Consider the following 115343-nt stretch of genomic DNA (forward strand, 5'->3'; position numbering starts at 1 on the left):
GATATTGTACCTCAGTTAACAGAGAAATTAAAAGCTTTCAAAGCACAGCATTCTTAATTTAAAATCTATTCAAAATATAGCTGCCTAAAAACAAGATAATTGTATCTTTGTTTTTAGGTAGCTTTTTTGTTCCATATTTTTTGATTAAAATTGCACCTTTATTTTCGAATCAAAAAAACATTAAAATATGGGGTTAAAACCCAGTTTTACAAACATATATGAGTCTAGTAAAATTATCCATTAAGGGAATATCATACAGTCAAACTCAAAATGGCGCTTATGCCTTAATTTTGAATGAAGTAGATGGCGAAAGAAAACTACCTATTGTTATCGGTGCTTTTGAAGCCCAATCGATTGCAATTGCTTTAGAAAAAGAGATTAAACCTCCACGCCCATTAACACACGATTTATTCAAAAACTTCGCCGAAAGATTTGATATTGTTGTAAAGCAAGTAATCATTCACAAGCTTGTCGATGGTGTATTTTATTCAAGTCTAATTTGCGAAAGAGATAAAATAGAAGAAATTATAGATGCAAGGACATCTGACGCAATTGCCTTAGCATTACGTTTCAGTGCTCCTATTTTTACTTATAAAAACATTTTAGATAAAGCCGGAATTTATTTAAAATCTAATACCGCTGAAACTGATGCGGGATCACAGGAAATCGACGATGTACTTTCTAATCCGGAAACCTTTGGACACGAAGAAGAAACAAACCAGTCCGGGGATGTATATGCCAAACATAGTTTACAAGAGTTAAACGAACTTTTAGATCAGGCAGTTTCTCAGGAAGATTATGAAAAAGCAGCTAAAATCAGAGACGAAATCTCTAGAAGATAAATTTAATGGTTAATCGTTAAACCGTTTATTCGTTAAATAGACTAAACAAATCCACGATTAAGCAATTAAACGATTAAACAAATTATGAAACAATACTTAGATTTAGTACAGCATGTTTTAGAAAACGGCAATCAAAAAGGAGACCGAACGGGTACCGGAACAAAAAGCGTTTTCGGTTACCAGATGCGTTTTGATTTAAGTGAAGGTTTTCCAATGGTTACAACCAAAAAACTACATTTAAAATCCATCATCTACGAATTGCTTTGGTTTTTAAAAGGCGATACCAACATCAAATATCTTCAGGAAAATGGAGTGAAAATCTGGGATGCCTGGGCAGATTCTAATGGTGATTTAGGCCCTGTTTACGGACACCAGTGGCGCAATTGGAATAATGAAGAAATTGATCAGATTTCGGAATTAATTACAGAATTAAAAACAAATCCGAATAGCCGAAGAATGCTCGTTTCTGCCTGGAATCCTTCGGTTTTGCCTGATACAAAAAAAACATTTGAAGAAAACGTAGCCAACAATAAGGCAGCCTTACCTCCATGCCATGCTTTTTTTCAATTTTATGTTTCGAGCCCTGATTCTGAAAAAGGGGAAACAAAAGGAAAGCTTTCTTGTCAGTTATACCAGCGAAGTGCTGATATTTTTTTAGGAGTTCCTTTCAATATTGCATCATACGCTTTATTAACTATGATGATCGCACAAGTTTGCGATTTAGAATATGGTGAATTCATCCACACTTTTGGTGATGCACACATTTACAACAATCATTTTGAGCAATTGGAACTGCAATTGACACGAAAACCTAAACCATTACCAAAAATGATTTTAAATCCTGAGATTAAAAACATTTTCGATTTTGACTATGATGACTTTACACTGCTGAATTACGAACCTCATGCCGGGATAAAAGGAAGTGTTGCTGTATAAAAATATAAAAAATCCGCTTTGATTAGCGGATTTTTTATACAACTAAAACACTATTTTCACTTCCTGCAAAATCATTCCATTTGTAAGAATCTGCTTCCGGATCATTAACATAAAGTCCATCAACTACATACTTAAACTCGTAAATAGCATCTTTTACTAAATCGTAAGTAGCTTTAAAAGTTCCATTTTTTAGTTTATTTAAGGTTCCTTCTTCTATGTTCCAGTTATTAAAATCTCCAACTACAGCGACAGAATTAGCATCTTTCGCTTCAATTGCAAATGTTACTTTACAAACTGGTTTCGTTTTTACAAATTGCTTTTTTAAAGACATAACTGTTTCGTTTTTAGATTTATATCTCAAAGTTCGCAAATTCATTTGAGTAAACAATACGTTACAACATGATTTGTGATTATGACAATTAGAGACGTTATTTTTACAACATCCTTAATTTAAAGTCTTTAAATTCATTAATTCGGATTTACAGCCCATTTTAAAACAAATATTATTTATTCTAAATAGTGAATTTTGGAAATAAATTATAACTTTATAATCTTATTTTGAATCAATTATGAAAAAAGAAGTACATGAACAATATGAGTACGCACGTAAAAGAATCAGACAAAAAAAAACATTGTATTTTCATTTTGTGCTTTTTTCGTTAGGAAGTTTATTTTTATTTGTTGCTAATAGATTTTTTGGTTTTAGTATTGGAACAGAACAAAATTGGTGCGTCTGGATCATTACCGTATGGTTTTTTATCTTTATTTTGCACTTCATAAAAATTTACATTACCGATAGGTTTATGAATAAAAAATGGGAAAGAGAGCAGATTGACCGATTGATTGCTCTTCAGCAAAAGAGAATCAGTCAATTAGAATCTTCAATGAATGACCATCCTGAAAATAAAATTTAGTTTTAGTACACTATGCTTATAATGATAGCGGCTGTTGCCGAAAACAATGCCTTGGGAAAAAAAAATAAATTAGTCTGGCATCTCCCAAATGACTTTAAAAGATTCAAATCTCTTACTTCCAATCACCACATTATAATGGGGAGAAAAACTTTCGAAAGTTTTCCAAAACCACTACCTAACAGAACACATATTGTAATATCCCGACAGGAAAATTATAACCCTGGAGGCTGTATAGTTGTTGACAGTATCGAAAAAGCCATTGCAATATGTCCCGAAAACGAAGATTCGTACATTATAGGAGGGGGCGAAATTTACACTTTAGGATTACAGTATGCAGATATAATTGAGATAACCCGGGTACACCACACTTTTGAAGCTGATGCCTTTTTTCCTGAAATTAACGAAAAGGAATGGCAATTGGTAGAATCTGAAGCAAATTTTAGAGACGAAACCCATCTTTATGATTATACCTACGAAACATACATTAAAAAATAAAAAAACATCCTCAATTGCTTGAGGATGTTTTTATTTAAATCAATGAATAGAGCAATGACCTACTCCAGAAACAGTATTTGATAACATAAAATAAAAATTACAAATATTAAAAATATCCCTGAAAGGAATATAATAACATTTGATATTTTTTGAGAGTACATCTCAAAAAAACCCTTAATACCAAATACCACGAAGGTACTAAAGGCAAAGAAAATTAAAATTTCCAAAAACAAATTTAATCCTAAGAACGTATTTTGCGCTTTAAATATAATACTGCTCTCAAAAACAGTACTTTCAAAACAGCTTACAAGAACAAACGAAATGCCAAGCGCAACGAGCACCCATTTGATTTGGGTCATTGTATCTCTATTAATCATTGAAAAAATATTAACATTTTTACAGTTGCTAAATTCACCAATAAATACTTCATCTACAATACCCACTTTTAGTGATTTTACAAAAAAATATTTTCAATGTTTAAAAAAGATTTTTCTATCCTGATTAAGAAACACAATTGCAGTTAAATACTTTATGTTATATTTGCGTAAATAAAAAAAATGTCTGAAAAAATAACTCCGTACAAAAATTCAACATTGGGCAAAAAAGAACAAGTTGCACAAATGTTTGACACTATATCAGGAAACTACGATAATTTAAATCGTGTAATTTCGTTTGGAATAGATATAAAATGGCGTAAAAAAGTTTTAAAAATAGTTTCTGGTTCAAGACCAAAAACCATACTTGACATTGCTACCGGAACCGGGGATCTGGCTATTTTAATGGCCCAAAGTAATGCAGAAAAAATTATTGGTTTAGACATTTCTGCCGGAATGCTTGAAGTAGGGATAAAAAAAATAGAAGAAAAAAAACTTTCAAACAGAATTGAATTAATATTAGGCGATTCTGAAAACATGCCTTTTGAAGATAATTATTTTGACGCCATCACAGTTGGATTTGGAGTCAGAAACTTTGAGAACTTAGAAAAAGGTTTTGCTGAAATTTTAAGAGTCTTAAAACCCAACGGGGTATTTGTAATTCTCGAAACTTCAGTTCCGGATAAAACCCCCTATAAACAAGGATATCGTTTTTATAGTAAAAATATACTTCCAATTATCGGAAAATTATTTTCTAAAGACAATTCAGCTTATGGGTATTTATCAGAATCTGCCGCCGCTTTTCCTTATGGAGAAGCCCTGAACAATATTTTGAGAAAAATTGGGTTTATAGATGTTGTGGCAATGCCGCAAACTTTTGGAGTTGCAACCCTATATTCTGCTTCTAAAAAATAGTATGAAAAAAACTGTAGCCTTAATTTTATTAGTATTATCAACACAAGGATATTCTCAATTTGCTAAGAGCATTTTTAGCAAAGATCCTATTATTAATCTGGAAAACTGGCAAAAACAGCGGCTATACTTTGGGTATTATCTGGGTTTTAACAGCTTTGATTTTAAATTTGACTATAAAGAAGTCGTTGATCAGGATATTCAGGTAAAAAAAACTACCGGATTTAATGTTGGAGTAGTAGCTGATTTAAGGCTGTATGAATATATCAATTTACGTTTTGAACCAGGTTTATACTACACAAAACGAGATTTACATTTTTCAGGAATAGGAGATTCAGAAAACGATTATTTAAGAGAGGTAAACAGTACTTATATTCATTTTCCATTACTATTGAAATTTTCGGCTTTGCGTACGGGAAACATACGTCCTTATTTAACAGGGGGACTTTCTACCACCTTGAATTTATCCAGTAATTCAAAATCTAAGGATGACAATTTTGAAGGTACATTTAGAGCTAAATCATGGAGTTCCGCTTATGAAATTGGTTTTGGTATCGATATTTTCTCTGAATACTTTATTTTTTCGCCATCTATCAGGGGCATGTTTGGAATAACCGATGAATTAATTCGGGATAATCCAGGACAACCTAGTCCATGGACAGACAATATAGACTCTATGAAATCGAGAGCAATTTTAATAAATTTTACTTTTCATTAAAACAAAAACTTAACTATTACGTTTAAACTCACTAAGAACAATAGCAGTGGCGGTTGCTACATTTAAGCTTTCGGTTTTTTGTAGCGAACCAAATCGGGGAATTGTGAGTCGGCTTGTTACTATTTTTTCAATCTCTGCTGAAATACCATTGGCTTCATTACCCATAATAATGATTCCGTTTTGCGGCAATACAGATTGATAAATGTTCGCACCATTCATAAAGGTCCCAAATACAGGCAATTTTGTGTTTGTTATAAAAGATTTCAAATCAACATAATTTACATTTACTCTTGCAATAGATCCCATTGTAGCCTGAACTACTTTTGGGTTGTAAATATCGACAGTTTCTTTTGAGCAAATAATTTGCTGAATACCAAACCAATCGCATAGCCTTAAAATAGTTCCTAAATTTCCCGGATCCCGTATATCATCCAAAGCTAAAATTAAGCCTGAGCCAATTACGGAATTTTCGACAGGGATTTTAAATACAGCTAAACATGTATTTGGAGTTGACAAAGCACTTATTTTTTTAAGTTCTTGTTCTGTTATAGCCATACGTTTTGAAAATTCAACCTTTTCAAAATCATTTTGCGTAGTGAACAAATATTCTAATTCAAAATTGGACTGCAACAATTCCTGAATTACTTTTATTCCTTCGGCAAAAAATAATTGATTAGCAAAACGTTGCTTTTTTTGATGTAAACCTGTTATAAGTTTTATTTGGTTTTTACTAATCATAAAATATAATGTACTTTTGAATTAAATATTTAAAAACACTTGAAAAAGATTTTTACAAAAATAACAGCATTTATTCTAATAGCAATACTTATTTGCGCTTGTAATGCTGTGAAAAGAATTCCAGGCGGAAAAAACTTACTTACAAAAAATGATATTATTGTAAACGGAAAATCCACTAATGATGAGACGGCTTCAAATCAGATGTATCAAAAGCCAAACAGTAATTTATTAGGTTATAAGCTGCGTTTGAATTTATATAATCTGGCAAAATTAAATCCTGATTCCAGCTATCAGGCAAAATTTAAAAACAACCCGGGCAAATATGAGCGCCAATCTAAAATATTATCTGCAAAACAGGTAGATCGTCTCGGACAATCTTTTCTTTACAAAGGCATCCATGAATTCTTAAAAAAAACCGGTGAACCTCCTGTAATTATTGACACTTCAAAAACTAAAAAAACTTTGCTTCGTTTGAAATCCTATTATTTTAATAATGGATATTTTAATGTAACAACAAATTATGATATTGATTCTGTTGGTTATAAAAGAGCCAAAATCAACTACAACATTACAACTGGTCCGATGTACACATTAGATTCTATTAGGCGAAGCATAAGCACTCCGGCATTGGATTCTTTATACATAAAAAACACTGAACCCTCTTTTTTAAAATCTGGAAATCAATTTAAAACAAGTGATTTCGAAGAAGAAAAAAATCGTGTTACTACCTATTTTAGAAATCACGGAGCTTATTATTTTCAGCCAACGTATGTTACTTTTGATGTTGATACAATTGGTAAAAAAAACAAAGCCGATATAAATTTAATTATTAAAGATAACAGCATACAAGAAAAGGATTCCAGCAGGACAGAACCTTTTAAATTGTACAAAATCAGCGACGTTAATATTTATACTGATTATTCTCCCGCACGTGCAAAAAGCCAAATTAAGGACAGCACTACCTACAACAACTTTAATTTGTACAGTTATGACAAGTTAAAATACAAACCCCGGGCAATTACAGATGCTATTTTCATCACAAAAGGAAGTACTTATGCAGATTTCAGAACCACTCTTTCGTCACGTTACCTAAACAACCTTAAAATTTTCAATTATCCATCGATACAATATGAAGTTGACAGACGGGATTCAACTGCCCAATCCTTAATTGCAAAAGTTTATTTAACCCCGAGAAAAAAATACAGTTTTGGAGCTACTTTAGATTTAACCCATTCCAATATCCAGGATTTTGGAATTGGAGCCAGTGTTTCCGAAACGATTCGGAATGTATTTAACAGGGCAGAAACTCTGGAAATTTCTGCACGTGCAAACATAGGTTCTTCAAAAGATATGGCCAATCCTAATAATAATTTCTTTAATGTTTCAGAATATGGGGTTGACATGAAACTTAATTTTCCAAGAATTTTAATGCCTTTTGGTACCGAGAAAATTATTCCGAAAAGCATGATTCCATCTACAGCAATAGCAGCTGGTTTTTCAAAACAAAGAAATATCGGTCTGGATAAGGAAAATTTCACTGGTGGTTTATCCTATCTTTGGTCTCCAAAAAGATACAACTCTGCAAAATTAGAATTACTGAACGCCCAATATGTTCGTAACCTAAACCCTGATAATTATTTTAAGGTCTATACTTCTTCTTATGATGAGTTGAATGGTATTGCAAGAGATTACAATATCACCCCTGAAAACTGGGGAGATACACCCGAAGAACAAAATCGAAAAAACCTAACCATACCTAAAGGGACAACAGGTTTCACAAATGATGTCATCAATAACAAAACAACATTGACAGCATCAGATCCAGAATACAAAAACATTGAAAGTATCGAAGAAAGAAGAGTACGTTTGACTGAGAATGATTTTATTTTAGCCACCAGTTACACGTTTACAAAAACAACAAAAAAGGATTTAGCAGATAATACTTTTTATCAGTTTAAAGCCAAAATAGAGTCCGCAGGAACTTTATTATCGGCTATTTCAAGTGTTGCAAATCTGCCTAAAAACTCAACTGGCAATTATGAAATCTTTAATCTGGAATATTCAGAATATCTAAAAACAGAATTTGACTACATCAAGCACTGGGATTTTGGAAAAGAAAAAGTACTGGCCGTGAGAAGCTTTTTTGGTATCGCAATTCCTTTTGGGAATTCAGATTATATTCCGTTTTCACGAAGTTATTATTCCGGCGGATCAAATGATAATCGTGCCTGGCAGCCTTATGCGTTAGGTCCCGGAAGCACAAATGCAGTAAATGATTTTAATGAAGCCAATATGAAACTTGCCCTTAGCGGTGAATTTAGGTTCAGAATTTTCGGAGATGTTAAAGGTGCTATTTTTGCTGACGCCGGAAATATCTGGAATGTCCTCGATAATGTAACTGATGAAAAGGCAAAATTCTCCGGCTTAAACGATTTCGAAGAAATAGCTTTAGGATCCGGATTTGGTTTACGGTACGATTTAAGCTTTTTTGTTATCCGTTTAGATTTAGGCTTTAAGACTTACAATCCGGCGCATGACAAGGGAGACAGATGGTTTAAAGAATACAATTTTGGACACTCGGTTTTAAATTTTGGGATAAATTATCCGTTCTAATGCTAATTAATTCTTATTTTTGCAACCTAAAAACCTAAAAACAACTAAAAAAAATTACAATGGCACACAATATCAAACCAGGAGTAGCTACAGGAGATCAGGTACAGGAAATCTTTAATTATGCAAAAGAAAAAGGTTTTGCACTTCCTGCAGTAAACGTAACAGGATCAAGCACAATTAACGGAGTTCTTGAAACTGCTGCAAAACTTAACGCTCCGGTTATCATTCAGTTTTCAAACGGAGGAGCACAATTCAACGCTGGAAAAGGATTATCCAATGCAGGTGAAAAAGCAGCTATTGCAGGAGGTATCGCAGGAGCAAAACACATCCATACTTTAGCAGAAGCTTACGGTGCAACTGTTATTTTACATACTGACCACTGTGCAAAAAAATTATTACCTTGGATTGATGGTTTGTTAGATGCATCTGAAAAACATTTTGCAGAAACAGGAAAACCATTATTCAGTTCTCACATGATCGATTTGTCTGAGGAGCCAATCGAAGAAAATATTGAGATCTGTAAAGAGTATTTGGCAAGAATGAGCAAAATGGGAATGACATTAGAAATCGAGCTTGGTATTACAGGTGGTGAAGAAGATGGTGTTGACAACTCTGATGTTGACAGTTCAAAATTATACACACAGCCAGAAGAAGTAGCTTATGCTTACGAAGAATTATCTAAAGTAAGCCCTAAATTTACAATTGCAGCTGCTTTTGGTAACGTTCACGGAGTTTACAAGCCAGGAAACGTAAAATTGACTCCAAAAATATTAAAAAATTCTCAGGATTTCGTACAAAACAAATTCAACACTGGTCATAATCCGGTAGATTTCGTTTTCCACGGAGGTTCAGGTTCTACACTTGAAGAAATCAGAGAAGGAATTAGCTACGGAGTTATCAAAATGAACATCGATACCGATTTACAATTTGCATATACCGAAGGAATTCGTGATTATATGGTTAAAAACATTGACTATTTAAAATCACAAATTGGTAACCCTGAAGGTGCTGATGCCCCTAACAAAAAATATTATGACCCAAGAAGATGGGTTCGTGAAAGCGAAGTAACATTCAACGCAAGACTTGAGCAAGCTTTTGCAGATTTGAATAACGTAAATACATTATAAAAAGTGATCACAGTATACCGTTTTAAGTTTTCAGCTCAAAAATGCTGAAAATTTAAAACGGTTTATTAAAAACTGAACACTGAAGTTGATTACTGAACACTGAATACTATAAAGATGGCTTGGTTTAAAAGACAGGAAAAAGGGATTACGACTGCTACAGAAGACAAGATGGACGTTCCGAAAGGATTGTGGTACAAATCTCCAACCGGAAAAATTATTGATGCTGACGAATTAGCTAGAAACTTATTCGTGAGCCCTGAAGATGATTTTCATGTTAGAATTGGAAGCGCGACCTATTTTGAAATTTTATTTGACAACAACGAATTTGTTGAGTTAGATAAAAACATGACTTCTAAAGATCCTTTGCATTTTGTGGATACAAAAAAATATGCAGAGCGTTTGAAAGATGTAATGGAAAAAACACATCTTAAAGACGCTGTACGCACAGGAGTTGGAAAATCAAAAGGAAAAGAACTTGTAATCTGCTGTATGGATTTCGCTTTCATCGGCGGATCTATGGGAGCTGTTGTAGGTGAAAAAATCGCAAGAGGTATTGACCATGCGATCAAAAACAAACTTCCTTTTGTAATGATTTCTAAATCTGGCGGTGCACGTATGATGGAAGCAGCATATTCATTAATGCAATTGGCGAAAACATCCGTAAAATTAGCTCAACTTGCAGAAGCTGGCTTGCCTTACATTTCTTTATGTACTGATCCAACTACAGGAGGAACTACTGCGTCTTACGCTATGTTAGGAGACATCAATATCTCTGAGCCAGGTGCTTTGATTGGTTTTGCCGGTCCGCGTGTAGTTCGTGATACTACCGGAAAAGATTTACCAGAAGGTTTTCAAACTGCTGAATTCCTTTTAGAACATGGTTTCCTTGATTTTATTACACCAAGAAAAGATTTAAAAGACAAAATCAACTTATATATTGATTTGATTCAGAATAATAATATTAGATAGTTTAAAAACTGTCTGAAACATATAAAATCTCATCCGCTTAATTGCAGGTGAGATTTTTTTATATCTTTATTTTAAATCTTAGCGTATGAACAGACTATTTATTGTTTTTATAATTTGTTTGCTTCTCTTGAATTGTACAAAAAAAGAAAGCCCGAAAAAAAACATACCGTACATAATTTCTCAAAATAACAAAAAAAGAATTAGTGGCAAAGACACAATTCCTCCTCATCCACCTATTCCCGGATGGCTGTTTTACGGAACAAACACTTTTATTATTGATAAGAACTCGAGAGTTTATTATTTTCAAAGAAATGAAATTGGTCATATTTGTAGAAATTGGGGAAAAAACGATACAATCCCATATTTTATAGATCTACAACCGAAAGATTTGATTGAAATCCCCACTAAGACATTATACGATTTTATAAAATTAAATTATAAAGACAATTTTAGAAACATCACATTTATTGCATCAAAATTAGACACTTTAAATTCTAAAACTTATTTTGACTTAGTTGATGCAATTCAATTATTTGAAAAGGAAGGCGATAGTTACTTTATCCGAAGAACAACGCAAGAAGAAGATACCGTTTTAAAGCACAAGAAAAACAATTTATATTATAATTCAAAAAATATCAAATGGAATAACGAAAGGATTACTTTTCCTTTCGTAAAACCAATTTTAAATCATAAATAAAAAACTTAGAACATCAAAAACCTACATCCCTGTTCGAATAGCTTCAACCGGATCAAGATTCGCTGCTGAAATCGCAGGCAATATTCCTGAAATTAGTCCGATAAGGGCTGCTAAAGTTGTTCCTAAAACAATATTTCCAAAACTTAGAACAAATTCAAAATCCAGTGCTTTTGTTAAAATAAGTGCAATTCCCCAAACCATCAGCAATCCAATTATTCCTCCAATTACAGAAAGAATGATGGCTTCAAATAAAAACTGAAATAAAATAAATCTGTTTTTTGCTCCCAACGATTTCTGAATTCCAATTAAATTGGTTCTTTCTTTTACAGAAACGAACATAATATTAGCGATTCCAAAACCTCCCACTAAAAGAGAAAACCCACTGATAATCCAGCCTACAACATTCATCTGACCTAAAATCCCATCAATAAAATCGGTAAATCCGGAAAGTACGTTGATAAAAAAATTATCCATCTCCCCAGCTTTCATTCCGCGAATTGCTCTTAATTTTTGTGCGACTTCGGCTTTGTAGGCATCCATATCAACACCTTTTACTGGTTTTAAAACAATTACAGGTGTCATTGCATCATTATCTCCATACATTCGACGCAGGAAATTAGCCGGAAAATAAACCGATGTATCATTACTATCTCCAAAAAATCCTGCTCCTTGTTTGGTCATGACTCCAATAACCGTAAAACGCTGTCCGTACAAACGAATATTTTTCCCTACAGGATCACTTTCACCAAAAAGTCCATTAGCAATATCATAACCTAAAACAATTACAGGAGTTCCGGAATTTGATTCGGATTCATTATAAAATCTTCCTTTGTCAAAACTCAATCCGTCAATATCAACCATTTCAAAAGAAGACGGAATCATATTTACATCAGCAACAGTTTTCGAATCGTATTTTAAACTTTCACGATTTACAAATAATTGATAACCCACCTGTTCTGTATTGTTTAGGGAGTTTTTAAGAGCAACATATTCATCATATTTTACATTTGGAAACTGTTCTCTTTTCCATTGTGGAATTTCTGATGGTCCAAAATTAAATTTCATTAAATAAATTGTATTTTTATCTAAGCTGCTCAAATCTTTAGAAATTTTTCGATCCAGAGAATCAACAGCAGCAAGGACGGCAATGATCGAAAAAATACCAATGGTAACACCTAACAACGATAATAAAGTTCGCAATTTATTATTTCGTAAAGCGTTAATGGCAAAGCTCAGACTTTCTTTTAATAACCTAAGATAAAGTAGCATATTCTCGTTTTTTTCGATAAAGTAAAATTCAATAATTTTAAATCAAAAACCTAATAAAAGGTAACTAACTCATCAGTAGTTTTTTTTAATATAATGTTACAAGAATTCCTTTAAATATATTATCAAAAAAAACTACTTTTGCAGTCTGAAAATTATAACTACAAAATGAGCACAACTAAAACAATACAATCAGCATTAATATCTGTTTTTTCTAAAGATGGATTAGAACCAATCGTTAGAAAATTACACGAACAAAACGTTACACTTTATTCAACTGGAGGAACAGAAGATTTTATTAAAAACCTTGGAATTCCGGTAGTTCCCGTTGAAGATATTACTTCATTTCCTGAAATTCTTGGCGGAAGGGTAAAAACCTTACACCCGAAAATTTTTGGCGGAATTCTGAACCGTCAGGACAATGAAAGTGACGCTCTGCAAATGAAAGAATTTGACATTCCTCAGATTGATTTAGTGATTGTTGATTTGTATCCTTTTGAAAAAACAGTTGCTTCAGGTGCAAGTGAACAAGATATTATTGAAAAAATTGATATCGGCGGAATTTCATTAATCCGTGCCGGTGCAAAAAACTTTAAAGATACTGTAATTGTAGCTTCAGTAAATGAATACAGCTTACTTTTGGATTTAATTACAGAACAAAACGGGGCAACGACTCTTGAAAACAGAAGGTTATTTGCTACAAAAGCGTTCCACGTTTCTTCTCACTATGATGGTGCCATTTTTAATTATTTTAATACTGATGAAACCATCTACAAAGAAAGTATTGCAGATGGTCAGATCTTGAGATATGGTGAAAACCCTCATCAAAAAGGTTTCTTTTTTGGAAATTTTGAAGCTATGTTCAAAAAAGTTCACGGAAAAGAATTGTCATACAATAATTTATTAGATGTTGATGCAGCAGTAAATTTAATTGCTGAGTTTAAGGCTGACGGACCTACATTTGCTATTTTAAAACATAATAATGCTTGTGGTTTAGCTTCAAGAAAAACAATTAGCGAAGCTTATTTAGCTGCCTTAGCCTGTGATCCAACATCTGCTTTTGGTGGTGTTTTAATTGCAAACACTAAAATTGATTTAGCCACAGCACAGGAAATTAACAAATTATTCTGTGAAGTAGTTATTGCTCCGGGTTATGATGAGGAAGCAATTGCAGTTTTACAAGAAAAGAAAAACAGAATCATATTAATCCAAAATGATGTTGAATTACCTTCAAGACAAGTCAGAACATGTCTTAACGGATTGTTAATTCAGGACAGAAATAATATTACAGATACTAAAGAGCATTTAAAAACCGTTACACTTACAGAGCCTACTGCTCAGGAAATAGAAGATTTAATCTTTGCTTCAAAAATTTGTAAAAACACAAAATCGAACACGATTGTTTTTGCAAAAAACGGGACATTAATTTCGTCAGGGACAGGTCAAACCTCAAGAGTTGATGCTTTGATTCAGGCCGTGGATAAGGCAAAAGCTTTTGGATTTGATTTAACCGGGGCTTCTATGGCAAGCGATGCATTTTTCCCTTTTCCGGATTGTGTAGAATTAGCCAAAAAAGCAGGAATAACAGCAGTGATTCAGCCTGGAGGTTCGATAAAAGACGAATTAAGCATAAATTATTGCAACGAGAATAATCTTGCGATGGTATTTACAGGAACACGTCATTTTAAACATTAATTTGTTTAACTTTGTTCGATAAATTATTCATAACATTTTAAACCCCTAACAAACTTATGGGATTTTTTGATTTCATGACCGAGGATATTGCGATAGACCTTGGTACCGCAAACACTTTAATCATTCATAATGATAAAGTTGTTATTGATAGCCCATCTATCGTGGCACGCGATAGGGTTTCCGGCAAAATCATTGCTGTTGGTAAAGAAGCCAACATGATGCAAGGTAAAACGCATGAAAACATCAAAACCATAAGGCCTTTGAAGGATGGTGTAATTGCCGATTTTGATGCTTCGGAAAAAATGATCAATATGTTCATTAAAAGCATTCCTGCATTAAAGAAAAGAATGTTTACTCCTGCTTTAAGAATGGTCGTTTGTATTCCGTCTGGAATTACAGAGGTAGAAATGCGTGCCGTAAAAGAATCTTGTGAGCGGGTAAACGGTAAAGAAGTTTATTTGATTCATGAGCCAATGGCTGCTGCAATTGGTATTGGCATCGATATTATGCAGCCAAAAGGAAACATGATTGTTGATATTGGTAGTGGTACAACAGAAATTGCCGTTATCGCTTTAGGCGGAATTGTATGTGACAAATCTGTAAAAATTGCGGGTGATGTTTTTACAAACGATATCATTTATTATATGCGTACACAACATAATCTTTTTGTTGGAGAAAGTACTGCTGAAAAAATAAAAATCCAGATTGGAGCTGCCATCGAAGATTTAGACGGTCCTCCAGAAGACATGTCAGTTCAGGGTAGAGATTTACTTACCGGTAAACCAAAACAAGTAGATGTTTCCTACCGTGAAATTGCCAAAGCACTAGATAAGTCGATTCAACGTATTGAAGATGCCGTAATGGAAACTTTATCTCAGACTCCCCCTGAATTAGCTGCCGATATTTACAATACAGGTATTTATTTAGCTGGAGGCGGATCGATGTTAAGAGGTCTCGACAAACGTATTTCACAAAAAACAGATTTACCGGTTTACATCGCCGAAGATCCATTAAGAGCAGTTGTCCGCGGAACCGGAATGGCACTTAAAAACATAGTAAAATTCAAAAGTATCTTAATCAAATAAGATAAAGTAATGATAAATATATTTTGTTAGAGTCAAATTGAATCATTTGGCTCTAATAAAAATTCACCCCAAAAGCATATCCTGAAACAAAATAACCGAACAAGAAATGCAGCAAATTTTTAATTTCATTATAAGAAACAGTAATCGATTGCTGTTTTTGCTGCTTTTAGGCATTTCGTTGGCACTCACAATCCAATCTCACTCTTTTCACAGAAGCAGAATGATCAGCTCTGCTAACTTTATTAGCGGCGGCGTTTATGAAAAAATAAACACCGTAAATGAGTATTTGAATTTGAGAACTGAAAATGACGAACTGGTACTTGAAAACGCAAGATTAAAAAGCCTTTTATTTAATATAGAAGATACCACAAAAGCACCAATGATTGATAGCATTAAGGGTGTTAAACCGGCTGATATTATTGTTTCCAAAGTAATTCACAATTCATACAGTACACACGAAAACTATATCACGTTGAATTCCGGAACCAAGGAAGGTGTTAAACAAGATATGGGTGTAATAAATAGTTTAGGCATTATTGGTATTGTAGACAACACTTCTCCTAATTATTCTACTGTGATTAGTATTTTGAATATGAAATCTCAAATTAATGCTAAAATAAAAAAATCAAATCATTTTGGTTCACTTACATGGGATGGAAAAAGTACTGGGTTTGTACAATTAACTGATGTACCAAGACTGGCTTCGGTTAGAAAAGGAGACACTATCGTTACAGGTGGACAATCTGTAATTTTTCCAGAAGGAATTAATATCGGAACAATTCAAAATATTTACACAGACAAAAAAACTACTTTCTATACTATCAATGTTAAGTTATTTAATGACATGACCAATTTAGGACATGTTTATATTATCAAAAGTAAGGGGAGAGAAGAACTTATTAATTTAGAAAACAAAAACAAGGAAAAAGATGAATAGCGCATTGTTAGTCAATATTTTTCGATTCATTATGTTGCTGGCAATTCAGATTGTTATTTTTAATAATATGAATTTCTTAGGATACATAAGTCCTTTCCCGTATATCTTATATATTATTTTATATCCTGTAAACAGCAATCGTTCCGGTTTAATAATTTCCAGTTTTTTACTGGGTCTTACAATGGATATGTTTTGTAATTCAGGAGGTATTCATGCAGCAGCGTGTGTTATTTTGTCCTATTACAGACCTTATATTTTTAAGTTTTCATTCGGATTAAGCTACGAATATCAAACTATAAAACTAAATGAATCTCTAACACCTGAGCGTTTTTCGTTCATTTTCGTTTCCGTTTTATTACATCACATCGTCTTGTTTATTCTGGAAGCTTTTCAATTTAAATTCATTTGGGATATTTTACTCCGAACTTTATTTAGTTCGATTTTCACCATACTCCTTTCTATAATAATCATATATCTTATTAAGCCAAATAAACGATGAGAAAAGTCCTGCTGCCCACTTTAATTATTATTGCAGCATCTTTGCTAGTAATCAGGATATTTTATTTGCAGGTTATTGATGATTCTTTTAAATTAAAATCAGAAAATAATGCCATAAAAATAAAATACGATTACCCGGAACGCGGATATATTTACGACAGATACGGAAAACTGCTTGTCGCAAATCAGTCATCTTATGATATTATGGTAATCCCCAGGGATATTAAGGATAATCTTAATATTACTGAATTCTGTGAACTTTTAAATATTACAAAAGAAGATTACGAAAAAAGAATAGCTAAGGCCAAAGTTTACAGCCCGAGACTGCCATCTGTTTTTTTATCACAATTAAACAAGAACGAATTTGCCGCTTTTCAGGAAAAAATACGAAAATATGAAGGCTTCTATTTTCAAAAACGTTCCCTGCGTGACTACGAAGTAGATTATGGTGCAAACATCTTTGGATTCATAACACAGGTTAACGAAAAACAGATTGCCAAAAATCCTTATTACAATAGTGGTGATTTAATTGGAAAACAAGGTGTTGAAGAAAGTTATGAAGAAATACTGAGAGGTATAAAAGGAGTAAAATACATCCAAAAAGATAAATACAATCGAGAAATTGGTTCCTATAAGAATGGAAAATACGATACCATTGCTGTACAAGGAGAAGATATTAATTTGACTATTGATGCTGAACTTCAAAAATACGGTGAAGAATTAATGATCAACAAAAGAGGTGGTATAGTTGCTCTTGAACCTAGTTCTGGTGAAATTTTAGCACTTGTAACCGCACCCTCATACGATCCTGGAATCTTAGTAGGAAGACAACGTTCTAAAAACTACACGCTGTTATATCATGATTCCATAGCAAAGCCATTGTACGACAGAGGACTGCTTGCTGAATATCCTCCAGGTTCGCCTTTTAAAATCTTAACAGGTTTGGTAGCGCTACAAGAAGGCGTTATAGATGAAAATACTTCTGTAACTTGTCATCACGGATTTAGTTATGCAAGAGGTCGTTTTATGAGATGCCACTGTAGTGGAGGTCAATTGCAATTACACAGAGGTATCTATCAATCATGTAACTCCTATTTTGCAACAGCTTACATGAAGACCATTAATAAATACACTAAACCTGCTGCTGCCGTAGATGTTTGGAGTAATCATCTTAAAAGTTTTGGGTTAGGTCAGTTTATGGGTTATGATTTACCAACTGGTAAAAGAGGAAAAATCCCAACGTCTAAAACCTACAAAAGAATGTACCCTAATGGTGGCTGGAGGAGTACAGCTATTGTTTCGAATGCTATTGGTCAGGGAGAAGTTGTTATGACACCAATTCAGCTGGCAAATATGATGGCAACAATTGCTAATCAGGGATATTATTATACACCTCATATCATAAAAAAAATTGAGGGCAAAAAAATCGATTCAAAATTTACAACAAAACATACAACAACCATTGATAAGAAATATTTTTCACCTATTATAAGCGGTTTATTTGACGTTTACAATATGGGAACAGCAAGCAGGCTAAAAGTTGAAGGAATTGATATCTGCGGAAAAACGGGTACAGCTGAAAATTTTGCTAAAATTGACGGTAAAAGAATACAACTTAAAGATCACTCTATTTTTGTGGCTTTTGCACCTAAAGATAACCCCAAAATAGCCATTGCCATTATGATTGAAAATGGAGGATTTGGAGCAACAGTAGCCGGACCTATTGCCAGTTTAATGATTGAAAAGTATCTAAAAAGAAAAATTTCAAGAACCGATTTAGAAGTCAGGGTTTTAAACAAAAGTCTTCAGAGTGAATATGCAAAATTAGGTGGTCTTTCTGAAGTTATTAAGAAAGAACTAAAAATAAAAGACTCTATTGCTAATGCTGCAAAACTGGAACTAAAAAGAAAAGATTCTATTGCAAAAAGCAAAAGAATAATTGTAAAAACAAAAGCAGATTCCATCAAACCAAATTAATAAGAGATTCATTTTAAATGAAAAATCAAAGCGTAAAAAATAATATTGACTGGATAAGTGTTATTATCTACTGTGTTCTCGTTATTCTGGGTTGGTTAAATATATATTCCTCTTCTTTGTCATCTACAGAGGGAACTTATGAAAAACAGTTTATTTTTATATGCTGTACAATACCTTTAATTTTCGTTGTATTATTTGTTGATGGAAAGTTCTATGAAAAATATGCCAGCATCATCTTTGGAGTTTCCTTATTATCATTGGCCGGACTGTTTCTTTTTGGAAAAACAATTGCAGGACAGAGATGCTGGTATGCCATTGGTAGTTTTACACTTCAGCCTTCAGAATTTGCGAAAGCCGCCACTGCGTTAGCATTAGCAAAATATCTAAGTGACACACAAATTAATCTAAAGGAAATTAACCGCCAAATTCAGGCACTTGCAATAATATTACTCCCTGTAATTTTGATTTTACCACAACCAGATCCCGGAAGTGCCTTAATTTACAGTATTTTTATTATCGTTTTATATCGGGAAGGCTTGCCATCCTGGTATGTCTGGACAGGTTTTATCACTATACTTTTATTTGTATTAACACTCATTTTAGAACCTTATGTTGTTATTTTACTTGCATTGGCTGTACTGATTATCATCTATTTTAAAGGAAGGGTTGTTGATCGAAACATTCTATTAAGCACTATTCTTTTGTCCATTATTTCAGCTTTTGTCTTTTCTGTAAATTATGTTTTTGAGCATGTATTTAAACAACATCACAGAGACCGTTTCAATATATTATTAGGAAAATCGGTAGATATGAAGGGTATCGGGTATAATACCAATCAATCTGAGATTGCTATAGGATCCGGAGGATGGCTCGGAAAAGGCTTTTTAGAAGGAACACAGACAAAAGGTGGTTTTGTGCCGGAGCAACACACTGATTATATATTTACGACTGTAGGAGAAGAATGGGGATTTGCAGGCTCCTTTATTGTTATCGCTTTATTTGCCGGTTTACTTTTAAGAATCATTTATTTAGCCGAAAGACAAAAAACAAAATTCAGCAGGGTTTACGGGTATTGTGTTGCCGGAATTTTATTTATTCACTTTTTTGTAAATATAGCCATGGTAATCGGCATTTTCCCAACCATTGGAGTTCCATTGCCTTTCTTTTCATACGGAGGCTCCGGACTGTGGGGATTTACGATTTTGCTTTTTATATTCTTAAAAATGGATGCCAATAAAGTCAATGAATGGTAATAATTGACAACAACTTCAAAATAAAAAAATCCGAAGCTTTAAACTTCGGATTTTTTATTACATATAACTTAATATTTCTTTTTTGTAAGCATCGTATTCTCCCTGAAGAATCAATCCGTTATCCAGCAATTTTTTATAATTCTGTAATTTATCAAAAAGTTCTTCTTTAGATAATTCGCTTAATTTGCGTTCTCCGGCTGAGGGCTGAGTTTGTTGGATGGGTTCAAAAGTTTCAGTATAAGATGGAGTTGTTGCCGGAATAATTTCAGCAAAATTAGTTACCTCTTCTGTTTCTACTTCTTCAACTGTTTCTTCGTCCCCAGATTCTTCCCGCTGGATAGTAGATTCTGAAACTGGAGCCGATATAATAACCGGGTTTTTAAGTAAATCCAATTGTTCTTTTGCGTAAGTATATATTTTTCTGGCCTGAATCTTCGGAATATAATCAATTGAAATTGATAAATCGGTATTGGTATTAAATGAAAATTCTGAACCTAAAATATTTTCTTTTACAAACGCACCTGCCACATTATCCCAGGTATAGTCTGTAAAATCCATGGAGAGACCTAAATTTTTAGGTTCACAAATAATAATGCGTTTATTCGTTAAAACGATACTGTCCGGAAAAACAGTAATTGCTGGCTTTTTTTGAACCGCTATATACCCTACTTCTTCCCCCTTCATCAATAAATCATTGAGTTTTGAAGTGATTTTTTCAATTGCTTTCGGATCTTGTTCTTCGTTCAGAAACTTTTTAAATTGTTCTTTCATATTCTATAAACTACTAAGTTGCAAATTAATTGATGTTCTATTTTTGACATTCCTTACAAATGTAATGCCTAATTTTCTAATTCAATAATTTCATTCTGAATTTTCTTCGTCAAACTTTTGAAAACCAATTCATACGAATGATCGATGAGTTCTTTAATAAAAGATGTGGATAAACTTCCGTTTAACGAAACAGTATTCCAATGCACTTTGCTCATATGAAATCCTGGTTTTATTTCATCATATTCTGCCCTTAATTCCTGAGCACGCTCCGGATCGCATTTTAAATTGACCGATGCTTCGTTCTTTTCCCATTGCAATAAAGATGATAAAGCAAACATTTTACCGCCTACTTTAAATACCAGAGTATATTCATCAAAAGGAAAATGTTCGCTGACACCTTTTTTCGAAAGACAGTATTCGTAGTATGTTTCCAGATTCATTTATTTTCCTATTTCACCCAAATGGGTGTATTTAAAACCTTTTTCATATTTTAATCCATAACCAAAAACCCGATCCATTGAAGCGTGTGAAAACAAAATGATTCCCACTAGCTCGAATGTTTCAATCCCTAAATGACAACCTAAAATATAAACCAAAACGGCAACTCCCCTATGATGAAATAAATTATATGAAAACGCCCCTGCTTTAGGATTAATTACATAACCAAACATTGCTAAATCCGGAGCTAAAATCAAGGTCAGAAACCACCACCATTGATAATTCAGAAGACTGAATAAATAAATCCCGAAAATAAACAAACCTAATTCTTCTAATTTGATAACTGTTTTCATTTCACTACTTTTTCCATCATTTTTTCAGGATGATTTAATGCCGTAAATCCAAATTTCTTGTATAAAAAATGAGCATCAGTCGTTGCCAATCTCCAGATTTTAATTTCTTTTAACTGTGGTTCATTCATCATATTTTCAATTAAAATAGACGAATAACCTTTCCCCCGATGTTCTTCGGTAATAAAAACATCCATAACATAACCAAAAACTACATAGTCCGTTATCACACGGGCAAAGCCAATTTGCTTGTCATTAAGATAAATTCCAAAGCAAACTGAAGCATCAATTGTTCTCTGCACTTCTTCTATTGTGCGTCCCGCAGCCCAATAAATATCTTTTAAAAAGTCTTGAATAAATGGGACATCAAGTTTTCTTTTATCAGTCGAGACAGTAATCATATTTTATATAAAACAGGTTTTGAAGGACTTGCATCATTCTCAAACGAAACGATTTGCAGGTTCAGTAAATAATCTCCGTCTTCAATTTCTTCAGAAACAAAAATCATCTCAGTAATTGTTGCATTTAGTCGTGCATCAGCATTTAAATGAAGCGTGTCTTTTACATTCCAGAATGCCTTATGCGCCAATAATTTTCCTTCGTCATGTTCTTTGTCAACACTTGGCAAATCGATTAATAAATGCTCTATTTCGCTTTCACGGATGAAAATAGCAGCATCATCAGACAAATAAGGTGGATTTGTATTCGAATATTTTCTTGATTTCTTTTCTTTTTGATTTGGAAGCGTTCTAATAATTAAAGCTTCAACTGTAGTACCAGCCGGAGTTGTCACATTGAACGAAGTCGAAATGTTCATTGCTTTTTGAATTTGATCTTTAGTAATAACCAAGTCTTCTCCGATCGTTTCAGGGGCAACAGTAATCAATCTGGCCAAAAAGAAAAACTTTTTTAAAGATTGATTAATACTGTAAAAATCATTTGTAATGTGCCCTAAACATTCGGTATGCGTTCCGTGTCCGTGCGGATTGAAGAAAATAGAATTGAAATTCGTTGATGATTTACCTTCTGAAACTTTCCCGATCCAATCTCCAAAAACTACAGGTTCAATAATCGGTTTTTCAATATACCAGGCAATCGGATTTTCATCAGTATTCGTTAACGGAATCGAAATATCAATAGGTTTTGACAAGTCAATTTCGAATATTTGATTTTTATGTTGAATCGTAGCTTTCACAAATTCTGGTTTTAATTTTCTTCCTTGAATATACTTTGTGGTAAAAATCTATTCCAAATTTAGATAAAACAAATCACTTGCTATTCCATCAGTCAAAAATTTTCCTTTAGCCGTAGGTCTTAAAATATGATCTGAAATATAAACTAATTCGTCATTTAAGAATTTCTGTGCTTGTTTATTCAGATAAATTAAATATTCAGAACCAAACTCATTTTCGATTCTTTCTAAAGAAATACCCCAAATAGTTCGTAAACCCGTCATAATATATTCGTTATAACGATCTGATTTTGATAATATTTCAGTTTCTATTGGTAGAGTATTATTCTGAATAGATTTCAGATAAAGTGAATTATTAGCTACATTCCATCCTCTTTTTTCGCCATCGTAACTATGTGCTGAAGGACCAATACCAATATATTTTTTGCCTAACCAATATGCCGAATTATTTTTGGAGAAATAATTCTCTTTTCCAAAATTAGATAACTCGTAATGAATAAAACCATTCTTTTGAAGTGTTTCGACCAAAATCATAAAATGATTCGAAGCCGCTTCGTCTTGTGGTTCAGCAATTTTTCCGGTATCAATCAGTTTTTTTAAAGCTGTTTTTGGTTCAACAGTCAAAGCGTAACTGGAAATATGCGGAATGCCAAAATCCAAAGCAGTCTGAATATTGTGTTTCCACATTTCATTGCTCATTCCCGGAATGCCATAAATTAAATCGAGTGAGATATTATCAAAATATTTAGTGGCTTCCTGTAAACATTTTTTGGCTTCCGCCGAATTATGCGCCCGGTTCATCATTTTCAAATCGTCTTCATAAAAGGACTGAATTCCAATACTGAGACGATTTACAGGACTTTTGGATAATCCTAAAATTCGTTCTGAAGATAAATCGTCAGGATTTGCCTCAAGAGTGATTTCCGGATTATCTGAAACTTTGTAATTTTTATAGACTTCGGAAATTAAAAAGTTTATTTCTGTTGTTGTCAATACTGAAGGAGTACCACCACCAAAATAGATGGTCTCAACAATCTCATTTTCAAATTCACTTTTACGCATGGCAATTTCTTTGGTTAAAGCTAAAACCATCTCGTCTTTCTTTTTCATCGAAGTCGAAAAATGAAAGTCACAATAATGGCAAGCCTGCTTGCAAAAAGGGATATGGATGTAAATTCCGGGCATAAAAAATTATTCATTAAATAAACTGAATATTCTTAATAAAGGATAAAATATTTATTTAGTTTTGTCCAAATCTATAAATTATATCATGAAAAAAATTACTCAGTTGCTTCTTATTTTGCCATTTTTATTATTTTCTTGTTCATCAGATGACAGTTCCGAAAATAATGAAACAAATCCTGATACAAAACCTGAATTTGCTATGACAGCTACAATTAACGGAAAGTCATTTAAAGCAAATAATCCTTATGGGACAAACTTGTATTCTTCAACAAATATCTGGTCGTATTATCCTAAAGCAGACTTTGTGATGCTTCAAGGAAGACAGGGAGGTATTTTGGGTAACCCAGAAATCAATATTTGGTTAAAAAGAACAGATATTAAAGTTGGGACTTACAAATTTACTACAGATGAATATAATCCAACTACTCATGCAATAGACTTAACTGATAACGAAAATGATGTATTCGAGTATACAAAAGAAGGTTCAATTACTATAACTGAAGTTAATGCACAAACAAAAGTTGTAAAAGGAAAATTTAATTTCACAACTTCTTCAACTTACACGGATCAAACAGATACTAATTATACTATTACAGATGGTACATTTAATTATCAATATGAAGATGTAAAATAATATTTGTAAAATTTTATCCAGTAGCCAGATTGATTAATATTAATCTGGCTATTTTCTTATTTTATCTTCATTTTGTTTCACAAAAGCATCACAGCCGCAATAATAGAAGCCTGTTTAAAAAAAGGGATATGAATGTAGATTCCTGACATAATAATAAAAGAGCAAGATAAAACTTGCCCTTTCAATAATAATCAATACTAAATTATGTTTTTTTCTCTAATTCCCTTCTTTAAATGTCCCATTTGAAATTACAATTTTCGCTTTCGTTAAGGGATGTGTTGCTGTAAGACTAAATGTTCCGGCTACATAAAGGTCATTTATAGTGGTATAAGTTACAGTTCCTGAAACATCGTAATCTATATATTCATGTGTTGCAGGATCATATTTTTGAAAAGAAATTCTATTCGCAAAATTATTGTTCGTAAACGCGAAAGTTCCTACTTTTGCTCCATACTTAGGAAAAGCGATACCAATTGTATATTCTCCATCATTTTGTGCATAAAGTATTTTTGTTTCCTGATTTTCAATTGTACTATCCAGTGCTAAACCATGCCAGTCTTTTCCGTCTAATTTAGCAAAAGTTCCTAGCCCTTCAACTGCTGGTGTTATTTCTTCATACGAAACTTTAAATGAACCACTTACATTAATAAAATCTGATTCGTAATCGTATCCGTCATCATACACTTTTCCCGAAAATTTTACCTGAACTGTTTTGTCTGTAGTATTTATGTTTTCTAAAGTAAAAGTAAAAGTGTTAGAAGTAAAATTTTCTGAAGCCTCTAACCAAGGAATTTCGCTTGTTGCTATTGTTGGATTTGTAAGAGCCTGATACAGATTCCCGTAAACATTGAATTTAAAATCAATTACAATTCCTTCTTGAGATGTTCCCATTACTTCTATAAAATCGCCTTGCTTTAAAGCCTCCCATGTTTTTACATTTTGTACTTTACCATCGTAAGTAAATTTAAAATAAGCATCTCCTGATTGGTTTTCACCACTATCATCGGAAGAACATGAAGAAATAAGTGCTGTAAAGAGAATGATCGCAATAAATTTAATTTTTGTCATTATTATAAAGTTAGTTTATTTTTTAACAAATATAACTATTTTCTTATTTTATCCTCATTTTGTTTTACAAAAGCATCCCAGCCTGTATACGTTTTTCCTGCCACGATTTTTCCTGAATTAAAAAAATGGCAAACGGCCGCCGCCAAACCATCGGTTGAATCAAGATTTTTAGGCAGTTCTTTTAAACCTAAAAGCTGCTGAAGCATTTTGGCAACTTGTTCTTTACTGGCATTTCCGTTTCCTGTAATGGACATTTTTATTTTTTTAGGTTCGTATTCGGTAATTGGAATATCTCTCGAAAGTCCCGCTGCCATTGCAACACCTTGCGCACGACCTAACTTTAGCATCGATTGTACATTTTTACCAAAAAAAGGAGCTTCAATCGCAATTTCGTCCGGATGATGTGTTTCAATTAATTCGATGGTTCGTTCAAAAATAATTTTTAGTTTTTGGTAATGATTATCGTATTTGGAAAGGTGCAGTTCGTTCAATTGCAGAAATTCCATTTTTTTATTGGTGACTTTAATCAATCCGAACCCCATGATTGTGGTTCCTGGGTCAATGCCTAATATGATGCGTTCTTTTGTCAATTTTTAAGTTATTACACTACGTTACACTAAGACTTCACAGTGATTCGCAAAGGTATTTTTTAAATCCTTGTTCAGTTTAGCGGCTTCATTGTGAATCTTTGTGAAATAGGATTATTACAATAGTTTGTGTTACTTTTGCGGCATGATTTCAATTCCTCACAAAGCTAAGCAATTCCTTGTTCTTCTTGTCAAACTTTTGGTTGTTGGCGGCGCATTTTATTTTATTTACAATCAGCTGGCAAACAATGACAAACTGGACTGGCACAAATTCATTATTCTGTTCCGAAAAAATCAGTCGGTTTTGGGAATTGGGTTTATTTTGCTGTTGAGCGTTTTGAATCGCTTTTTTGAGATTTTAAAATGGCAGAATTTAGCTCAGGTAATTCATCCAATATCTCTGGCTGAAGCCACAAAACAGGTTTTAGCAGCATTAACGGCTGGTATTTTTACGCCAAACGGAGTTGGTGAGTATGCCGGAAAAGCATTGTATTATCCAAAATATGAAGCCAAAAAGGTAGTTTTCCTGAACTTAATCTGCAACGGAATCCAGATGATTCTGACAATTATTTTTGGGGTTTTCGGATTGTTGTATTTCAATGCACTCTATCATGTTATTACTTCTAAAACAGTATTGATTTTATTTGGCGGATTTCTATTGATTCTGACGGTACTATTTTCAATTAAAACAATAAGTATTAGAGGATATTCAATTGAAAAACTGATTCATAAAATCAACGAGATTAAAAAACCAGTTCATTATAAAAACATCATTTTAGGAATTTGCCGTTATCTGGTTTTCTCTCACCAATATTATTTTTTGTTTCTGGCTTTTGATGTCGACTTGCCTTATTTGACTTTAATGGCTGCTATTACTTCTGTCTATTTTTTAGCCTCATCGCTGCCCACTTTTCAGTTTTTAGATTTTGCCGTAAAAGGCAGTGTAGCCATTTATTTCTTCGGAATTCCAGGTGTAAACGAATGGATTGTAGTTTTCATTAGTACGCTGATGTGGTTTCTAAATGTGGTTTTACCGGTTGTAATAGGAAGTTATTATGTATTGAATTTTAATACCAAAACCAAGGCATGATTCTGAGTTTGTTTCTCATATTAACAATTTACGTCATCGCAATCGGTTTGCTTTATTATGGCTTTTTCAAAATCAAGAAATATAAAAAGCCGGATTTAGACCCCACAACAAATTTTACGATTATAGTTCCGTTTCGAAATGAAGGAGAAAATTTACCCCATCTTTTGGAGCATTTTTGTAATTTAAATTATCCGAATAATTTATTTGAAGTTATTTTAGTGGATGATAATTCTGAAGAAAAATTCCAAGTTCCAAATTGCTCTGTCAGTTCACTGTCTCCCGGGGCTAAATTCAAAATTTCTGTAGTTGACAACATTCGGGTTTCAAATTCACCCAAAAAAGATGCCATCACAACGGCAATGCAGCATGTAAAAACCGAATGGGTTATTACAACTGATGCAGATTGCATTGTTCCTGAAAACTGGCTTTTAACTTTTGATAATTATATTCAGGAACACAACATTTCTATGCTGGCCGGAGCGGTTTCTTATAAATGTAAAAATTCTTTTTTACATCATTTTCAACAATTGGATTTAACCAGTTTGCAAGGTGCAACGATTGGCAGTTTTGGGCTTAATAAAGGTTTTATGTGCAATGGTGCTAATTTTGCTTATAAAAAATCATTGTTTGAAAAACTAAATGGATTTGACGGCAATGACAAAATTGCAAGCGGCGACGATGTTTTTTTACTGCAAAAAGCGATTGGAAAATTTCCTGAAGGAGTTCATTATTTAAAAGCTGAAGAAGCGATAGTGATTACAAAACCAACAGAAAACTGGAAATCGTTATTTTATCAAAGAGTGCGCTGGGCTGCAAAAACGAGTTCTTACCAAAGCATTTTCGGAACGTTTTTGGGGTTGATTGTTTTCTTTGTGAATTTAAGTTTTGTTATCGGATTTTTCTTTGTTGTGTCTGGCCTTTGGCCCTATCCTCTTTTTGTATTATTTGTTTTTTTTAAGTTTCTGACTGATTTTGTTTTGCTTTATGCCACAAACCTTTTTTTAACTAAAAAGAAACTAAAAAGTGTGTTATTATCCAGCTTATTGTATCCATTCTTCAGTTCGGGTGTTGCTTTGTACAGTTTGTTTGGTACTTATGAATGGAAAGACCGTCGTTTTAAAGTATAATTTAATTGTTATCCCAATGCCCTAGCCCTGATGAAAGCGACATCCTTTTGTTTTTTAAAGAAAAAAACAAAAGATACAGAGGACAGCAGGAATAGCTTCTTATTTATTATCTTTTTCCTTAAAAACCACTGGCAAAATAAATTGTGATTTTACCGGAATTCCGCGTTTAATGGCCGGATTTACTTTTGGAAAATCAATCAATCGGGCGCGAATAATGCTATCCATGCTTATCGTGTCATAGGTTGCTGAATCTTTGGGAAATTGTGGTTCAAATTTCAGTGTGGCATTAGGAAAAACAGTCACTTTTACTTCTATGGTATCTAATTCAGGGTACAAAACTGAGAGTGTATCTGTGTTTAATTTTTCCTGAATAAGCTGAGACATGATTTCAAAAAAACATTGCTGACGTTGTTTTTTATCGTTGATTTTCTCGCAGTCTGCTACTGATGGGTATTCATCAACTTCTTTCCAGTTTATTGATTTTAATTCTTTTTGAAGTAATTCTTTTTCAGACGGTACCTGCTTCTCAAAATATTGACAAGAGCCGAGAACTAAAAAAATTAAAAAACAAATAAACTGCTTCAAGATTTTGATTTTGATTGTACTAATAATGTAAAAATACAATTATTTTTTTTGGAAAGCTTTGTAATAAAAGTCAATTTTTAGTTTTTGCCACAAAAGATTTTAGATACTTTTTTTATTACTTTTATAAATAGCACTTTTATTAATGGAAAAATTGAAAAACTTTATATTTATGGATTTACTATTGGTTTTACTTGGTTTAATATTTATGATTATTGGAATTATGGGTAGTTTTTTACCTATTTTACCAGGTTTATCCAGTTCTTGGGTTGGATTATTACTACTCTATTTAACGAAAGCCATCGAAAATAACTATTTGGTTTTGGGCATCACCTTTGTAATTATGGTTATAATTACGATTTTAGACTACACCATCCCGGCAAAAGGAACTAAGCGTTTTGGTGGGAGCAGTTATGGTATTTGGGGAACTAATATAGGTTTGATAGTTGGTATTCTTGCACCGATACCTTTTGGGGTAATTATTGGTCCTTTTGCGGGAGCTTTCATAGGTGAAATGCTATATGATACAAAAGATCATAAAAGAGCATTTAAGGCTGCAACAGGTTCCTTAATTGGTTTTTTAGCCTCAAGCTTTATAAATTTTTTATTATGTATTATTTATTTAGGCATATTTCTTACCATAATCTGGCAAAACAGGGTTTTACTGTTTTAACCGCATAAATTACACCTAGGTTTTTTCTTGCATTTTAAAACCTGCAAAATAAAAAACAAAAATATTTTTAGGTAATTATTATTATAATTTTACAACTAAGCATGATATTTATTGATAATATTCATTTTAACTAAATAAATTGCAAAAAATACAAAACAAAATATTTAACTTATTTTTTGGAAATGTTAATTTATTTTATATTTTTATCACAATAAACGATAAAATACCACATTTCATCGTTTATCGACAGCAAATATTAATCAATCCAGTATACAATTATGACCCCAAATCTACAAATTGAACTACGCCGTTTTATCTCTTCCAATGTTATCTCCAAGCTGAACAAATTTTATTTCGAAAATGATGCCCTATTGATTAAGGCTATTGATGTTTCGTTAGGAACGGTTTTAATGGGATGCTACAACAATTTTGATGAGAAAAAAATAGAAGAAATGACGAATCTTATTCAGGACTCAACATTTTTCAAAGAAGTTGATTTCGCTGCTTCCCGGATTTTATCTGTTGACGACAATTATAAAGTAGAAGGAAACGAATTTTTAGAACAGATTTTCACTAGTAAAAAAGCCAGAATTACTGAAATGATTTCCAACGAAGTTGGTATCAAAAGTGAAACAGCACGCGAAGTCTTAAACTTTTCTGCTTTACTCATCATTTCTTATTTGCAGTATAGTGCCGAAGTAACTTCAAGCTTAAAATTACTTTTAGAGGATCAAAAAAGAGATATTTTAAACAGCATTCCTCCAGGAATTAAAATTATTTTAGGCTTTTCATGTTATGAAACAGTTGAAGAAAAAAATAATTCACGTTTTGGAAGATCTTTTTTTAATCTTTTTGGAAATATCTAATTTTTTTATTCGATTAAAAATTAGATTTTCTCAATCGGTCTTTTCTTCAAAAGCTTTAACAAAACAGGGAATGTAGAAATAACTACAATGATAATAATAATGTATTCAATATGATGTTTAAGATCTATCCCTTGTTTTAAAAACACACCATATAAGTAATGACCTGAGAAGATTAACAGGAAAGACCACAAAAAAGAACTCAGGATATTATAGAACATAAATTTCTTTTTATCCATAGAAACTATACCTGCAATGATTGGGGCAAATGTTCGGAAAATCGGTAAAAACCTTGCATAAATTATAGCCTTACCTCCATACTTTTCGAAGAAATCCTTCGATTGTAAGAGGTATTTTTTTTTGAACCAGAAACTATCTTCTTTTTTGAATAAATAATAACCACTTTTGGCACCAAACCAATACCCGGTCATATTTCCTAAAACCCCCATTATTGCGACCGAAACAGAAAGCAAAAGTACGTTTATAAAATCACTGGGGATATTGACCAGATTTTCAATTAAGTCACGACTGTAAATGCCTGCCAAAAAAAGCAAACTGTCCCCCGGCAGAAAAAAACCTGCAAATAGCCCTGTTTCAGCAAAAATAATAAACAAAACAATAAACAAGCCAATTTGAAAACCTCCAATGCTTAATGTAATGTAAAATTCAGGGTTTATTAATTGAGTCCAGTCAAAATTATTCATATAGGGTTTGGTTACATTTATTAGTTTGTGAAAGTAACAATAATTTACTTTAACCACAATAGAATACGGTATTTTAAAGATAAATTAACTATAAAAAAGCCGGGCTTTTTTAAAACCCGGCGTCCTGATTATTCTCTTTCGTACTTACAGCAAGTATGAAGATTATCATAATCTTCCTGAGTTGCTTTTACTTGTTTGGTATCATGACCAGCCTTTGCAACAGCTTTATTTAAATCACTGGTTGATGATTTTTCTTCATTTAAAATCACTGTTAGCTTATGTGAACTAATATCCCAATTTGCAGTCTTTACACCCGCAACACTAAAAGCTGCTTTTTCAATACGTTTTTTACATTGTTCACAATTGCCATTTACCTCTGTAGTGTATTTTAAATTTTTATTTTTCTTAGTTTGGGCCTGAGCCGAAAACCCTAAAAAAGTTACTATTGCTATTAAAATTAAATTTTTCATTTTATAAATATTTATTGTTATTGATTTTTGAAATTGATAATTGTATTTATTTTATTTTAAATCGCAATCCTGCATAATACATTTGCCCAAAAATTGGCGCATATGCTATAGAAGCATCAAAGTTAGACCCAAATGGATCATCAGCACCTAAAATTGCTTTTTTCTGTTTGTAATTCCCAATATTCTCTCCCCCGATATAAATTTCGAAAACCGAAGAAAAAACCCGGGTCACCTGAGCATTCATAACTGCATAAGATGGGGAAAATTCAGGAAACTGGTTTGTAGCAGGATTTGATGCCGTATAGGGCAATTGCTGTTTTCCGGACCAGTTAAATGTATAATCAAATTTCCATTGTTTATCATCATTAACCGGAGTCTCATATTCCAGATTGCCTAGAAAACGGTGTTTTGCCTGCAACGGACGCTGAAATGTTCCTCTTAAATAATCCGTTTGAATGTCGTAATATTTATAAGCTGTTCTCAAATTTAGATTGTGAACCAGCTCATAATTAAACTCTATCTGTAAACTATTTGCAAATGAGTTTCCTTTCAGATTATAAAACAAAACTTGCTGTGGACTTTGCATCAGATCGACAACGGCCTGATTTTGAAAATCGGTTCTGTAAATATCAAAGCCTGCTTCGGCATTTTTATTGAAAATTTTAAATTTCTGAGAAAAACTTAATCCATAATTCCATGCAATTTCAGCATTCAAACCATAAATTTTCCCATTATTGTCTAAAAATGAAAAAGTTCTGGAACTTGCAAAAAGCTGTTGATTTTCTGCAAAAATATTAGCAGAACGCTTTCCTCTGCCAGCAGAAAAACGAACTATTCCGTCTTTCCACGGATTGTATCGCATGTGTAGTCGGGGCGTAACGAAAAAACCTAAGCGGTTATGATTATCAACCCTTCCACCCAAAATCAAACTGAAATTATCTGTGTTATCATACGTGTATTCAAAAAATGCCCCAACTGAATTATCAATTCGGCTATAATCATTTACATTCACAAATTCCTGATATTCATCGTAAGTAAAATTCAGACCGGTCGTGAATTTGTGCATGGTATTATTGATAATCGAATTGAAAATTAAATTCGAATAAAAACTATTTTGTTTAATATCATATTGATTTAATCCAAAATAAGAATCTTGTTTATGACTATTAAAAGCATTTTGAAAACCGATACTTTGATAGGGCATGTCCTTAAAAACGTAACCAATTTTTGTCGATACATCAAAACGTTCGGTATTGATTTCAGAACCCCAGTAATTTGTAGTTCCACGGTCTTGATCTTTATCAAAATCAACTTCTCCGGTTTGTTTTTTATCATTCATATATCTGAAATTGACAAAACTCACCAAACCACTATCAGGATTATAATATTGGTAACGGTTTAAAATATTGATTTGTTTTCCTAATGGATTGTCCAAAAAACCGTCATCGTTCATATCGTTTTTCGCCACGCGTGCATTGCCATGAACAAACAGACTGGTAGCCCATTTGTCTGATATTTTTTTATTAAAATGAGTATTCAGTTCAAAACGGGCATCTGTAGAACCGTAAGCATTCAGGAAAAACGGAATGTCGCTTAAAGGCTTTAAAAGTTCCGTGTTTATTTGTCCGGAAATACTTTCATACCCATTAATTACACTTCCTGCGCCTTTAGTAATCTGAACACTTTCAATCCATGTTCCTGGTGTGAAAGATAATCCATAAGCCTGAGAAGCACCTCGAACCGACGGAATATTTTCTTCGGTAATCATCAGGTAGGGACTGGTTAAACCTAACATTTTTATTTGTTTGGTTCCCGTCAAGGCATCAGAAAAATTGACATCGATTGAAGGATTTGTTTCAAAACTTTCTGCCAGATTGCAGCAAGCCGCTTTTAGTAATTCCTTGCTGGTAATAACAGTTGTATTAGCGGTAAGTGTATAGGATTTCTTAAGTCCTTTTTGCTTTTTTGTCACTTTTACTTCCTCTAAGTCTTCTTGCGAAAATGCAGAAAAAGAAAGCAAAAACACCATAAAAAGCATGATATTTTTTTGCATAAAAAAGATTTTAATTTATTTAGAAATTTTTGTTTTAAAGATTCTCAATAAATTAAGAAACATTAAAACAGCATATCTCAAGCCACAAAAAGGCTTGCTTCTAAATATTAAAATCAGGAATAAAAAATGTATTGATTGTATAATTTGAATAAGGGAGGTGCATTTGCATCAGCATAATACGAAATGATCTGATTGCTTTTAAAATTCGGTACAGACAAAAAAGCAATGGCTTTGTATTCCTGAATTACTGCAGAAAATGCAAACTGAAAGAAGAAAATTTTAAAGGTCGCATCATCTGATTTTTTTTCAAATTTAACTACCTTGTCTTTACAACAGGAAGATTTTTTTTCTTTATCCCCACAACATTTTTTTTCAGGAGAAACTGTAGTACTTAATGAAACCGAAGCAATTTTTCCTCCGCAATAATGCACATCAAAAGCGAACCCTATGCTGGAAACCAGTAAAAGGAAAGCTAAAAATACTCCTGTGCACTTCTTTAAATACATACTGCAAAAGTATTAAAAAGCATTTAAAAGAATCTAATAAAAAATTATTTTTTAGGATTTTGCTGCTGATAATAAAACGCAGGAACAAACAACAATATAAATATGGGCTGAATGATAAATCTTCTTACATAAAAAAGAAGCCAGTTTGCATCGGGATAATATTCTAAGATTACAAAAAACAATCCCAAAAGCAGTACTAAAAAAAACACATACAAAAATGCACTAAATTTCAGAATTTCTATATCCCTAAATAAGGTATAAATAAGTATTAATGATAAAACAGTGTTTAAAGCATAACGAAACAAAAGCCCTGCAAAAAGCTTAAAATTGTCAACGTAAGGAAATGGCAGTTCTTTAAAATCTGATTCAAAATAAGGAGAAAAAGGATCATAAAACAATTGATTTTCCAAAGCCCTGATGCTACCTAAACATGAGACAATCAGAATTGCTATTAGAATTTTTAATTTATTTTGGGCAAGTTTATTTAGCATATTTTGAAAATTTATTCACCCAAAAAACCCATAAAGCGAAAACCACTCCATAGATCATCAACGGAAAAAGAACACCGTGAAATAAATGTACCTTTTCAGGATAACGAAATAGTAAAATAGCTAATAACGCAATTCTGACAATATTTAGAATATAAATAAAAAGAGTTCCTGATAAAATAAACAAAAAAGTCGTTTTAAATTTTCTGGAAAAAGCAATTACAAACGAAATAAATAAAATTATGACACTTACAGCATTGCATCCTTCTACAATCCGAATAACATAATCATTATTATACCAAACCTCTAACCATGGATTTGATACACTTTTCTGAATAAAAACATCAGAATTAAATGCATGAAGTAACAAATCGACATTATAACCAACAATTCGTGTTATTTCGTCAACATCATCTGACTCAAAATGATTTAAATAGCTTTTATAAATTAAGGTCAGTAAAATATAAGTGGCAAAAAAAGTTCCTATGAAAATAAGAAAGGGTTTAAATTGTACTAAATATTTTTTCACGGGTATTTTTTTTCAAATTTATGTATTTTTTGAATTCAGCTTTAAATACTTTTGTATAAAATTTTCACATTATGACATTTCAGGAATTACAGCCAAAAATTTCAGCTATTGTAGCTGATACAAATACAGCCCGGGAAGAAAAATTACTGGCAGTCTGTCAGTTATTAAACGAAAATATTGACTACTACAATTGGGTTGGTTTTTACTTTGCCAATCATGATAACAAAACTTTGCATTTGGGACCTTATGTGGGTGCTGAAACGGATCATACGGTTATCCCTTTCGGAAAAGGAATTTGTGGTCAGGTTGCTGAAAGCAATGCTAATTTTGTCGTTCCGGATGTTAAGGCTCAGGACAACTATATTGCCTGCAGTTTTACTGTAAAATCAGAAATTGTTGTACCATTATTTGTAAACGGAATAAACATTGGACAAATTGATATTGACAGTCATGTTATCGATCCTTTTACAGAAGCAGACGAACGATTTTTAGAATTTGTAAATCAGGAAGTTGCTAAATTATTTTAAAAGCACTATTTTTATTAGAAAAGGATAGGATAAATGAAAAAATATGTATTCCACTTATTATATATCTTATTTTCTGTTAGCCTTTCTGCGCAAATTAATCTGATCTCAAAGAAAGTTTATCTTGACTCATTAGATCGTGAAGCAACTCCGGAAAATTACAGCTACACAAGAGTAATCACTAATTATTCTCAAAAAAGTGCGCGTTATGTTGTTACTGATTTTTATAAAAACGGAAGAAAAAAAATGACAGGTTCGTCATTAAACAAAGATGTTTTAATAAAAGACGGCGAATTTATTTATTACTACAAAAACAACTCAAAAGAAGCGGTTATAAATTATTCTGAAAATCACAAAGTCGGCAAAGAATTTAATTGGTACGAAAACAAAGATATAAAATCTGAAAAAGAGAATTTCTGGAATCCTAAAACTAAAACAACTCAAACCCATATTCTTAACTTCTGGACTAAAAACAAAGAACAAACCGTGACTAATGGAAACGGAGAATATGAAGACACTATCGGAGCTGTTACTGAAAAAGGAACTGTAAAAAATGGACTAAAGCAAGGCGAATGGACCGGAAAGGATACTGTACTAAAAATAACATTTATCGAAAATTACGACAAAGGAATTTTGATTTCAGGAAGCAGTACAGATGAAAATAATGTAAAAACTTCTTATTCTTCTTTAAATAAAAAACAGACAGTCAAAAACAGTCAGAGATAATAATTCAGTAGTTTCAAAATTATTTTAAAAACTTAAGCATATCACTATAAATAAATTATGAAAAAAAAACTTTTAATTGCATTGTTATTCTCTCTTCCTATTTTACTTCTTTCGCAAAATTCAACTGATAAAATCATCTATTCTGATTCGATTGGAAAAGACGCTTCAAAAGAAAATCACAGCTTTTACAGAATTATAAAAGATTATTATAACGAAAAGGATACCTATCAAGTTAAAGATTACTATAAATCCGGAGTATTAAAAATGGAATCTATTTCTAAAACAAAAGATGGCTATTCAAGAGAAGGTGAGTGTACACACTATTATGAAAATGGAAAGAAAAAAAGAACAGAAAATTATCTTAAATCAAGACTAAATGGCATTTTTTCAGAATGGTATGAAAATGGAAATCCTAAATTAAGAGCTGAATATGTTGAATCCGAAAAAGGATTTAGCTCCGATTTAAAAATTTATGATTTTTGGAATACCAAAAATGAGCAGATAGTTAAGAATGGAAACGGCACCTATGAAGAAATTGGCGAAAAATATGCTGCAAAAGGAAATGTCAAAAATGGATTTAAAGATGGTGAATGGAAAGGCATTAATGAAGTTACAAACTATCAATACACTGATATATATGATAACGGAAAGTTTATTTCTGGAAAAAGTATAAATTCTGAAGGCAAAGAAAGACAATACACTGTTTTGGAATCAAGACCTTTACCTGAAAAAGGAATTTCTGATTTTTATAAATTTATAGGCGCAAACTTTACAAAAACAAAAGAAGCAGTACTTAATAAAATCTCCGGAAGATTAGTCGTCCAGTTTGTAATTGAAAGAGACGGCAAAATCGTTGAGCCAAAAATCTTAAAATCATTAGGATACGGCCTTGATGAAGAAGCTATGAGAGTAGTAACCAGTTATGAAAACTGGATTCCCGGGCAGCAAAGAGGTATGCCAGTCAGAGTTTTATATTCTATACCAATAACAGTCTCAAATTAATAAAATAAAGAATCCCAAAATTATTCAAAAACAAAAATCAATATTCTTTTTTAGATTCTTTTATTTTTGTTTGATTTTTTTGTTTTTTTAATCTAATTTTGCACCCGTCTTACAAAAGATGTATGACATACATAAAAATCATTAAATAATATTGGAATGTATTTAACTAAAGAAAAGAAAGAAGAGATTTTTGCACAGCACGGTGGAGCAACAAACACTGGAAGCGCAGAAGGTCAGATTGCATTGTTCACTTACAGAATTTCACACTTAACTGAGCATTTGAAAAAAAATCGTCACGATTATAACACTGAGCGTTCTCTTGTACTACTAGTAGGTAAAAGAAGAGCTTTGTTAGATTACTTGAAAAAGAAAGAAATTAACAGATATCGTGAGATTATCAAAGTATTGAATATCAGAAAATAATCAATATATAAAAGAGGTGCGAGAGTGCCTCTTTTTGTTTTTACAATACACAAGTCTTACAGGACTTGTTACAAGAAAAAAGTTTGGTTTTTCATTGGGTTTTAGACAACAACTACACACAACAACAACTACAACACAACTAAAACCCATTGTATAATCAATTAGGAAAAAATTTATGATTCCACAATTATTTGTAGAAAAAATCGATTTAGGTGATGGAAGAAGCATCACAATCGAGACAGGACGTTTAGCAAAACAAGCTGACGGTTCTGTAGTAGTTAGAATGGGCGACACAATGATTCTTGCAACAGCAGTTTCAGCTCGCACCAGCAACCCAGGCGTTGATTTTTTACCATTAACGGTAGATTATCGCGAAAAATTTGCAGCAGCTGGTCGTTTCCCGGGAGGTTTCTTTAAGAGAGAAGCTCGACCAAGCGACAGCGAAGTACTAACAATGAGATTAGTAGACCGTGTTTTACGTCCGCTTTTCCCAGACGATTACCACGCTGAAACACAGGTTATGATTCAGTTAATGTCACATGACGAAACTGTTATGCCAGATGCATTAGCTGGTTTAGCTGCTTCTGCAGCATTAGCTGTTTCGGATATTCCATTTTACAACCTAATTTCAGAAGTACGTGTTGCCCGTATTAACGGGAAATTAGTAATCAACCCAAGCAGAGAAGATTTGGAAAAATCAGACATCGATATGATGATTGGTGCCTCTATGGATTCTGTTGCAATGGTTGAAGGTGAGATGAAAGAAATCTCAGAAGCCGAAATGATCGAAGCAATTAAATTTGCGCACGAAGCCATCAAAGTTCAAATTGAAGCACAATACCGTTTACAGGCTGCTTTTGGTAAAAAAGAAATCCGTACTTACGAAGGTGAGAGAGAAAACGAAGAAATTTACAAAAAAGTAAAAGAAGCTGCATACGATAAAATTTATGCTATTGCAAAAGTTGGTTCAGCTAAACATGAAAGAAGTGCTGCATTTGCTGAAGTAAAAGAAGAAGTAAAAGCTTTGTTCACTGAAGAAGAATTGGCTGCTGACGGTGATTTAGTTTCTAAATATTTCTACAAAACAAACAAAGAAGCAGTTCGTAATGTAGTATTAGAATTAGGTGTACGCCTTGACGGTAGAAAAACTACAGATATCAGACCAATCTGGTGTGAAACTGATTATTTACCAAGAGTACACGGTTCTTCATTATTTACACGTGGAGAAACGCAGGCTTTGGCAACAGTAACTTTAGGAACTTCCAGAGAAGCTAACCAAATCGATTCTCCATCTGAACAAGGTGAAGAGAAATTCTACTTACACTATAACTTCCCTCCTTTCTCTACTGGTGAAGCAAAACCACTAAGAGGAACTTCAAGAAGAGAAGTTGGTCACGGTAACTTAGCTCAAAGAGCTTTAAAAAATATGATTCCTGCAGATTGCCCTTATACAATACGTATTGTCTCTGAAGTTTTAGAATCTAATGGCTCTTCTTCTATGGCAACAGTTTGTGCTGGAACAATGGCGCTTATGGATGCCGGGGTTCAAATGGTAAAACCTGTTTCTGGTATTGCTATGGGATTAATTACTGACGGTGAGAAATTTGCTGTATTGTCTGATATTCTTGGTGATGAAGATCACTTAGGGGATATGGACTTTAAAGTAACCGGAACTGCTGATGGTATTACGGCTTGCCAAATGGATATTAAAATTGATGGTTTACGTTACGATATTATGGAGCAGGCATTAGCCCAGGCTCGTGATGGACGTTTGCATATTTTAGGAAAATTAACTGAAACTATTGCTGCACCAAGAGCTGACGTAAAAGCACATTCTCCAAAAATCATTACCAGAACTATTCCTGGAAACTTTATTGGAGCATTGATTGGACCTGGAGGAAAAGTAATTCAGGAGTTACAAAAAGCTACCGGAACAACTATCGTTATCAACGAGGTTGACGAGCAAGGTATTATTGAGATTTTAGGTACTGATCCTGCCGGAATTGAAGCAGTATTGGCAAAAATTGCTTCTATTACTTTCAAACCACAAATGGGAGAAGCTTACGAAGTTAAAGTAATTAAAATGCTTGATTTTGGAGCCGTTGTAGAATATACTGCTGCACCTGGAAACGAAGTATTACTTCACGTATCTGAATTAGCATGGGAACGCACTGAAAACGTTGCCGATGTCGTTAAAATGGGAGATGTTTTCCAAGTGAAGTATCTTGGACTTGATCCTAAAACTAAAAAGGAAAAAGTCTCTAAAAAAGCACTTGTTCCAAGACCTCCGCGTGAGGAGAAAAAAGAGTAATCAGATCTTAGTTTACTAAAGGTTTATTCATAGAAAACCCCAAATTCAGATAAATGAATTTGGGGTTTTTCGTTAAAAAAACAAATTATTTTATTACAATTTAACACAAATACACGAAATTTATAACATTTTTTTAATACTTTTGAAATAGCCAAAACAACTATTAAAACTATAAATCTTTGAAAAATTATCAAAAAAAATCTACATTACTTGTTTTATTTGGATTATTCTTAAGCATTTACTCAATTCACAGCCAGACCACTAATGACATCACTACCTATAATTGGTTTGATAAAACAATAGGGAGAAAAAATTTAGACATTGTTAATGGCATACCACATACTAATCCTTACAGAACTGTTGGAGGCAATCATTTGTATTATATTGATCAATATGAATTAGGAAATCTTACCTATGAAGGACAATCTTATTATAATGTAAAACTGAAATATGACATTTACAGAGACATTTTAGTTTTGAATCCTTTTGGTGAATCAGAAAATATTGGAGTTAATATTATTACTGCCAAAGTGGAATTTTTTTCTATTAAAGACAAAAACTTCGTTAACATCGATAAAAAAGATCCTACTGTTCCCGAATTTACACCTGGTTATTACGAAGAAAATAAAATCACACCTGATTTTATATTTTATATTAAACATCATAAAGACCAACAAAAAGTTGTTACTGAGGGTATGTTATTTTATACATTTAAAGAAAATACTTCATTTTATCTGAATCTAAAAAATAAAATATATCCAATAAAAAATAAAAACAATATTATTAAACTGTTTCCGGAACAAAAAAAACAAATCAATGGGTTTTATTTAATGAATAGAGAACTTAAGAAATCTGACGAAAATCAATTTATGAGAAATTTGATAAAATACATTAACAATTCTCTTTCAGTTCAAACCAAATAAAACAAATGAAAAAATTTATACTTGCCTTAGTTATTTTATTCTCATTTCAATTATCGGCACAAAACTCGAATGAGAAAATATCAATTACATTTAAAGATGACACTTTAGAAAGTGCTCTAAAGGCAATCGAAGCTTCAACTTCTTATAAATTCTATTTTGATCCGACTTGGGTTGGCTCAAATAAAGATTTGATTACCGGAACTTATACTGACATTAAAATTAATGAGTTATTGGATAAAATTTTAAGCAAAACTGATTTAAATTTTATCATCCTGAAAAACAAAGTGATACTAACATTAAACAGTACAATTCACGATGATTTGCCAGCTAATTATTTTCCTGATGCACCAATAGAAACTACAAACAAAGGAGCCAATTCTACTGATAATCCTGTTTTTTATCAACAATATGATTCATTAAACAGTTACAGCGTTACAAAAAAAGCTTCTATCGTTTTTATTGGCAAAGAAAATAAAAACTTAACGAAGAAAAATTTTACCATTTCAGGATCTATAAAAAATGCCGAAACAGGAAAACCTGAAGCTAATATCTATATTAAAGTAAAAAACAAAAACATTAGTACTTCTAGTGATTCTTATGGAAATTATACCTTACAACTTCCTATCGGAATAAATGTTATCGAAATAAAATCGCTAAACCATAAAGAAGTAACAAAAACTTTAATGGTTTATGACGATGGCACTTTTGATGTTAATATAAATGACAAATCAAATCAGTTAGATGAAGTCGTAATTAATAAGAAAGGGAAAAAACAAACCGAAACTACAGTTTCAGGTTTAGTATCAATTGACATTGAAGGAATAAAAAATGTTCCGTTAATTCTTGGTGAAAGAGACATTTTAAAAGTTGCAACTACTTTTCCCGGTATTAAAACTACTGGTGAAGGATCAGCTGGATTTAATGTTAGAGGCGGAAAAGATGATCAGAACCTGATTCTTTTAGACAATGCTGTACTATATAATCCTCAGCATTTTTTAGGCTTTTTCTCTGCTATAAATCCTTATACAGCAAAAAAAGCGGATATCTACAAAGGAAGTATTCCTGCCGATTTTGGAGGAAGATTATCTTCTGTATTTGATATTACAACAAAAAACGGAAATTCTGAAAAATTTTCAGGTGAAGGTGCTGTCGGACCAATTACGTCAAATCTTACGCTTAGTGTACCTATCGAAAAAAACAAATCAAGTATTATTTTTGGAGGGCGTGCAACTTACTCTGATTGGATTTTAAAATCTTTGGATGATGAAAACCTAAAAAATAGTCAAGCTGGTTTTTATGACGGAATCCTTAAATACAACAATGCAATTAATAGCAATAATAACATTGAGGCAACTGCCTATTATAGCCATGACCGTTTTAGTCTAAGTTCAGACTCTATTTACAAATACAGCAATAGACTTGCCTCTTTAAAATGGGATCATGCTTTTAACAAAAAAAGCAAAGCTGCCTTGATTTTTACAAACAGTGAATATAAGTTTAATATTGATTATGATACAGATGATATTAATGCATTTGATTTTGGCTACAAAATAAACGAATCACAATTGCAGTTAAAATTCAATTATTTACTTACTCCAAAACATACTTTATCGTACGGTATTGCCAGTAAATTATACAATATTTCCCCAGGATATCAACATCCTAAAAATCCTGATGCTACTTTAATTTCGAGAGATATTGAAAAAGAAAGAGCTTTGGAATCAGCTGTTTATTTAGCAGACAGTTTTAAATTTAGCGATAAATTACTAATTGATTTGGGTTTAAGATATTCTTATTACGCAGCTTTAGGAGAGGCTAACGTAAACACTTATCAAGATGGTTTGCCACTTAGTGACGAAACTATAACAGGAACAGAACATTATAAGAAAAATGAAGTTATAAAAACCTATGGTGGACTTGAACCTCGTTTGGCAGCACGTTATTTTATTACCGAAGATTTTTCAATAAAAGCCGGTTATGATATAACGAGACAATACATTCATCTTTTATCAAGTAATACAACACAATCTCCAACAGATACCTGGAAATTATCCGATACAAACGTAACTCCTCAAACAGCACAACAGGTTTCATTAGGTCTTTTCAAAACTTTAAAGGATGAAGAATATGAAGTTAGTTTAGAAGGATATTACAAAAAGTCTAAAAACATTCTTGATTATAAAGTTGGGGCACAAATCGTATTAAACGAGAATGTTGAAACTGAATTATTACAAGGTGAGGGAAAAGCATACGGGATTGAATTTTTATTAAAGAAAACAACAGGAAGATTAAACGGATGGATTGGATATACCTATTCTCGTACAATGATTAAACTTAACAGTCAGTTTAGTTCAGAAGTCGTAAATAATGGTAATTTTTTTCCTGCGAATTTTGACAAACCTCATGATTTGAGTGCTATTTTGAATTATAAATTTACAAGACGTTATAGTTTATCGACTAACTTTTTATACCAAACCGGAAGACCTGTAACATACCCAATTGGAACATTTCATTATGGAGATGCAGATTATACATTATATAGTGATCGAAATGCTTATAGGATACCGGCCTATATTCGTTTAGATATTGGAATCAACATTGAAGGTAATCACAAAATAAAAAAACTGGCGCATAGTTTTTGGAATATATCTGTTTATAATGTCTTAGGAAGAAATAATCCATATTCAATTTATTTTGTTACTGATCAAAGCGGAAAAGTAAAGGGATATAAAACATCTATTTTCTCTATACCCGTACCAAGTATTACGTATAATTTTAAATTTTAATTCAGAAACAAATTATTTAGATTTTAAAGCAATGAAAAATCACAAACTAAAAAATATAATTGCCTTTCTTTTACTAGCTATTATCTGCAATAGTTGCACCGAGGCATATCCCCTTTTAGCTAACACTTATGAAGAAGCGATAGTTATAGAGGCCACATTGACTAATGAACTTAAAAATCAGGAGATTAAAATAACTAAAACTGCGAAGTTTGAAGATGAAGGAATTCAAACTGTAAAAGGGGCAAAAGTTATAGTGAAGGACAATCAGAATAACCAATATTTATTTGAAGAAAATTCTGAAAAATATATTTCTCAATCTGCATTTCAGGCGCAACCTGGAAGAGAATACACCTTAGAGGTAACCACTTCTGAAGGCAAAGTCTATCAATCAACTTCACAAACTCTAACAACCGTAAACTCCATCGAAAGTATTATTCCTGCTGTGGTAACAAACAGCAATAATGAAACTGGAATTCAAATTAATGTCAATAGTTATGACCCTGGAGCTACATCAAAATATTACAGATATGAGTATGAAGAAACATACAAAATTATAGCCCCTAGATGGGGAAGTCAAAAATTAGTGGTAACAGGCCCTGAAAGTATAGCTGTTGTTCAGAATTCCTCTGACAAGAAAACTTGTTACTCAACAAAAAATTCTACAGACATCCTTTTAACAAGTACAAATGATTTAGCAGAGGATCGAGTTAATTTTCCCGTTAGATTTATTAATAAAAACAATTACATCATTGGGCACAGATACAGTATATTAGTAAAACAATATGTTGAAAATTTAGAAGCTTATACCTTTCATCGAATAATGAGAGACATTTCAAGCTCAGGAAGTATATTATCTCCTAAGCAACCCGGAGTTTTAACTGGAAACATAAAATGTATTACAAATACCAACGAAAATGTAATTGGTTTTTTTGATGTTTCTACTGTATCAGAAAAAAGAATCTTTTTTAACTATTCTGATTTATTTCCAGGCGAAACAGGCCCTCCGTATTTTAACGAATGCGCTGACATTCCATTTAATTTTTGTTTTAGTGCATTGAGCCAACCTCCTTGCCAAGGAGAAACTATGATTTATAATATAGATCAAAATTTAATGACATATGTTTCAAACTTGGGGCAAAATTACATTATGGTTAATATAGAATGCGGGGACTGCACATCATTTTCATCTAACATAATACCACCATTTTGGACAGAATAAAACACCTAATTGTATTGTTTGTACTCGTAAGTACACAATTCAGCAACGCACAACAAACCATCACTTTAGATGAAACTGTTTACATTCACGCCAATGCTACTACATTTGTTTCGGGTGAAACTTTATTGTATAAAATTTATTGTTTAAAAGCAACAGACAAAACGCCAAGTAATATTAGTAAAGTTGCTTATGCAGAACTTGTAGACAACAATAAAAAATCAGTTTTTAAGACTAAAATTTCCTTAGAAAATGCAAATGGTCAAGGTGATTATTTTATTCCTACGACTTTAAAAACAGGAAATTATAAATTGATTGGTTACACTAACTGGATGCTTAACAAACCCGTTGCTGAACTATTTCAAATAGACATCAATATCATTAATCCTTATAAAACAACAGAAAAAGATTTAGGTGAAAATATTTTAAATGTGAATACTGAAGCATCAGGCAATACTGAAAATACGTCTACAAAAACAAGCAGCACTAATGAAAACATCAGCTTTAAATTCAATAAAAAAACATTTACAAATCGTGAATTAGTCGATTTAAAAATTGAATCTTCAAATGCAACTTTCGAAAATGGGAATTATTCTTTGTCAGTAAGAAAACTAGACAACATCCCATCAAAAAGCCAAATCACTGCTACAGATTTTAGCGTAAAATCATCATATCCAGTACTATTAGATTTACAGAATAACCAAAAAATAATTTTACCTGAGCTTAGAGGAGAAATTATTTCAGGAAAAATTTTGTCAAGAAATAATAATGATAAAATTGAAGACGTGAGCGTTTGCTTATCGCTTCCTGGCAAATCGTTTGCTTTTAAAGTAGTTAAAACAGATCGTGACGGAAATTTTATTTTCAATATAAGCAAAACTTATTATACGCCAGATATCGTTGTTCAGATTATTGATGAAAAAGCCTCCAATTACGACTTGATAGTAAATAATGCACCTGCAATAGATTATGCACAATTATCCTATGAGCAAAACAAAAATTTATCATACGTCATTAAAGAAAGTCTTTTAGACAGATCGATTTCCAGTCAGGTTGAAAATGCATATTATCATAAAAAGGCAGACAATATTAAGAAAACACCAACACTTGAAACTTTTTACTATCCTCTTGCTAAAGAGTATGTTTTAGACGATTTTACCCGATTTAAAACCTTAAAGGAAACTACAACTGAAGTTACTACAGAGATTTATCACAAACAAAAAGATAATAAACTATATCTGCATGTAAATGATCCAAGTGTTTTTCCTCAATTACCTGAACCTGCATTAGTTTTGGTTGATGGGTTATACTTAGAAAATCAAAATGATTTGATTAATTATAGTATGAAAAATGTTTATAAAATTGATGTTATCGTTGGAAGATATTATGCAGGTTCAAAATCTTTTAATGGTTTAATTAGTTTTACCACGTTTGATAAGGATTTTAAGAGCACACAAAGCGGAAGTTCAATAGTAAAACCTGTTGTATTAAGACCGCAACCAAAAAAAATATACAACAAAATCGAATATAGTAACTTAACTGATAACGCAAGAATTCCTGATTTTAGAAATCAATTATTCTGGAATCCGGAAGTTAAGTTAAACAGCCAAAGCAATAATTCATTTTACACTTCAGATCTTTCCGGAACATATGAAATAAGACTTGAAGGTTTCGCAAACAATGGATCGCCGGTTTCTTTAAAAGAAATTATTGAAGTGAAAGATTCAACTTCAAATTAAAACTCTAATTATTAAATAAAAAATTCCCGTTTCAATCCTTTCTGATATGGGAATTTTTATTTTTTTTCTAAACCGTTGTAACTTTTTAGACACCTCATACGTATAACCATTTGTACACTTTAAAAAAATAGGGAGACAACAACATGAGACAACTTAAAATCACCAAGCAGGTAACCAATCGTGAAACTGCATCGTTAGATAAATATCTACAAGAAATCGGAAAAGTTGACCTGATTACCGCTGATGAAGAGGTAGAATTAGCACAAAGAATAAAGGCTGGTGATCAAAGAGCATTAGAGAAATTAACAAAAGCAAACCTGCGTTTCGTAGTATCGGTGGCTAAACAATATCAAAATCAAGGATTAACACTTCCTGATTTAATTAATGAAGGAAACTTAGGTTTAATTAAAGCAGCTCAACGTTTTGATGAAACTCGTGGTTTCAAATTCATTTCTTACGCTGTATGGTGGATTCGTCAATCGATTCTTCAGGCTTTAGCCGAGCAATCGCGTATTGTTCGTTTACCTTTAAACAAAATTGGTTCTATTAATAAAATCAACAAGATGTATGCTTTATTAGAGCAATCTAACGAGCGCCCGCCTTCTGCTGAGGAAATTGCAAAAGAACTTGACATGACCGTAAATGACGTGAAAGAGTCTATGAAAAACTCTGGACGTCACTTATCAATGGACGCACCTCTTGTTGAAGGTGAAGATTCTAACCTTTATGACGTTTTACGTTCCGGAGAATCTCCAAATCCTGACAGAGAGCTAATCCACGAATCATTGCGTACTGAAATTGAGCGTTCATTAGAAACATTAACTCCAAGAGAAGCTGATGTTGTTCGTTTATATTTTGGTCTTGGTGACCAACACCCAATGACATTAGAAGAAATTGGAGAAACTTTCGACTTAACCCGTGAGCGTGTTCGTCAGATTAAGGAAAAAGCTATCCGTAGATTAAAACACACTTCAAGAAGTAAAATCCTTAAAACTTATTTAGGATAAAACATATTTGTTTCAGGTTTAAAGCTTCAGGTTTCTCAAAACAACTTGAAAGTTAAAACCTGAAACTATTTTAACGCAAACAACAGTTTGATTGACTGTTCGTTTTTTGATTGATGATTGAAACTCCGGCTGATTACCGGAGTTTTTTATTTTTTATAATTACCTTTGCAAAAAATAAAACTACCCGAAGAGACACTTCTGTGTGCCTCTAAATTAACAACTACACACAATGAAGAATACACTTATTGCGCCTTCTGTTCTTGCAGCTGATTTTGCCAATTTACAACGTGATATCGAAATGATTAACAACAGTCAGGCTGATTGGTTTCATATTGATATTATGGATGGAGTTTTTGTACCTAATATCTCTTTTGGAATGCCGGTTTTAGAAGCCATTTCAAAACATGCGAGAAAAACAATAGACGTACATTTAATGATTGTTGATCCTGACAGATATATCAAAACTTTTGCAGATTTAGGAGCTAATAATCTAACTGTGCATTATGAAGCTTGTACTCATCTTCACAGAACATTACAAGCCATTAAAGCTGAAGGAATGAAAGCCGGAGTCGCCATTAATCCTCACACCAATATTGATTTACTAGAAGATGTTATCAATGACATTGATTTAGTTTGCATTATGAGTGTCAATCCAGGCTTTGGAGGCCAGTCGTTTATTGAAAACACGTATATCAAAATTAAAAAACTTAAAGATTTAATTACCCGCAAAAATGCTTCAACGCTTATTGAAATTGACGGGGGGGTAACTAATAAAAATGCCAAACAATTAGTAGAAGCAGGTGCTGATGTTTTAGTTGCGGGGAGTTTTGTTTTTAAAGCAGAAAACCCAACAACTACTATTGCCGACTTAAAAGTCCTTACTGCTTTTTAAGTTTTTTAAATTAGGGAAAAAATCAATTCCGGTCATTTTTTCTAAAGCTTCAAGAGAAACAACAAACTCATAAATTCCTTTTTGACTTTTTTCATTCGGAATTAAAAAAGCAATTGCTTTATGTTCTTTTCCTGATTTAGCCAAAACAATTTTATAAAAATATTTAGGAACAGAAACTTCTTCTGTTCCTATTTTTTTATCAGAATCCTTTAACACACCTCCTGTAACTACATAAATATCATCATACTTACCAGCCCAATAACGCACTTTGTTTTCTAAACGATTCCAAATTCCACCATTAAAATCATGTTTTTGAGGCGATATATTTGAGGTGTAAAAGGTATCATCATAAGCCTTTTTGTCAAACTCCATATCACCTGCAGGACAAAGATGGCCTTTGTCATAACCTGATTTTTTATAATTTCTCCAGTCTGCAGATCCTGTAGTTACTTTAGGATCTTCAATAAAATAAGGTCTTTTGAAATCATTATTCTTTAAATATTCTTTTTTTAATTCATATGCTACCCATTCTGCCTGTTCAAATTTCTCATTGTAGGATAATGTATAGTAATCATGTTTTACAATTTGTCGTGTTGTCGAAGTGGGTAAATATGAAATCGTATAAACTGCTTGCGGAGGATTTTGTTTTGAAACAACAAAGTCATTTTGAACCAGAAGCATTTCTTTGTTTTGATTTCCATCTTTTTTACAAGAGATAATAAATAGTGCTATTAAAAATAAGAAGAGTGTTTTTTTCATTTTCAGGATCATATATTAAAAAAGCTCCATATAAATTAAAAATATGGAGCTCTGACTTCTATCTAAGTTCAACTAATTTCAAAAAATTAAGATTTAACAAGTTTATCTTTTTTTATTTTAGAAGAGTTAGTTTGTTTGTTAATATTGCTTTTAGGTTGTAAATCATCTAATACATTCAAAGCCTCTTCTACATAAACATCTTTTGCTAAAGCCTGATGCCAGGCTTCCCTTTTTTCTTTTAAAGACGCATCTTTAGCTATTTCAAGATTTTCATAGGGTAATGATTTAAAAACTAAATCATTTTTGTAATCAGCAATTGGTTTATATCTGTTCCCTTCGCTTTCTACTTGTTCTTGTGTGGCTTTGAAACTTTTAATATTTAGGCTATAGGTGTTTTCTTTGTTTTTAACATCAATCCATTTAGCATTATCTTCTATTAATTTAAATTGAGGATTCTGAGCAATCCTAAGTTTACTATTTGAAATCGCCTGATTAAAATTCTCGTTTGCAGTCCATATATTATAGTTTGCCGGATCAATTTTATCCCAAGGCATAGCATTGTCCATATCACGCTCACCCATTTTTAAATATGCGTAACGATCAGGCATTACTACATCGCTTTTTACCCCTTCCAGCTGTGTTGATCCTCCGTTAATTCTATAGAACTTTTGAGCAGTAGCTTTTAATGCCCCAAAATCTCCAAAATCACTATTTCGAACAAACTGATTTAAATCAATAACTGTTTGAACGGTACCTTTTCCATAAGTTTGTTTACTACCAATGATTACTCCACGTTTGTAATCCTGAATTGCAGCTGCCAGTATCTCAGATGCTGAAGCAGAGAAACTATTTACCATTATTACTAAAGGCCCGTCCCACTCAATTTTTTTATCTTTATCATACAAAACCTCTTTCTTTTTTCCAGCTGATTTTACCTGAACAATTGGACCTTCTTCTATAAACAATCCTGCAATATCAACTACAGTCGATAGTGACCCTCCGCCGTCATCACGCACATAAAGCACAATTCCGCTTATATTTTCTTTTTTAAGCCTCTCAACTTCCAGTGCAATATCTTTACCTGCGTCTCGCCCATCTTTGTTTTCAAAATCGATATAAAACTTAGGCAAATAAATAACCCCGTATTTTAGTCCGTTTTTCTCTACGATACTTGATTTAGCATACGTTTCTTCAATTTCAACTATATCCCTAATTATTGAGATTACTTTAATGGTTCCATCAACTTTTTTTACTGTAAGTCTTACTTCGGTTCCTTTGTGACCTTTAATTTTTTTCACTACATCATCAAGACGCATGCCTACCACATCCACCGGCTCATCCTTTCCTTGTGCCACTTTCAGAATTAAATCTCCTGCTTCAAGTTCTTTTCCTTTCCATGCCGGTCCTCCAGAAATCAATTCATCAATTTGGGTAAAATCGTTTTTCTTGGTCAAACGAGCTCCGATTCCTTCTAATTTTCCGCTAATATTTACATCAAAACGATCTTTTTCTTCTGGTGCAAAGTAGCTTGTATGAGGGTCAAAACGGGTCATAATAGAGTTCACATACACAGAAAACCAGTCTTGCTTATCCAGATCTTTTATTAAACTAAAATTATCATCTAATGATTTCAAAGAGCTTTCTCGTGTTTCTTTCTCCAAAACCTCAAAAGATTTTATTTTATAAGCCGGATCCGTTTTCTTTTTATCCTCTTCTAATTTTTGTTTAGTTACAAGAGATGAAAGGGTTGAAAGTTTAATTTGTTTTCTCCATCTTTCATTTATTTCAGCTGTATTTTTTGCATACGGAATCGTCTCATAATCGGCATTAAAAGTCTCATCTATATTATAATTGAATGGCTGTGCCAAAAGAACTTTATACCTTTTTTTGCTTTCTTCCATACGCTTCATTAATCTTGTATAGGTAAGATTAAAAAATGTCAAATCTTTATTAATGAACTGATCATCCAGCATTAATTCATATTGTCTGAATTCATCAATATCAGATTGAAGGAAAAATCTTTTGGATGGATCAAGAGCATCTATATAATCTTTAAAAATACCCTTAGAAAATTCATCATCTATTGGAGGTGGGCTATAATGCCCTTTTTCTATCACAAATGCCAGTAATTCCAAAAGCATTTTATCTTTGTTTGGATCCGGATCAATTGTTTGGTCTGCATTTATTTTGAATGCAAACAAAGTTACAGACAAGAATAATACGGCTATGAAGATTTTATAATTTCGTTTCATAAATTTAATAATAGCATTCATCAATTTTTTTTCTCTAAGTTATAGTAAAAACCAAGCCAATAAAGCTAAGAGCCCTATAATTTTTTGTTAAAGATATAAAAATCTTTCAATCACAAAAAGCTTCGATAATTTAGTTGACAAATTTTAATTTAATTGTTAGTATTCTAATAAAATCTGTTCCTACATTTGCCTTCAAAATCTTATATCCTCAACAATTTTTACCATGAAAAACAAAAAACCTTTAATATTAGTAACCAATGATGATGGCATTTCTGCTCCCGGCATCAGAACATTAATCGCTGTTATGGAAACTATTGGTGAAGTGATTGTTGTTGCACCAGACAAACCACAAAGCGCTATGGGACATGCCATAACGATCAACAACACAATATATTTAGACAAAATATCAAAAGAAAATGACACTATTACAGAATATAGCTGCTCAGGAACTCCTGTAGATTGTGTAAAACTGGCCGTAAATGAAATTTTGAAGAGAAAACCTGATTTATGTGTATCCGGAATCAATCATGGTTCAAATTCTTCTATAAATGTAATTTATTCAGGAACTATGAGTGCCGCTGTTGAAGCGGGAATAGAAGGAATACCGGCTATAGGATTTTCATTATTAGATTATAACTGGAATGCTGATTTTGAGCCAGCCAAAACATTTGTAAAAAAAATAGTCTTAGAAACGCTTGAAAAAAAATTACCTCAAGGTGTTATTTTAAATGTTAATTTTCCGAAGTTAAAAGAAAAAGAAATAAAAGGCATTAAAATTTGCAGACAGGCAAAGGCGCTTTGGGTAGAAAAATTTGACAAACGACAAACGCCTTTCGGAAAGGATTATTATTGGCTTTCTGGTGAATTTGTAAATCAGGACAAAGGAGACGATACTGACGAATGGGCGTTAGAGAATGGATATATTGCTGTGGTTCCTGTTCAATTTGACTTAACCGCGCATCACGCAATTCAACAACTAAACACATGGAATTTAAATGAATAAAAAAAACATACTCATTGGCTTTATTATTGGGATTTTCACTTCTTTGCTTGGAAGCTATTTATTCATTACCTTTTTTACAAAATTTGATGTTTCAACGGGTATTCAAACGATAAAAGAAAATGGTTATCTCGGAAAAGTCATCACGTTAGGAACTACTCTGGATCTTGTTGTTTTTGCTTTTTTACTAAAAAAAGATAAAGAACTGATGGCTGGCGGAGTCATTTTAGCAGTGATTATTTTGGCAATTTCAACTTTGCTGATTTAAGTTATTATCTTTGCATTACATTTTGCCTTTATCAAACTAAGGCAGGATTTCCTTTAAAATAAATATTATCTACGTATGAAATATTATATTATTGCAGGCGAAGCATCGGGTGATCTTCACGGGGCTAATTTGATGAAAGCGCTATATAAAGAAGATCCAGATGCTGAAATTAAATTTTGGGGCGGAGATTTAATGCAAAAGGCAGGAGGGATTTTGGTAAAACATTATCGGGAATTGGCTTTCATGGGTTTTGTCGAAGTACTTTTTAACTTAAAAACCATTTTAAATAATATTAAATTCTGCAAAAAAGATATTTCAGAATTCCAGCCGGATGTTGTTATTTTTATTGATTATCCGGGGTTCAATATGCGAATTGCAAAATGGGCTAAAGAACTACATTACAAAACCCATTATTACATTTCACCTCAAATCTGGGCCTGGAAAGAAAGTCGAATTATAGCAATTAAACGTGATGTTGATAAGATGTTTGTGATTTTACCTTTCGAAAAAAACTTTTACGAAGACAAACATCATTTTCCTGTAGAATTTGTAGGTCATCCGCTAATTGATGCCATCCAGAACCAGCCTGCTTTTGATGAAGCTATTTTTAGAAAAAACAATCAACTAAACGAAAAACCTATCATTGCGGTTTTACCGGGAAGTCGTAAACAGGAGATTACAAAAATGCTAAGTGTGATGCTAAGTGTGGTTGAAAACTTTAAAGATTATCAATTTGTAATTGCAGGGGCACCAAGTCAGGATTTTGAATTTTACCAACAGTTCATTTTAAATAAAAACATCAAATTCATTTCGAATAAAACGTATGATTTACTTCGATCTTCAACAGCAGCTTTAGTAACTTCAGGAACAGCAACTTTAGAAACTGCACTTTTTAAAGTTCCGGAAGTTGTTTGTTATAAAGGAAGCTGGGCATCTTATCAAATTGCAAAACGTATTATTACACTAAAATACATTTCACTGGTTAATTTAATCATGGATAAAGAAGTAGTAACCGAATTGATTCAAAATGATTGTAACACAAAAAGCATCAAAGAAGAATTACAAAAATTACTAAACCCTGATTATCGACAGGAGGTATTAAAACAATACGACATCTTAGAACAAAAACTCGGAGGAATTGGAGCTAGTACAAAAACAGCCAAACTTATTGTTGCAGATCTAAAAAAACAATAAAATCATCGTCCTGAAAAAAATAATTTTACTGGATTTTATTCTCAATTACATTAACCTCTTGTCAAACAGCTTCAAATACTGTAAACAAAGAGGCAGGACATGAAACAAAATATATTGTAAGCAATTTGATTGAGACTGCAACTGCTAACATTGTGTTCGTTATAAAGCAACCGGCACGACAAAAGCAGGTTTTGATTGTTCCGGTTTAGTTGTTTTACTTTTGGATCAGAAAATATTAAACTACCCTGAAGTTCATATGAACAATCGAAAGTTGGAAAAATAATAAAGTTTGATGATGCTAAAAAAGAGATCTAATTTTTTTTTAAAACCAATAGAAACAATCAAATTAATCATGTTGGGCTTATAACAGAAATTAGTCGTGAAGAACTAAATTTTATACATTCTTCTACATCTAAAGGAATGATTATTTCCTCTACAAAAGAACCTTATTATAAAAACTTATTTGTTCAGTTTGACAGAATAATTGAATATTTTTTTTCAAAAAAAACAAAATTTTCTTACATTTTTTTAATACTTTTATCTAATGAAAGTATTAAATTATCCTTTGACCAAAGTCACGATTTGTTTTATAATCGGAATAATATTCAGTTATTATACGCAAGCAGGTTTGTATTTTATATACCCTACTTTAGTCGCATTATTTGTATTTACCCTTGCTTACTTTTTATCGCATAAAAGGGATATATACCTCTCATTTTTTAGCATCAGCACCTATCTGACCACATTCTTTATTGGCTGTCTGACTTTATCATTCCATACAGAATCATTGCAAAAGACAAACTATACAAATTGTAAAAAGGCTTTTGAAAAACCACAATTTATAACGCTTTGTTTGCGGGAGAAATTAAAAGGCAATGAGTATAATGACAGATATGTTGCGTTAATCAGGCAAATTGAAAATCAAAAATACTCCGGTAAAACTATTATAAATATTCAAAAAGACAGCTTACCTAATGCTCTTATTATTGGAAATATAATTTGCTTAAAAACAACTTTACAAGACAACCCTTCACCTAAAAACCCCAATCAGTTTGATTACGGTAAATACTTAAAAGACAAACAGATTTATGCGCAGATTTATGCGACAAAATCAGAAATCAGCATTCACAAAACTATACAAAAAGATATCTGGTATTATACCGCAAAATTACATGCAAGGATTGTACACAATCTTACCCGAAACAATTTTAATCCCAGCGAAATGAATGTAGCTTTAGCGCTCATTTTAGGGCAAAGACAAGAAATATCACCGGAAACTATCCAGGATTATCAATTTTCCGGTGCTACACATATTCTTTCGGTATCGGGGCTGCATGTCGGATTTATCATGTTGTTTATTTCTTTTATTTTAAAACCTATTGGAAATAATCCAAAAGGTTCGCTTATAAAATTAATTGCCATCTTAACTTCACTAATTATATTTGCGGTAATATCAGGTCTATCACCCAGTGTGTTACGTTCAGTCGTCATGTTTTCATTTCTGGCAATTGGAACTTATTTAAGAAGAAGCGGAAATACCTATCATACCTTATTGGTTTCCATTCTCCTCATATTGCTTTTTGAGCCTTACTTTTTATTTGATATAGGATTTCAGCTCAGCTATCTGGCATTATTTTTCATTCTTTGGTTACAGCCCATATTAAAAAACTTATGGAATCCAAAAAACAAAATTATTATAAACATCTGGGATGTCTTAACTGTTTCGTTTGCAGCACAAATTGGTACATTACCACTGTGTCTATATTATTTTCATCAATTTCCGGGGCTATTTTTCATTACTAATATTGTTATTATTCCAATTTTATCATTAATTATGATTGTTGGAATAATAGTCATGATTTTAGCTGTCTTTAATATTGCACCACTATTTTTAATTCAAATCCTTGAAAAAAGTATTTATTTGTTAAATAAAGTTATTCATTTTATAGCTTCTTTTGATTCTTTTGTAATCCGAAATATAAGTTTCAATAATTACTATTTATTTGCATTTTACATATGGATAATAATTACCATAATTTGGATAAAAAAGCCAAAATTTTCAAAACTCATTGGGGTTCTGGTCTCAATAATTCTTTTACAGATTTCTTTTCTATTCACCAAAAAAAACATACAGAGCCAACACGAAATCATTGTCTATAACACCAAGAAAAAGACAATTATTTCTGAAAGAGATGGAGAGGATGTTACATTTTTTTGTAACGACAATGTTTTGAATAAAGCATCAAAAAACAACATTGTGAATTCTTATCTGGTTGGGAACTTTTGCAGATTAAAAAATGAAACAAAAATTAAAAACATGCTATATCTTAATAACAAAAAGATTTTCATTATTGATAGTTCAGGGATTTACCCACAAACAATCCAGCCTGATATTTTAATTTTCATTCAGTCGCCAAAAATTAATCTGGATCGAATTTTAAAAAGTTTGCATCCTAAAATAATTATTGCCGATGCATCTAATTCATACTCCATTCAAAAATATTGGAAAGCGACTTGTCTGAAACAAAAAATCCCTTTTCATGCAACGAGTGAAAAGGGATTTTATAAATTATTAAACTGAATTTATTCGCTTGGATGTAAAATAGCTTCCGATTCAGAAATCCATGCTTTAGCCCCACCTGGCTTGTATCCAATTTTACCAAGCGCCTGAAATGTTGTTTTACTTTTTCTAACTGATGCAATTGCAAAACAAACCTCTGGCAAATTTTCGACCCCAAATGCATTTTTAAGTCTGACATTTTGTTCTTTATCAGCATCAGACACATCAGTATCAGAAAGATCTAATTTCACTAATACAACATTATCCCTTGACCAGACTGCAAAATCTGGTGTTTTGAAGACTTCGTTTTGAAGATTATTTGGCGCACTTGAAGAAGTAAAAAAGATCAGCATAGGCTTATTCTCATCATTGCTTTCAGTTATAGCAGCATCCATGCTCGTTTTCCAAACTAGATTTTGGGCATGGAAAGTAATCGATCCTAAAAAGAAAATTAGCAGGAGTAATTTTTTTATCATAGTACAAAAGATTTGGTTTGTTAGCAAAACGAAATTAACATTATATTTTAATTATACAACAATTTTTAGGACAAAAATTATACAATATGTTTTTTTAAATGCAATATTTTATGAAAACAAAACATTTCATTTTACAACCATCACGTTTACAGCATAATTTCTTATTAAAAAAAAATCCCCTCATATAAATTGAGGGGATTCTGTTAATTATTATACAAATACTTTTTTACATTTTTTGCGATTTAATTATTCCATCAGCAACAGCTAGCCACGCAGTGGGGCCACCTGCGACATATCCTGTATTTCCCAGACCTTTAAAATTTACTTTTCCGTCTTTAGTTTCGGCACTGGCAAAATAAATAGTTGGAAACCCCTGAATACCGAAAGCTTGCTGCAATTCGGCATTTTGATTTTTAATTTCTGGTGTTTGAGCAGTTCTTCTAGGATAATCTAATTCAACTAAAATTACATTTTCCTTAGCCCACTTTTGAAATTCAGGGGTTTTTAAAACCTCATTTTGCAAACGGATACACCATCCGCACCAGTCACTACCGGTAAAGAACATCATTAACGGCTTTTTTTCCTTATTACTTATTGTTATCGCTTCTTTTATATCAGTATGCCAGTTTAACTCTTGGGCTTGTAAAACAAAAGAACCTATTATAAAAAATGTTAGTATAAATATTTTTTTCATATCGATTATTTTTTTTCAAATTTAAACAAAAAACACTGTAAAATATCTATTTTACTTCCTGCATTAATTTTTTAATAAATGGAGAAATTGCTATTAAAATAACACCCGCAATCAATGAATAAATAGCTAATTGATAATATCCGTCTGTGTATGACTGCAGCTTAGACATTAAAGTAGTTCCTGTATTTGATTTAGAAATTTCTGCACCAAGTTTTCCTGCAAATAACTGTCCAAATGCAGTTGCTAAAAACCACAGTCCCATCATCATTCCAAATAGTCTTTTTGGAGACAGTTTTGTAATAATAGACATTCCGATTGGCCCCAGACAAAGCTCACCAAGAGTCGTCACCAAATATGCAAACGTGAACACATTCAGGGAAGTAACCCCGTTAACATCTGCGAAAAATTTAGTATAATAGAAAATATAAAAAGAGGCTGCTAAAAACAAAAATCCAATACCAAATTTAATCAATGTATTAGGCTCTATCTTCTTTTTAGCCAGCCAAAGCCAAAGCAATCCGACCAAAGGACTGAAAATAACAACAAATAATGTATTTGAACTATTGTTTACAGCATTAGGGTCAATGGTAAATCCAAGCAAATTATAACTTAAATTATCTTTAGCAAACAGCGATAATGACCCTCCGCTCTGTTCATATATCGCATTAAATACTAAATAAAAGAAAATAAATGTAAAAGCTGCAATCATTTTTTTTTGCAATTTTATATCTCCTAATTTTATCACTTCATATATAAAATAAATCATAGCAATTATACCAATGGTATACATGAAATAATCTGTATAATCTGTATTTTTTACCATTATGAAAATAAACGGAATACTTAATAATGAGCCTATATAAACAGCTATTTCTTTAATTTTTCTTTTACTTGGTTCCAAATGTAGTAGCGGAGAATTTCCAATTGGACCAAGATGTTTTTTTGTAAACAAAAAAGTCAACAATCCAAAAGTCATCACAATAGCTGCCGAAAGAAAACACAATTGCCAGGAGTAATATTTCCCTATATAAATACACAGAATTCCTCCAAAAAAGCCACCAATATTAATTCCGGCATAAAACATTCCATAACCCGCATCTCTTCTGTGATCACTTTCATGGTAGAGTTCTCCAACCATCGAAGAAATATTTGGTTTAAAAAAACCGGTTCCAATTATAGAAAATGCTAATCCATAATAAAATAAATCCTGTGGAGCAAAAGCAATAAGTAGATTCCCCAAAATCATAACAATCCCACCAAAGAACAACGACTTTTTGAACCCTAAAACTTTGTCTGCAAAAATTCCACCAACAAAAGTAAATGCATATACAAATGCCTGAATTGCACCATACTGCAAATTTGCAGCCTCATCTTTAAGGAAAAGCTGATCCACCATAAAAAAGGTTAAAACACCACGCATCCCATAAAAACAAAATCGCTCCCACATTTCAACAGTAAACAAATACCACAATTGTTTTGGATATTTCCCTTTAAAATTTTGTATTTGTTCTAAACTTAAGCCTTCTTCCATTATTATTATTTTAAGTATATAAATAAAAAAACATCATCTTCAATTCATTCAAAGATGATGCTTTTAGCATATTTTATTCCATTAAATTATCTAACACCATGCATCATTTTTTTCAGGAACGGAGTCAAAGCAAATAATATAATTGCCGCAATACCTGTAAGAACCACAAATACCATAAAGAACTCATATAAGTTATGAATTTCGAATCCTGCAAAAAAGTGGTTATGTGCACTAATCTGATGTTTTTCTAAAAGAGATAATTGTTCTGCAGTTGGCACTACTTTATTGTCTAAAACAGCCTGAAGATCGATTCCTAAATCTTTTGCTTTTGCAAATTTATCTCCAGTTGCAGGCAGGATAGAACCTAAAGTTCCCCCTAAAGCATAACCAGAAGCATTTGACAAAAAGAATACTCCATAAAGTAATGATGCAAAACGTTTTGGAGATAATTTACCAACCAACGATAAACCAATTGGTGACAAACATAACTCAGCACAAGTATTTAAGAAATACAATAAAATAAGCCATTTTACTAATAACAATCCAGAAGTTCCAATGTATGAAACCTGAGTTGCGATCATAAAGAAGCTCACAGAAATTATAACTAGACCTACTGCCAATTTTACCGGAGAAATAGGTTCTTTGTCTTTTGCTCGAAGAGTATCCCACAAAATACTAAAAGGCACTGCCATAATTACTACAAATAATCCATTAAAAATTTGAACCATTGACGGAGGCATGAGGAAACCAAAGAAATGTCTGTCTGTTTGATTGTCGGCAATAAAGGTCAACGAAGAACCAGCCTGCTCAAATGCAGCCCAAAAGAAAATAATAAAGAATGACACGATATAAATTACAATAATTCTGTCTCTTTCAATTTTAGTTAATGAAGTATCCGAAATAATTAATCCGGCTAATGCCAATCCACTAGAATAAATCAAAGTATAAATCAGGTTCTGACCTACTACATAATGAAAAAAGAACCCTAAAGCAATGAATGCAATTCCGGCAATAGTCAATGCTCTAGAAGAAAAATTAGCTTTTTGTGCTTCTCCTTCTTCAAAATCAGCGGCTACATTTTTAGAAGGCAATCCTCCTAATGGTCTTCCTTCCGGAGAAACCACATATTTATTTTTTAAGAAGTAAAAAAGAACTGTTCCCATAAGCATTGCCGCTGAAGCGGCCAAGAATCCCCATCGGAAAGCATGAATATCTCTAATTCCGCCAGCATCCTTTACATCTCCTAACAAAGGACAAATAGACTGGCCTAAGAAAGCCCCCATATTAATTCCCATATAGAAAATCGTGAAAGCGGTATCTAATTTTGTTTTTTCTTGTTTAGGGTACAAACTTCCTACCATACTCGAAATATTTGGCTTGAAGAATCCGTTACCAAAAACAATAACCCCTAATGCAGAATACATAATTGTTTTTGCCAAGCCTAGGTTAGATTCAAAAACACTTCCGCTGGTAAACAACAACATTTGACCAACAGCCATCAATAATCCGCCCAATAAAATACAGTTTCTGTTGCCTAAAAAACGATCGGCTACAAAACCTCCCAACATTGGCGTTAAATAGCAAAGCCCAAGAAAACCTCCATAAATTAAAGAGGCTTCTTCTTCCTTCATCAATAATGAATTCACAAGAAATAAAGTTAATAAAGCCCGCATTCCATAAAAATTGAATCGCTCCCACATCTCCGTTCCAAACAATACCCAAAGTCCTTTTGGATGCGAAGTTTTTACTTGAGTTTCTTTCATATTATTCATTATTATTAAGATTGAAAAGTTGTATTATAAATTTTCTTTAATAAAGTTAGTCATTTTATTGTATAACTGAATTCTCGTTTTACCACCATAAATACCATGGTTTTTATCTGGATAAATTTGCGAGTCAAACTGCTTGTTTGCCTGAATCAGGGCTTCCATCATCTGCATTGAATTCTGTACATGAACATTGTCATCACCAGAACCGTGAATCAGTAAAAATTTCCCTTTTAGTTTGTCAACATGATTGATAGGTGAATTTTGATCGTAGCCGTTTGCATTTTCCTGCGGAGTCTGCATGTATCTTTCGGTATAAACACTATCATAAAAACGCCAGTTCGTCACCGGAGCAACTGCAATAGCCATTTTGAAAACATCAGATCCCTGAAAAATACAATTGGACGCCATAAATCCTCCGTAACTCCAACCGAAAATTCCAATTCTGGAAGCATCAACATACGGATATGCTCCAATTACTTTCGCAGCATCTATTTGGTCTTCAACTTCGTATTTTCCTAATTGTAATTGTGTAACTTTTTTGAAATCAGAACCTTTAAAACCGGTTCCTCTTCCATCGACACATGCTACGATATAACCTTGCTGGGTAAGAGACAGGAACCAGTAATCGTCAGTGTTGTTCCAGTCGTTGTTTACCTGTTGTGATCCGGGACCAGAATATTGGTACATAAAAACAGGGTATTTTTTAGACGGATCAAAATCTTTCGGTTTTAAAATCCAGGCATTCAATTCGTTTCCTTTAGCTGTTTTTAAAACAAAAAATTCTTTTTTGGGAAGGTTGTAAGCCTCTAATTTAGTAGCAAGAGCTTTATTATCTTCGATTACCTGAATTTCTTTTCCGGTTTTCGCTTCATTCAAAGTATAAGTAGTAGGCTGTAAATTACTTGAAAAAGTAGTAATAAAATATTGGAAGTTGGGACTGAAAGTAGCTGTACTTGTCCCTACTTTTGAAGATAAACGAGTTTTGTTTTTTCCATCTAAACCAATTCGGTAAAGATCCCTGTTGATAGAACCATTTTCTGTAGACTGGTAGAAAATAGTCTTTGTTTTTTCGTCTAAACCGTAGTATGAAGTCACTTCCCAATTTCCTTTTGTAACCTGATTTTTAAGTTTTCCACTTTTATCATAAACATAAATATGATTAAAACCGTCTTTTTCGCTGGTCCAGATAAAACCATTGTCTTTTAAAAATGTTAAATTATCCGTGACATCGACGTAAGCTTTGTCTTTTTCATTCAGAATTATTTTAGCAGCAGCTGTAGTTCCATCTACAAATAATAAATCAAGATTATCCTGATGACGATTTAAAACCTGCGCCGACAAAGTGTTAGCATTATTTGTCCATTGTAACCTGGCAATATAAAAATCTTTATAATTGGTTAAATCGACTTTTTTTGCAAAACCGGAATTTACATCATATATATGTAGCGATACTTCTGAATTTTTCTCTCCGGCTTTAGGATATTTGAACGTTTCAATGGTCGGATACAAATCTTTATGAAACATCAACATTGAAAATTCCGGAACCTGACTTTCGTCAAAACGGATGTAGGCTAATTTTTTACTGTCTTTACTCCAGTCAAACGCCCGGACAAAAGCAAACTCTTCTTCATAAACCCAGTCGGTAATTCCATTAATAACTGCATTCTTTTTTCCGTCTGTAGTGACTGCGGTAGCTATTTTTGAAGCAACATCATATACATAAAGATTATTTTCTCTGGCATAAGCTATTTTAGTTCCATCAGGAGAAAAGACAGGCTCCTGTACCTGAAAATCGAAAAGCTTCGTTAAAGATTTTGAAGCAATATCGTATAAAAAATAATCCGCTGTAAATGAGTGCCGGAAAATCTGATTGCTATTGCAGGCAATTAAGATCTTTTTTTCTGAGGCATCAAAAGTATAGCTGTCAATACCGTCTGCCAATTCCTTATGATTTTTAGTATCAATCAGGTTAGTGACCTTTTTTAAAGTCCCGAAATCATACAAATCGATTTGCATACTTCTGCTTGCATGATCAACATTTAAGACCGTATATTGATCAGTGTTTTTCAGGGATTGAAGTTCATCCATACCTTTCGTACGAAACACTCCGCTATAAATATTTTCGACGGTAATTTTTTGTTGTCCAAAAGAGACAGCCACCAAGAATAAAAGAACAATAGTAATTTTACCTGTATTCATTAGTATTAGTTTAATATAAAAAAGAGTCCAATTTTAGTGAAAAAATTAAACATAATACACATTTTAACTGTTAAATGTTAAAAAATAATGTCTTAGATGCTTTTCAAATTACAAATACATTTTAAACAAAACCCTTAAATTGGTATCTTTGCCACAACATTATTATTTAATATACTGAGAATGAACAACGCTGTTGCAGGATTTTCTAAATTATCCAAAAAAGAAAAAATTAACTGGATTGCCAAAGAATTTTTTTCAAATCCCGAAGAGGCACAAAATATAATAAGAAATTACTGGAATTCAGACGACAAGCTGCAACAACTGCATGATGAGTTTATAGAAAATACAATTACCAACCTGTATATTCCACTTGGAGTTGCTCCTAATTTTTTAATTAACGGAAGTTATAAAACAATCCCGATGGCAATCGAAGAGAGTTCAGTAGTTGCAGCCGCTTCAAAATCTGCAAAATACTGGGCCACACGTGGCGGATTTAAAGCAACCGTTATGAATACCGAAAAAATTGGTCAGGTTCATTTTATATTTAATGGAGAGGTCCATACATTAGAAGAATTTTTCAGCCAGATTAAACCAAAATTTTTCTCAGAAACACAAAGTATTACAAAAAACATGCAGGAACGCGGTGGAGGTATCCTTGATATTCAGTTAAAGGACAAAAGAAACCTGCTTGAGAATTATTATCAGCTTCATGCCACTTTTGACACAAAAGACAGTATGGGTGCTAATTTTATCAATTCCTGCCTGGAGCAATTTGCAAAGACCCTGAAAAAAGAAGCACAAAATGCCGGCTTGGACATTGAGGTCATCATGAGCATTTTGTCAAATTATGTTCCTAATTGTGTAGTCCGCGCAGAAGTTTCCTGTCCTGTTGAAGATCTGGCCGAAAAGCATATCCAGGATCCTCAGGAGTTTGCCGAACGTTTTGTTCAGGCCGTTCAAATAGCCGAAGTAGAACCCTTCAGGGCCGTTACGCACAATAAAGGAATTATGAATGGTGTCGACGCGGTCATTCTCGCAACGGGCAACGACTTCAGGGCTGTAGAGGCTGGCGTTCATGCTTACGCTGCGCGAAATGGCCAATATTCAAGTTTATCACATGCTAAAATCGAGAACGGAACCTTTACGTTCTGGCTCGAAATTCCACTCGCTCTCGGTACAGTCGGCGGATTGACTTCATTGCATCCACTGGTAAAATTATGCCTCGAAATGCTCGAAAAACCTTCAGCAGCAGAACTGATGCAAATTGTTGCAGTAGCAGGACTGGCACAAAATTTTGCAGCCTTACGATCGCTTACCACAAACGGAATCCAGGAAGGCCACATGAAAATGCACCTGAACAATATCATCAACCAGTTTGAGGCAAACGAAGAAGAGCGCCACTTAATCAGAAATCATTTTAAGAAAACTACGGTCACTCACAGCGCAGTAGTTGAATTTATTGAAAATTTAAGAAAATAATAGTACCATCCTCAGCAGAATCAATAGATGAAGCAATTCCCGCTGTTCACTAAATCTTTTATGGCGAACCCCGCCATAAAAGGATATCGTTGCCATCGGGGCTAAAAAAAAACGAATGAAAACAACCTTTTACAGCAACGGAAAACTATTGATTACAGGCGAATATTTGGTTTTGGATGGCGCCAGAGCATTTGCGCTACCTACAAAATTCGGACAGAATCTAATTGTTGAAAATGGTTCGGGTTATCAAATTCAATGGAAAAGCTACAATATTGATGGAGAAATCTGGTTTGAAGATACCGTTACATTTGATGAAATAATAAACAATCCTTCTGTTACAACTGAATCCGTAAAAACAACCCTAATTAATATTTTGCACGAGGCGTATCTTTTAAACCCCGCTTTTATCAATAATTCAGAAGGTTATACCGTAATTACCAAACTTACTTTTCCAAAAAACTGGGGACTTGGCACATCCTCAACTCTATTAAACAATATTGCGCAGTGGACTCAAATTGATGCTTTTACCTTACTTAAAAACAGCTTTGGAGGCAGCGGTTACGATATTGCCTGTGCGCAAAATAATTTCCCGGTCTTATTTCATCTTGAAAATGAAAAACCTATTGTCGAACCTGTAAAATTTGCTCCCTCTTTTACCGGAAATTTATATTTCGTTTACCTCAATCAAAAACAAAGCAGCAAGAATGCCATAGCATTTTACAAAGAGAAAAGAAATAATCTCGAAACACAAAAAGAAGCGATAAACCAAATCACGAAAGAAGTTTTGAAGGCTGAAAATGAAGACCATTTCAGACATGCTTTAGAAAAGCACGAAAACATATTAAGTCGTATTCTGGAAACTAAAACCGTTAAGGAATGCCTCTTTCCGGACTTCAATGGCACTGTCAAAAGCCTTGGCGCCTGGGGCGGAGATTTTGTGCTGGCCGTGTCCCGTGAAAATCCTAACTCCTACTTCGCAAAAAAAGGGTATCCTATAGTTGTTCCGTATAAAGAAATGATATTGTAAATAGCTGCTTTTACCATTCAAATAACAAAACCTTAAAATTTAAATAAAAGAGAATTTTAAGGTAAAAAATTAAAACTCTTAATTTTTTACAACAGAATCTGGATGAAAGTATATTACTCAAAATTGACTATCACGTCAGCTTATTATTTTTACCTAAGCAAACAAAAGTTCTGGTCGATTTTAAGGAGTTTCAAATCGAAACAGACTGCCTGCTTTTCATCAATCTAAAAGTCATTTAAAAACCTGGTAAAAAATAAATCGGAACAAAATAATTCTGTTCCGATTTCACTAATTTGAAAAATATTAATCCTGACCACTTTTTTCAAAACAACTCATATTGCCTGAAAATAAGGATTCTAAGTTTCTCACTAAATCTTTACTTTTAAATCAATTACTTATCAAATCCTTGTCATGAAGAAATATCTTTATTTAATTCAATAGATTGGTAAACTCCAAAAACTAACAATTTACCCTTTTATTTTTAGTATGCTTAGTTTCTAACTGACGAACTTTTTGGGACTCCTGCTCATTTGATTCAATAAGCGTATTATGAAGGCGCTCTGCCATTTTTTCAATACTATTTGTAATTGAATCATAAACCAGTTCCATTCGACGGTGTTTTTCTTCTTTTACCGCTTTTAAAACGTCTTCTACAAAAACCTTATCGTATTTTTCAGCCACAGAATCGCGTGTATTAGTAAGTCTGATAACGTAATCATTGCTTAATATAGTAACTTTAAAATGCTGTTCTTCATTACTCAGATAGTATTTCCCACCTAACTCGTCTACATTGATATCAGTAGCGCTGACTTTTAAAAGCTCGGTAATTATTCCAAAAATATGATTTTCAATTTTGGAATATACTTTAGGTTTTCTTCTAAAAAAACTAAACATATACAAAATTAAATACCTGATTATTAATATAATTTTCAATCATCTTCTTGCAAAAATTAATTCGTCAAAACCAAAATTCTGACAAATAAAGTGCAATAATTTGAATAACCCAAATTTTTTAAATCATATTTCTATTATACCGATATAACTTTAGAAACAGGCAAATAATTGTAGGTAAAAATCGCACAATATAAACAAAAAAAGAAGCCCGAAACATTTTTAACTGTTTCGGGCTTAATATTATTACTAAAAAATTTAGTAATTAAATTGTAATCTATTATCTTCAATTTTAGCGTTGTTTTTCAAAGCTGGTAAAATTCTGCTTGCATCAGATGCGCTTTGAGCTTTTACTTTCGATACATATTCTGCATGATTAGCAATAGCAGGTGCTTTAATAGTACTGATATTTTTCACAACATAAACGCCTGTATTTCCTTCAATTGGTGCTGAAACTTTATTTGGAGATAATGCAAATGCGTTTCCAACAACTTTAGGTTCCTGCCCCACTCCACCTGGCAAAGTAGGATTTTCCATGGTAACATTTGTTGCTTGTTGTACTTTAACTCCTGCACTTTTTGCAATAGCCTCAATGTTTGAACCTGTCATTTTAGCTTTTAACATCTCTGCTTTTTTCTTATTTTTCAGTATTGGTTCAACATATGATCTTGCCAGAGTAACAGATACCAAACCGGATTCGTTCTCTCCTTTGTACTGTGCAATAACGTGCCCAATATTTGCAATTTCAAAACGTTTAACATCATTTTTACTTGTTTCTTTATCAAAAGCCCATCTAATAATGTTTCTTTGGTTTCCTAATGGACCAAAAGCCTCGTCCATAGCCTTAGCTGTCACAGGAGCTTCAACTTTTAATCCTAATTGTTTAGCGGTGGCATTAAAATCTTTATCTGCAGCTTCCATCTCAAATTTAGTTGCCAATGTAAATGCTTTATCAGAAGTAGCTTCAGAAGGCTGGATTTTTTGAGCAATTGTAGCTAAACGAATCCCATCCTGTTTATCAGTGATTTTAATAATGTGAAATCCAAAAGGAGTTTCAACTAAACCAACTTTTCCAATTCCGTTACTGAATACAAAATCATTAAATGGTTTTACCATCTGGTTTGGACCAAAATATCCTAAATCACCACCTTGCTGTGCCGATGAATCATCAGAGCTTGTAAAAGCAAGCATCATGAAACTGTCCGGATTAGCCTGAACCTGAGCTAAAATACCTTCAGCTTTAGCTTTAGCCTCTTCTTTTGTTCTTTTTTCTTTTTGGTTTGGAGTTTGAGATCCTTCATAACCAATTAAAATATGACTTGCTTTAGCATTAACACCCGCTTTAAAACCTAAAGATTTAGAAATAGCATAATATTTTCCAAATTCATACGGTCCATAAATTTGCCCCGGAGCTAAGCTGAATAATTTATCTGCATCAACTGCAGGCAAAGAATTTTTAGCAATGTAAGTTGAATCATAAGGAACATCAGAATTTGCGTTTACAAATTCTGCAATGTTTGTTGCATTTCTAAAACCTGGTAATGTATCATTTGTTTTAGTTTTTGCGTTGTACTCCACTCTTCCATTTAAAAGAGCAGTAATTTTTGCTTTAATTTCAGCTTTATCTTCTTTTGAAGGTTTGTCTTCAACTAACACATACTGAATTTCACGAGTTGCATCTGCTTTAAATTTTTTCTCGTTTTTCTTCATATAGTCAACAATTTCAGAATCTGAAATTTTCACTTCACTGTCTTTAATAGAAGAATACAATGCGGCAGCATATGCAAAATTCACTTTATTGGCTTCCATTTCATATTTTAACTTTCCTTCACTTGCAGTAGTGTAAAGACCTGCTTTTACAAGTGTGTTGTAGATTTGGAATTTTGCATTTAAAGTGGCATCTTTTTCTTTTTCAGTAATAAACTGGGCTGCTTCCGGATTTGTTTTGAAATACTCTTTGAATTTAGCAATATCAAACATACCTGCAGCATTTAAGAACATTGGATTTTTACCAATATTTGGATCCGCTTTTAAAACCTCCAAAAGGTGTTTTTCTCCAACTCTCAATCCTAATTTATCAAACTGGGCAGACAATAGAGCGATTGAAACCTCCTGATCCCATACTCTGTTTGCAGCTTCAGTGGAAGTAATTCCCTGACCGCTTTTTTCCACATTACTAACTTTTACTCTAAAGTCTTCAAATGAAATATCTTTTCCATCGATGCTTCCTACATCTTTTGAACTTTGACCAAATGTTCCCCTTGTAAATAGATCCTGTATTATAAATGCAAATAATGCAAGTGCAATAACTCCTATCAATAATGCGGAACGCTGTCTAATTTTTGCTAAAACTGCCATTTTTATTATAGTTAATTTTATATTCAGTTTGCGAAAATACAATTATCTGCTTAATAACAATACAACTAGTGTTTTATTTTCGCCTTTTTTTTTAAATTGTTAAAAAAATTATTCTTTTACAGTCATTTTTACTAATTCGATTTTTTTGTTCGAACATTGTTCTATCACAAAACGATAATTCCCAATGTTAATTTTTTCATATTTTTGAGGAATGTCTTTTGTAAAATCAACGATATATCCGCCTAAAGTTCCATAAGAATCACTTTCCGGAATCTCTAATTTATATCTTCCATTTAAATATTCAACCTCTAATCTTGCCGAAAAAAGATATTCCCCTTCCTTTAATTCCTGTTCAATTAACTCTTCATCTAAATCATGTTCATCCTCAATTTCTCCGAAAAGTTCTTCTACAATATCCTCTATCGTAATCATTCCGGAAGTACCTCCGTATTCATCTAAAACAACAGCTATATTTCGCCTTTTTTTGATAAGCAGACTTAAAGTGTCTTTAATCAAAATTGTTTCGGGCACAAACTCTACTGCCATCAAAACAGATTTTATGGTTTTGGGTTTTTTAAATAAATCAAAAGAATGCACGTAACCTACAATATCATCCAAAGAATTTTGACTTACTATAATTTTAGAATATCCTGTTTCTATAAATAATTCTTTAAGATCAGAAACAGTATCAAATAAATCTATATCAACAATTTCTGTACGGGGTGTCATAATATCACGCGCCTTAACACCTGAGAACTCTAAAGCATTCTGAAAAATCTGGATTTCAGAATCTACTTCTTCATTGTCTTCAACAGAATTCATCTGCTCTGTAATGTAGTTCCCAAGTTCAATTTTACTAAAAAACAACTGCACCTGGTCTCCTTCTGTCTTAAAAAACTTCCTAAGAATAAAATCAGAAATCCAAATAAAAAAGGTCGAAATATAATAGAATAACCTGTAAAAAATATAAGCCGGAATAGCGAAGATCCTAATTAATGAATTAGCGTAAATCTGAAAAAAAACTTTTGGAAAAAACTCTGCAGTTATTAAAATAATAAAAGTGGAGACTATAGTGAGAAGAAACAAATTGGTATAACCTGACAACTGAAAACCTAAATTTGCTATGCAATTCAAAATTAAATCTGCGGTAAAAAAACCATAAACGACTAAAGCTAGATTATTGCCAATAAGCATCGTAGCAATAAATTTTGATGGTTTTTCAGTAAGTTTTGTTAAAATTCCGGAGATAAAATTATCTTGTTTTTTTTCGATTTCAAGATAAATCTTATTAGAAGAAATAAAAGCTATTTCCATTCCGGAAAAAAAGGCTGATAGTATTAAACAAAGTATTATAATACTAATTTCCATTTTTTACTGTTTTTTATAATGATCGTCAAATTTTTTAGAAAACTTTCTCCTGAAAAAAAACATAAAAATACTCACACCTGCTATCAGAAAACTTAGCCAGGGAGTTTCACCCATTTCATTTAGCTTTGTAATCCCGTCATAAATAAATGCAACTGCAATTAACAAGTAAACGTATTGTGTATATTTTAAGTAACCCATAATTTATAATTTTAATCTTCCTCGGCTTCAATTTCCCCACTTACCCGTTGTGAATTTATAACTTTAAAATCTTTACTAAAATCTATTCCCTGACCATTCGAAACTCCTTTTGCATCTGTCAGTTTAAATTTTCTTTCCGTATAAAACCACTCGTTTTTCTGATCAAAGTATAATTGTTCTGTTTCAAGTACCTGCCCGGCTTCAGAAGTTATTTTTACTTTTCCCTGCAAATCAATTATACCAGTCCGTTTGTATGAAATTGCATAATTTGATACAATAAAAGTACGTTTTTGTTTTTTATCGTATAATGTAACATCTATTCCTTTAGGGAATTCGGTAAAAGGAAAATCAACACTGGCATAATCCAACATTTTACGGCTTTTCAAAACACCCGTAATTCGACCGGAATCTGTATATTTTATATTGATTGTATCGGCATCTGTGGCAGGAAAAAATTCTGAAAAGTTAATTTTCTGTACTTCTTTAAAATTACTTTCACAACCAAAAAACAGTGTCACAGCAAAAACTGTGACAATGGTTATACTACTATGTCTTTTTGGTAAATTCATCTGCCAAATGTAGTAAATTGTATCGAGCTTATAAAAATATAAACTTACACATTAGTTGAATTTACTTTTAACAAACCATTTGTCATTAAAAGAGAAACTTAGACTAAAGTTTAAATAATTTTCCTGAACCAAATTTGAAGAAACTGTTCCTTTTTTACCGTATTCGATTCCGAAATTTACATTAGAAAAAGTTCCGGTAATAGGGAAACCAGCACCCAATGAAAACCCTACATCTTTAATAGATTCATTATTTACAACAAGTCCGGTCTTTTCATACTTAACTCCTGCCCTATAGGTTATCCTGCTCAAATAGCTTGTAAATGAGGTATAGTTTGGAAGATAATATCCTCCAATTGCATATTTGGCATATCTTTCATAGTGCACATTATCACTTGTGTTATAATAATTTTGAAATTTGCCAGTGCCCTGAAAAACCAGTGCAGTACCTATTAACCATTTTCTTGCTTCTCCAATACCTGCACCAACTGTTACTCTATTTGGTAAACTCAAAGTAGAACTATTCAAATCACTTATTGTACTTACATCTCCATCTACCTCTATAGTTTTTTCACTGTCTGATTTCAGATTACTCACAAAAGTATAAGCCAGACTAGTAAACAATTCCATCTTTTTATAGATTTTAGTCTGGTACATGGTTCCAATATTAAAATTAACGCCAGATAACGTAGAAGCATTAATTTCTCTTGTACCACTTGAAATTTCTGTAATCGCTTCTATACCGGTAGTTTCAATTTTTCCAAAATTGTACTGCATATCTGCACCTACATTCCAATTTGGTCTTATCTTGTATCCTAATGCTAAAAACACTTTATTCAACCCTCCTTTTCCTTCATATTGAGTACTTTTACCTAATGCAGTATCCGATTGGTCATTCCTGATTTTATAGCCCACTGATGAAAAAGGAAGTAATCCAAACCCTAAGCCTAATTTACCCATTGGTATCCCTAAAAGCAGATAATCAAAAGTTGACCTTGTAGTACTTGCCTGTTCAGTCGCGGATTTTACTTTTGAGGATCCGTAAGTACCCCCAACGGTAAAAGTAGTTTGTATAAGACTGGCATAACTTGCAGGATTTTCAACGTTTAAATGAATACTGTCCTGCTCAACCGAAACACCTCCCATTGACCTGTTTTCTAAAGTTCCTTTAAATTTCATATCCCCAATTCCGTAAAATGAATAAGGTGAAGCGGTACCTTGCTGAGCAAATGAAACGAACGTAATAAGCAAACAAGCACTTAGTATAATTTTTTTAATCATTGTCGATTTTATATTGAAATGTTTGGTTCAAACTCTCAAGTAAGAAATTTGAATTGGCAAATATGGTATTTTTTAATCGTTTAGCCAAAAATTCTGTATCTCCTCCCGTTAAAATTATTATAAAATTTGAATATCTTACACGATATTCATCGATAAAACCGTCAATCTCATAGACGAAACCGTTCACGACCCCTGAATGTATTGCCTGCGCAGTGGTATTACCAATATAAGATCCAGGGTCTTCCAAAGCCAGTAGAGGCAGTCTGGCAGTATAATTATGCAATGCTTCATAACGCAAGCGCAAGCCTGGAGAAATAGCTCCACCTAAATAATGATCAAATTCGTCGATAAAATCGTAGGTAATACATGTTCCGGCATCAATAACTAATCTGTTTTGTTTGGGGAATTGTAAAGTGGCTCCCGCAGCCAAAACCATCCTGTCTATTCCTAACGTTTTTGGGGTTGCATATTTATTTACAAAAGGAAAAACATCCTCATGGGTCAAAAAATGAATATTAAGTTCTTTTTCTAAAGCCAAAAAAGATTGCCTTTCGATATTTCCGACGGATGCAACGACTAAATCAGAGCAGTTTTGAAATTTTTTTAAAATTTTTTTAATTTTTTTTTCGAGTTCATTTTTCTCAAAAACAAATTTTCCCAAAACAGTACTCCCCTCAAAAACAGCAGCTTTAATTCGGGTATTACCAATATCAACTGTTAAAACCATATTTATTTATTTACCACGGCGAAGGTACGAATTGATTTTTTTAAAAAAATGTTTTGGATAAACGAAAAATGATTCTATCTTTGCACCCGCAAACACGTTCACAGAAACACACGGAAACTGAAACAAAGTGAATTAATAAGCACGGTACCTTAGCTCAGATGGTAGAGCAATGGACTGAAAATCCATGTGTCCCTGGTTCGATCCCTGGAGGTACCACGAAACCCGAATAGCAATATTCGGGTTTTTTGTTTTTATTTAATTTTCTATTGATTCTGGATTATAATATCAAACTTGTTAAGTGATAAATTTAAGCATAAAGCAGCCTCTCAAAACTTTTAGAAACAACAATCTGCCTGAATCTTTTTAAATCCTCTCAAAACAAAGACGCTGCGACTGCTTTTAGTTGGAAGTGTTTTTATGGTTTTGAAGAAATGGCTTGAGCCGAAAATTTTGTATACGGAAATAACAATTATAATTAGACCCATATATGCGTCCAAATAAAATAAAGTTCTGATGATTTTTGCGATATTATAAAATCTAAAATTATGAGCATAAATCATCTTTCAAAAGAAACAGAAACTAGGTTAATTGATTTTTTCACGAACAGTATTAATCCTAAAGATATGGCAAAAACAATACGGCAAGTAAACTATATTCTTTCTTTGCAGGTAATGAAAGATTTCGAAAACTTACCAGAAAAAAACAGTATTGAATGTAATTTCTATTGTCTGAATAGATTGGCCGAAGCTTTAGATCCTTATTTGGATGTTGAGTGAAGAGAGTTTGTTTGCATCGAGTTTGTCATTCCGAGGAAACGAGGAATCTCCGCAAGAAACTCGACAACAGTGCGTGCTCAGCGTGTGAAGATTCCTCGTCCCTCGGAATGACAAATATTGCGATATTGTGATAGACGCGAAAGACTGAAAGTCTTTTGAATATAACTGCGTAAAAAAAATAACGAATTAATTTTCTATATCTTCGTTTAAGATAAAAAGCAGATTTTTAAAACTGAGATATATGAATTCAAATTATATAGAAAAGATATTCGGAAAAAAAAGAGACGAACTTACTTTAATTGATCTCAAAAACTATTTTTCTAGCCCACAGGAAGAATCCTCTGTTGTTGAATTTAAAAGTGGTGAAGTTGAAATTAATGACATTTTTAAAGAGATAGCGGCATTTTTAAACACTGAAGGCGGCCTATTGATTATAGGATCTCCAAGAGAAACAAAACAAAATGTAGGTAAAAATATTATTAAGATATGTGAAGGTGAATTGACATTCTCAAATTTTAAAAATAAAGATTGGTTGTATCAAAAAATTGCTTCTAATATTGTTCCAGCACCAACAGATTTAAAAATAGAAGAGTTCTTGACTGAAAATGGAAATGTTTTTCTGATTGATATTCCACAGAGTTTAAATCCTCCGCATCAATGTTCGTCAGATGGAAAATATTATTTAAGACTTGAGAGAGATGCAAAACCAGCGCCTCATGGAATTATTCAAGCCTTATTTAATAAAAGAAGAGTTCCTTCTTTATCAGCTGAAATTGTTATAAAAACAGTTAAAAGTCATCAGGATAATATAATTGTTAGCATTAAAAATGAGTCTTCTATCCCTGCGGAAAAAGTATCTTATATAATTGATGTTTATAATGTCGAACAAATTAAATCAAACTACAGCTTTAAATTTTTTGAAGATTCTTTAGGGGAAAAATTCTGCTTCACAGGTCATACAGAACAAGTATTAGTTCAGGTTATTAATTTACCTATAAAATTTGATCTTCAGCATTCTGGCAAAGACTATTTAATATTTGTAGCATTTTGGTGCAGAGATTTAGATTTTGATTTTAAATTTTTCACATATTCACCGAGTCAAAAAAAGATAGTCAAAGAAGCAACCTTTAAACAGGGTGAAAGATTAATCGACGAATTAAATCGTCTAAGAAATTTAGAAGTAGGATTATGAATAGTAATAAAAAAGCTCCTGAATATCTTCAGAAGCTTTTTTAGTGCGGATAATAGGACTCGAACCTACACGCCTTGCGGCACCAGATCCTAAGTCTGGCATGTCTACCAATTTCACCATATCCGCGTAATTGTGGGTGCAAAGATAAGCATACTTTCGAATATTCAAAGAAAAATTTGAAAAAAATTATTAATTCTCTTTTTTGTATATTTGGTTTTCTATAAAAATAATTTAAATGGAAAACATTAAGTCCTACGTTCAACAACATAAAGATCGGTTTATCAATGAATTGATCGAATTATTAAAAATTCCGTCGGTAAGTGCCGACACCGCATACTCTCAAGATGTTATTGACACGGCCGAGGCTGTAAAAGCAAGTTTATCACAAGCAGGCTGCGATTTTGTCGAAACTTGCGACACTCCCGGTTATCCAATTATTTATGGAGAGAAAATAATCGACCCTAATTTACCTACTGTTTTAGTGTATGGCCATTATGATGTTCAGCCGCCTGATCCAATGGAATTATGGACCTCTCCCCCTTTTGAACCCGTTATCAAAACAACCGATATTCATCCCGAAGGTGCTATTTTCGCCCGCGGTGCCTGCGACGACAAAGGTCAGATGTATATGCACGTAAAAGCACTTGAATATATGGTACAGAGCAATACACTGCCTTGTAACGTAAAATTCATGATCGAAGGCGAAGAAGAAGTAGGCTCTGCAAGTTTAGCCTGGTTTGTAGAACGCAATCAGGAAAAACTGAAAAACGATGTAATCTTAATTTCAGACACCGGAATGATTTCGAACCAACAGCCTTCAATTACGACAGGCTTACGAGGTTTGAGTTATGTAGAAGTTGAAGTTACAGGACCAAATCGCGACCTGCACTCCGGTTTATACGGTGGGGCTGTAGCGAACCCAATTAATATTCTGGCAAAAATGATCGCTTCTCTTCACGACGAAGACAATCATATCACGATTCCGGGATTCTACGACAAAGTACAGGAATTATCTGCAGAAGAAAGAGCCGAAATGGCCAAAGCGCCTTTCAGTTTAGAAAAATATAAAAATGCCTTAAACATTGCTGATGTTTATGGCGAAAAAGGATATGTAACCAACGAACGCAACTCCATCCGTCCAACATTAGACGTAAACGGAATCTGGGGCGGATACACGGGTGAAGGAGCCAAAACCGTTATTGCCAGCAAAGCCTATGCGAAAATCTCGATGCGTTTGGTTCCAAATCAGGACTGGCATGAGATTACAGAATTATTCACTAAACATTTCACCAGTATTGCGCCGGCCGGAGTTACCGTAAAAGTGACGCCACACCACGGAGGTCAGGGCTACGTTACGCCAATTGACAGTATTGGGTATCAGGCAGCAAACAAAGCCTATACGGAAACTTTTGGCGTTCCGGCCATTCCGGTTCGTTCCGGTGGCAGTATTCCAATTGTATCATTGTTCGAAAAAGAACTGAAAAGCAAAACCATTTTGATGGGCTTCGGTCTTGACAGTGATGCAATTCACTCGCCAAACGAACATTTCGGAATCTTTAATTACCTTAAAGGAATTGAGACAATTCCGTTGTTTTACAAGTATTTTGTAGCGCTTTCGAAGTAATTCGTTTTATAAAAATTCAAAATCCGTTCAGCAATGAGCGGATTTTTTTTTGAGTTTTCAAGTTGATATTCCTATTGAAATTTGCCATTGAAATTTGCTATTGCTATTGATTCGGGCGTTACCTACGGCCGGGCTATCCGCTATATCTTTTTATTTTTAAAGGAAAAATAAAAAGGATGCCGCTGCTATCCCTAACGCAATCCCAAAGTATTGAAAATTATAGTTTTATTTAAATATTGAAACTTTTTTCTTTCATATTTAAAATTTTATTCTACATTTGTAGAAGCAAATCTATAAATGTAGAACAAAACTATGAAAAACCTTTTTGTAATATTCTTGTGTGGTACATTTCTTCTTGGCTGTAAGCCTCATTTAATTAATCAAAAGATTGAAAAGAAAAAGCAGGGAGTATGGATTGAAGAATATTCTGAAGACAGTACTCATTATAAATCGTACGAATATTACAAAGACGACCAGCCCGTAAAAAAGTGGAAATCCTACATCAACGGAAAAATCTATAAAACCGAAAAATACAAAAACGGAATCTGTACTGTAAAATATTATCATCAAAACAGAAAACTGCAATCAAAAGGAAAAACAAAAGTAGAAACCGATTCTGTTGAAACACATTGGTTCTATTTTGGAGACTGGAAGTTTTATTCAGATGAAGGAAAATTAACCGATATCAGAAAATACAATAAAGGGAATTTAGTTTCAGAACAAAACTTAGAATAAAAAACTCAAAACATGCAACTATCAAACTCAGAAGAACAATTAATGGAGCATCTCTGGAAGCTTGAAAAAGCTTTTATGAAAGATTTACTTGAAGCTTACCCGGAGCCAAAACCTGCCACAACCACCGTTGCCACACTTTTAAAACGTATGATTGACAAGAAGTTTGTAGCTTACAACGAATTTGGGAATTCAAGGGAATATTATCCGCTGGTCAAAAAGACAGATTATTTCTCCAAACATGTAAAAGGGCTAATTAGCAATTTCTTTAATAATTCGGCTTCGCAATTTGCTTCTTTCTTTACCACCGAAACCAATTTGTCAGCTTCGGAACTGGAAGAACTCAAAAAAATAATCGATAGTCAAATTCAAAAAAAGAAAAAATGACAACCTATCTTTTAAAATCAGGATTACTGCTTTTGCTTTTTTATGCAGTATATAAATTGTGGTTAGAGAACGAAAAAATGTTCCGTTTCAACAGAGCTTATTTATTGATGAGCTTAATTTTTAGCTTTTTAATTCCGTTACAGTTGCTTTCGTTTAAACCGCTATTTAATAGTAATAAATCTTTGATTACAATTCAATTAGAGGAAATTGTTGTGCAAACAAATACCGCCATTCAGGACAAAATAAATGTTTATGAAATCCTACTTTTTGTTTTAGGTTTAACTTATATTACGGTTGCGCTGGTTTTAAGCTTTCGATTTATTTTGAACCTTTACACTTTATACCTCAGATCAAAAAAGAATAAAAGACAAATTATCAATGGTAAAAAAGTAGTTTTAATTGATGACCCGATTTTGCCGCATTCATTTTGGAATACCATTTTTGTTTATACAATCGCCTATGAAAACGGTGAAATCCCATCAGAATTAATAGCACATGAAGAAGCACATTTAGCACAAAAACATAGTTTTGATATTGTGTTTGTAGAACTTTTACAAATTGTATTTTGGTTTAATCCGTTTATTGTTTTGTATAAAAAAGCAATTAAACTCAATCATGAATTTCTGGCAGATGAAGCAGTAAACATTGAGTTTAATTCGGTTACAGCTTACCAGAATTTATTGCTTGATATTGCTTCAAATAAAACCAGTGTTGCATTAGCGAGTAACATTAATTATTTATTAACCAAAAAACGTTTTCTTATGATGACTAAAAAGGAATCTCCGGTTAAAATAGCTTTAAAAGTGTTTTCAGTCGCTGTAATTTTCAGTTTATTATTGTTTGTCTTTAGTACCAAAACGGCTGCTCAGGAAAGTATTAATACTCCCGAATCAGAAAAAATTGATACTAAAATAAAACAGCCTGAATTTCCCGGTGGAATGAATGAGTTTTATAAAATGGTAGGAATGAACTTTAAAACACCCGCCGAGGCAGATAAAAACAAGGCAGAAGGAATGATGAAGATTACTTTTATGGTAGAAAAAGATGGTTCCCTAACCGATTTTAAAGTAGTAAAAGATTTGGGATATGGGCTGGCAGATGAAGCTATTCGTGTGATCAAACTTTCACCAAAATGGATTCCGGGTTCAGAAAACGGAAAACCTGTTCGCGTACTTTATACCATGCCAATAACGATTCAGCCACAGGAATAAATTAAAAAATCCGCTTCTAAAACTCAGAAGCGGATATTAAAAAAATTCAAAAACTAAAAATAAATCCGTTAAAACAAGTCCGGATTATATCCAAAATAAGGCATATTTTGTTCGTAAAAAACAACACCATAACTTTCTAATTCTTCTAAAATAGGCAAATACACCTCTTTATTGATTGGAAGCTGTACACCCGGAGTTGTAATTTTTCCATTCAAAATTAATAAAGTCGCAATAGCCACCGGTAATCCAACCGTTTTTGCCATTGCGGTATACATCTGATCTTCGCCAATGCAAACCATTTTTGAGTCGATTTGCCTTTTCTCACCGTTCAGTTCGTAACCAAATTTATGATACATCACAATCATATCCTTGTCTTCTGGTTGCAGCGTCCAGCTGTCACTAAGTATTCTTTCTAAAATCTGTGCGGGAGTTGCATCAGGCAAATTCACTTTTTTGTTCGGATTAAATAAATCGAGTTCTAAAAGCTTGTCCCACATAATATCGTCCTGATCGATTTTTAAAATCAATCGCATTTTTATTTCGACAGAATCCGTTGGGTGATAAGGTAAAAAAGAGTTCGTAAACTGGCGGTAACTCATGTTTTCAGAATCCTCCATGATGTAGCTGTCGTCTGTCATGCCTAATTGTACAAACATATTCCATGCTTTTGAAAAACCGACTCTTCTAATTGTTCCTCTGTACAAGGTCAAGATGTCATCTAAACCATAAATCGAGCGATATTTAAGCGAATCACGGTTGGAATAGGCTTCAAATTTACCGTAGCCCTCTACTTCCAGAAACTCTGTTCGGCGAAATAGACTTCCGTAAGGAATATATTTGTATGTGCCTTCCTGAATAAATTTTGCTGCACCGCCCTGACCTGCCAATACAACATTTCTGGGTGCCCAGGTAAATTTGTAATTCCACAAATTATCATCTGATTCCGGAGCTACCAAACCGCCACAAAACGATTCAAAAAGAAGCATCTTGCCACCTTTTGACCTGATTTCATCAATAACTTTCATGGCACTCATATGATCGATTCCGGGATCAAGACCAATTTCATTCATAAAAATCAGATTTCTTTTTCTGGCTTCCTCATCCAATTCCTGCATGGCATCACTTATATAGGAAGCCGTTACGAGATGTTTTTCCAGCTCCAGACAATCTTTTGCAACTTCAATATGTAAAGAGGCCGGCAGCATCGAAATGACGATTGAAGCCTTTTCTATGATGGCTTTTCTTTCATCAGTATCAAAAATATTAAGGGCAATTGGAGTCGCATTAGGATGTTTGTTGACTTTTTTTTCGGCCAGAGCCAAAGACAGATCGGCTACAACAATATGCAGACTTTCACTTTCTGATTTTGAAAGCAAATACCGTATCAAAGATGATGCGGATCTTCCTGCTCCCATGATTAAAATTTGCCTCATATTTTTACATATATAACACAAACATAGTAAATTGTTGTAAAAATAACAATTTATATCCTGTGAAATTTTGTATTACCCGAAAGTAAAGTAAACCAGTTTTTTTGAAAAGTGTATTTGAAATGTTTTTTGTTTGTTTGAATTAAGACTATTTTTGTGATATTAAACACGAATAAAATGGATAGAAAAATAATTATTACAGCAGCTGTTTTTGGAATGTTGTCGATCATTTTTGGAGCTTTTGGTGCCCATGCATTAAAGGCGGTTTTAAGCCCTGAGCAGCTGACCAGTTTTGAAACAGGAGTTCGCTACCAAATGTATCATGCTTTCTTTCTGTTTTTTGTCGCATCCAGAAAAGAGCTGTCTTTGAAAACATTAAAAGTGATCTATAATTTAGTCTTGGGAGGAGTACTTTTATTTTCAGGATCGATTTTTTTACTGACTACCAAGAATGTAACCACTATTGACTTTAAAATTATAGGATTCGTAACTCCTATTGGCGGATTCTTATTAATCTTCGCATGGTTGGTCCTTTTGACTGCTTTTTTTAAGAAAAAATCATAAAATTGATTAAAATAAATTCTATCTAAGATTTAATACTTAATTTTGTTGTATATGTAACACGTAACTTAATTGCTGTGATTTTTTTACACTATTTAAAAGGATGGTTTAATAAAATCACAAAAAAACTGAGATACATGGCAATTTTTAAATTGACATTTAAAGTAAATTATAACACAACAAAAATTTATGGAAACGAATACACTTTTCCCGAAATCGATTTCGCTTACTAATTTAGGAATCACTAATGCCAAAGCTCACTATCAACTATCCGCAGAAGAATTGCATGAGATTACTTTACAGTCGGGTCAGGGTGTTGAAGCTTCTACAGGTGCCTTGGCAATAAATACAGGCGAATTTACAGGTCGTTCTCCGCAGGACCGTTTTATTGTAAAAGATGCTGTAACAGAAGATAAGGTTTGGTGGGGAAATGTAAATATTCCGTTTTCATCAGAAGCTTTCGAAAAACTATATAATAAGGTAACGCAGTTTTTATCTAATAAAGAGCTTTTTGTACGGGACTCATATGTTTGTTCTGATGCCAATTACAGGTTAAATGTTCGTGTTGTAACCGAAACGGCCTGGTCAAATTTGTTTTGTTATAATATGTTTCTTCGTCCTGAAGAATCTGAACTGGCAAACTTTACTCCTGACTGGACCGTAATCTGTGCACCAGGTTTTATGGCAGATCCTGCCGTAGACGGAACACGCCAGTCAAACTTTGCTATTCTGGACTTTACTAAAAAAGTAGCCTTAATTGGCGGTACAGGTTATACAGGAGAAATGAAAAAAGGGATTTTCTCTGCTCTTAACTTCATTTTACCTGTTTTCGAAAATACCTTACCAATGCACTGCAGTGCTAATGTTGGAGAAGCTGGAGATACAGCTATTTTCTTCGGATTATCAGGAACAGGAAAAACTACTTTGTCTGCTGATCCTGAACGTAAATTAATTGGTGATGATGAACACGGATGGACCAGTGAAAACACTGTTTTTAATTTTGAAGGGGGGTGTTATGCAAAAGTAATCAACTTATCTGAAGAAAATGAACCGGATATTTTCAGGGCTATCAAAAAAGGGGCGCTTTTAGAAAATGTCGTTTTTAAAGCAGGTACCAATGAAGTCGATTATGAAGATGTTTCCATTACTCAAAATACGCGAGTGAGTTACCCAATAAACCATATCGATAATATTCAGCCGGGATCTATAGGGCATAACCCTAAAAATATATTTTTTCTGACAGCAGATTCTTTCGGAATTTTGCCTCCTATCTCAAAACTGACTCCGGGGCAGGCGGCGTACCATTTTATTTCCGGATATACCGCAAAAGTTGCCGGAACTGAAGCCGGGGTTACAGAACCACAACCTAATTTTTCTGCATGTTTCGGAGCACCATTCATGCCTTTGCATCCAACAAAATATGCTGAAATGTTAAGCAAAAAAATGAAAGATGCCAATGTAAAAGTCTGGCTGATTAATACCGGATGGACAGGCGGAGCTTACGGAACAGGAAGCCGCATGAAACTAAAATATACCCGTGCCATGATTACGGCAGCTCTAAAGGGAGAGCTAGATCACGTTGAGTACAAAGACCACTCAGTATTTGGAATTGCAAAACCACAATCTTGCCCGAATGTACCAAGTGAAATTTTAAATCCAAGAAATACTTGGGAAGATCCTGCGTTATATGATAAAAGGGCATTAGAATTGGCTCTGAAATTCAAAGCTAATTTTGCCAAATTTGAAGAGTTTGCCAATGCTGAAATTTTAGCAGGCGCACCTATTACAGAATAAAAGGCAATTAATTCAAACTAAAAAAAGCTGTTCATAACGAACAGCTTTTTTATTTGGTTTCCAATCGCAGCTAAAAAATAAAATAAACACTCAACACTGTGCTGCGACTGAAAACAACACTGAAAATTTATTTTTTTGCTTCGTCAATACGTTTTTGGATTAAATCCCAGGTGTAGTAATGAAAAGTCATTCCGTTGCTCATGGCTACAAAAAGACCGTTTTTGTATTTTACCCCTAAGTTTACGCTGGTAACATCGGCACCATCACATTCGATTGTAGAGACTGGTACTTCTGCCAGTAATTGATAGCTGTTTGGGTTTCCGTTAACACCTTCCCTTGGATACACCATAAAAGTATTTGCCTGTTGGTTTGATACCAAAATATATCCTGTTGAAGCTGTTTTTTTGTAGATGGCAATTCCTTCGTGATCTGCTTTGAAATCTTTCTGACCAAAGAAAGCCAGTTCTTTATTATCGTTTAAAGCCGGATCTGCTTTGTATTTTCTGATTCCAACTTGTTCGTCACAGTAGTAAATTGCTCCTAATTCATTATCAACTGCAATCGCTTCGATTTCTTTCTTTCCGCTGTAAGTTCCAAATTTGCGAACGACTTTTGCTATAGCAAATTTTCCTTTTCCAGAAAGTTCATACTGCCATAAATAATTTCCGGATGGACCTGTTTTTCGTCCTACAATGGCAAAAATTTTCTGATCACTTGGGCGAGTGTATAAAGCAACTCCCATTGGATCGCGCAACTCCTCACCTTCAAAAACCGAAATTCCGCCATTATCGATAGGTTCTAAATCAGGTAAACTAAAAATTCTGATTCTATTTTCTTCACGTTCTGTCGTCACGGCAACGTCTACTTTTTTTCCGTCAATAATCAAACCGTAAGCGATATCAACATTATTTGGACGTTTTAGAGGAATTGACTTTTTTAGAATTTTTCCGTTTAAATCAAATGCATACAAACCTCCATCGGTATCTTTATCGGTGCCCACAATAATACTTTTAGAAGCATCCGTTGGGTGAATCCATATTGACGGATCGTCAGTATCATGAGGAAGAACTTCGGTAACTGCCGTAGGTTTTACGGCATTTGGTGCAACCGGAGCTAATTTATCATCTTTACAGGCTGTAAATAAAGCACTTAAAAGTAAAAAAGCAAGTATAGATTTATTTTTCATTATATCATTTTATTTAGAAAGCAATTAGACAGAGTCGTTAAACCCTGTCTAATTTAGTAATTTTAAAAACAGGTTTTACAAGTCTAATTTCAGTCCGAAATTGTAACGAGCCTGATAATATTCGGCTTGTTTGGTATGTGCTTCAATTCCCTGATAGTATCGCAATGGCTGGTTTGTTAAGTTGTTAGCTTCAGCAAAAAAGCGAAGTTTTGGCGTGATTTTATAAGAAGCATTCGCATCCAGAAAAAACTGTTTGTCATAAAAACTGTCATTATACGATTCAGATCCCAGTTCATCTAAATAATCAGATGTGAAGTTTGTTGAAATTCTGGCAGAGAAACGTTTGTTCTCCCATGACAATGATCCGTTGAACATATGAGGCGCAGTTCCAGGAAGACTGATGTTGTTTCTTTCATTTCCATCTTCATCAGCAATTCCTTTTGCTTTAGATTTCGTATAAGTATAATTCAGATAAATACCAAAACCTTTAAGAAATGCACCCGGTAAAAAGTCCAATTGACGTTGTATTGCTACTTCAAAACCATAAACATCAACGTGGTCTCCGTTTCTTGATTGTAAAAATGACCAGTTTTCACCTGCAGGAATTGGATTCACCTGAGTTGGGAAATCTGCCGCAAATTTTGAATCTGTATATTGATTATCACTGTAGTTGTAAATAAAATCATTTAATTTTTTGTAGAAAACACCTCCGGAAATTAATCCAACCGATTTGAAATAATTCTCAACCATGAAATCATAATTGTATGAATAGGTTACATCAAGATCCGGATTACCAGCCGTAATTTCTTTATCAGCCGCAATATTGTTTACATAAGGTGCCAATGCATAATAGTTTGGTCTTGCTAATGCTGTAGTTGCTGCTGCTCTTAAAATCAAGTCTTTTGTAGCGTTATATTGAAATGAAATACTTGGTAATAAATTAGTATAAGAATTTGTCGTGTTGATCTGGCTTTCTAATTCTTCTTCATCTAAAACGCGATTTCCTGTATAATCGATGTGTGTGTTTTCAACACGGAAACCTAAAACCATTGAAAGTTTATCATTAAAATCCTGATCCCATCTTACATAAGCAGCAGTAATTCTTTCTTTTGCATTATAGTTAACAGCTAAATATTCAGCCGGATCTGCTTCCTTATCAAACAATGAAGCATTATTAAGATCTAAACTTCCTAAGAAATTAGCCGAGGCAAAAGTTCCTGGCACATATTTACTTCCCGGATTAAAATTTTTTCCATCAAAATAGCTGGATGGAACTTCAGATAATAATTCCATTCCGTCGTTTATTGGTTCGTAAGCGTAGAAATTGTTGTTTCTTTCTTTTTCTTTCAAACGAAGTCTAAGACCTGTTCTCAATCTTCCTTTTTCACCTGCAATTACAGAGAAAGGAAAACGGATATTGACTTTTGCACCAAATTCGCTTTCGCTTGTTTCATCTGTGTTTTCTGTAACCGAATCAAATTTAAATTTATCCGTAGATTCTCCCTCTGTTGTCAGCAGCGGAAATCTTGGATCAGATAAATCCTGAAACATATCCAGACCTTTCTGACGGTACTCTATATAACGTTCCTCCGGGCGATATTCTCTGGCTTTTGCATAGTTGGCAGACCAGTCTAAATCTAATTTCGAATTGATTAAGTGTTCTCCTCGTATGGAATAATTTTGAACACGCTGATCTTCTAGTCTTCTGTTTTTGTTTCGGTCGTTATCAGCTCCACCTTTTGTCTGGCGTCTTACACGTCCTTCAAAGCCAATGATTTCTTCTCCATTGTAAATTGGCTCAATATTATCATAAGTAGTTCTGAAACGGTTTTCCCTGTCATCTCTCCAGTTGTAGATTGCATTGGCAAAAATGCTGTTGTTTTCATTAAATTTATAATCCAAAGCAATAGATCCGCTTCGTCGAATACGTTGTACATCGTATTTTCTAACCTGAGATGCCTGTAAAAACTCATTCCCAAAATCGTCTTTTACCCATTCGTTTTCGATGTTGTCTGATCCATAATCTACATTATTGTACGATCCGCTGAAAACAGCTCCCAGTTTGTTGTCTAAGAAACGATTACCATAAACCAGTCCTGCTGTATAAGAAGCTTTTTCGCGAATTGGAAGATACCCCCCTGCTAATGTTGCTGAGATTCTTTCTCCATTTGGAGTTGCTCTTGTTACTAAATTTACAGAACCTCCAATCGCATCAGCATCCATGTCAGATGTCAATGTTTTATTTACTTCGATAGTCGAAATCATATCTGAAGGAATCAAATCCATCTGTACATTTCGGTTGTCCCCTTCTGCAGACGGAATTCGGTCACCATTCAAGGTTACAGAGTTTAAGGAAGGAGCCAAACCTCTAATGATGATATTACGCGCTTCCCCCTGATCATTTTGCATGGTGATACCCGGAACACGTTTTAATGCATCTCCCACATTGGCATCCGGAAAACGGCCTACCTGATCTGATGAAATTACGTTTCCTATATTTTTGCTGTTTTTTTGCTGGTTCAGTGCTTTTGCCTGACCTTTTAAGATGTCTCCCACTACCACCTCATTCAATTCTGTTCCAGAAGTTTTAAGTGCAAAATCGATTACGTTGTTTTTACCCTGTTCGACTGTGATTTCCTGAGTAGTGGCTGTATATCCAATATATTTTACTGTTACCTGATACGTTCCAACATTAATATTAAGCAATTCAAACCGTCCGTTATAGTCGGATACAGTGTATTTGTTTTCACCTAGAATTTGAATCATAGCTCCAGGCAGAGGCAGTTTGTCATCAGCGTCTAAGACCTTTCCTGATATGATTGCTTTTTGGGCATAGCCCGTCAGCGTTAATAAAAATAGCATTGCAGCCACATATAAATTTTTCATTGTGATTTTGGTTTGATTTTGGTGCGAAACTATAACCTTAATATTATTAAAACCTGTGAAAAAAATTAATATACTGTTATGATTGAGTGTTTCAAAGCAAAAAATAGTAATGTTTATGTAACATTGAAATAGCAGGTCCATTGAGTAATTAGTGATTAGTTTAATGTGTGAGTTATTCACGAATAACATTGTAGTTTTTATAAAGACCTGAATTTAGATAGCTAAATGAATTTTCTTTCTTATTCGATAAACAAAAAACTAATCACTAATCACTTATTACTAATTACTATGGACTTAAAACAATTAAAAAACACCAAATAATTGATTCACAAGTAAAAACAAATCAACTATTTAGCTTCCAATTAAATTTTTGGCGTTAAATTTGCCTTATCATCATTAATCAAAAATCATCAATCATGTTAAAACAATTTTTTATCCTGTGTTCAGGAGCAGACCGTAATCTTCTGAAAGATTGCTCAGAAGGCGAACAAACCAAATATGTTGGTATTGGTGCCACCGTTTTTTTTACTGCAGTTATGGCTTTTCTGGCCAGTGCTTATGCGCTTTTTACTGTATTTGATTCTATTTATCCTGCCTTAATTTTTGGGTTTGTATGGAGTTTGCTTATTTTTAATCTCGACCGTTTTATTGTCTCCACCATTAAAAAGAGAGATCGTTTGATGGATGAATTCCTTCAGGCGACTCCCAGAATCGTACTGGCGGTAATCATTGCAATTGTAATTTCAAAACCATTAGAAATCAAAATTTTCGAAAAAGAAATCAATACCGTTTTGCTAAAGGAAAAAAACGAAATGGAACTAGCCAATAAAAAACAGGTTGGCAATTATTTCAAATCGGATTTAGATAAAAACAAGGCAGAAATTGCCGCTTTAAAAGCTGATATCCTCAAAAAAGAAAAAGAAGTAAACGCTTTATATTCTACTTATATCACAGAAGCCGAAGGCACTTCCGGAACAAAAAAACTGGGAAAAGGTCCGGTATATAAAGAAAAACGTGAAAAGCACGATGCGTCTTTACAAGAGTTGACAGCTTTAAAAACCTCTAACGAAGCCAAAATTGCAGAGAAAGAAAAAACAGGCAAACAATTACAAGCCGATTTAGATAAAAAAGTATTACAAACACAACCCATCATTGAAGGTTTTGATGGATTAATGGCGCGAATAAATGCCCTGAATAAACTGCCTTGGCTTCCGTCGTTTTTCATCATGTTACTGTTTTTAGCCATTGAAACCTCTCCAATCATTGCCAAATTGCTTGCTCCAAAAGGAGAATTCGATATTAAACAGGAAGAAGCCGAGACCGCAATGAAAGCTACTTTGGAACAAAATAAATACCAGCGTGATTTATTGTTAAAAACCAGCGCCTCGATGCACGATAAAGTGTATGCAGATATTGCCGAAGATAAAAGTTTATACAGTTTACAGCGAAAAAATGCAACAGACTTATTAGAACTGCAATCACATAATTTTTTAGAAAAGCAAAAGGCAACATTTTAGTTTTTAGAAGAAACTACGCGTAAAAAAATCCTATTTCACTTGTTGTAAAATAGGATTTTTTATACTGCTGAATTGCTTCTTACATGTTTTTCAAATTGATGATTTCCTGATCTGTCAGAAAACGCCAGTTACCTCTTGGCAGGTTCTTTTTGGTTAAACCAGCAAATGATACACGGTCAATCCTTAAAACATCATAATCAAAATTTTCGAAAATAGCACGAACCACTTTTACATTAGAGGAACGTAATTTAAGACCCACTTCGCTCTTTGGCTCCTTATCAATATAGCTGATTTCTTCAACAAAAACTCTGTGTCCATCTAAAACTAAACCTTTGCTGATTTTTTCTAAATCTTCAAATTTTAAATTTTTATCCAGTGAAACCTGATAAATTTTAGACGATTTCTGACTCGGTAAAGTAAACTTACGAATCATGTCTGTATCATTGGTAAACAACAATAAACCAGTTGTATTTTTGTCCATTCTTCCAATAGGAGCGATTTTAGCCGTAGTAGAACCACGAACTAATTCAAGAACATTTCGGTATTCCTGACCTTCATCAAGAGCAGTAGTAAAATTTTTAGGTTTATTCAGCAAGATATATTCCTTCTTTTCAGGAGTCAAAACAACACCGTCAAAGTTTACCACATCATTCAATTTTACCAAATAACCCATTTCAGTAACAGGAACACCATTAACTTTAACATTTCCTGACTGAATGTATATATCAGCATCACGACGCGAACAAACACCTGAATTAGAGATATATTTGTTCAGACGAATTTCGTCAGCTGCTTTTTGTCTTTTCGGAGCCTGATTCTGTTTTTTCAATTTAGCGGCTTTTTCTTCTTCCGCAGCCTTAACAGCAGGGTTCGCTTTTTTTGGCCCTTGCGCACGCTTTGCCATAGGAGGTTTTGGCTTGCTGGAGTTTGATCTTGAGCTATTTGGTCTCGATCCGCCTCTTTTATTATTGCCTTCCTTATTATTCATAAATTCTGTAATTTGTGCAAAGATAGTTTTTTCCTGCTAATAATCTTAAGTTCAATGTCCTTAGATTGATAGCTTTAAACATTAGATTGATTTGAAGCATCACATCAGGCTTTTTTCAGACATGGTTCCCGCTTTCCGTTCCCAATCTTTTATTTTTTAAAGAAAAAAATAAAAGGATTTCCTCTTCAATCGGGGCTATAGTCAGGCAATTGGCTCTTTTTAAAGATTAATTATTACACAAAGTTTCTAAAAGTGAACACATACCTACACAAATTTTTATAATTCTTTGGGAATCTTTGGTAAATTAAACCCTAAAAATTAGAAATCAATTGCTTACCGTGCCACAAAACACTTGGATTAATAAGCACAATGCAAAATACACCCGAAACAATCAAAAATTTCAAAACATTATGGAGCAGCAAATATTGTTCTTTGGAATTTGACTTCCATAAATAAAGCAGAAAAAAAATCATTGCTGCAAAGCACACATAGAAATAAACATCCATGTATCCAACATCATAAACATCAATTAGTACATAAACCGGAAGCACCGTTAAAAACGTCAAACCAGTAATAATTTGTTTAGAAACTATTTCGTTAAAAAGAATCGGAATTGTATGGTAATCATTGGCCAAATCACCTTTTAAATTCTCCAGATCTTTGATCATTTCGCGAATCAAAAGCAATAAAAACAAAAACATAGCATGGGCAGAAATCACAGCAAAATGACTTCTGTGGTTTTCTATTTCATCAAATGAAATCTGGTGGTAGAAAAAATATAATAAAATGGCAAAAAAAGGCAAAACAGCCAAAAAAGCAGCTGTCAGATTTCCAACAATTGCATATCTTTTTATTTTATGAGAATAAAACCAAATCAGAAAAATATAGGCTGAAAAAAATAAAAAAGCACGCCAGGAAACAATCAGCGCCATCAAAACCGCAATAAAATTCAAAGTGAAATAAACGGATAGTTTTGTTTTCTGACTAACTAATCTGTCCAGCATTGATTTATTCGGTCTGTTGATTAAATCCTTCTGACTGTCATAAAAATTATTAATGATATATCCTGAAGCTATTGTAATGGCTGAAGCAAATACAATCAGAAACAAATAAAAATCCAGTAAAATATCAAGTGCTCTTTTTTCGGGTGCCAGTATAAAAATAGCTGATAAATATTGTGCTAAAATAATAATCGGAATGTTGTAACCTCTTACCACAGAGAACAGACTGACAATTTTCATGACTAAAAGTTTGTGCTGCCTGCTTAACATACGGATTTAAAGTTTTAGAAAAATTTTTTAAATTAGAATTGGTAAACGACTTCTAATTTATAATCTTTTAAAGAAACTTTAGCACGCTCTAAATCTTGAGTAAAACCTAAAATATAACCGCCACCGCCAGAACCACAAAGTTTTAAATAATAATCATTGGTGTCAATTCCGTTTTGCCAGATTCCGTGAAACTGCTCCGGAATCATGGGTTTGAAATTATTTAAAACCACTTTAGAAAGCTTTTTAGTATTGGTAAACAACGATTTCATGTCGCCGTGTAAAAAGTTTTCTACACAAGCGTCTGTATATTTAACAAATTGGTTTTTCAGCATTGCACGGAAACCTTTGTCTTTCAGATTTTCCATAAAAATATTGACCATCGGAGCGGTTTCACCCACAATTCCGGAGTCTAATAAAAATACAGCACCTTTTCCATCAAAACTTTGAGTAGGGATACCGGTTGCCTCAATATTATCTTTAGAATTAATTAAAATCGGAATGCTCAAATAACTGTTCAACGGATCCAGACCAGAACTTTTACCATGGAAAAAACTCTCCATTTGCCCAAATATATTTTTTAGCTGTAACAGTTTTTCACGGGTAAGGTTTTCCAGAACCGTAATCTTGTGAGTAGCATATTTATCGTAAATCGCTGCAACCAGGGCTCCGCTGCTTCCAACACCATATCCCTGCGGAATACTGGAGTCAAAATACATTCCGGTTTCCACATCACTTTTTAGGGAAGCAATATCAAAAGCAACCAGATCAGGCTGTTCTGTTTGTAAGTTTTCCAGATAAATGGTATAGCGTTTTAAACTTGCATTTGAGGCAATTGCTTCTGCAGAAGGATTTTCATCTTTCTTTAGTGCCCCATTATAAAAATTATAAGGAATAGAAAGTCCTTTAGAGTCGCGAATGATTCCGTATTCTCCAAAGAGTAATATTTTTGAGTAAAATAAAGGTCCTTTCATATGTTTATTTTATGTCTTTATTTATTTGATTTGGGTCTTGTCTGGTGTCGAAAAATGCTAAAATCCTCACTTCTTTAGTACTGAATTTATAATAAATTGTCGTTTGTTTTGACAACACACATTTGTGATGTTTTGTATTAAATTCCGATTTTGGGAAAATTTCCGGCTCGGTTTGTATTAGATAAATTACTTTGTCCAATTTCAAAATGAATTTATCTTTTACTTTTTTTGACCATTTAAATTCTAAGTACGCTAATAATTCAAATAATTTGTTTTCAGCATTTTTTGAAAAGATTATCGTTCTTTTCATTAACGGTACTTTTTCATCATGTCTTCATACAGAACAAATTCACCACGTTCAATTTGTCTTTCACCTTCTTCAATTTCTTCTTTTTGTGCATCAGTTAAATCATCCCACCAATCTTTTTTCTTTTTGGTCAGCAATTTTTTAACCGCTTTAATGATAGCAGGATCATTTGTCTCTTTCAGCATATTCATCGCCTCACGTTTTTCTAATTGAATGTCCATAATCAAAAATTTAATTAAAGATACGTAAAATTATAATGCAATTGCACCTGCTCCAATTTCGTCACAAATGTACTGACCATTTTGACAAAAGCCAACTAATTCGTCCTGAATAAATTGCAATACTTTTTCTTTTACATTTTCAGGATACAAAACGTGTACGTTGGCTCCGGCATCTAAAGTAAAACAAACCGGAACATTAGTCTCGTTTCTGAATTTCCAAATGGTATTGATAATCTGTAAAGTATTAGGTTTCATCAGAATGTAATACGGCATTGAAGTCATCATCATGGCGTGCAGGGTCAGGGCTTCACTCTCTACAACCTTAATGAATTCAGCTACATTTCCATTTTCAAAAATGGCTGTTAATTGATCTAGGTTTTCATGTGCTTGTACAAAACGGCTGTAGGCATACGGATGATGGTGCATCAAATCGTGTCCAACAGTACTTGAAACTTGTTTTTCGCCTTTGTCAACCAGTAAAATCGTATCCTGATAGTTCTGGAAATTCTCATGAATCGTGTACGGAAATGCAACGCCAAACAAATCCGTGCTTCCTTTTATATTCTTCTGAGTTCCCCAGACTACGACATTTCCTTTTACACTTCGGCAGGCACTTCCTGAACCTAAACGGGCTAAAAAGGATGCCTTTTGGTAAAAATAATCATCTGTAATTTCCGGGTTCAGCAATTTTTCTAAACTCATAAAATTCATTGCCAAGGCGGCCATTCCAGATGCTGAAGATGCAATACCTGAACTGTGTGGAAACGTATTTTGGGTATCAATGGTAAAATGATAGTCTTTCAAAAAAGGCAGATACACTTCGATTCTTTCTAAAAACTTCCTGATTTTTGGTTTGAAATCTTCTTTTGGTTTTCCTTCAAAAAGCAAATCAAAAGAAAAAGAAACCTGGTTTTCTTTCTTTGCAAAAGCCAGTTTTGTAACCGTTTTACATTTATTCAGTGTAAAACTTACCGACGGATTCGCCGGAATCTGGTTGTCTTTCTTTCCCCAATATTTGACTAATGCGATATTACTGGGAGCACTCCATTCAAAGTTTCCGTTTTCGACTGTTGAAGAATATGTTTTAGGAATAAAATCAGCTGCTGTAAACATGAATTATAAAATTTGGGGCAAAGATAGTTTTTAAATTTTTTCACCCTATACCTTTATATAAGAAAATACAAGCTGAAACTTGTGTAGAATTATTAAAATTATCTCTCTAAAAACTTAATGAGCGTAAATAACTTATAGGGTTTAAGCTTTCTTTTGACTATTTTTGAATACAAAATCTGATAATATGAATAAGATCGCCAAAATAGCTATTACTATAATCGTTTGTCTGGCCGTGGGCTATTCTGCCAGTATGGTAACAAGACCAAGTGTGGCAGAGTGGTACCCTACAATTGAAAAACCTTTTTTTAATCCGCCCAACTGGATTTTCATGCCGGTCTGGACCTTACTTTATATTTTGATGGGTGTCGCTGCCGGATTGGTCTGGGATAAAATAAAAGAACAAAACCAAGCCGTTAAAAAAGCATTAGGCTTCTTTTTGATTCAGCTTACTTTAAATGCCGTTTGGTCGTATTTATTCTTCGGATTAAAAAACCCGATGCTGGCCTTAATCGAAATCGCGCTTTTATGGCTGATGATTTATGAAACGTATTTAAAATTCATCAAAATCAATAAAACAGCTGGTTATTTATTGATTCCTTATCTGGCATGGGTTGGGTTTGCAGCTATTTTGAATGCGAGTATCTGGTGGCTGAATAGATAGTTTTTTTTAGATCAAGTCTTCAAAATCTATTTCAACTTCTTAAACTCTTCCTTTTTGACATATAAAAAATCCATAATAGCCAGAATATTGGGATTATCTTGAAGTGTTTTCGATCTGGGATCGGCATCGCAGAATTGAAGAAACAACTCTTTTTCCCCGGGTTTTAGTTTTAAATCCTTCTCAAAAAAATCAGGATTTACGGTGTTTTTTACCAGTTGAGTAAATGGTATTTTTGGACTTTCTGTTTTAGCGGTTTCTTCATTTTTGAATAAATTATGAATTTGTTTTCCAAGACGGATAAAATCAATACCGTTTGGTATATTCGCTTCTTTATAACCGGCAATTTGCAATCCCTCCTTTGATTTGTGAGCATTTAGCTTAATTTCCCTTATGTCTTCTTTAGTTAGCCAGACTGCTTTTGTTTCCTTATTTAAAACAACAACTTCTTTTAGTTCTTCGGGTTTAGCAATCATGTTGACTAATAAATCCGTATGAATGTTTTCTGAAGTGATTTTTATTCGGCTAAAGAAATACACTTTTGAAAAAAACAACAGGCTGTCGTTGATACTTACAGCAATGTCAAATTCGCCTGCTTCATTTGTCCTGGTGCTCTTTTTTGCTGTTTTGTTGATTACTTCAACATTTTTGAGCGGAAGATTTTGAGAAAACACTTTGCCATGAAGTAATTTTTCGGTTTGGGAAATACTCAGCTGATACGTGAAAAAAGAAATTGTGGTAAGTAATTTTACTCTCATACAGAATTAGTTAGCTGAGAGTAAAATTATTAGAATTGTCTTAACTAAAACTTACAGAACATGTAAAGTCTTGTTAAATAGTATTTTGAGGGAATATTTTACAAAATCTGTAGTAACTCCAAAGGATTGTTTATAACGACTTGTGCTCCGCTGGCTTTCAATTCTTCTTCTGTTCTGTAGCCCCATGTTACACCCACGGGAAACATTTCTGCATTTAAAGCTGTTTCAATATCCACATCAGAATCGCCTATAAAAAGGATTTCTTCGGGTTTTAAATTCCAGTTTTTGCTGATTTCAATTGCTTTAAATGGATTTGGTTTTTTGAGTTCTTCTGTGGTTAAACCTGCAATCGTATCAAACAAATTGGGAAATAATACCTCCGTTACTTTTTTAGTCAGTTCATCAGCTTTGTTCGAAAAAACAGCCAGTTTGAATCCTTTCGAATGTAAATCATTTATCAATTCAGCTATTTCATTATACGGTTTAGTTTTCTGAACACAATTGATATCGTATGTTTTAAGCATGTTCTCAAAACAAAACTCAACCTCATCTTCCGTATTGTTGGTTGGAGGCAAAGCTCTGGCAACTAATTTTCTTAAACCATTCCCAATAAAATACTGATAGCTGTCGTAGGTATGAGTTGGATAATTTAGTTCGGTAAGAACACTATTCATCGCATCTGAAATATCTTCTAATGAATTGACTAATGTGCCGTCTAAATCAAAAATAATTCCTTTAAATTTCATTTTTATATTAAATGTTATTGGCTAAAATAAACCCGCTTGTCCAGGCATTCTGAAAATTAAATCCTCCGGTAATAGCATCTATATTGACGATTTCGCCTGCAAAATAGAGATTTTGATGCAATTTGCTTTCCATGGTTTTAAAATTGATTTCTTTTAAATTAATACCAATCAACGCTACCATCATTTTTTAGTAGAAAAATTTTGTTGATTTTGTTGGTTTCATCGGTAAAATGATATAGTGTATTGGTTTGCAAATTAGTTGTTGAGGTCATAATCCATTCATCTTTTTTTGAATTTTCTTCTACAATTTTTTGACAAATTGAGGTTTTATTTTCAAAATCTAAAATTTTGGCGTTATTTTTTGCGTTTTTTAATTCTTTGTTTTTATACCCATTTAAGTTGATTTCTTTTTTTGAAGCTAATGAATTAATGTGTTTTATTTCACCCAATTTATTGATTATAAAAGGTTCACTTGCTTGTTCTGTTGTAAAGTAACGATATTTAGTAAGGCAGTATAAATTATCTTTGGATACATTGTTAAATGCAACAGTTGCTTGATTTGGGTTGTAGAAATAATCTACAGGTTTCCACCAGCCATTATTCCAAATAGATAAATATACTGGTTCTTGGTATTTTTTTTCTAATGGGAATGTCAGATTAGTTGTTTCAAAATATTCTGATGTTACATCAAGGGAATTATCCTCAAATAAATTGGGATGAATTATTGATTTGTCATTTTTTATTGAATTAACTGATACTAATGCGAATTGTTTCCGCATGACTTTAGGTGCATTTTTATAGGGTAGGTTAAAAAATCCTGGGCCATTATCAGACAAAGCGTCAAACGGATAGTTTTTCTTTGTTTTTGTATCAAGAATAAAGCACCAATCATGACCTACATCATTTGAAGCCCTTTTATACTGAATGCCGTCAAAACCACTTGGAATTCCTAATGCCCGAAGTGCAAAAATCATCAAATTACACATATCATTGCATTTACCTGATTTATCTTTTAACAATTCAGAATAAGAACGTACTTTTTTTTCTTTAAAATAACGATTGCCTCCAAATTGAAAACGTTTTTGATAAATTTTATTGATATAGCTTGTTGCGGCAAGTACGGTTGTGAAACTATAAACAGAATCTTTTTGGGCTTGTGATAAATCATTTAAAACCTGATCACTCCAATTTTCAAGTTTTTCAGTACTGACACGATAGGGTAAAATGTATTCATAAAATTCAGCATCAGTCAAATCTTTGCAAAACGGACTTTTTTCTCTGACCTCAAAGGCTTTATCAATATTATTGATTAAAAATTGAGCAGTAATATATTTTGAATCGGGTAAAAATGTTTCTTTTTCATGCAGTTTGCCTCTAACAGCAGTAATAGAATCCAACCATTTTTTTTCATCCATTTCATCTTTAAAATTTGAAATATTATACCCAACAGACTTTTCGTTATTGTCTACTAAATCATAAATAAAACTGCCTTTGGTTCCTATATTTGCTATTAAAAAGTTCACAGCTTTTAGTTTTTCATTATCGTCTTTCTTTTTGTAATGTTTTATTACAGCTTCGAGTTCAGGATAGTTTTTAATTGTTTGCTTTAAAGTGTTTTTGTTTTGTTGACAAAAGCAATTTGGACTAATAAAAAATATTAATAGAAATATAATGAGGTTTTTCATAAATTAGGATTATATAGTTGATGCTGTGTAAATAGTAAAATTACCAAACTGTAAAATTTGGTACTTTTTTATCTAAAATAAAAATGTTTTTTATTGTATTTTTTTTATTGTAAATACTACTGATTATTCTTGATATGATATTTTCATAGGCCATAGATTATAAGAGGATTTTTTTTAATTTTCAATAAATATTATTACCTAATTGTATTTTGTATTTTTTTGATTTTTACTTAGAACTTCCACGCTAAGTATTTTTAAATTTTTAATGGAGAGAATATGTTTTGGACTATCGATTGAATAATATTCGTAGTAATTATGAATAGGAGGTTGAGGATTTACTTTAACAATATCATTTTTATCTATTTTTTGCCTCTTATAACCATAATTGAATACTTTTATAGTAGCATGTTTATTTGTTTTGTCTTTTTTAAATACAAATAATTTTTGATTTTTTGTGTTATCTATATTGATATAAATAGTATCACTAGAAATTTTTTGCGAGTATGAATTGAAATTTATTAAAATAAACAATAACAATATTTTTTTTTCATAATCTTAAAGTTTAATTACAGTTTTCACTGCCCATATTATTAAAATTTGAGATTATATAATTTCAAATACTAAAGTTTATATTTAGTAATTATGTTATTAATTAAATAATCATATGATGAGGCATTAGAACTTGAATCTTCTTGAATACTTATATTAAGCTCTTTATTTTGTGTTCTGTAAGGATAATCTTTTGTTAACTTTGTATTGAATATAAATCTTATTTTAAATACTTTAAGTTTTTTTAAACTATCCAATTTTTTTGATAAAGAATAATCTATATTTTTGAGCCTATTTTTATAATAGACTTTCATAGTATCAGGATAAGTTAGATCTTTTTTAAATTTAGGAATGTATGTTTCTATAGTAGTGTAACCTTCTTTATTTCTTATTGTATTTATTAATACATCATTCGTTTCATCAAATAAATCAGGAGGTGATAAAATAGTTTTTTCTTTATGAATATTAATGATTTTTTCTGTTTTTTTGTTGGGAGCATTTATGGAGTCAAACCATGTGCCCAGTTCTGATCCATTTTGATAGACAAAATATTTAAAAATTGTCTTGGTTCTTCCAAGAGTTTCTTTTTTTTTAGAATAATAATAATAAGGAATTTCATAAATAATGTTATTTCCTTTATAAATTATTGACAAGCTATCAGTTACGTTTCCTACATCTCCATTGCTTTTAACGAAAGGGAGGTTATATTTTATTTTTATTTTCTCATATTTATTTTTCTTTTTTGTTAAAGAATAAATACTGAATGAAAATAAAATTAGTATTAAAGAGACAATCACTGTCCCTTTAATACTGTTTTTTGTGTTAGTTGATTTACTCATTTAATTTAGACCAAAATCAGAAATTGTAAATATTCTTTGTGCTGTATAATTTTGATTATCAGCAAATGGCATTCCTCTGCATATAATCGAGCACTTCATATGAAAACTTAAGTCCATTATTGCATTATACAAACCTAATGTTTCAGTCCCAGTATGACTTTCTACTGTAGTCACAACAAACATCTCTGAAGAATCTAAACTTAGTGTTTGATGTGTTAATGATTGCCATTGATATGGATTATTAATATTACTTACTTGTTTGAGCACTCCTTTTTCAATACTTTTTACATATGTTTCATCTCCGACTTTTATTCTCCAACTTAAATTTTTAGCAGTAGTATTTGAATTTTGGGATATGAAGGTACTTCCTAAAAATTCGGTATTAGCTACTTGATCATATAAAATAGAATTTATATCTATATCTGAACATTCAACATAATCATCACCAGGATCAGTTGGATCCTCTGGATTTGGATTATCAGGCACCTCCCAACATGTTTCACCATATACAGTGTAACATCCACCATCATAATATTGGCAATTGTACATACTTTCACCTCCATCATCCGTCTCGCAATCATAATAAGTAGTACACACATCGTACAACGGAACATTCTGGCAAATAGTTCCCGTTATTTTTTGTGAGTTACTACTTGAGGCTTTCTCTTTTAATCCGGGATTTCCGTTTTTAATACCGAGTATGTCTTTATCTAGTGCCATAAAGTACCCAATCCATTCCCCTCTGCTCCAAAAAGGCAGTTTGTTGTTGTTGGTAAAGAGGCGGGTACGTACGGTCATGTCCTCTACCATAGCAATTCCTTTTGGGTCTTTTACAAGGCTGAGTACGCCAATGACATTTTCTTTGTCTTCACTTAAAAAAGGCACTAAAATCCTTTTCTCATTTTCAATGTAAATAAACATGGCTTCGTTCCATAAGACATCGTTTTTAGCTAGTTTTCGCTCTAAAGAAGCACTGCTTGAACCATTTTTGAGCTGTTCAATGACTTTTTTCAAAACGGCACTATCGCCATTGTAATGCCATAAATGGACAGCATTCGCTCTGTTGGTTTCTTCAATTTCAATTTGATCGCTTGCACAGGAGGCAAGTAATGTCAGTAAAAATACTGACCCTAAATGTAGTAAATTTTTCATGGTTGGTTACTAATTATTGTTGTTTATATAATGTTTTGCTTTAGTTATAATATTTTTTACTTCTTCGCTGGGTATTTTTATTGGTGTTTGAAGTATTCGTCTTGCTATCCAATTTGCTTTGTAAAAAAGAGATCTTCGTATATAATAATCTAACAAATCTTCTTGGGGTTTAAACAAATGTGGACTGGTATAATGACGTTGCAATAAGCTTTTTTCTGCTTGTTCAAAATCCTTTTTAGCTTCGTATAATTTGGAGAGTTTTAACTGAAGTAAAGGACTATTACCTGTTTCCTTAGCTTTTTCAAGTAGTGATAATGCCTTCTTGGGATTGTTTTCTTCTAAAAATCTAGAGTAATGTATTAAATAGCTATCATCATTTTCTAGATTATTAAAAGCAGTTTTATATAAGTTTGCAGATCTTGTGGGATTATCAAATTGTCGTTCACTGGCTTCTTTCCAAGCCCTAATCGCATTGTACTGATTATTAACAGTATACAACAAAAATAGACTTACACAACATCCAATTGTTTTTGCAGAGTACATTTTTATTTTTGGAATACTGAAACAAATTGTTGTTTCTTCTAATGCGATTTGATTAAGAAGCAGAAGTTTGAAGGGTAAAAATTGTAACGGATATGAAAAACTTGCAAACACCGCAAATGAGCAGTAAAAAACTATTGATTGCACAGAGGTCTTTGAAATATCATTAGTAAACTTTTTATTGTAATTTTTTAAAATCCATAAAATTCCAATTAGCAAAAGTAGCGTACCAATTATTCCGTTTTCAATAATGAATTTTAATATTTCATTAAATGCCTGAGTGTTTGCATTTGCCAATAGTATCTCTTGCTGTATATCATTTTTTGAGAAATATTCAGCTTGGAAATTCATATAGTCTGTTTGAAACATACCATATCCAATACCCGTTACTGGGTTTTCTAAAAATGAAAAAAATGTAATCTTCCAGATTAATAAACGACCAACAATTGAATCGGTAGATTTAGTTGTTATAATTAAGAAAAGGATAGGGAAAATTATTGCGAAAGCTGCATATTTAGCAAATACTCTTTTCCTTAAAAAATAATAGTATAGTAGGATTAAAAAAGTAAAGAACGATGCTAAAATTGCTGCTCTTGATTCGCTTTTAATGATTATAAAAAGCATAATTATTGCAGTAAATAAATATGTAATTAACTTTGGTATATTTGAATATGTATTTTTTTGAAACAGTTCATAAAGTACTAATGCAAATAATATTGAAAGAAATCCTCCAAGCGGTCCTGGATTTCGAAAATTTCCTTTCATATTCCAATAAATGTTCGACGGATCTACATAACCACCTAATTCTAATAAACAATAAAAACAAAGAAAAACTCCTGTGAGTGTTAAAAGTTGATAATAAATTTTTTTTTCTTTTGCGCTTAGTTTTAAAGATTTAATCGCTAGATAATAAATGAGTAGGATAAAGCTATTTATGATATGAATTTCATTAAAAGTGTTTAATCTAAAAAATCGAGATAGTATTGTTATGGAAAGGACTAATATTATTATTAGATCTAATTTATTGACTCTTATTTTTTGTGGCTTTATAATAAATAGTAAAAAAGAAAATACTACCATATAAAACAAAACGATGAATTGATTTTGCTTGAATTTCCAAAAATCAATATTATGATTAAAAATTAAGCTGGCAATTAGGACTGTTACAATAAGTACAATTTTAACGGAATTTGTTTTAAATAAATTCATGTTGGGTATTTGTAAATTGTTGTTTTTTTTAAATTTACATAAAAATATTTATAATTATTTTCTTACCAAAGAAATTGTTTTTTTATCGCTTTAAAAATGTGCTAAGTTCATTTTTAATGTTTTAGGGACATAACTAACCTCAATATGAAAGTTTACCAAAGAATTAAAGAAGAAAGAGAAAAAAAGAAGTTTTCTCAAAGCTATTTGGCTTTAGAATTAAAGTTAGATCAATCTCAATACTCTAGGAGAGAAAATGGAGCTATTCCACTTACAGTTAATGAATTGTTAAAAATTGCCGAAATTCTTGGAGTAAAGCCTGAAAAGTTTTTTGCTACAATAGGTGATGAATGTTCGGTAGCAAAACCGGATGAATCAATAGTGAAAATTATAACTTTATATGAAATTTGCATGAAAGAGAAAGACGAGCGTATTGCTTTATTGACTTATCAATTGAATAATAAAGTGTAAAGAAATAACCTCTAAAAATTCTGTGCTAAAATAAACCCGCTTGTCCAGGCATTCTGAAAATTAAATCCTCCGGTAATAGCATCGATATTGACGATTTCGCCTGCAAAATAGAGATTTTGATGCAATTTGCTTTCCATCGTTTTAAAATTGATTTCTTTTAAATCGATTCCGCCAGCCGTTACAAATTCTTCTTTAAAAGTGCTTTTTCCGTTAACCTGAAATTTTGCCTGTGTTAATTGTAAAGCTAAATTTTGCAATTGTATTTTAGACAAATCGGCCCATTTGGTGTCGGTTTCTATTGACGAAGCCAAAACCAGCGTTTCCCACAAACGGTTCGGAAGCTCAAAAGGTGATTTTTTGGAAACGGCTTTTTTGGCGTGTTCCTGTTTCAACTCTTTCAGGATTTTTTCGGCATCTTCAATATCAATATCATTTAACCAATTGACAAAAATCGTGAACTGGTAATTTTTATCGTGCAAAATCCGTGCTCCCCAGGCCGAAAGTTTCAGGATTGCCGGACCACTCATTCCCCAATGCGTGATTAACAAAGGGCCGGTCGATTCTAGTTTGGTATCTTTTACATTCACCGTAACCTGTGCTGCAACTCCGGGCAATTCTTTTATTCTCGGGTCTTTGATATTAAAAGTAAATAAGGAAGGTACCGGACTTATAATGGCGTGACCTTGCTGTTGAAGCATTTCCCAGATTTTCGGGTTACTTCCGGTTGCCATGACTAATTTTTCTGCTGCGAAATTGTCGCTTTGTGTATCAATTTTCCAATAATTTTCTTTCTTGAAAATGGATTGAACACTTTGTCCTGTAAGCACTTTTATACCTAATTTTTCGGTTGCTTTTAGAAAACAATCAATTATGGTTTGCGAGGAATTTGAAACCGGGAACATTCTCCCATCATCTTCTATTTTTAATTCAACACCGTGTTTTTCGAACCACTCGATCGTATCTCCCGAGCAAAACTGATGAAAAGGTCCTCGAAGTTCTTTTTCGCCGCGCGGATAAAACCTGACCAGTTCATTCGGTTCAAAACAGGCATGCGTTACGTTGCATCTCCCACCTCCTGAAATACGGACTTTAGAAAGAACTTCTTTCCCTCTTTCTAAAATGGCAATTTTCAGTTTCGGATTTTTCTCTGCAATATTAATAGCTGTAAAAAAACCTGCAGCGCCTCCGCCAACGATGATAATGTCGAAATTTTTGATCATATTATTTTTTTACCACTAATTATGCAGATCAAAAGTATTTTAAAAAATCTGTACGAATCTTTTAATCTGTGGCTAAATTTTAATTTATATTTTATCCGGAAAATCAGATATTATTCCGTCTACCTTATAATTTTTTACTTTTTTAATGTCATCTTCTGAGTTTACTGTCCAGGGAAAAACGAGAAACCCTCTTTCCTGAATTTTCTGAACTTTTTCTTTGTCTAATAACTGAAAATCAGGGTGAATTGCTTTTGCTTTTATTGATTCGGCAAAAGCCAAAGCGGCATCCAGATCCTCTTCGGTTAATACTCCAATTGGTATATTGGGATTTAGATTATGAACTTCCTTTAAAGCGTTCCAGTCAAAACTTGAAATGATAAAATGGTCGTAATTCCAGTCTTTTTTGTTGATGTATTCTTCGATTAAAGACACCACATTCTTTGACGTATCAGCATTTTTCAATTCGACATTGATGAAGCATTTTGTGTCTACCAGCTCAAAAACTTCATTTAGCGTCGGAATTTGATGTGTATTTGCAATTAAAAATGATTTTAATTCGGCTAAAGTAAATGTGTTTATGGCTCCTTTTCCGTTGGTCATTTTATCGATGGTTTCATCGTGCATTACGATTATATGTCCGTCAGCGCTCAAGTGAACGTCGAGTTCGATTCCATCAGCTTTTAAATCTAATGCTTTTTGAAAAGCTTTTAAAGTGTTTTCGGATTCGTATCCTTTTGCACCGCGATGTGCTATTTTTAGCATGTCTGAAAGTTTAACCGCAAAGGTCGCAAAGTTTTACGCAAAGTACGCTAATGTTTAATTAAAAATCTTTGCGCCTTTTGCGGTCAAAAATTTATTCGAGTTCCAAAACCAAAGCCGATTTTGGTTCTAAAGTAATTTTTGCGGCTAAATCAAATGTTTTTTCCTGTAATAACATCTTTTCCTGATATATAATTTTTGATATTTTCTTTGAAACGACTGGTTTTTAAAACGTGTTGTTTAGCATTGTTATTAAAAATACCATCACGGTTTTAGAATCTGTATATCTGAAATCTGGAATTATAAAAGCATTAGATGCTAATAACAAAATACGAATAGTGAAGTTTATTAAATATTCATTATACCATTTTTATTTTGGCAGGTTAGTTAGTGATGCAAAAGGGCTGTCCTGAAATAAGACAGCCTCTTTTATTTATAATCTGAAATCGATAATTAAGCTTGAACAATTATTTTTTGAATGTTTAAAAAAAGCAAAATGTTTCCTTTATTAGCCCCGATTAAAGTGGAAATCCTTTTGTGCCGGGGTTCGGCATAAAAGATTGCAACGGAAAGCGGGACGATGCTTGCTGAAAATACTTAATTTTTCTGCTTCAAAAATTAATAATCGAGTTGAGGTTGATACATTGTTTTTTGATTATTCCTCTTTATCGTATTCTCCTATCAAAGAAAAATATCCAAAAGTTCCCAACCCCAAAACAATTAAAGGAGTAAGAATGAACAAAATGATAATTCCAAATACTAAATCCTCCTGTTGGTTTGATAAAAATTTTGGCAACCCAAATGCAAAAATGCAAAAATAAGCTGCAGCAATTGCCAATACGATCCACAGAATTCCAAGGGCTTTTTTAATAAAATTCATTTTTTTGTAGATTAAAGGTGAGCGTTTTTGTTTTTATTATCAATGTAAATCATTCCAATTACAAAACAAACTGAGGCAATCACAATAGGATACCAAAGTCCGTCAAGATAAAAGTCCTGTTTTCCTGCTGCTTTTGAATGAGTCACAAAATAAGTTGAAATCGCAGGAAGCAAACCACCGAAAATTCCGTTTCCAACATGGTAAGGCAATGACATCGATGTGTAACGAATTTTAACCGGGAACATTTCGACTAAAAAGGCTGCAATTGGTCCGTAAACCATGGTAACAAATAAGACCTGGATAAATACAAGGAAAATCAGACTCCATTCATCGCTTGAATTAATAGTAACCGATGTGGTAACCTGATCATCTTTTTTAGTGGCGAAATGTGTCTTTTTTTCGATTGAAACTGTTCCGTCAGTAAATTCTTTATGAGTTGTATAAACAGAATCTTTGGCAACGGTTAGTTCAACGGTAGTGTTTGTTTTTTCTGCAATCTCTGTTTTTAGGGTAGTGTCTGTTGTGGTGTACATGGCCTTATAAATTGGTCTGTAGAATAAAATCGCAAGCAGCATTCCGCCCATCATAATATATTTTCTTCCTACTTTATCGCTCAGCCAACCAAATACAATAAAAAACGGAGTTCCTAATAAAAGTGCAATTCCTAATAAAGTATCAACCTGCGAAGAATCTATGTTCATTACTGTTTTCATGAAACTCATGGCGTAAAATTGTCCGGTATACCAAACAACTCCCTGCCCCATTGTAGCTCCAAATAAAGCTAGCAATACAAATTTTAAATTATAACGGTTTCCAAAACTTTCCTTTAACGGACTGGCACTGGTGGTCCCTTCTTTTTTTGCTTTTGCAAATTCAGGAGACTCGTCCATATTTTTTCGGATGAGGTATGAAACGCCCACCATTACTATAGAAACCCAAAATGGGACACGCCATCCCCAGATATCAAAATCTTCAGCAGAAAGAACTGTTTTTGTGGCCAGAATTACCATTAATGAGATAAACAAACCAACCGTGGCTGTAGTTTGAATCCAGGAGGTCCAATAACCTCGCTGTCCTTTTGGGGCATGTTCTGCGACGTATGTAGCTGCCCCGCCATATTCTCCGCCAAGTGCAAGTCCTTGTAACAGGCGTAGAATCAAAACCAGTAAAGGAGCAAAAAATCCAATGGTTTCATAACTCGGAATGCATCCTATTAAAAAAGTAGAACCACCCATTAATAATAAGGTAGCCATAAAAGTATATTTTCTGCCAATGATATCTCCCAGTCTTCCAAAAAATAAAGCCCCGAAAGGGCGAACTACAAATCCGGCGGCAAAAGTCGCCAAAGTTGATAAAAATGCTGCGGTAGGATTATCACCCGGAAAAAATTTTGTTGAAATCACAACGGCCAAACTTCCAAAAATATAGAAGTCATACCATTCAATCATTGTTCCCATTGAAGAGGCCGAAATCACTTTCCAAATGCCTTTTGTCGAAGTTTTACTCATAAAATAAATTTGTATTCTTAATAATGATTAAAAGATATAAATATAGTTTTACGAATATATAAGATATTTTTTTATTTAGTTGATACTTTTTTAAACAAAAGCATGTTAATTGTTTATTTTTTTACTTTAAGTATGACGAAAGCCCCGAATAAACGAGAGAAACATTTTAAACCGCAAGTAACACGAGGTTAAAAACGCAAAAAGGCTTTAATGTTATCAATCAAGCTTTGCGGACCTTTTGCATGCCATTAGCGATCGTTTTGAGCCTAATTGCTGATTTAGTTATTGAGCAAAAATATGGTACAACGAAATAAAATCGCTTCAAGTGAATTACCTAAGCTGTGTAATTATATTTTTTTGGTGCGTCTGTATTGGTTAGCATCACCATTTTTTTATTTCGCCAGAGGAGAAATCCCTCTAAGCAACTCCGCAAAGCTGAGGATTATTTTGCTAACACAGTTACTCTTGGAGGTTTTTTCTCCGTAGAGATGATACGCTTTGAAAGCACATTGTACTCTTTATTTAATCTCCAAATAAAAATCTAAAACTTCTGCTAATTTATTTAGCCAATAAAAATGATTATCAATATTAGGTAATTCAGATTCTAACGTTTCGCATTCCCGCATGGAGCATAATGACAGAGCGTAATTTACCTTTCGTATTATTTTTTACCATTCCCTTGGGCTTATATCATTCAAAAAAATGATTGTCTATGTTTAGTAGAACATAATAAAAAGGCTTTTTTTGAGGAAGAGTAAAATTTCGACTAAAGTATTTTTTTTTAAAACCATAAAAAAACCTCCAACAAAAGGAGGAGGTAATCCGTTTAGTTTTGTCATTTATACATAAGGGAAGGATACTATTAGATTTTGCGCATGATCCTTATTTATTGTATCTGAATTCAAATTTAGAAACGCTATAACCTATGTCGCCAATCTTTATTGAATCCCATGCGTGATTTCTCGTTCCCAAAATAACAAACTTTGCAGTTACTATACGTTCAATATTTCCAAAACCTTATCAACATTCACCCCACTATAATCGTTGATATAAAAGTCACAAGGAGGTAATTGTTCTTTGGTATGCGTACTCAACACACCTACGACTTTCATTCCGGCATTGATCGCTGCTGAAGCTCCCGAAAAAGAATCTTCAAAAACCACACAGTCAGATGGAGAAACACCCACACGTTCTGCCGACTTCAGGTAAACTTCAGGGTCTGGTTTGTGGTGTTTTACATCTTCGCTGGACATCATCGAATCCATTTTGTCTTCTATCTGGAGAGCGCTTATAATCAAATCCAGGTTAGCGCGTGGTGCAGAAGTCGCAACAGCAGTTTTAAAACCTCTGGATTTCAATTCGCTTAAAAATTCCAGATAATGCGGAATCGTTTCTACTTTATTTTGATATATTTCACGAAACATAGCTTCTTTTTCGAATTCTAATTTAGCTAATTCTTCTCCGGCAACCGGACGTTTAAAGAAATGCGTCATGATGTATCCGTTATGTTTTCCGTACATGTGTTCTTCGAACTCTTGTTTTGTGTACGAAATTTGATATTTATCAAAAAAGGCTTCGAAAGCGACTACATGATGCGGATTAGTATGGCAGATCACCCCGTCCATATCAAAGATTACACATTTGTGGCTCATAATAATTTATTTTGTTTTTTAACGGCTGCAAGATAGGTTTTTCTACAAAGATGCGCGAAATTTTTTGAATCTCGAAAAGTCGCGTAAGGGAGAGTTTTTTTTTATTAGAACCAGAGTAAAAAACAAAAAAGCCTTTCCGTTAAAGAAAGGCTTCTTCCAATATTGCGGTCTGGACGGGACTCGAACCCGCGACCCCATGCGTGACAGGCATGTATTCTAACCAACTGAACTACCAAACCCACTGCGTTATTGTGGCTGCAAAAATACAATAGAACTTTGATTCTGCAAGGTTTTTTACGTTTTTTAAACAAATAAAAACGTTAATTTTTTAATGTGTTGATTTCTATCAAAATAGAAATAGCAAAACGCTTTAAATCAAAAAAGCCATCCACAAAAGTGGAAAGCTTTTCATTGGTCTAACTACTAAACCAAGCTACGAGTTACAAATTCGTAGCAAACAACACAACTAATCTTAGATACCGTATTTGGGCAAAAAAGCCTTTCCGTTAAGAAAGGCTTCTCCCAATATTGCGGTCTGGACGGGACTCGAACCCGCGACCCCATGCGTGACAGGCATGTATTCTAACCAACTGAACTACCAAACCTCTGCGTTATTGCGGTTGCAAAGATAGTACAGAATTTCGTTTCTGCAAGTATTTTGATGAAAAACTTTGAATATTATTTAAAAATACTATCCAAAGTTTTGTTTTTCAACCAGATATGTTGTCAGTATTTTTTCAAAATTATCACCTACATTCACCGGAACATACTTGATTTGATTCCTGGCACAGGTCAAAGCCAGGTTTTTAAAATACGCCTCTGCCTTTTTTTCGTACTCGTCTTTAACATTATCGGCATAAATAGAAACTTCCTCTCCTGTTTCAACATCAATAAATTTTCTTGGGGTGTTATCAAAATTAAATTTCAACTCGGTTTTATAATCCACAACGTGAAACAAGACTACTTTATGCTTGTTGTGTTTTAAGTGCTGAAGCGCATTAAACAACTTTTCATCATCTTCAGACTGAAACATATCTGTAAACAAAATAATCATCGAACGGCGGTGCATTTTCTCAGCAATCTGGTGTAGGTAGGTAATCGTGTCTGTACTTTTTTTAACTTTTGGCTGTTCTAACAATTGCTCCAGTTTATTCAGGAGCATTCTGTGGTGACGGTCGCTTCCTTTTTCGGGAGCGTAATATTCATAGTTGTCAGAGAAAACGCTCAAACCTACGGCATCGCGCTGTTTCTTTAAAATATTCATTAAAACCGCTGAGGCCAAAACCGCAAAACCAATCTTCTTTTCATAAAAAGGCTGATTCGATTTGAGTTCCGGATAATGCATCGAAGACGAATTATCGACAATAATATGACAGCGCATATTGGTTTCTTCCTCAAAACGTTTCGTGTACAAACGGTCTGTTTTGGCAAACAATTTCCAGTCGATGTGTTTGGTACTTTCGCCTGCGTTATACACTTTATGTTCAGCAAACTCAGCAGAAAACCCATGAAAAGGACTCTTGTGCATGCCCGATATAAAACCTTCTACAACTTGGTTCGCCAGCATTTCGAGGTGCTGAAAACTGGAGACTTTTTCTATTTCTGATTCAATTTTCATTCGGTTTCTTTTTTAATATTTTGTGCTTTGTAAAGCAAATCTGTTGCCTGAAACAGTTTTCGTTTTAATATCGGACTAAAATTAGGGTTTTCTTTTAAGAAACGCTGTACTTCATCAAAAGCATATTTAGATGAATATTTACCAATTGTATTACTCAGCCAGTCTTTTGGAAAGAAAATATCTCCCGTACGCTGGATTTCTTCTGTTAAATCTAATGAAAACCGAATGTACTTTTGAGCACTTTCCTGACGCAATGGATGATGAATATTCGCTAAACCAACAGTAACCCACGATTCTTTCTCCCTGTTTTTATCGTCTTTTAACGATTCCATAAAAGCATTTCTAACGGATTCATCTTCTGATAAGGACGGAAGCAAAAACTCAAAACGTTTCAGTTTATCGGGATTTGTTATCATGGTTCTGGTTTTTTCTAAAATTTCATTGGCAATATGAACTTTAAAAATAGCCAGATTCATAGCGATATTGGTATAATCGTCTTCGTTTAACTTCAAATTTGCAATAATCTTTTCTTTCGCCCAGATTTCATATAACTTTTCTTTTCCGGAATCTGAATATGCAATTAAACTGTATAAATTAAACAATGTCTTTTTAATATTACCGGGCAAATTAGCTTGTAAACAGTGGTAAAGCACACCCTCAAGTTGTTCGTGAGCTTTGATTCGTTGTTTATCAGTCAGAAACTTCCAAAAAACAGCATTGGTTTGATTAGCAATTATTTTTAAAACTAATTCATTTGTTTCAACTTGAATTCCTTTCAAAAAAACAGCAAAAACATAACTTGGATGAAGATTTCCTGCCAACATATTTTCATATAAATTTACATAAGCAGAAGCTCTTGCTAAATCGTCTTTTAAACTTGAAATTGTATTCAGATTATGTATCCCAACCGGAAATACACCGTATCCATAACCATTATAATTATACATAACATTTAATGGCTTTCGTAAGCCTTCAAGTTCTTTCAAAAGAAGATTCTGATTTTTAAAATTAACATTAACTACCTTAACTTTTTTAGCATAAACCAAACCTATCTGAAAACTCTGAGGCCATATATTTGCCGATTTATCTTCGGCCTGCTGAAAGATTTTAAAACTCTTAATTCGGTTCTTATCATCATATTCTATTTTATCTGTTATGATCGGTCTTCCAGATTGATTCACCCAAACCCTGCTCCATTTTTGCATGTCGAGCGGTGTTTCGGCATCCAGAATTTCTACCAGATTATTCCAGTCAGCATTGTCATTGGCGAATTTTTGAATGTATTTTTCAATCCCTTTCTGAAAAGCTTCCTTTCCCATTGAAGCTTCCAGCTGACGCATCATAATGGGCGCTTTGTTATAAATAATACTTCCGTAAAGCGAACCGGCATCTTTCAAATTGGCTAAATTCTGTTTTATCGGATGTGTCCCCAAAGAACGGTCTTCTGCGTAAGCGTTGGCATAATGCGCCGAAAAGAACTGTAAATTATGATTGACTTTCGGGAAAATCGGATTCATGATTTTGTCTGCCATGAAATTCGCAAATACCTCTTTCATCCAGACATCATCAAACCATTTCATTGTCACCAAATCACCAAACCACATGTGCGAGGTTTCATGGGCGATTAATTTTGCACGGTCTAATTTTTCGCTGTCAGTAGCACTGTTGTCTAAAAACAAAGTCGATTCGCGGTACTGAATCGCCCCTACATGCTCCATTCCGCCATACTGAAAAACCGGAATGGAAACGAAATCCAGCTTTTGAAAAGGGAATTTATAGTTTGTATATTTTTCTAAAAAGTCTAAAGATTGCTGATGTAAACTGAAAATCGTATCCCTGCTGCTTTCAATTTTACCTTTATCATTCTCACGATACAGAAAAGTCATTTCTAAACCCGGTTTCTGGGTAACATTATTGAATTTTCCCGCTACGAACGAAAATAAATACGTACTCATTTTATCAGATTCACCAAAAGTGTACGAAGTAAAATCACCCTTCTCAACGGTCTCTTTTACATCGGCTCCAGCCAAAACCTTCCAGTCTTTCGGAACTGTCAAACTCAATTTGTAAGTCGCTTTGATGTCCGGCTGATCAAAACACGGAAATAAAGTACTCGCCCGATCCGGAACTAATAAAGTATAAAGAAAATCATCATTTCGGTTTAAAGATAGATTTCCGGCGATGAATGAAATGTTAATGATATTTTCTCCTGAAATCAAATTTTCAGCCGGAATTACAATATGTCCTTTTTCATGAACAATCGCAATATTTTTTCCGTTTGCCAAAACTGACTTTATGTTTTGTGTATTCTCCTTAAAATCCAAATACAAAGGCCGACTCAAATCTGACAAAGTCAAATCTAAACTTAAATTGGAAATAATATCCTGATCTTTCTGATTCGGAATTTCAAAAGACAATTGATAAGAAACATTCGAAATCTGATGTTTTCGAAAAATAGCCAATTGCTCTGAAACGCCATTTTCTAAAAGAGAACTTTCTTTTTGTTTTGATTGGCAAAAACCGGATGTAAGAATTGTAAAAAGGCAGAGAAAGCTGTAGAAAATTTTCATTTTTGGAGGAATATAAGATTAGTAAAAATAAAAATTCCTCGACAAATTCACGAATTTTTGCTTTGCTATTTTTACTTATTAAACAATGCGTGAATTCGTGGCAAAAAACATAAAAAAGGCCCAACTTTCGCCAGGCCTTTTAAACATACTAATTCAAACTATCCAAAATTATTCTGTCTGCTGAAAATCGAAACTTAAATCTCCGGCATTATACGTTGATGAAACGGTGGTCGGAAAAGTCTGCGCTGTGCCCGAAAGCCATCTGTACTCATTAAAAGTGATATTTCCGGCAACAATAGGATATGTAGTAGCAGAATTATCGGCTTTATTCTTTTTATACCAGTCATTAGAATTCATAGAGATCAGGTATTTTTTGTCTTTCTCCAAAGCGAGCTCACTAATTTCTTTTTTAACTTCAACATCCGCAGTCGCAACATTTAAAGTTTCGGAACGCAATACTGTTTTTGTTGTATAATCCCAAATGGTAACACGCAAAGAAGGATTTGTAGCCGGAAGTTTTAACGTAATCGCTTTTATTTTTCCTTTAACTGTTGGTGTAAATACCAATCCGAATTCGTAATCCCCCGAATTGATAAAATTGGTTGAAGTTGTAAAACCGGTTTGCGTATAATAAGCGGCTAACGGATTTTCTGTCTGAAATTTTGGTGAATTATCATCATCATTACTGCATGAAACAGTAAATACTGCAATTGATAAAATGGCAAAAATAGTTTTAAGCGTTTTCATAATAATTTTAATTTTAAAATGGTTCAAATGGTTCTTTTTTAATTCAATAACATTTATTTTTGTAAAGTTCAAAGTCGGAAAAAATGATTTATTTTTGCTTTCAATTGAATTACGGGACAAATTTGAATCAATAAAATCTCGTTAAAAACACCCAATAGACAAACAACGTTTTAAATAGACAGACAACACCAAACAGGCTGTAATGATGAAGAAATACTCTTGTATTATCGTTGATGATGATGAAATTGACAGACTTACGGTACTATCTTTTGCCAAAAAATTTCCGGTTTTGGATATTCTAGGTGTTTTCGAATCTGCTGAAGAAGCACTTCCGTTTATACAAAAACAAAAAGTAGATATCTTATTTCTGGACATTGATATGCCGGGTTTAAACGGAATCGAATTCAGAAAAGATGCCCTCGAAATTCCCGTTTGCATTTTTATAACCGCACATCCGGAACATGCTGTAGAAAGTTTTCAGATCGAAACCTTAGATTTTATAGTAAAGCCATTAAAACTCGATCGTTTTACGCAAACGATGAAGCGCATTGAGGAATTTATGGAAATCAAACTCAAAGCTTCTCTTTTTGAGGCCAGCATCGGCGGAGATACTATTTATATCAAAGAAGGTCACGAGCAGACGAAAGTAAAACTGCATGAAATTCTATATCTCGAAGCTTTAAAAGATTATACCTTAGTTGTTACAGAACGAAAAAGGCATTGTGTTTTATCGAGTATTGGAAATCTTTTAAAAGAAAGTCATTTTCAGTCCTTTATTCGTATTCACAGAAGTTTTGCTGTGCAAAAACAATTTATTCAGAAAATGAATTCGACCGAAATTATTTTAAACAATAACATCTCCATTCCGGTTGGCAGAAGCTACAAAGACAACTTAAACCTGATTTAGATGAAGAAAGCCGGTTTTTTGATTTTGTCTTTTTTTATAATTGTTTCTGTTTTTGCACAGCAGGAACCAAATTTAGCAAAATATAAAACTACGGAACAGAAACTAAAAGCCTGGCTTAAATATTCTCAGGCTCTTTTAGACAAAGAAGAATATTCCAAACTTATCATCGCTTCACAAAAAGGTATTGCACTTTCAAAAAATTATCACAAGTATTTAAGCACATTTTATCTGCATCAGGGAATTGCTTATGAATTCAGTAACAACCAATATAAAAAAGCGTTGGTCAATTATGAAAATGCTCTGAAATATGCCCAAAAAGTCCGTCATATCGAAAATCAGACTTCTTCTTTAATGCGGCTTAATTATATCTATTACTCTTTAAACGAAAACAGAAAAGGCAAAGCATTAATTGAAACCATTAAAAAAGTACTTGACACCACGAAAAGTAATTATGTACGCGCGGTTCTTTACGGAAGTCTGGGCGAATACTATTTGAATACTTCTGAATATGAAAATTTCATAGGCTATCAACTAAAAGCCATAAACTATAAAAAACGGCTGGATAAAAACATCACAAATACAGAAAACATAGGTGTCTCCTATTGCCAAATTGCGAGTGCTTATGTTAAAATGAAACAATTTGATAAAGCCATTGAGTATTTAAACGAATCAAAACCTTACATTAAAACATCTCCCTACGTAAGTGCTTTTTCGTGCAATTATTTATTACAGTGTTACGCTGCCAAAAAACAGCCGGACAGCATTAAAAAATATTATAAATTAATTTACACCTACCCCTCAGCAAAAGATTCCCTGTTTCTTAACTTAAGTTTTGCAAACCAAAGCATGTCTAAATATTACGCAGATGAAGGACAGATTTACAAAGCTCATTATTATGCCAAAAAAGCTGTTTTATTTGGACAAAAGTCAACAGACGAAGAAATTCTTATGGAGGCAAACACCATAATGGGCAGGGTTTTATATGAAAAGGGAGATTATAAAAATGCTATTAAAACACTTAAGGAAGCATCAAAGGATGCATTAAACTACGACAAGGAATTCTTTGTGATCATCAATCAGAAACTGTCTCAAAGCTATGCAGCTCTCGGACTTTGGAAAGAGGCTTTTTATTATAAAGAAATCTACTCCAAATACAATGACGAGATGATGCGAGAGTCGGCTAAACAAAATATTGCCAATGCCGAAGCA

Annotated in this window: 108 protein-coding genes, 4 tRNA genes and 1 pseudogene (2 of these 113 running past the window's edge); 53 read left to right on the forward strand and 60 right to left on the reverse strand. The window is 33.0% G+C overall.

The genetic code is table 11. The features are described 5' to 3' along the window. The 3 genes from DMB65_RS06200 to DMB65_RS06210 form a co-directional block, all read left to right on the forward strand. A protein-coding gene (locus DMB65_RS06200; protein WP_110305789.1) for an electron transfer flavoprotein subunit alpha/FixB family protein crosses the window boundary here: on the forward strand, window positions 1-57 show its 3' end. It extends 912 nt beyond the left edge of the window; the window shows 57 of its 969 coding nt (coding positions 913-969); its start codon lies beyond the left edge, outside the window; it ends in the stop codon at window positions 55-57. A 161-nt stretch (window positions 58-218) separates the two neighbouring features. Further along, window positions 219-842, forward strand: a complete 624-nt coding sequence (locus DMB65_RS06205) for a bifunctional nuclease family protein (RefSeq protein WP_110305790.1) — start codon at window positions 219-221, stop codon at window positions 840-842. Between the two features lie 84 nt (window positions 843-926). Beyond that, window positions 927-1778 carry a thymidylate synthase gene (locus DMB65_RS06210; RefSeq protein WP_110305791.1) on the forward strand — a complete coding sequence of 284 codons (852 nt, stop codon included), beginning with the start codon at window positions 927-929 and terminating at the stop codon, window positions 1776-1778. A gap of 34 nt (window positions 1779-1812) precedes the next feature. Here DMB65_RS06210 and DMB65_RS06215 read toward each other — a convergent pair whose 3' ends face one another. Further along, window positions 1813-2109, reverse strand: coding sequence for an isoamylase early set domain-containing protein (locus tag DMB65_RS06215; protein WP_110305792.1), 297 nt, complete (start codon window positions 2107-2109; stop codon window positions 1813-1815). A 238-nt stretch (window positions 2110-2347) separates the two neighbouring features. Here DMB65_RS06215 and DMB65_RS06220 point away from each other — a divergent pair, with 238 nt between their 5' ends. From DMB65_RS06220 to porT, 4 genes are all read left to right on the forward strand, one after another. Continuing rightward, complete coding sequence (locus tag DMB65_RS06220) at window positions 2348-2692, forward strand: 2TM domain-containing protein (protein WP_110305793.1); 345 nt, start codon at window positions 2348-2350, stop codon at window positions 2690-2692. Window positions 2693-2704: 12 nt separating this feature from the next. Next, window positions 2705-3187 carry a dihydrofolate reductase gene (locus DMB65_RS06225; RefSeq protein WP_110305794.1) on the forward strand — a complete coding sequence of 161 codons (483 nt, stop codon included), beginning with the start codon at window positions 2705-2707 and terminating at the stop codon, window positions 3185-3187. Window positions 3188-3744: 557 nt separating this feature from the next. After that, a complete protein-coding gene (gene ubiE / locus DMB65_RS06235; RefSeq protein WP_110305795.1) occupies window positions 3745-4476 on the forward strand; it encodes a bifunctional demethylmenaquinone methyltransferase/2-methoxy-6-polyprenyl-1,4-benzoquinol methylase UbiE in 732 nt (243 codons plus the stop codon). Between the two features lies 1 nt (window position 4477). Then, on the forward strand, window positions 4478-5191 hold the full coding sequence (porT, locus tag DMB65_RS06240) for a type IX secretion/gliding motility protein PorT/SprT (protein ID WP_110305796.1): 714 nt from the start codon (window positions 4478-4480) through the stop codon (window positions 5189-5191). A 9-nt stretch (window positions 5192-5200) separates the two neighbouring features. Here porT and DMB65_RS06245 read toward each other — a convergent pair whose 3' ends face one another. Then, window positions 5201-5929 (reverse strand): TrmH family RNA methyltransferase, encoded by a 729-nt coding sequence (locus tag DMB65_RS06245; RefSeq protein ID WP_110305797.1) that lies wholly within the window; start codon window positions 5927-5929, stop codon window positions 5201-5203. 39 nt (window positions 5930-5968) lie between these two features. Between DMB65_RS06245 and tamL the strand changes: the two genes are divergently transcribed. The 4 genes from tamL (at window position 5969) to DMB65_RS06265 (ending at window position 11335) form a co-directional block, all read left to right on the forward strand. Then, window positions 5969-8542, forward strand: coding sequence for a translocation and assembly module lipoprotein TamL (gene tamL, locus DMB65_RS06250; RefSeq protein ID WP_110305798.1), 2574 nt, complete (start codon window positions 5969-5971; stop codon window positions 8540-8542). A gap of 59 nt (window positions 8543-8601) precedes the next feature. Continuing rightward, entirely contained in the window at window positions 8602-9669 is a 1068-nt protein-coding gene (gene fbaA, locus DMB65_RS06255) for a class II fructose-bisphosphate aldolase (RefSeq protein ID WP_110305799.1), read from the forward strand. Between the two features lie 114 nt (window positions 9670-9783). Continuing rightward, window positions 9784-10638, forward strand: a complete 855-nt coding sequence (gene accD, locus DMB65_RS06260) for an acetyl-CoA carboxylase, carboxyltransferase subunit beta (RefSeq protein ID WP_110305800.1) — start codon at window positions 9784-9786, stop codon at window positions 10636-10638. 85 nt (window positions 10639-10723) lie between these two features. Next, complete coding sequence (locus DMB65_RS06265) at window positions 10724-11335, forward strand: hypothetical protein (protein WP_110305801.1); 612 nt, start codon at window positions 10724-10726, stop codon at window positions 11333-11335. A gap of 21 nt (window positions 11336-11356) precedes the next feature. Here the strand turns inward: DMB65_RS06265 and DMB65_RS06270 are convergent, their stop codons facing one another. Continuing rightward, the gene (locus DMB65_RS06270; protein ID WP_110305802.1) at window positions 11357-12604 is read right to left on the reverse strand and encodes an ABC transporter permease; all 1248 of its coding nucleotides are present in this window, start codon (window positions 12602-12604) and stop codon (window positions 11357-11359) included. 165 nt (window positions 12605-12769) lie between these two features. On the opposite strand from DMB65_RS06270, the gene purH reads away from it, so the two are divergent. The 6 genes from purH (at window position 12770) to rodA (ending at window position 20046) form a co-directional block, all read left to right on the forward strand. Beyond that, a complete protein-coding gene (purH, locus tag DMB65_RS06275) occupies window positions 12770-14296 on the forward strand; it encodes a bifunctional phosphoribosylaminoimidazolecarboxamide formyltransferase/IMP cyclohydrolase (protein WP_110305803.1) in 1527 nt (508 codons plus the stop codon). Between the two features lie 56 nt (window positions 14297-14352). Next, a complete protein-coding gene (locus DMB65_RS06280; RefSeq protein ID WP_110305804.1) occupies window positions 14353-15381 on the forward strand; it encodes a rod shape-determining protein in 1029 nt (342 codons plus the stop codon). A gap of 106 nt (window positions 15382-15487) precedes the next feature. Next, window positions 15488-16318, forward strand: a complete 831-nt coding sequence (gene mreC, locus DMB65_RS06285) for a rod shape-determining protein MreC (protein ID WP_110305805.1) — start codon at window positions 15488-15490, stop codon at window positions 16316-16318. Next, window positions 16311-16817, forward strand: coding sequence for a rod shape-determining protein MreD (locus DMB65_RS06290; protein ID WP_110305806.1), 507 nt, complete (start codon window positions 16311-16313; stop codon window positions 16815-16817). Before mreC ends, DMB65_RS06290 begins: the two co-directional genes overlap by 8 nt. Continuing rightward, window positions 16814-18793 carry a penicillin-binding protein 2 gene (mrdA, locus tag DMB65_RS06295; RefSeq protein WP_110305807.1) on the forward strand — a complete coding sequence of 660 codons (1980 nt, stop codon included), beginning with the start codon at window positions 16814-16816 and terminating at the stop codon, window positions 18791-18793. The genes DMB65_RS06290 and mrdA overlap by 4 nt, the downstream gene beginning before the upstream one ends. Before the next feature lie 17 nt (window positions 18794-18810). Then, window positions 18811-20046 (forward strand): rod shape-determining protein RodA, encoded by a 1236-nt coding sequence (gene rodA / locus DMB65_RS06300; RefSeq protein WP_110305808.1) that lies wholly within the window; start codon window positions 18811-18813, stop codon window positions 20044-20046. A 57-nt stretch (window positions 20047-20103) separates the two neighbouring features. On the opposite strand, the gene DMB65_RS06305 is transcribed toward rodA, so the two are convergent. From DMB65_RS06305 to hemW, 6 genes are all read right to left on the reverse strand, one after another. Continuing rightward, window positions 20104-20817 (reverse strand): PH domain-containing protein, encoded by a 714-nt coding sequence (locus DMB65_RS06305; RefSeq protein ID WP_110305809.1) that lies wholly within the window; start codon window positions 20815-20817, stop codon window positions 20104-20106. A 68-nt stretch (window positions 20818-20885) separates the two neighbouring features. Continuing rightward, window positions 20886-21257 carry an MmcQ/YjbR family DNA-binding protein gene (locus DMB65_RS06310; RefSeq protein ID WP_110305810.1) on the reverse strand — a complete coding sequence of 124 codons (372 nt, stop codon included), beginning with the start codon at window positions 21255-21257 and terminating at the stop codon, window positions 20886-20888. Next, window positions 21258-21608, reverse strand: a complete 351-nt coding sequence (locus tag DMB65_RS06315) for a DUF4260 domain-containing protein (protein WP_110305811.1) — start codon at window positions 21606-21608, stop codon at window positions 21258-21260. It lies immediately after the preceding gene. Next, window positions 21605-22006 carry a GNAT family N-acetyltransferase gene (locus DMB65_RS06320; RefSeq protein ID WP_110305812.1) on the reverse strand — a complete coding sequence of 134 codons (402 nt, stop codon included), beginning with the start codon at window positions 22004-22006 and terminating at the stop codon, window positions 21605-21607. The genes DMB65_RS06315 and DMB65_RS06320 overlap by 4 nt, the downstream gene beginning before the upstream one ends. Next, window positions 22003-22800: a cyclase family protein gene (locus tag DMB65_RS06325; protein WP_110305813.1), complete on the reverse strand. Its 798-nt coding sequence runs from the start codon at window positions 22798-22800 to the stop codon at window positions 22003-22005. Before DMB65_RS06325 ends, DMB65_RS06320 begins: the two co-directional genes overlap by 4 nt. 48 nt (window positions 22801-22848) lie before the next feature. Next, on the reverse strand, window positions 22849-23982 hold the full coding sequence (gene hemW, locus DMB65_RS06330) for a radical SAM family heme chaperone HemW (protein WP_110305814.1): 1134 nt from the start codon (window positions 23980-23982) through the stop codon (window positions 22849-22851). An 85-nt stretch (window positions 23983-24067) separates the two neighbouring features. Between hemW and DMB65_RS06335 the strand changes: the two genes are divergently transcribed. Then, window positions 24068-24616, forward strand: coding sequence for a hypothetical protein (locus DMB65_RS06335; RefSeq protein WP_110305815.1), 549 nt, complete (start codon window positions 24068-24070; stop codon window positions 24614-24616). A gap of 216 nt (window positions 24617-24832) precedes the next feature. Here the strand turns inward: DMB65_RS06335 and DMB65_RS06340 are convergent, their stop codons facing one another. Beyond that, window positions 24833-25684, reverse strand: coding sequence for a DUF6252 family protein (locus DMB65_RS06340; RefSeq protein ID WP_110305816.1), 852 nt, complete (start codon window positions 25682-25684; stop codon window positions 24833-24835). A gap of 35 nt (window positions 25685-25719) precedes the next feature. Continuing rightward, on the reverse strand, window positions 25720-26274 hold the full coding sequence (gene ruvC / locus DMB65_RS06345) for a crossover junction endodeoxyribonuclease RuvC (protein ID WP_110305817.1): 555 nt from the start codon (window positions 26272-26274) through the stop codon (window positions 25720-25722). Window positions 26275-26416: 142 nt separating this feature from the next. Here ruvC and DMB65_RS06350 point away from each other — a divergent pair, with 142 nt between their 5' ends. Continuing rightward, window positions 26417-27361 (forward strand): lysylphosphatidylglycerol synthase domain-containing protein, encoded by a 945-nt coding sequence (locus DMB65_RS06350; protein WP_110305818.1) that lies wholly within the window; start codon window positions 26417-26419, stop codon window positions 27359-27361. Then, window positions 27358-28488 carry a glycosyltransferase family 2 protein gene (locus tag DMB65_RS06355; protein WP_110305819.1) on the forward strand — a complete coding sequence of 377 codons (1131 nt, stop codon included), beginning with the start codon at window positions 27358-27360 and terminating at the stop codon, window positions 28486-28488. The genes DMB65_RS06350 and DMB65_RS06355 overlap by 4 nt, the downstream gene beginning before the upstream one ends. 99 nt (window positions 28489-28587) lie before the next feature. Here the strand turns inward: DMB65_RS06355 and DMB65_RS06360 are convergent, their stop codons facing one another. Beyond that, window positions 28588-29073, reverse strand: coding sequence for a hypothetical protein (locus DMB65_RS06360; protein WP_110305820.1), 486 nt, complete (start codon window positions 29071-29073; stop codon window positions 28588-28590). A gap of 169 nt (window positions 29074-29242) precedes the next feature. Here DMB65_RS06360 and DMB65_RS06365 point away from each other — a divergent pair, with 169 nt between their 5' ends. Both DMB65_RS06365 and DMB65_RS06370 read left to right on the forward strand, forming a co-directional pair. Then, on the forward strand, window positions 29243-29743 hold the full coding sequence (locus DMB65_RS06365) for a DUF456 domain-containing protein (RefSeq protein WP_110305991.1): 501 nt from the start codon (window positions 29243-29245) through the stop codon (window positions 29741-29743). Window positions 29744-30021: 278 nt separating this feature from the next. Then, a complete protein-coding gene (locus DMB65_RS06370) occupies window positions 30022-30609 on the forward strand; it encodes a DUF937 domain-containing protein (RefSeq protein WP_110305821.1) in 588 nt (195 codons plus the stop codon). Between the two features lie 20 nt (window positions 30610-30629). Here DMB65_RS06370 and DMB65_RS06375 read toward each other — a convergent pair whose 3' ends face one another. From DMB65_RS06375 to xrtF, 6 genes are all read right to left on the reverse strand, one after another. After that, complete coding sequence (locus DMB65_RS06375; RefSeq protein WP_110305822.1) at window positions 30630-31310, reverse strand: DedA family protein; 681 nt, start codon at window positions 31308-31310, stop codon at window positions 30630-30632. 128 nt (window positions 31311-31438) lie between these two features. Continuing rightward, window positions 31439-31780, reverse strand: a complete 342-nt coding sequence (locus DMB65_RS06380; protein ID WP_110305823.1) for a heavy-metal-associated domain-containing protein — start codon at window positions 31778-31780, stop codon at window positions 31439-31441. A gap of 46 nt (window positions 31781-31826) precedes the next feature. After that, complete coding sequence (locus DMB65_RS06385; RefSeq protein ID WP_110305824.1) at window positions 31827-33833, reverse strand: TonB-dependent receptor plug domain-containing protein; 2007 nt, start codon at window positions 33831-33833, stop codon at window positions 31827-31829. 113 nt (window positions 33834-33946) lie between these two features. Beyond that, window positions 33947-34339, reverse strand: coding sequence for an HYC_CC_PP family protein (locus DMB65_RS06390; protein WP_110305825.1), 393 nt, complete (start codon window positions 34337-34339; stop codon window positions 33947-33949). Between the two features lie 44 nt (window positions 34340-34383). After that, window positions 34384-34830, reverse strand: coding sequence for an exosortase F system-associated membrane protein (locus tag DMB65_RS06395; RefSeq protein ID WP_110305826.1), 447 nt, complete (start codon window positions 34828-34830; stop codon window positions 34384-34386). Further along, on the reverse strand, window positions 34820-35356 hold the full coding sequence (xrtF, locus tag DMB65_RS06400) for an exosortase family protein XrtF (protein WP_110305827.1): 537 nt from the start codon (window positions 35354-35356) through the stop codon (window positions 34820-34822). Before xrtF ends, DMB65_RS06395 begins: the two co-directional genes overlap by 11 nt. Window positions 35357-35427: 71 nt before the next feature. Between xrtF and DMB65_RS06405 the strand changes: the two genes are divergently transcribed. From DMB65_RS06405 to rpe, 11 genes are all read left to right on the forward strand, one after another. After that, complete coding sequence (locus DMB65_RS06405) at window positions 35428-35883, forward strand: GAF domain-containing protein (protein ID WP_110305828.1); 456 nt, start codon at window positions 35428-35430, stop codon at window positions 35881-35883. Window positions 35884-35916: 33 nt separating this feature from the next. After that, the gene (locus tag DMB65_RS06410) at window positions 35917-36606 is read left to right on the forward strand and encodes a toxin-antitoxin system YwqK family antitoxin (protein ID WP_110305829.1); all 690 of its coding nucleotides are present in this window, start codon (window positions 35917-35919) and stop codon (window positions 36604-36606) included. Between the two features lie 57 nt (window positions 36607-36663). Then, window positions 36664-37608 (forward strand): energy transducer TonB, encoded by a 945-nt coding sequence (locus DMB65_RS06415; protein WP_110305830.1) that lies wholly within the window; start codon window positions 36664-36666, stop codon window positions 37606-37608. Window positions 37609-37764: 156 nt separating this feature from the next. Then, a complete protein-coding gene (gene rpsO, locus DMB65_RS06420; protein ID WP_007804772.1) occupies window positions 37765-38031 on the forward strand; it encodes a 30S ribosomal protein S15 in 267 nt (88 codons plus the stop codon). 175 nt (window positions 38032-38206) lie between these two features. After that, window positions 38207-40342: a polyribonucleotide nucleotidyltransferase gene (locus DMB65_RS06425; protein WP_110305831.1), complete on the forward strand. Its 2136-nt coding sequence runs from the start codon at window positions 38207-38209 to the stop codon at window positions 40340-40342. A 179-nt stretch (window positions 40343-40521) separates the two neighbouring features. Beyond that, window positions 40522-41265 (forward strand): hypothetical protein, encoded by a 744-nt coding sequence (locus tag DMB65_RS06430; RefSeq protein WP_110305832.1) that lies wholly within the window; start codon window positions 40522-40524, stop codon window positions 41263-41265. Window positions 41266-41270: 5 nt separating this feature from the next. After that, a complete protein-coding gene (locus DMB65_RS06435) occupies window positions 41271-44051 on the forward strand; it encodes a TonB-dependent receptor (RefSeq protein ID WP_110305833.1) in 2781 nt (926 codons plus the stop codon). Between the two features lie 31 nt (window positions 44052-44082). Further along, window positions 44083-45270 (forward strand): DUF4249 domain-containing protein, encoded by a 1188-nt coding sequence (locus DMB65_RS06440; protein ID WP_110305834.1) that lies wholly within the window; start codon window positions 44083-44085, stop codon window positions 45268-45270. Further along, complete coding sequence (locus DMB65_RS06445) at window positions 45258-47006, forward strand: hypothetical protein (protein WP_165834887.1); 1749 nt, start codon at window positions 45258-45260, stop codon at window positions 47004-47006. The genes DMB65_RS06440 and DMB65_RS06445 overlap by 13 nt, the downstream gene beginning before the upstream one ends. Before the next feature lie 143 nt (window positions 47007-47149). Continuing rightward, window positions 47150-48013, forward strand: coding sequence for a sigma-70 family RNA polymerase sigma factor (locus DMB65_RS06450; RefSeq protein WP_007804760.1), 864 nt, complete (start codon window positions 47150-47152; stop codon window positions 48011-48013). Window positions 48014-48242: 229 nt separating this feature from the next. Beyond that, the gene (gene rpe, locus DMB65_RS06455; RefSeq protein ID WP_110305835.1) at window positions 48243-48905 is read left to right on the forward strand and encodes a ribulose-phosphate 3-epimerase; all 663 of its coding nucleotides are present in this window, start codon (window positions 48243-48245) and stop codon (window positions 48903-48905) included. On the opposite strand, the gene DMB65_RS06460 is transcribed toward rpe, so the two are convergent. Further along, window positions 48882-49664 carry a DNA/RNA non-specific endonuclease gene (locus DMB65_RS06460; RefSeq protein WP_110305993.1) on the reverse strand — a complete coding sequence of 261 codons (783 nt, stop codon included), beginning with the start codon at window positions 49662-49664 and terminating at the stop codon, window positions 48882-48884. The genes rpe and DMB65_RS06460 overlap by 24 nt on opposite strands. An 86-nt stretch (window positions 49665-49750) precedes the next feature. Beyond that, window positions 49751-51937: a carboxy terminal-processing peptidase gene (locus DMB65_RS06465; protein ID WP_110305836.1), complete on the reverse strand. Its 2187-nt coding sequence runs from the start codon at window positions 51935-51937 to the stop codon at window positions 49751-49753. 202 nt (window positions 51938-52139) lie between these two features. Here DMB65_RS06465 and surE point away from each other — a divergent pair, with 202 nt between their 5' ends. The 4 genes from surE to DMB65_RS06490 all read left to right on the forward strand — a co-directional run bounded on the left by surE (window position 52140) and on the right by DMB65_RS06490 (window position 56959). Further along, window positions 52140-52919 carry a 5'/3'-nucleotidase SurE gene (surE, locus tag DMB65_RS06470; protein WP_110305837.1) on the forward strand — a complete coding sequence of 260 codons (780 nt, stop codon included), beginning with the start codon at window positions 52140-52142 and terminating at the stop codon, window positions 52917-52919. Further along, window positions 52912-53184, forward strand: a complete 273-nt coding sequence (locus DMB65_RS06475; protein WP_110305838.1) for a hypothetical protein — start codon at window positions 52912-52914, stop codon at window positions 53182-53184. Before surE ends, DMB65_RS06475 begins: the two co-directional genes overlap by 8 nt. Window positions 53185-53259: 75 nt before the next feature. Beyond that, window positions 53260-54378 carry a lipid-A-disaccharide synthase gene (gene lpxB, locus DMB65_RS06480; protein ID WP_110305839.1) on the forward strand — a complete coding sequence of 373 codons (1119 nt, stop codon included), beginning with the start codon at window positions 53260-53262 and terminating at the stop codon, window positions 54376-54378. A 544-nt stretch (window positions 54379-54922) separates the two neighbouring features. Further along, window positions 54923-56959, forward strand: coding sequence for a ComEC/Rec2 family competence protein (locus DMB65_RS06490; RefSeq protein WP_110305840.1), 2037 nt, complete (start codon window positions 54923-54925; stop codon window positions 56957-56959). 2 nt (window positions 56960-56961) lie between these two features. Here the strand turns inward: DMB65_RS06490 and DMB65_RS06495 are convergent, their stop codons facing one another. The 5 genes from DMB65_RS06495 to DMB65_RS06515 form a co-directional block, all read right to left on the reverse strand. Then, window positions 56962-57414: a thioredoxin family protein gene (locus tag DMB65_RS06495; protein ID WP_110305841.1), complete on the reverse strand. Its 453-nt coding sequence runs from the start codon at window positions 57412-57414 to the stop codon at window positions 56962-56964. Between the two features lie 226 nt (window positions 57415-57640). Continuing rightward, on the reverse strand, window positions 57641-58108 hold the full coding sequence (locus DMB65_RS06500; RefSeq protein ID WP_110305842.1) for a thioredoxin family protein: 468 nt from the start codon (window positions 58106-58108) through the stop codon (window positions 57641-57643). A 46-nt stretch (window positions 58109-58154) separates the two neighbouring features. After that, entirely contained in the window at window positions 58155-59639 is a 1485-nt protein-coding gene (locus DMB65_RS06505) for a peptide MFS transporter (RefSeq protein WP_110305843.1), read from the reverse strand. 86 nt (window positions 59640-59725) lie between these two features. Next, window positions 59726-61402 carry a peptide MFS transporter gene (locus DMB65_RS06510; protein ID WP_110305844.1) on the reverse strand — a complete coding sequence of 559 codons (1677 nt, stop codon included), beginning with the start codon at window positions 61400-61402 and terminating at the stop codon, window positions 59726-59728. A gap of 33 nt (window positions 61403-61435) precedes the next feature. Continuing rightward, window positions 61436-63607 (reverse strand): S9 family peptidase, encoded by a 2172-nt coding sequence (locus DMB65_RS06515; RefSeq protein ID WP_110305845.1) that lies wholly within the window; start codon window positions 63605-63607, stop codon window positions 61436-61438. 180 nt (window positions 63608-63787) lie between these two features. On the opposite strand from DMB65_RS06515, the gene DMB65_RS06520 reads away from it, so the two are divergent. Together DMB65_RS06520 and DMB65_RS06525 are read left to right on the forward strand one after the other, a co-directional pair. Beyond that, window positions 63788-65086 carry a hydroxymethylglutaryl-CoA reductase, degradative gene (locus DMB65_RS06520; protein ID WP_110305846.1) on the forward strand — a complete coding sequence of 433 codons (1299 nt, stop codon included), beginning with the start codon at window positions 63788-63790 and terminating at the stop codon, window positions 65084-65086. A 115-nt stretch (window positions 65087-65201) separates the two neighbouring features. After that, window positions 65202-66113, forward strand: coding sequence for a GYDIA family GHMP kinase (locus DMB65_RS06525; RefSeq protein ID WP_110305847.1), 912 nt, complete (start codon window positions 65202-65204; stop codon window positions 66111-66113). A 459-nt stretch (window positions 66114-66572) separates the two neighbouring features. On the opposite strand, the gene DMB65_RS06530 is transcribed toward DMB65_RS06525, so the two are convergent. The 7 genes from DMB65_RS06530 to DMB65_RS06560 all read right to left on the reverse strand — a co-directional run bounded on the left by DMB65_RS06530 (window position 66573) and on the right by DMB65_RS06560 (window position 73502). Further along, entirely contained in the window at window positions 66573-67007 is a 435-nt protein-coding gene (locus DMB65_RS06530; protein ID WP_110305848.1) for a hypothetical protein, read from the reverse strand. Window positions 67008-67262: 255 nt separating this feature from the next. Continuing rightward, complete coding sequence (locus tag DMB65_RS06535; RefSeq protein WP_110305849.1) at window positions 67263-69362, reverse strand: peptidylprolyl isomerase; 2100 nt, start codon at window positions 69360-69362, stop codon at window positions 67263-67265. Window positions 69363-69470: 108 nt separating this feature from the next. After that, on the reverse strand, window positions 69471-70730 hold the full coding sequence (locus tag DMB65_RS06540; RefSeq protein ID WP_110305850.1) for a hemolysin family protein: 1260 nt from the start codon (window positions 70728-70730) through the stop codon (window positions 69471-69473). Between the two features lie 3 nt (window positions 70731-70733). Then, window positions 70734-70928: a hypothetical protein gene (locus DMB65_RS06545; RefSeq protein WP_110305851.1), complete on the reverse strand. Its 195-nt coding sequence runs from the start codon at window positions 70926-70928 to the stop codon at window positions 70734-70736. 11 nt (window positions 70929-70939) lie between these two features. Further along, window positions 70940-71497 carry an LPS export ABC transporter periplasmic protein LptC gene (gene lptC, locus DMB65_RS06550; protein WP_110305852.1) on the reverse strand — a complete coding sequence of 186 codons (558 nt, stop codon included), beginning with the start codon at window positions 71495-71497 and terminating at the stop codon, window positions 70940-70942. Between the two features lie 51 nt (window positions 71498-71548). Beyond that, window positions 71549-72775, reverse strand: a complete 1227-nt coding sequence (locus tag DMB65_RS06555) for a hypothetical protein (protein ID WP_110305853.1) — start codon at window positions 72773-72775, stop codon at window positions 71549-71551. After that, on the reverse strand, window positions 72768-73502 hold the full coding sequence (locus DMB65_RS06560; RefSeq protein ID WP_110305854.1) for a type III pantothenate kinase: 735 nt from the start codon (window positions 73500-73502) through the stop codon (window positions 72768-72770). The genes DMB65_RS06555 and DMB65_RS06560 overlap by 8 nt, the downstream gene beginning before the upstream one ends. Window positions 73503-73645: 143 nt before the next feature. Between DMB65_RS06560 and DMB65_RS06565 the strand changes: the two genes are divergently transcribed. The 3 genes from DMB65_RS06565 to DMB65_RS06575 all read left to right on the forward strand — a co-directional run bounded on the left by DMB65_RS06565 (window position 73646) and on the right by DMB65_RS06575 (window position 75470). Beyond that, window positions 73646-73718, forward strand: a tRNA-Phe gene (locus DMB65_RS06565). A gap of 329 nt (window positions 73719-74047) precedes the next feature. Continuing rightward, window positions 74048-74278 carry a hypothetical protein gene (locus DMB65_RS06570; protein ID WP_110305855.1) on the forward strand — a complete coding sequence of 77 codons (231 nt, stop codon included), beginning with the start codon at window positions 74048-74050 and terminating at the stop codon, window positions 74276-74278. Between the two features lie 241 nt (window positions 74279-74519). Continuing rightward, complete coding sequence (locus DMB65_RS06575; RefSeq protein ID WP_110305856.1) at window positions 74520-75470, forward strand: AlbA family DNA-binding domain-containing protein; 951 nt, start codon at window positions 74520-74522, stop codon at window positions 75468-75470. Window positions 75471-75514: 44 nt separating this feature from the next. Here DMB65_RS06575 and DMB65_RS06580 read toward each other — a convergent pair. Next, a tRNA-Leu gene (locus DMB65_RS06580) sits at window positions 75515-75596 on the reverse strand. A gap of 109 nt (window positions 75597-75705) precedes the next feature. Between DMB65_RS06580 and DMB65_RS06585 the strand changes: the two genes are divergently transcribed. The 4 genes from DMB65_RS06585 (at window position 75706) to DMB65_RS06600 (ending at window position 79424) form a co-directional block, all read left to right on the forward strand. Further along, on the forward strand, window positions 75706-77094 hold the full coding sequence (locus tag DMB65_RS06585) for a dipeptidase (protein ID WP_110305857.1): 1389 nt from the start codon (window positions 75706-75708) through the stop codon (window positions 77092-77094). Between the two features lie 312 nt (window positions 77095-77406). Next, complete coding sequence (locus DMB65_RS06590) at window positions 77407-77829, forward strand: hypothetical protein (RefSeq protein WP_110305858.1); 423 nt, start codon at window positions 77407-77409, stop codon at window positions 77827-77829. Window positions 77830-77841: 12 nt separating this feature from the next. Then, entirely contained in the window at window positions 77842-78213 is a 372-nt protein-coding gene (locus DMB65_RS06595; protein ID WP_110305859.1) for a BlaI/MecI/CopY family transcriptional regulator, read from the forward strand. Then, window positions 78210-79424 carry a M56 family metallopeptidase gene (locus DMB65_RS06600; protein ID WP_230470617.1) on the forward strand — a complete coding sequence of 405 codons (1215 nt, stop codon included), beginning with the start codon at window positions 78210-78212 and terminating at the stop codon, window positions 79422-79424. The genes DMB65_RS06595 and DMB65_RS06600 overlap by 4 nt, the downstream gene beginning before the upstream one ends. A gap of 68 nt (window positions 79425-79492) precedes the next feature. On the opposite strand, the gene DMB65_RS06605 is transcribed toward DMB65_RS06600, so the two are convergent. Beyond that, on the reverse strand, window positions 79493-80857 hold the full coding sequence (locus tag DMB65_RS06605) for a saccharopine dehydrogenase family protein (protein WP_110305860.1): 1365 nt from the start codon (window positions 80855-80857) through the stop codon (window positions 79493-79495). A gap of 174 nt (window positions 80858-81031) precedes the next feature. On the opposite strand from DMB65_RS06605, the gene DMB65_RS06610 reads away from it, so the two are divergent. Further along, complete coding sequence (locus DMB65_RS06610) at window positions 81032-81418, forward strand: DUF423 domain-containing protein (RefSeq protein ID WP_110305861.1); 387 nt, start codon at window positions 81032-81034, stop codon at window positions 81416-81418. 186 nt (window positions 81419-81604) lie between these two features. Then, the gene (gene pckA / locus DMB65_RS06615; protein WP_110305862.1) at window positions 81605-83209 is read left to right on the forward strand and encodes a phosphoenolpyruvate carboxykinase (ATP); all 1605 of its coding nucleotides are present in this window, start codon (window positions 81605-81607) and stop codon (window positions 83207-83209) included. A 127-nt stretch (window positions 83210-83336) separates the two neighbouring features. On the opposite strand, the gene DMB65_RS06620 is transcribed toward pckA, so the two are convergent. After that, window positions 83337-84395, reverse strand: coding sequence for a phytase (locus DMB65_RS06620; protein WP_110305863.1), 1059 nt, complete (start codon window positions 84393-84395; stop codon window positions 83337-83339). Window positions 84396-84470: 75 nt separating this feature from the next. After that, window positions 84471-87281 carry a TonB-dependent receptor gene (locus DMB65_RS06625; RefSeq protein WP_110305864.1) on the reverse strand — a complete coding sequence of 937 codons (2811 nt, stop codon included), beginning with the start codon at window positions 87279-87281 and terminating at the stop codon, window positions 84471-84473. A gap of 416 nt (window positions 87282-87697) precedes the next feature. Between DMB65_RS06625 and DMB65_RS06630 the strand changes: the two genes are divergently transcribed. Continuing rightward, complete coding sequence (locus DMB65_RS06630; RefSeq protein WP_110305865.1) at window positions 87698-88798, forward strand: DUF4407 domain-containing protein; 1101 nt, start codon at window positions 87698-87700, stop codon at window positions 88796-88798. Between the two features lie 79 nt (window positions 88799-88877). Here DMB65_RS06630 and DMB65_RS06635 read toward each other — a convergent pair whose 3' ends face one another. The 6 genes from DMB65_RS06635 to DMB65_RS06660 form a co-directional block, all read right to left on the reverse strand. Further along, window positions 88878-89786, reverse strand: coding sequence for a pseudouridine synthase (locus DMB65_RS06635; RefSeq protein WP_110305866.1), 909 nt, complete (start codon window positions 89784-89786; stop codon window positions 88878-88880). A 311-nt stretch (window positions 89787-90097) separates the two neighbouring features. Further along, a complete protein-coding gene (locus tag DMB65_RS06640; RefSeq protein ID WP_110305867.1) occupies window positions 90098-91057 on the reverse strand; it encodes a geranylgeranylglycerol-phosphate geranylgeranyltransferase in 960 nt (319 codons plus the stop codon). A gap of 32 nt (window positions 91058-91089) precedes the next feature. Further along, window positions 91090-92028, reverse strand: coding sequence for a mevalonate kinase family protein (locus DMB65_RS06645; RefSeq protein WP_110305868.1), 939 nt, complete (start codon window positions 92026-92028; stop codon window positions 91090-91092). A gap of 4 nt (window positions 92029-92032) precedes the next feature. Further along, on the reverse strand, window positions 92033-92338 hold the full coding sequence (locus tag DMB65_RS06650; RefSeq protein WP_110305869.1) for a type II toxin-antitoxin system RelE/ParE family toxin: 306 nt from the start codon (window positions 92336-92338) through the stop codon (window positions 92033-92035). After that, entirely contained in the window at window positions 92338-92556 is a 219-nt protein-coding gene (locus DMB65_RS06655) for a hypothetical protein (protein ID WP_110305870.1), read from the reverse strand. The genes DMB65_RS06650 and DMB65_RS06655 overlap by 1 nt, the downstream gene beginning before the upstream one ends. Before the next feature lie 30 nt (window positions 92557-92586). Beyond that, window positions 92587-93669: a diphosphomevalonate/mevalonate 3,5-bisphosphate decarboxylase family protein gene (locus DMB65_RS06660; protein ID WP_110305871.1), complete on the reverse strand. Its 1083-nt coding sequence runs from the start codon at window positions 93667-93669 to the stop codon at window positions 92587-92589. Window positions 93670-93853: 184 nt separating this feature from the next. On the opposite strand from DMB65_RS06660, the gene DMB65_RS06665 reads away from it, so the two are divergent. Beyond that, window positions 93854-94330 carry a TspO/MBR family protein gene (locus DMB65_RS06665; protein ID WP_110305872.1) on the forward strand — a complete coding sequence of 159 codons (477 nt, stop codon included), beginning with the start codon at window positions 93854-93856 and terminating at the stop codon, window positions 94328-94330. Window positions 94331-94356: 26 nt separating this feature from the next. On the opposite strand, the gene DMB65_RS06670 is transcribed toward DMB65_RS06665, so the two are convergent. From DMB65_RS06670 to DMB65_RS06705, 7 genes and pseudogenes are all read right to left on the reverse strand, one after another. Then, window positions 94357-95085, reverse strand: a complete 729-nt coding sequence (locus tag DMB65_RS06670) for a hypothetical protein (protein WP_110305873.1) — start codon at window positions 95083-95085, stop codon at window positions 94357-94359. A gap of 98 nt (window positions 95086-95183) precedes the next feature. Further along, complete coding sequence (locus DMB65_RS06675) at window positions 95184-95831, reverse strand: HAD family hydrolase (RefSeq protein WP_110305874.1); 648 nt, start codon at window positions 95829-95831, stop codon at window positions 95184-95186. Window positions 95832-95838: 7 nt separating this feature from the next. After that, window positions 95839-96003, reverse strand: a pseudogene (locus DMB65_RS06680) (NAD(P)/FAD-dependent oxidoreductase); the annotation flags it as partial. Next, window positions 95990-97516 carry a transglutaminase domain-containing protein gene (locus tag DMB65_RS06685; protein WP_110305875.1) on the reverse strand — a complete coding sequence of 509 codons (1527 nt, stop codon included), beginning with the start codon at window positions 97514-97516 and terminating at the stop codon, window positions 95990-95992. The gene DMB65_RS06685 and the pseudogene DMB65_RS06680, both read right to left, overlap by 14 nt. A 620-nt stretch (window positions 97517-98136) precedes the next feature. Further along, window positions 98137-98904: a hypothetical protein gene (locus DMB65_RS06695; protein ID WP_110305877.1), complete on the reverse strand. Its 768-nt coding sequence runs from the start codon at window positions 98902-98904 to the stop codon at window positions 98137-98139. Further along, window positions 98905-100056, reverse strand: coding sequence for a hypothetical protein (locus tag DMB65_RS06700; RefSeq protein ID WP_110305878.1), 1152 nt, complete (start codon window positions 100054-100056; stop codon window positions 98905-98907). 9 nt (window positions 100057-100065) lie between these two features. Further along, window positions 100066-101805 carry an O-antigen ligase family protein gene (locus DMB65_RS06705; RefSeq protein ID WP_110305879.1) on the reverse strand — a complete coding sequence of 580 codons (1740 nt, stop codon included), beginning with the start codon at window positions 101803-101805 and terminating at the stop codon, window positions 100066-100068. A gap of 144 nt (window positions 101806-101949) precedes the next feature. On the opposite strand from DMB65_RS06705, the gene DMB65_RS06710 reads away from it, so the two are divergent. After that, window positions 101950-102273: a helix-turn-helix domain-containing protein gene (locus DMB65_RS06710; RefSeq protein ID WP_110305880.1), complete on the forward strand. Its 324-nt coding sequence runs from the start codon at window positions 101950-101952 to the stop codon at window positions 102271-102273. Between the two features lie 11 nt (window positions 102274-102284). Here DMB65_RS06710 and DMB65_RS06715 read toward each other — a convergent pair whose 3' ends face one another. The 11 genes from DMB65_RS06715 to DMB65_RS06770 all read right to left on the reverse strand — a co-directional run bounded on the left by DMB65_RS06715 (window position 102285) and on the right by DMB65_RS06770 (window position 113227). After that, window positions 102285-103493: a BaiN/RdsA family NAD(P)/FAD-dependent oxidoreductase gene (locus tag DMB65_RS06715; RefSeq protein ID WP_110305881.1), complete on the reverse strand. Its 1209-nt coding sequence runs from the start codon at window positions 103491-103493 to the stop codon at window positions 102285-102287. A gap of 84 nt (window positions 103494-103577) precedes the next feature. Then, window positions 103578-104255 (reverse strand): glycerophosphodiester phosphodiesterase, encoded by a 678-nt coding sequence (locus DMB65_RS06720; protein ID WP_110305882.1) that lies wholly within the window; start codon window positions 104253-104255, stop codon window positions 103578-103580. A 149-nt stretch (window positions 104256-104404) separates the two neighbouring features. Further along, complete coding sequence (locus DMB65_RS22675) at window positions 104405-104512, reverse strand: cyclomaltodextrinase C-terminal domain-containing protein (protein WP_394336102.1); 108 nt, start codon at window positions 104510-104512, stop codon at window positions 104405-104407. Window positions 104513-104907: 395 nt separating this feature from the next. Then, window positions 104908-105132 (reverse strand): DUF6814 family protein, encoded by a 225-nt coding sequence (locus DMB65_RS06730; protein ID WP_110305883.1) that lies wholly within the window; start codon window positions 105130-105132, stop codon window positions 104908-104910. 11 nt (window positions 105133-105143) lie between these two features. After that, a complete protein-coding gene (locus tag DMB65_RS06735) occupies window positions 105144-106640 on the reverse strand; it encodes an MFS transporter (protein WP_110305884.1) in 1497 nt (498 codons plus the stop codon). 992 nt (window positions 106641-107632) lie between these two features. Further along, entirely contained in the window at window positions 107633-108292 is a 660-nt protein-coding gene (locus tag DMB65_RS06745; RefSeq protein ID WP_110305885.1) for an HAD family hydrolase, read from the reverse strand. A 165-nt stretch (window positions 108293-108457) separates the two neighbouring features. Then, window positions 108458-108531: transfer RNA gene (locus tag DMB65_RS06750), tRNA-Asp, on the reverse strand. 292 nt (window positions 108532-108823) lie between these two features. Beyond that, window positions 108824-108897 (reverse strand) — tRNA-Asp (locus tag DMB65_RS06755). Between the two features lie 86 nt (window positions 108898-108983). Further along, window positions 108984-109910: a DUF58 domain-containing protein gene (locus DMB65_RS06760; RefSeq protein ID WP_110305886.1), complete on the reverse strand. Its 927-nt coding sequence runs from the start codon at window positions 109908-109910 to the stop codon at window positions 108984-108986. After that, entirely contained in the window at window positions 109907-112480 is a 2574-nt protein-coding gene (locus tag DMB65_RS06765; protein WP_110305887.1) for a M1 family metallopeptidase, read from the reverse strand. The genes DMB65_RS06760 and DMB65_RS06765 overlap by 4 nt, the downstream gene beginning before the upstream one ends. 168 nt (window positions 112481-112648) lie before the next feature. After that, window positions 112649-113227 (reverse strand): DUF4082 domain-containing protein, encoded by a 579-nt coding sequence (locus DMB65_RS06770; RefSeq protein ID WP_123955279.1) that lies wholly within the window; start codon window positions 113225-113227, stop codon window positions 112649-112651. A gap of 202 nt (window positions 113228-113429) precedes the next feature. On the opposite strand from DMB65_RS06770, the gene DMB65_RS06775 reads away from it, so the two are divergent. Then, window positions 113430-114134 (forward strand): LytR/AlgR family response regulator transcription factor, encoded by a 705-nt coding sequence (locus DMB65_RS06775; RefSeq protein ID WP_078227018.1) that lies wholly within the window; start codon window positions 113430-113432, stop codon window positions 114132-114134. Continuing rightward, window positions 114135-115343, forward strand: partial view of an ATP-binding protein gene (locus tag DMB65_RS06780; protein ID WP_110305889.1) — the 5' portion only. The gene runs 876 nt beyond the window's last position; the window shows 1209 of its 2085 coding nt (coding positions 1-1209); the start codon lies at window positions 114135-114137; its stop codon lies off the right edge, out of view.

It is taken from the genome of Flavobacterium cheongpyeongense (genome assembly GCF_003202435.1).
Lineage (GTDB): Bacteria > Bacteroidota > Bacteroidia > Flavobacteriales > Flavobacteriaceae > Flavobacterium > Flavobacterium cheongpyeongense.

What these genes read in the sequence shown, in the direction of transcription:
- DMB65_RS06205 (WP_110305790.1), top strand. Translation starts at nt 219, where the DNA reads ATGAGTCTAGTAAAATTATCCATTAAGGGAATATCATACAGTCAAACT.
- DMB65_RS06210 (WP_110305791.1), top strand. Translation starts at nt 927, where the DNA reads ATGAAACAATACTTAGATTTAGTACAGCATGTTTTAGAAAACGGCAAT.
- DMB65_RS06215 (WP_110305792.1), bottom strand. Translation starts at nt 2,109, where the DNA reads ATGTCTTTAAAAAAGCAATTTGTAAAAACGAAACCAGTTTGTAAAGTA.
- DMB65_RS06220 (WP_110305793.1), top strand. Translation starts at nt 2,348, where the DNA reads ATGAAAAAAGAAGTACATGAACAATATGAGTACGCACGTAAAAGAATC.
- DMB65_RS06225 (WP_110305794.1), top strand. Translation starts at nt 2,705, where the DNA reads ATGCTTATAATGATAGCGGCTGTTGCCGAAAACAATGCCTTGGGAAAA.
- ubiE (WP_110305795.1), top strand. Translation starts at nt 3,745, where the DNA reads ATGTCTGAAAAAATAACTCCGTACAAAAATTCAACATTGGGCAAAAAA.
- porT (WP_110305796.1), top strand. Translation starts at nt 4,478, where the DNA reads ATGAAAAAAACTGTAGCCTTAATTTTATTAGTATTATCAACACAAGGA.
- DMB65_RS06245 (WP_110305797.1), bottom strand. Translation starts at nt 5,929, where the DNA reads ATGATTAGTAAAAACCAAATAAAACTTATAACAGGTTTACATCAAAAA.
- fbaA (WP_110305799.1), top strand. Translation starts at nt 8,602, where the DNA reads ATGGCACACAATATCAAACCAGGAGTAGCTACAGGAGATCAGGTACAG.
- accD (WP_110305800.1), top strand. Translation starts at nt 9,784, where the DNA reads ATGGCTTGGTTTAAAAGACAGGAAAAAGGGATTACGACTGCTACAGAA.
- DMB65_RS06265 (WP_110305801.1), top strand. Translation starts at nt 10,724, where the DNA reads ATGAACAGACTATTTATTGTTTTTATAATTTGTTTGCTTCTCTTGAAT.
- DMB65_RS06270 (WP_110305802.1), bottom strand. Translation starts at nt 12,604, where the DNA reads ATGCTACTTTATCTTAGGTTATTAAAAGAAAGTCTGAGCTTTGCCATT.
- purH (WP_110305803.1), top strand. Translation starts at nt 12,770, where the DNA reads ATGAGCACAACTAAAACAATACAATCAGCATTAATATCTGTTTTTTCT.
- DMB65_RS06280 (WP_110305804.1), top strand. Translation starts at nt 14,353, where the DNA reads ATGGGATTTTTTGATTTCATGACCGAGGATATTGCGATAGACCTTGGT.
- mreC (WP_110305805.1), top strand. Translation starts at nt 15,488, where the DNA reads ATGCAGCAAATTTTTAATTTCATTATAAGAAACAGTAATCGATTGCTG.
- DMB65_RS06290 (WP_110305806.1), top strand. Translation starts at nt 16,311, where the DNA reads ATGAATAGCGCATTGTTAGTCAATATTTTTCGATTCATTATGTTGCTG.
- mrdA (WP_110305807.1), top strand. Translation starts at nt 16,814, where the DNA reads ATGAGAAAAGTCCTGCTGCCCACTTTAATTATTATTGCAGCATCTTTG.
- rodA (WP_110305808.1), top strand. Translation starts at nt 18,811, where the DNA reads ATGAAAAATCAAAGCGTAAAAAATAATATTGACTGGATAAGTGTTATT.
- DMB65_RS06305 (WP_110305809.1), bottom strand. Translation starts at nt 20,817, where the DNA reads ATGAAAGAACAATTTAAAAAGTTTCTGAACGAAGAACAAGATCCGAAA.
- DMB65_RS06310 (WP_110305810.1), bottom strand. Translation starts at nt 21,257, where the DNA reads ATGAATCTGGAAACATACTACGAATACTGTCTTTCGAAAAAAGGTGTC.
- DMB65_RS06315 (WP_110305811.1), bottom strand. Translation starts at nt 21,608, where the DNA reads ATGAAAACAGTTATCAAATTAGAAGAATTAGGTTTGTTTATTTTCGGG.
- DMB65_RS06320 (WP_110305812.1), bottom strand. Translation starts at nt 22,006, where the DNA reads ATGATTACTGTCTCGACTGATAAAAGAAAACTTGATGTCCCATTTATT.
- hemW (WP_110305814.1), bottom strand. Translation starts at nt 23,982, where the DNA reads ATGCCCGGAATTTACATCCATATCCCTTTTTGCAAGCAGGCTTGCCAT.
- DMB65_RS06335 (WP_110305815.1), top strand. Translation starts at nt 24,068, where the DNA reads ATGAAAAAAATTACTCAGTTGCTTCTTATTTTGCCATTTTTATTATTT.
- DMB65_RS06340 (WP_110305816.1), bottom strand. Translation starts at nt 25,684, where the DNA reads ATGACAAAAATTAAATTTATTGCGATCATTCTCTTTACAGCACTTATT.
- DMB65_RS06350 (WP_110305818.1), top strand. Translation starts at nt 26,417, where the DNA reads ATGATTTCAATTCCTCACAAAGCTAAGCAATTCCTTGTTCTTCTTGTC.
- DMB65_RS06355 (WP_110305819.1), top strand. Translation starts at nt 27,358, where the DNA reads ATGATTCTGAGTTTGTTTCTCATATTAACAATTTACGTCATCGCAATC.
- DMB65_RS06365 (WP_110305991.1), top strand. Translation starts at nt 29,243, where the DNA reads ATGGATTTACTATTGGTTTTACTTGGTTTAATATTTATGATTATTGGA.
- DMB65_RS06370 (WP_110305821.1), top strand. Translation starts at nt 30,022, where the DNA reads ATGACCCCAAATCTACAAATTGAACTACGCCGTTTTATCTCTTCCAAT.
- DMB65_RS06375 (WP_110305822.1), bottom strand. Translation starts at nt 31,310, where the DNA reads ATGAATAATTTTGACTGGACTCAATTAATAAACCCTGAATTTTACATT.
- DMB65_RS06380 (WP_110305823.1), bottom strand. Translation starts at nt 31,780, where the DNA reads ATGAAAAATTTAATTTTAATAGCAATAGTAACTTTTTTAGGGTTTTCG.
- DMB65_RS06385 (WP_110305824.1), bottom strand. Translation starts at nt 33,833, where the DNA reads ATGCAAAAAAATATCATGCTTTTTATGGTGTTTTTGCTTTCTTTTTCT.
- DMB65_RS06390 (WP_110305825.1), bottom strand. Translation starts at nt 34,339, where the DNA reads ATGTATTTAAAGAAGTGCACAGGAGTATTTTTAGCTTTCCTTTTACTG.
- DMB65_RS06395 (WP_110305826.1), bottom strand. Translation starts at nt 34,830, where the DNA reads ATGCTAAATAAACTTGCCCAAAATAAATTAAAAATTCTAATAGCAATT.
- DMB65_RS06405 (WP_110305828.1), top strand. Translation starts at nt 35,428, where the DNA reads ATGACATTTCAGGAATTACAGCCAAAAATTTCAGCTATTGTAGCTGAT.
- DMB65_RS06410 (WP_110305829.1), top strand. Translation starts at nt 35,917, where the DNA reads ATGAAAAAATATGTATTCCACTTATTATATATCTTATTTTCTGTTAGC.
- DMB65_RS06415 (WP_110305830.1), top strand. Translation starts at nt 36,664, where the DNA reads ATGAAAAAAAAACTTTTAATTGCATTGTTATTCTCTCTTCCTATTTTA.
- rpsO (WP_007804772.1), top strand. Translation starts at nt 37,765, where the DNA reads ATGTATTTAACTAAAGAAAAGAAAGAAGAGATTTTTGCACAGCACGGT.
- DMB65_RS06425 (WP_110305831.1), top strand. Translation starts at nt 38,207, where the DNA reads ATGATTCCACAATTATTTGTAGAAAAAATCGATTTAGGTGATGGAAGA.
- DMB65_RS06435 (WP_110305833.1), top strand. Translation starts at nt 41,271, where the DNA reads ATGAAAAAATTTATACTTGCCTTAGTTATTTTATTCTCATTTCAATTA.
- DMB65_RS06440 (WP_110305834.1), top strand. Translation starts at nt 44,083, where the DNA reads ATGAAAAATCACAAACTAAAAAATATAATTGCCTTTCTTTTACTAGCT.
- DMB65_RS06450 (WP_007804760.1), top strand. Translation starts at nt 47,150, where the DNA reads ATGAGACAACTTAAAATCACCAAGCAGGTAACCAATCGTGAAACTGCA.
- rpe (WP_110305835.1), top strand. Translation starts at nt 48,243, where the DNA reads ATGAAGAATACACTTATTGCGCCTTCTGTTCTTGCAGCTGATTTTGCC.
- DMB65_RS06460 (WP_110305993.1), bottom strand. Translation starts at nt 49,664, where the DNA reads ATGAAAAAAACACTCTTCTTATTTTTAATAGCACTATTTATTATCTCT.
- DMB65_RS06465 (WP_110305836.1), bottom strand. Translation starts at nt 51,937, where the DNA reads ATGAATGCTATTATTAAATTTATGAAACGAAATTATAAAATCTTCATA.
- surE (WP_110305837.1), top strand. Translation starts at nt 52,140, where the DNA reads ATGAAAAACAAAAAACCTTTAATATTAGTAACCAATGATGATGGCATT.
- DMB65_RS06475 (WP_110305838.1), top strand. Translation starts at nt 52,912, where the DNA reads ATGAATAAAAAAAACATACTCATTGGCTTTATTATTGGGATTTTCACT.
- lpxB (WP_110305839.1), top strand. Translation starts at nt 53,260, where the DNA reads ATGAAATATTATATTATTGCAGGCGAAGCATCGGGTGATCTTCACGGG.
- DMB65_RS06490 (WP_110305840.1), top strand. Translation starts at nt 54,923, where the DNA reads ATGAAAGTATTAAATTATCCTTTGACCAAAGTCACGATTTGTTTTATA.
- DMB65_RS06495 (WP_110305841.1), bottom strand. Translation starts at nt 57,414, where the DNA reads ATGATAAAAAAATTACTCCTGCTAATTTTCTTTTTAGGATCGATTACT.
- DMB65_RS06500 (WP_110305842.1), bottom strand. Translation starts at nt 58,108, where the DNA reads ATGAAAAAAATATTTATACTAACATTTTTTATAATAGGTTCTTTTGTT.
- DMB65_RS06505 (WP_110305843.1), bottom strand. Translation starts at nt 59,639, where the DNA reads ATGGAAGAAGGCTTAAGTTTAGAACAAATACAAAATTTTAAAGGGAAA.
- DMB65_RS06510 (WP_110305844.1), bottom strand. Translation starts at nt 61,402, where the DNA reads ATGAAAGAAACTCAAGTAAAAACTTCGCATCCAAAAGGACTTTGGGTA.
- DMB65_RS06515 (WP_110305845.1), bottom strand. Translation starts at nt 63,607, where the DNA reads ATGAATACAGGTAAAATTACTATTGTTCTTTTATTCTTGGTGGCTGTC.
- DMB65_RS06520 (WP_110305846.1), top strand. Translation starts at nt 63,788, where the DNA reads ATGAACAACGCTGTTGCAGGATTTTCTAAATTATCCAAAAAAGAAAAA.
- DMB65_RS06525 (WP_110305847.1), top strand. Translation starts at nt 65,202, where the DNA reads ATGAAAACAACCTTTTACAGCAACGGAAAACTATTGATTACAGGCGAA.
- DMB65_RS06530 (WP_110305848.1), bottom strand. Translation starts at nt 67,007, where the DNA reads ATGTTTAGTTTTTTTAGAAGAAAACCTAAAGTATATTCCAAAATTGAA.
- DMB65_RS06535 (WP_110305849.1), bottom strand. Translation starts at nt 69,362, where the DNA reads ATGGCAGTTTTAGCAAAAATTAGACAGCGTTCCGCATTATTGATAGGA.
- DMB65_RS06540 (WP_110305850.1), bottom strand. Translation starts at nt 70,730, where the DNA reads ATGGAAATTAGTATTATAATACTTTGTTTAATACTATCAGCCTTTTTT.
- DMB65_RS06545 (WP_110305851.1), bottom strand. Translation starts at nt 70,928, where the DNA reads ATGGGTTACTTAAAATATACACAATACGTTTACTTGTTAATTGCAGTT.
- lptC (WP_110305852.1), bottom strand. Translation starts at nt 71,497, where the DNA reads ATGAATTTACCAAAAAGACATAGTAGTATAACCATTGTCACAGTTTTT.
- DMB65_RS06555 (WP_110305853.1), bottom strand. Translation starts at nt 72,775, where the DNA reads ATGATTAAAAAAATTATACTAAGTGCTTGTTTGCTTATTACGTTCGTT.
- DMB65_RS06560 (WP_110305854.1), bottom strand. Translation starts at nt 73,502, where the DNA reads ATGGTTTTAACAGTTGATATTGGTAATACCCGAATTAAAGCTGCTGTT.
- DMB65_RS06570 (WP_110305855.1), top strand. Translation starts at nt 74,048, where the DNA reads ATGAGCATAAATCATCTTTCAAAAGAAACAGAAACTAGGTTAATTGAT.
- DMB65_RS06575 (WP_110305856.1), top strand. Translation starts at nt 74,520, where the DNA reads ATGAATTCAAATTATATAGAAAAGATATTCGGAAAAAAAAGAGACGAA.
- DMB65_RS06585 (WP_110305857.1), top strand. Translation starts at nt 75,706, where the DNA reads ATGGAAAACATTAAGTCCTACGTTCAACAACATAAAGATCGGTTTATC.
- DMB65_RS06590 (WP_110305858.1), top strand. Translation starts at nt 77,407, where the DNA reads ATGAAAAACCTTTTTGTAATATTCTTGTGTGGTACATTTCTTCTTGGC.
- DMB65_RS06595 (WP_110305859.1), top strand. Translation starts at nt 77,842, where the DNA reads ATGCAACTATCAAACTCAGAAGAACAATTAATGGAGCATCTCTGGAAG.
- DMB65_RS06600 (WP_230470617.1), top strand. Translation starts at nt 78,210, where the DNA reads ATGACAACCTATCTTTTAAAATCAGGATTACTGCTTTTGCTTTTTTAT.
- DMB65_RS06605 (WP_110305860.1), bottom strand. Translation starts at nt 80,857, where the DNA reads ATGAGGCAAATTTTAATCATGGGAGCAGGAAGATCCGCATCATCTTTG.
- DMB65_RS06610 (WP_110305861.1), top strand. Translation starts at nt 81,032, where the DNA reads ATGGATAGAAAAATAATTATTACAGCAGCTGTTTTTGGAATGTTGTCG.
- pckA (WP_110305862.1), top strand. Translation starts at nt 81,605, where the DNA reads ATGGAAACGAATACACTTTTCCCGAAATCGATTTCGCTTACTAATTTA.
- DMB65_RS06620 (WP_110305863.1), bottom strand. Translation starts at nt 84,395, where the DNA reads ATGAAAAATAAATCTATACTTGCTTTTTTACTTTTAAGTGCTTTATTT.
- DMB65_RS06625 (WP_110305864.1), bottom strand. Translation starts at nt 87,281, where the DNA reads ATGAAAAATTTATATGTGGCTGCAATGCTATTTTTATTAACGCTGACG.
- DMB65_RS06630 (WP_110305865.1), top strand. Translation starts at nt 87,698, where the DNA reads ATGTTAAAACAATTTTTTATCCTGTGTTCAGGAGCAGACCGTAATCTT.
- DMB65_RS06635 (WP_110305866.1), bottom strand. Translation starts at nt 89,786, where the DNA reads ATGAATAATAAGGAAGGCAATAATAAAAGAGGCGGATCGAGACCAAAT.
- DMB65_RS06640 (WP_110305867.1), bottom strand. Translation starts at nt 91,057, where the DNA reads ATGTTAAGCAGGCAGCACAAACTTTTAGTCATGAAAATTGTCAGTCTG.
- DMB65_RS06645 (WP_110305868.1), bottom strand. Translation starts at nt 92,028, where the DNA reads ATGAAAGGACCTTTATTTTACTCAAAAATATTACTCTTTGGAGAATAC.
- DMB65_RS06650 (WP_110305869.1), bottom strand. Translation starts at nt 92,338, where the DNA reads ATGAAAAGAACGATAATCTTTTCAAAAAATGCTGAAAACAAATTATTT.
- DMB65_RS06655 (WP_110305870.1), bottom strand. Translation starts at nt 92,556, where the DNA reads ATGGACATTCAATTAGAAAAACGTGAGGCGATGAATATGCTGAAAGAG.
- DMB65_RS06660 (WP_110305871.1), bottom strand. Translation starts at nt 93,669, where the DNA reads ATGTTTACAGCAGCTGATTTTATTCCTAAAACATATTCTTCAACAGTC.
- DMB65_RS06665 (WP_110305872.1), top strand. Translation starts at nt 93,854, where the DNA reads ATGAATAAGATCGCCAAAATAGCTATTACTATAATCGTTTGTCTGGCC.
- DMB65_RS06670 (WP_110305873.1), bottom strand. Translation starts at nt 95,085, where the DNA reads ATGAGAGTAAAATTACTTACCACAATTTCTTTTTTCACGTATCAGCTG.
- DMB65_RS06675 (WP_110305874.1), bottom strand. Translation starts at nt 95,831, where the DNA reads ATGAAATTTAAAGGAATTATTTTTGATTTAGACGGCACATTAGTCAAT.
- DMB65_RS06685 (WP_110305875.1), bottom strand. Translation starts at nt 97,516, where the DNA reads ATGAAAAACCTCATTATATTTCTATTAATATTTTTTATTAGTCCAAAT.
- DMB65_RS06695 (WP_110305877.1), bottom strand. Translation starts at nt 98,904, where the DNA reads ATGAGTAAATCAACTAACACAAAAAACAGTATTAAAGGGACAGTGATT.
- DMB65_RS06700 (WP_110305878.1), bottom strand. Translation starts at nt 100,056, where the DNA reads ATGAAAAATTTACTACATTTAGGGTCAGTATTTTTACTGACATTACTT.
- DMB65_RS06705 (WP_110305879.1), bottom strand. Translation starts at nt 101,805, where the DNA reads ATGAATTTATTTAAAACAAATTCCGTTAAAATTGTACTTATTGTAACA.
- DMB65_RS06710 (WP_110305880.1), top strand. Translation starts at nt 101,950, where the DNA reads ATGAAAGTTTACCAAAGAATTAAAGAAGAAAGAGAAAAAAAGAAGTTT.
- DMB65_RS06715 (WP_110305881.1), bottom strand. Translation starts at nt 103,493, where the DNA reads ATGATCAAAAATTTCGACATTATCATCGTTGGCGGAGGCGCTGCAGGT.
- DMB65_RS06720 (WP_110305882.1), bottom strand. Translation starts at nt 104,255, where the DNA reads ATGCTAAAAATAGCACATCGCGGTGCAAAAGGATACGAATCCGAAAAC.
- DMB65_RS06730 (WP_110305883.1), bottom strand. Translation starts at nt 105,132, where the DNA reads ATGAATTTTATTAAAAAAGCCCTTGGAATTCTGTGGATCGTATTGGCA.
- DMB65_RS06735 (WP_110305884.1), bottom strand. Translation starts at nt 106,640, where the DNA reads ATGAGTAAAACTTCGACAAAAGGCATTTGGAAAGTGATTTCGGCCTCT.
- DMB65_RS06745 (WP_110305885.1), bottom strand. Translation starts at nt 108,292, where the DNA reads ATGAGCCACAAATGTGTAATCTTTGATATGGACGGGGTGATCTGCCAT.
- DMB65_RS06760 (WP_110305886.1), bottom strand. Translation starts at nt 109,910, where the DNA reads ATGAAAATTGAATCAGAAATAGAAAAAGTCTCCAGTTTTCAGCACCTC.
- DMB65_RS06765 (WP_110305887.1), bottom strand. Translation starts at nt 112,480, where the DNA reads ATGAAAATTTTCTACAGCTTTCTCTGCCTTTTTACAATTCTTACATCC.
- DMB65_RS06770 (WP_123955279.1), bottom strand. Translation starts at nt 113,227, where the DNA reads ATGAAAACGCTTAAAACTATTTTTGCCATTTTATCAATTGCAGTATTT.
- DMB65_RS06775 (WP_078227018.1), top strand. Translation starts at nt 113,430, where the DNA reads ATGATGAAGAAATACTCTTGTATTATCGTTGATGATGATGAAATTGAC.